We start from the raw sequence: 103699 nt of genomic DNA, 5'->3' as shown, positions 1-103699 counted from the left end.
TGACAGCAATCCAGCAAGCCATACTAGGCACAATAGGGGAGAAATCATTATATTCCATTCGCAACAGCATGGTCGACAAGTTTTTCCGGATGAGTTTGCTTGATAGGGAACAGAAACCTCCGGCCTGGTATTCGCAAAGAGTTTCCAATGATGCCGCTTTGATAAAGTCGGTTCCATCGCAATTCCTCTCACTGGTGCAAGGAATAATCCTGATTGTAGGTTCAGGGGTGTGCCTTGTGTGGCTTGACCCCATTTTCTTTGTGATAGTTCTCATTCCTGCAGGTTTTTCAATATCACTTATGCTTATTGCAACTAAGCCGGTAAAAAAACTGCAGAACAATCTGCAGAATGCAACAATGGACATGACCTCGACTGTGCAGGAAGCCGCCGCTTCCATGAGAACACTTGAAGCCTATACTCGCAAATTTGCACTTATAGTCTATTCCTTTGGCGCTTTACTGGCTACAGCATTAGCTGAACAATTTTCTGATCAAATAGAATCACTCTTTTTACTTGCACCGGAAACTGAGGCAGAAACAGCTGAACTAATCTTGCCTAAGAGAATCGTTTATCACATGTCCAATTTGGATCCGAAGATTGACCATAATGAACTCTTTGCATACAGAGCTACTGCAGTGTTGGAGAGTCAGGATATCTTCAATCTATTTAAAAAAGTACTTACTTCCTAGTTTGAGATCCAACAATGGTAACCAAGTAGTCCGATATCTGTTTGAGAATCCTAGATTCGCACAAAAGGCCTCCGGTTATTTAAAAACCTATAGGGTCCAGTAACAATCGCTGTAGGTCAAAACGACAATATAGTTTGGTTTCAAGACGATTTCTCCCATTACTGCACTCTGCAGGAAGTGAAGTTTGTGTTTATATCAAAAGCGTGACATACTCTCCATCTTGATAGGCAAGCAAGAATAAAGGAAATTTATACCGATCGGCTTCGTAATTTGAACGCTCGGGTTACACCTTGAAAGAAAAGATATTATGCATGCGAAAGATTGTCAGCCATTGGATCTGCTGTTGTCGAATATGACACGAAACATCTTAAAGCATTTATCACAACCTTCCGGAAGTCGTAAAAGCATATTCTTACGTAAGCGATTTAATTGGTAACCCATCAACTCTTTGTATAACGTCAAAAATCTCGTGCAAAAATAGCTTTAATTCAGAAACTATCAATCAGCCTGGCCAAGGGATGCCCGTATGAGCTAATTAGTTGTTTTTTTATAAAACAATCCCAGAATACACTGACGGGACCAGTATAGGAAAACTGAAGATTTAGCGTATTTTAGTTTTATAAGTTCGTACGATTTAATTCGACCCTGCTCACGAAATGCAATGAGCATTAACGGTAAATCATTGAAGCAAAATGAATACACGCATGCAGATACCCCGAAAGAAAAGGAAGCGCCGCAAGGGTTCTATAGAATGCAGCCAACAGTAACATTGACAAAGGTGATTCGTAGATTGAAGACTGCCACTATCTAGGTCATAGCATTTCGATCTCAGGCGAGATTACTCCGATAGATATGTGTACTCTGCCTGATATGGAAGCAATCGTGGATGGTTCTCCATATCTGTCTGTGTCTACAACAAGATTGAAAGATTGAAGGAACGAGAATACGCGCTTCGGCTTGTGGAAATAAGGACGTGATCCTATAAAAAAAAAAGCCGGTTCCACGGTCTAGGTGAGAGCGTTGAATCTGCCACGTCAGCGAATCCCCTATTACGGGGGAGAAAGAGACTGGATCACATCAACGTCCCGTGCTCGTGATGGTAGTGTGCAGACTGCACTTATTAGCCGTATCAACACCCTAAAATTTAAGCACATAAGTAGAGATACGGACCAACATTGTTGAAAAGAGGTAGCTATGAAAGTGGTTGCTATAATAATGAATGCCGTGAGCATATTAGGCTTAATTGTCACAGCTGCTGTACAAATTCGAGCTGGCTATTACAGTGACGAGCACCCTAGCCTTTTCACTCAATTCGATTCGACGCAATCAGATCTTGCATGGATTTGTGCCTTGTTATTTTTTATTCTTTTCGTATTATCACTTTCAATGGTGATTTACTTTGTCGAACATTCAAAACGAAAGTCGCGGAATCAATAAGCACATTTTTAACAAATTTTTCAACACCAAATGTACATTTAAAACACTGCATGCTAAACTACTATTGAAGGCAAAAACTATACACTTTCTATCAAAATCTCCGGCAATAACTCCAGGTATAGAACAACAGAACCTTTGTAAAAACTCGTCATCCAAAGATCTGAAAATTATATGTGACGCGAATTTGTATAACACTGTCCCTCACAGCTGGCGGACGACCTTACTTGTAATTCGGATGCTTCGCCTGACCGATAGGATCTGAACCCGCGACCCCTCGATGAGAAAGGTACTGTATATGTACATGCAAGCGGCCTTTAACTATTACTAGTATCTGCTGGAATTCAGCCAATGCTAGCAAGTTCCCACCACTAATCTACATGAGCTGAAACTGATAGGTTAGTGCACCACTGTGCCCTTCGAATTTCCAGTGTATTTGAATCATAAGAGGTAGGGATTCTTGCTGTTAACAAATCTTGGCGAAGATATACTCAACTCCCTAGCCTTGGAATAATATCGAGAAATGGAAAATTAGATCTCTGCAGCTAAAATTGTTTTTCGCCGCCTGTCGAGGATTACAAAAAAATATGTTCAATGAACATTTTTCACGTTACTTGCATAACCAGTCAGTCCTGCAGTTCAAGTAAGCAACTTCAGGCCATGGCAATCATTGAGATTCGTAACGAGTCGGTTACCCTAGCCCTGTTGAATTACACCAGCTCGACCATCCCGCTACAGCTCCGTTTTAGCGCTTACGACAAAAACCGCACGAAGAACCTAACTCGAAAATGACGCACCTTTTGAGACTCTAAAACTGGTGACATCTTGTATGAGAAGATCTGTGACTTTATTGTGAGATGGGTAGATTCTGCCAGTCGTTTGGGAAGCCCAGTGGTTTGAGTGCCAGGATAACGGTTCATCAGTTCTATAAAGTTCTCGCACCAATGAGTGACGCCCAGTTGCTTTAGCAGGAAGTCTTCCATGGACAGGAACCCGCAGGGCCTCTCGACTTGCGCCTGTGATGAGACAGTTGCCCAGACGGTCAGCGTAGGCCATCGGAATCGGTGAACTCTGTTTCAACCCGACCTTCCACAAGTGGCCGAAGTACGAGCTCCCCGGTTATCTTTGGCGACTGTCCCCAACGGGGGAGTACTTAGGCCAAAATTCCTGCCACTCGCATTCGCGTCATGCAGTGCAATAATGTCTGCATGATGCTAATGGGTCGCAGCTACAAGTTGACGGGCTGAGCAACCTACCGACCGGTCACAACCAACGATTCCCATGATGATGAATCAGACCGTATCGCCATCAGAGGGAAACCCATGCCGAACCCTAGTATCATCACCATTACCGACCTCGGCTTCGCCTATCCAAGCGGCTCATCCGCCATTTTCGAGCTTCTGTCAGCGACCCTTGACCGGGGCTGGACCGCCATACTCGGCGACAACAGTTGCGGCAAAACCACCCTAGCTCTGCTCTTGTGCCAATACCTATCGCCGACCCAGGGACGAATCAGTCCGAAACTCAGCATCTTGATCTGCGAATACTGTTCCCAGTCTATCGCCGAACAACCGCGCAACCTGGACAGTTTCGCCAACGATTGGTCACGGCGACCCGTTGCTATCAGACGGACCCTGGGCATAGCAGACGGTTGGACCTACCGGTATCCGACCCTCTCCGGCGGCGAAGGCGAAGCGTCTACAACTCGTCTGTTTCCTCAGCCGAGAACCTGACCCGCTGATTCTAGATGAACCGACCGATCATCTTGACCTACATTCCCAGTCAGCCCTGGCCGAGGTGCCGGCACCCTACCAGGAAGCCCTAGTGGGTCGTCTCCCACGATGAAGGCCTCCTGGACGCTGTAAGTTCGATTCGCTGGGAGGTCGAAAGATCACGGGACATCTGACAGCCCGATATTGGTGTGCGGGATATGATACACGAATTAATGAAATACCGATTGCCAGGTGTCTGTCATCTAAAAACGACGCTCCAATCTGCCACAGCGCAGTACGGCTAAACTAAAAGAGAGAAGAAATGGGAAGCACTAGGGGCATGTCAAATATGTGCACGATTCGGAGAATACAAGAATTGTAAGGCGCAGAACCTTGGAATCGTTACTATTCTGGTCGGAGCGGCAGGATTTGAACCCGCGATTCCTTGTAAAATAAGCTGCTGTTCTGGTGCATGCGAGCTGCATGTTAATACTGATAATAACCGAAGATTTAGTGCGAATCATAGCATGTTTCAGTTATTAACTGATACCAACTTATGAAGGTACTTATCATTAGCGATGTGCCCAATACGTGTCCGATTTTATTTCACTCCCTCATAAGGCAGTAAGTCAATTGGTCCTCAACAGTGTAACGACAGGTAGGCCTATGATTACGAACAGCAGTATAAGAAGATTTGAGAATAATAGTGAGCATAAAATACCGACTAAGCATCAAGTCTTCTCTGATTTCAAGACAGGAACCCTGTCGCCAGGTGATCAAAGGATGCAGAAAAACATCAAAATGTCGCAGATACTATGCTCCATGTGAGCCCAAGAGATGTCGCAACCTATTTCAGTAATCGTACTCAGTGCGTGGTCACTAAGATCTTCGGAAAAGCAGGGGAGTATTAAGTATATTTAACTGGATAAACAAGTAGGGGTTTATCCCTAAACAAATGATGTTTACGAATAAACCCTGCTTGTCAGTGGCTCTTCTCCTTTTTTACTTATTGCATCTTCCTGTTCAGCCAAGGTCCTATAAACACGATAAAGCAGTATGTCAAAGTTCCACAAACTAAGCCAATTATCGTATATGGGCTTGTCAAAACTACCTTCCATGGCCGCCCTACAACCTCTGCAGTCACCACTGTCAGCAATACGCAAATCACTATATAAAGCGGAACGGAAAGAATCTTTTTTAGCATATCAGGAGACGTCTCTCTTCTCAGCAGACATTGTGCCAAGGAATGTACTCAGCGGCAATTGATTGGCCAATTGTGCAAACGGCACCTGCAGCAACATTCGCAAGACCAAGTGGCATGCAAACACCGATGCCCCATCCTATGTTTGCTGCAATTGACCTTAATTTGCTCTTTGCGCATCGTGGCATCAGGCCCAGCTTGGGAACGATAACTAGTTGACGTGTATCAGCATTCCATTCAAGTGTTGCCTGACGCCCGCTCGGAAGCTTGGGAGAATCAATGTGGAAAATCAGATTACCCTGACTATCCTTCCATTCAAACACGTTCCCTTGCTGAGTGACAGCCATTACATCGCCAGAGGCAAAATCGATAGTGAATGTCGGATACATATTTTCATGTTCTGGCCGGATTTCACGGATAATATTATCTGTCCCTTTGACCTGGGTATCGGATCCTAGCACTGATTTTTATCGATAGCGGACTCTGAATCGGATACTTGTGTTTCCGCTGCATTCGCGGTAGAGGGTGTTAGAACTAGGATGCCAATAAATGTCATCAGTGATACTGATATAGCTGCTAGCTTTTTAGATAATCTTTGTACTTGCATTTTTAGTCATCTTCTTTGATTAATAAATATAGCAACACAACGATGTGTTGGAACCAATTCTATTGGGTGCTGGTTACTTTGTATTCTACAAAGAAAGGAAAAAATGTCAAATTCTTGAGTAATTAGTATTAGGTATATTTATTAGTTATTGTATCATTAATCAAGTATTAGTAAATAAAGTTGGAATTGGTTTCATATTGTTGTGAGACTTGTCGCTTTGCCATCTTCAAGTATTAATGTGAAGTAAAGCATGGTCAGCTTAACGCCCGACGAGTAATACATTAAAACCATTAACATCATCAAGCACTGCGACTTCGCCTACGAATAGGCGTAAAACGTCAGGGAAGCACGCATTATTGCATAGTCATTGCAAAAATCAGAGGTATCAACAAATTCACAGAAGACCGTCCTTCGGCTCACTTTTGAGAAGAAGTACCTTCTTGAGATTTTGAAGATACATGAGCCTGATTGCTTTCCAGTATGGTCGCAGCTATGAGCAAACTTCCATTGTCAAATTCTGATGTCCTGGCCGATAACTTCGGTCAAAGATCAGCGTAAGTGTCCAGAATCTCAGTGACAGAGGCGTGGTCCAGGACTGCCTGCAGGGTCTCTATGTCCGCACCGGCCCTGATCGCTGGAAGGCGGAGGTGTCGCGTAGAGAACGAATGACCAATTCTTAAATATCCTGCATGCCGGCTTCACGCAGGGCAGACGCCCATATACAGTTCCGCCAGTTGATGATGGTCTGCCTATCACCTCGCGGCCCAAACAACCGATAATTCTTAGTGTCCGGGCCCTCCAGCAAAGTCTTGACCATGGGCAACAGCTGGCTGGGTATGGGAATGAACCTGGTTCGGTTCCCTTTCGGAACGGTTTCGGCCAAGTGTAAGTTGGCATTGACCGACTGGGCACGAAGCACGTTGAGCTGATTTCGGCTCAGATCCACGTCTCCGCATCTTAAGACCAAGGCTTCGCCGATACGTGGCCCCATGTATTCAAGCAGGTAGACGACCGTGGCATTTGCCGAGTCCATCTGCAGGCAATGGACTTAAGCTTCTGTGGGGTCACATATATCCGCCATTGAAACGCCCTGCCGTGTGGCGCTTTGGCCTTCGCCACCGGATTTATTCAATCCAACGGTTCTCAACCGCTACATCCAGAAAATTCCCCAGAGCGATCTTACCCGCTGAGCGAATCGATGATGCAGACAGTGGGGAGACGGAATCTCGTTCACTTCCCAATAAGGCGCAGTCCCTTCGGCAATGCAGACGCACCAGTACTGGATCTGCACAGCGGTAATATCACTCAAGACCGCATTTCCCGATCGGGCAATGACCCAGACGCGTAGCTCGCGCATGTAGCGTCCCCCGGACGAACTCTTAATCGTAGAGAGATCCTGTCGCCATAAGTCCGCAGCCTGCCTCAAGGGTTGGCGTGAGTCCCTGGAATCGATCTACCGGTTTGACCGTATCCGGTCCTCAATCTCGGCCATGAAACCCTCAGCTTCGCCGTGGTGGCGGGACAGTATTCTTCGGGTGGTGCCAGCAGTCCTCCATCGCACCTCCCAACGAGACCCTTTTTGAAATCCTTGAATCTGTATTGCACAGGGACTTTGGCGTTCTGAGGGTCATCCGTGTATTTGGCAGGGAGTGCTATATATCGACGGCTCCTACTTGCAGACATGGCCTTGCCCAGTCGTAACCTGGGCGGCCTTCAATCACCTATCGTTTATCCGTGCTTTTGCCATGACAACCTCTATGCGTCAGATACCAGCTCATTCCCATCAGCGATAACCAGCATGAACCTGAGTCGCTCTTCGCTGACGAGTAAGAACAGATATGAGTCAAGCAATGAGCGAAAACCCGGCTCCGACTCCGATGAGACTGCTAACGCCTGCAGAGGCGGTAGAAATCCTGGGTGATGTAAGCATCCTCAACGCATGGGGAGCGTGGAAAATCGAACTCCTATACGTGCATATAAGACGAACGGTAAGATGCCGGCCTGAGGATGTGGCGGCCCAAATATTCCGTAACACCATGCTGCCGAATAAGCTGAAGATCTTCCGAATCGGAGGGTGACGTACCTGATATATGCCCGATTCGGAGCAAATGACAAAAATTCCAAGGCCTAAGACCTTGGAATTATTGCTATTTGGTCGGGCCGGCGGGATTTGAACCCGCGACCCCTTGACCCCCAGTCAAGTGCGCTACCAAACTGCGCTACGGCCCGACGGTGCATCAGCACCGAGTAGAAATAGTAGCACAGCGTCACCGGGCCGACAATGGTCCGGCGAGTCCTGGTTGAAGAGTCCCGACAAACAAGTCCAGACAGACCGAGCCCCATGATCGACTTGCTATCATTATTCTGAACGGTCGGCGCAACCCGCGTCGGCCGCAAGTCGTCCCAGCCCGGAAGGGGTTCCATGAGCACAGACGTTTTCGACCTTTCGGCCGCGAAGATGCGAGACAAGGGCATGAGCGAAGTCTCCATCAACCAGTTCAGGCATCTTTACGAAACCTGGGAACGGGGAGATGCCAAGGCCTGCGTGCGCGAGAAGGACGTCACCCCGCTCAAGGATGTGCCCCGCACCAAAGACATCCACGACACCATGGACATGGACATGGCCTTGGACGCGTTCTCCCGCACCGCCTTCATAAAGCTCAACGGTGGGCTGGGCACCTCCATGGGCCTGGAAAAGGCCAAGTCTCTGCTGCCCATACGTCGCCACAAGGCCCGTCGGATGCGCTTCCTGGACATCATCATGGGTCAGGTGCTGACTGCCCGCAAGCGCCTGGGAGTACCCCTGCCACTGATCTTCATGAATTCCTTCCGCACCTCACGAGACACCATGCGCGTGGTCAAGCAAGACCGCCGCTTCGTCCAGACCGACGTGCCCATGGAGATTATTCAGCACATCGAACCCAAGATCGATGCCGATACTGGCCGTCCTGTTGACTTCCCAGCCAAGCCTGATCTGGAATGGTGCCCTCCCGGCCACGGCGACATCTTCTCGACCATCTGGGAGACCGGCCTGCTGGACACACTCAAGAAGCAGGGAATCGACTACCTGTTCATCTCCAACTCCGACAACCTGGGCGCCAGACCTTCGAGGACCCTGGCCGGCTATTTCGCCCAATCCGGAGCACCCTTCATGATCGAGGTGGCCAAGCGGACCGAGGCTGACCGCAAGGGTGGCCACATCGTCATCGACAAGGCCAGCGGACGCCTCATTCTGCGGGAGATGTCCCAGGTGGACCCGCATGACCGCAGCTCGGCCATGTCCATCCGCAAGCATCCCTACTTCAACACCAACAGCATCTGGGTTAGGGTCGATGCTCTGCGCGACAAGCTGGCCGAATACGACGGGGTGCTGCCCCTTCCCATCATTGAGAACCGGAAGACCGTCGATCCCACCGACCCTTCCACCAGACCCGTTGTGCAGTTAGAGACAGCCATGGGTTCCGCCGCCACGCTCTTCGAGGGGGCCATCTGTGTACAGGTGGACCGTATGCGCTTCCTGCCGGTCAAGACCACCGATGACCTGTTCATCATGCGCTCCGACCGTTTCCATCTGACTGACTCCTATGAGATGGAGGACGGCAATTATGATTTCCCCAACGTCCAGCTGGATGAGCGCTACTACAAGTACATCGCCGATTTCGACGAGCGCTTCCCCTACGGGGTTCCCAGCCTGGCGGCTGCCAACTCGGTCACCATCGAGGGGGACTGGACTTTCGGCAGGGATGTGACCCTATACTCCGATGCCCATCTGAGCGACCAGGGGCGCTCTTCATACGTACCCAACGGTCAGTATGTGGGACCCCAAGGGATCGAACCGGACGAGTGGGTCTAGAGCCAGGCGCAACAAGGTTCAGCCTGTCAAGAAAAGGGACCATATTTGGGTGTTTGGCTCCCACGGTCCTGAAAATCAATCTATGATAGGTAGACGTGCGTTAGGCGCACTGATACACAAATTTTAACGATACGCGAGGACTGATGGCAGAAGGCACGAACGGAAGACGGCGTTTCTCGGATAAATGGGGCAAGCACGAACTTGATGTCCTAGCCGTCTTATCGTCCGCTTTCCCGCAATGGCTTACATCACGGCAAATAGCGCAACGGGTGAAGGCCTATGCCGACTCCTACGGCGAGCTGGCCGACCAGGCCGCCAAGGCTGCCTTCGCCAAGCAGTTCCAGCGTGACCGGGCCAAGCTGGCGGCCATGGGCATTGCCATCGAATCCCGTCAACCCGAGTATTCCTCCAAGTCCGAGGGGCAGGATTTCGCCTCCTACCGTCTGCAGCTGGGGGACGAGCCCCGCATCCGCATGCACTTCAATCAGGAGGACATGCCGGTACTGGCAGCGGCCAACTACCTTGCGCGATCCATTGCCATGTCCCAGGAGGCCTGCGAGGAGCCAACCCGACCGGTCTCGCGCACCACGTCCCGCGTGCCGCAGGTGCCCATCCCTGGCCTGGGTCTGGACTCCATAGCCCCTGGGCTGGGTACTCAGCGCATTCCCGACAACCTGGTCAAGGTCATCGATTCCCGCCGCTTCGCCGCCACGGTGGACGTGGACGGGGAGAACCTGAACGTGGCCTATGCCGACTCGGACGATCTGGCCATGTTCGTCCTGGAGCACCCCGATGCCTCCATCGTCAGCCCGCAGGAGGCTGCGGATGCTTTCCGGCGCCGTCTGGATGCAGCCACCCGCTTCAAGCTTGCTGACGAGTCGCAAAGCCCCGGCGCGGCAACGGTCATCTCCCCGGAGATTGCACGAACCAGCGTCGAGCATTTCGCCAGTGACCTGAGTGACGACGACACCGACCTACGGCACGCCCGCCGGGCCAGCGCATCCTCCTTCCAGACCGGGTCCGAGGTGGACCGCCGACTGCGGCTCATGCTCTTCCTGTCCGCACACCTAGGCGAGGAATTCTCCCTGGCCGAGCTGGCCGACCGCTTCATCGGCCACCCGAACAGCAAGGAAGAGCTACGCAAGTACGTCAATACCATCCACAAGGACATCAACACCCTGACCACGGTCTCGGACGACGGGGAGATGGCCGGTAGCCAGTTCTTCGACATCGACTGGTCCCTGTTAGACGACAGCGGCATCGTCTCGGCCACCAACTCACTGGGTTTGGAGCGGCTGGCTGGCATTTCACCCCAGTACCTGAGCATGCTGACCGCCTCGCTCAACTACCTGGCCCATTCGCCCCTGCTGCCCGAGGAATCCCGCAGCCAGGCCGAGTCGCTCTACCAGCGCCTGCGCACCCATGTCGGACCGGGCGAGACACCCTGGCTCTCCCTTACCGGGTACGAGACCGAACCCAAGAGTTTCTCGGTGGTGCGCCGGGCCATCAAGACCGAGTCCTTGCTGGATATGGAGTACACGGACGCCGCCGGCCGGACCCGCCGCAAGGTTGTGGCCCCCGCCAAGATCTTCGTGGATGAGGGCGTCTACTATGTCGCCGCCTGGACCGACATAGGTGACGCCGCAGAGGGCACCGAGGCTGCGGACGCTCCCTCGGATTCCAGCCGTCATCTCAAGCAGGGCACCGGGCGCAACCGGCAGTGGCAGGTTCTACGAATCGCCAGAATCGAGCATGCGACCATCGTCAAGCCCAGCCACAAGGTGGAGTTCCCCGACGTACCGGTCAGCGAACTGCGCAAGTGGTCCTTCGACAACGGCACGGCTGCGGTCTTCATCACTGACCGGCCGGACCTGCCCTACATCAAGTCCCTGCCGGGTGCCTCTGTGGAGCCTTGCGGTTCCGGGCAGAAGGTTCACCTGACCGTTTCCTCGGACTCCTGGTTCGTGGCCTTCTGTATCGCCCACGCCAAGCACATCACCGCAGTGGCGCCCAAGACCCTGCGCACCATGATCCTGGCCCGTGCCCAGCGCGAGATCACCATCAGCGACGCTCACGACAAGGAGCAGGACCGGCACTAGTTCCGGTCGGAGAGGAGTGCCATGCCTGGATGGATCTGGATCCTTCTTGTGATCTTCATGCTGGCCATGCTGATCGGCGGAGCAGTCTACGCCATCCGACACGCCATGGCAGCCAGCCGCTCGATCGGGCGGGTCTCGGACGATCTGAACCGTCACATGCCGCAACCCCCGGCAGCAGGGCAGTCCCAGGCAACGGATAGGACTAAAGGTCCGGCCTTCGCCCTGCCCCTGTCGCAGTCAACCGAGCGCTACAGCCAGGCCCATGCCCTGGTCCTGCAACGCAAGGAGCAGCGCAGGAGGAACCACGGCCGCATCTGGCGGCGGTGGAAGCAGTTCAATAGGTAGTTCTTGGAGGAACATGTCAGGTCATCGTCACCACGGACAGGATTCATCGACATCCGAACCGGGGCCGGCGGAACGTTACGCCCGTTTCAGCCGTCACCGCAAACGCATGACCGGTGCGTCCGCACGCTTTCAGTCCAAGCTTCCCTTCCCCCTGGATGACTTCCAGCTGGAGGCCATCACCGCCCTGGAGGATGGCGACAACGTCCTGGTGGCCGCTCCGACCGGCGCCGGCAAGACCATCGTGGCCGACTTCGCCGTATTTCTGGCCCAGGAACAGAACGTCAAGACCTTCTACACCACCCCCATCAAAGCGCTGAGCAACCAGAAATACCATGACCTGGTCGACCGCTACGGCGAGGACCGGGTGGGGCTGCTGACCGGCGATACCTCCATCAACTCCGAGGCGGACATCGTGGTCATGACCACCGAGGTCCTGCGCAACATGCTCTATGAGCAGTCCTCCACCCTGACGGCACTGAAGTACGTGATCCTGGACGAGGTCCACTATCTGGCCGACCGCTTCCGGGGGCCGGTATGGGAGGAGGTCATCATCCATCTTCCGGCCTCCACCCGCATTGTTGGACTGTCGGCCACCGTGTCCAACGTGGAGGAATTCTCCGACTGGATATCATCGGTGCGTGGACGCACCCATCTGGTGGTCTCTGAGCGCAGGCCGGTGCCGCTGGAGCAGCATGTCCTGGTCCAGGCCGACAGACACACCGAGCCCGAGATCCTGGACCTGTACCGGCACGATGGCTCTGGAAAGCAGACCCCAAAAATCAACCCGCGTCTGGTCTCCCGGCTGGCCCAGCTGGACAAGGCCGGACAGGAGCGCGCCCAGGCCCGCGACCAGGGACACCACCACCGTCATGGCCGAGGCGGCAGGCCGGAGCGAAGGATGGGGGAGCGGTACCGTCCAAGCCGGGCCGACGTGGTCGACGAGCTGGACTTCATGGATATGCTGCCCGGCATCTACTTCATCTTCTCCCGCACCGGCTGCGACCAGGCCGTCCAGCAATGCATCCGGGCGGGGCTGCAGCTGACCACCGACGAGGAGGCCCGCCGCATACGGCACATCGTTGACTCCATGGCCGCCGGCCAGCTCAGCAAGGAGGATCTCAAGGCGCTGGGGTTCTCCCAGTTCCGCTTCGCTCTGGAGCAGGGCTTCGCCGCCCATCACGCCGGCGTGGTCACCCTCTTCCGGCAGATAGTCGAACATCTGTTCGAACTGGGACTGCTTAAGGTGGTCTTCGCTACCGAAACCCTGGCCCTGGGCATCAACATGCCCGCCCGCTGCGTCGTGGTGGAGAAGCTGGAGAAGTTCGACGGCACCGGGCATGTGGCCCTGACACCCGGTGAGTTCACCCAGCTGACCGGTCGGGCCGGCCGACGCGGCATCGACGACATCGGCCATGTGGTGGTGGTCGATCATCGGGACTTCAGCCCCAAGACCATGGCAGCCCTATCCAGCAGGAGGGTCTACCCGCTGCACTCCAGCTTCCGGCCTACCTTCAACATGGCCGTCAACCTGCTCAATTCCTCCAGCTACACGCGTGCCCGGGACACCCTGGACCACTCCTTTGCCCAGTGGGAGGCCAATCGATCAGCCTCGGAGCTGGAGGAACGCATCGAAACTTTGACCAGCGGCCTGGAGGACTACCGGAAGGCCGCCCAGTGCAGCCGTGGCGATCTGATCGAGTTCATGCGCATCCGTTCAGCCCTCTCCTCGGCCCAGAAGAATGATCGCCGCCGCCTGAAGCGGCAACGATTCACCAGCGAGAAGGCCCGCGACCGGGCATTCCGTGACCTTGACCGGCACATCGACCAGCTGCGCGAGCAGGAGCGCAACCATCCCTGCCGCCAGTGCCCGGATCTGCCCAAGCACCTGCGCTGGGGGAACCGGTGGATTCGCATGGACAAGGAACTGCAGCGCACCCGTGAACAGTACGAGTCCAAAACCGGGTCAGTCTCACGCCAGTTCGACAGGATCTGCCAGATTCTGGCCGACCTGCGCTACACCCGCCCCGTGGATCCTGACGACTGCCGACTGACCAGGAAAGGCCAGCTACTCCGGCGCATCTACAGCGAGCAGGATCTGAGCCTTGCCGAGATTCTGGATCGGGGCATCCTCGACAATCTGGAGCCGGCAGAACTGGCAGCCGCAGTCTCCGGGCTGGTCTACGAATCACGCCGTGGGGTAGGGGAGCAGCCGGGGGAGAGGGCCGGATACCGGGCTCCCGGGCTGGTTGAGGCCATGGAGGATATGAAGCGTCAGTGGTCCCAGGTGCAGGAACGCTGTGATCAGGCCGGATTGGAACTGCCCCCGGAAATCGACTTTGGCTTGGGGCCGACCATTTACGACTGGGCCTGCGGCGACTCGCTGACCACCATTCTGCATGACAGCGATCTGACGGCGGGGGACTTCGTGCGCAACGCCAAACGCCTGTCCGATGTGCTCACCCAAATCGTCCAGGTGGAACCCTACCTGGGCAGGGGAGGGCATCACCTGGCCAGGACTGCCAGCATCGCCGCAGACCAGGTCAATCGCGGCATTGTGGCTTACACGGGCGTGGAGTGAACACAGGCCCAATCAGGGAATAAGTTTCAGGTCAACACTGTTCTGTAGCTTGGAGGCAGTGACGGACACGAGTATGGAGGAATCATGGCAGAGCGCAGTCTTCGCGGCATGAGTATTGGGGCGAAGTCCCTGGAATCCGATCAGAATGTGGACTTCGCGGCACGCAGCGAGGTCGCCTACATCTGCCCCAAGGGCCATAGGACCATTCTGCCGCTGGCTGAGGGCGCTGAGGTGCCGCAGGAGTGGGAATGCCGCTGCGGGCAGATCGCTCACCTTGAAGGACATGACGAGCAAGATTCCGGCAAAACCGGCAAGCCGACCAGGACCCACTGGGACATGCTGCTGGAGCGTCGGTCTGAGGATGAACTCAAGGCCGTGCTGGACAAGCGCCTGAAAATGCATCGCGAAGGATGGTTCCCCGACTATGAGTAAATCACCGCGCCGCCTGGTCCTTCTGGACCTCGACGGCACCCTGACTGCCTCACACCCAGGCATTATCGCTTCCGTGGTGCAAACTTTTAAGGATCTTGGTTATCCCGTGCCCGATGAAAGCGAGCTTCGCAGATTCATCGGGCCGGCCGTGAAAGTATCGTTGCGTCGCAACGGCGTCAGGGAGGAAGACCTCGACAGGGGCGTACAGATATACCGGCGCTATTACAGCGAGATAGCAACATTCGAGGATCCGGAACATCCAGGACAACACATTCCTGGACGCTTGCTCGCCACCGTCTTCGACGGCATCCCCGAACAGCTGAATCGTATGCGCGAGCATGGTCTGACTTTGGCTGTGGCCACCTGCAAGCCTGAGTATCAGGCCCTACCGGTCTGTGACCACTTCGGGCTGACTCCACTGGTAGGCGGCGTCTATGGCGCCAGCAAGGACTCCACAAGGATTACCAAGGACCAGGTCATCACCTACGCGCTGGAGCAGCTTAGCTTTGACGCCAAACACGGCGAACGGGCCCTTATGGTCGGCGATCGCTGGACTGATGCTGATGGTGCGCAGGAAACCGGTCTGGACTGCCTGGGATGCGGCTGGGGCTATGCCGAGCCCGGAGAACTTGAGTCCCACGGTTGCTACCGAGTCATCAATCAAGTCGACCAATTGTCCCAGGCCGCCGAGGATTACTTCGATAACGATCAAACTCAGCACTGAGTCGACCAGAACTGTATCCTGCCTTTTAGGACCACCTAGGGCCACCCAAGATTACCTGGGTGGCCCTTTGCAATCTTTGAGTGAAGCTGGTGAAGCGTCACCAAGTTTGACCACAATGGATCGACCGTGAATCGCTGGAAAATGGCAAAATCGTAATCATGACCCAATAAGCCGATAATGTACGTTATGTCAAATTACTTATCGTTTTTCTCCCCTGTTTTGGCCGCTTCATGCCGTTCACACAATATTGTCCACTCAATCATGCAGCCCGCCGGCGCTGCTCGTGTTGGTGCTCCAGACGCTGGCGTAGGCGCATGGCCGTCAGCTCGTCAATGGGCCGCTCAGGCAGTCCTGGGGTCAGCTGTCCGGTAGTCAAATCCACATGGTCACAGGTTTGCAATTCCAGATCCATACGATGCCAGATTGCGCCCACAGAGATAGCAAAAACGGCGCGCCCGGACTGCATCAAGGCAAAGACCTGATCGGGGCCTGAGCATTCGGTTACCCGATCACCGTCGCAGACCACGGTCACATGCTCAAGCTGACCGACGGTCCGACGCTCAAGGTAAGCCACGGTGCTTGTAGCGTTGACCAGATTGACACCGGCATCCAGAAGCCGCTTAAGGACAGCCAGAATGACCACGTCTTTGAAGGAATAAAGCCTGCGGGAGCCTGACCCGTGCGAAGCCTTGATCGAGGGCTCTACGATTCGTTTGCGTGCCCAATAATCAAGCTGCCGATAGGTGATGCCGGCCACCTTGGCCGCGACCGTGCCCCGATAGCCACGGGTCGTGCCCTCGGCCTGCTCAGGCGAAAAGAGTTCCCCCTGCACCAACATCGGCGCCTCTTCGGCCATGTCAAGCCCCCCGTCAGTTCTTGGCGATGACTGCCCGATTATCGAAGTAGACCAACCGGAACTTGCCGATCATAATCTCGTCGCCGTTGTGCAAATCAGCCTGGTCCACGCGTTCACGGTTGACGTAGGTGCCGTTGAGGCTGCCTGTGTCTTCGACACGGAAGCCGTGATCAGTCCTTACGAATATGGCGTGCGCCCGGGAGACCGTCGAGTCATCCAACAGAATGTCGGCCTTCGGATCGCGGCCCACGCTGACCTGGTCCTCGTCCAACAGATAGCGCGATCCCGACACCGCTCCCCTGGTAGAGATCAGCAGGGCTGTACCCTCGGGCAATCGGGCCATGGTCTCCAGATCGTCCTTGGTCAGTGGACGGTCACCGTTGGAGGTGACTGGAATGTTCAGGGCCGGCATGCCGATGATGGTCGTCTCGCCCGCAGTGGGAATAGGTTCTGTCATAACTGCCTATTCTACAGGCTTTGCATACTGGTAGTCCTGCACGCGTCGAACCTGGTCGATTTTGACACTATCGGACTGGTCCACGGACACGGATGCATGGAATTGCACCTTGATCCGCGAGCCCACTCCCCCGGCGATCTGAATGGCGTTCTGCAGACTGTCCGGATCCCCGATGGCCTTGACGACGTAGGGGCTGTGCAGCTTGGCATGATCGCACTGCAGGCCGGTGCGGGTATCCAGCAGATAGGTGCTGGTGACCACCCGGACATCATTGAAGGATATGACCTCGGCCCCGGCGTTGCGCAGCTCCTCAATCAGGTTGAACATGGTCGAGGCATCCACGCGGTCGCTGTCCTCAGTGACCGTTACGACCACTCCCCTGCCCTGGGCCGGCAGCCGTCCGGACAGGATGCCGCTGCTCTGCTCGTTCTGCTGTGCGATGCGGGCTGCCTCCTTCTGCTTGTCGGCGGCGGACTTGATGGAGGTCAGCTGCTGGTTGAGCTGGCTCTTGCGCTCCTCCAGCTTATCGACCTGGTTGCTGGTCTCGTCCAGCACCCGCACCAGCTCTTCCTCAGACAGACTCTGGTAAGAGGACTGGTTATTGCGCACCTGGACAGCGTACCCGAAGCCCAGCAGGGCGCACATAAGGGCCACCAGGACGCTGGTGACCAGCCTGACCCTGGTGGCGTTGGAGTTGAGTGTGCGCAGAGGCCTCCGGCGAACCACAGGGAAAGCGCCGGTCTGTGTATCGTCGGATGGGGCCCTGACCCGCCCGGGCCGCCTGGGTGGAATGCTCTTGGGCATCTGTTCATCGCGTTTCTTCCTGAGGGTGTGTCTCATATGATCACCCCTTGAAAATGAACCGCCGAATAGCGGATACGTTGGAGAAGATGCGGATGCCCAGAACCACGATCACGGCCGTGGACAGCTGGGATCCCACGCCCAGCTGGTTGCCCAGGAAGACCAGCAGAGTGGCGGTGATCACGTTGGAGATGAAGGAGACCACGAAGACACGGTCGGAGAAGCTACGTTCGAAGTAGGAACGGACCGCCCCCATGAGCGCATCCAGGGCGGCCACCACCATAATGGGCAGGTAGGGCTGCAGGACGATGGGAATGTCGGGCTTGAGAAAGATGCCCGCCACCACGCCTAGGATCAGGCCGAGAATTGCCGACATGTCAATGACTCCTTCCGGCATAGGACAGATTGGGCAGACCGACGGCATCCAGGTTCAGGCGCCGCTGCTTGTTCACATTGACGGTGATATTCGCATTCTTCAGGTCACGCAAGCGACTTTGCAAATCGCTGCGAGACATCAGATCAGACAGGGCACCCTGGTCTCCTATGGCTTCGATCTTGTAGGGGGCCTCGATGGAGGCGGTACCCACCAGGATGGTCTGACCGGCCGTGCGCACTGATGTCTGTGTTCCTATTCTATTGCCGTTGATGGCGATGGCCTCTGCTCCTGCAGACCAGAGTTTGGTCAGAAACCACTGCAGGTCCTGGTCGGTGACCAGTTTGATCTGATCGGCATTGTCCCGGGAATCCTTTGAGGCTATAGGGTTGGCCAGGGTAATGACGATGCCCTGGCCCTGCACCTTGCTGGTGCCGTTGGTCAGATCGTCGGCTGTCTGCGTGCCGTCCTGGCCTTGGCCGCCCACTTGACCCGAAAGCGTGTCGATATTGCCGTTGAGGTCCGAAATCTGCCCGTTGAGGTCGTTGGCACGCTTGCTGACCGCCTCCACTTGGGTAATCAGCTTTTCGCGCACCTTCTGACGCGGATCCCTGTGGAGCACTTGCACTATGCCCGTGCCGGCCAAGCCGACCAACACGCAGATGATGAAGACCAGAATCCTGTTCACCCACACGCTCACCGGTGATCTACGCTCAGCGGGCAACAGGCGGGCATCCTCGAACATGGGATCCATGGGGCGGTTGGTCAGGTCATCGATCAGCCTCAGGGACTCATCGGCCATGCGCCGACGAATGGACTCCTGGGAGGGCTCGGAGCTCTCCTCATCCACATAGTGGCGCTCCAGACCGGCAGTGGAATGTGAAAAAGCCGCCCGGCGGTGAATCAGGGCACGGTCGGGCGGCACGGGGAAGGATTCAGGCGTCATCTGTGGCTCAGTCATGATGGCTGTCCTGATGGTCCTGATGGTCCTGACGAAGCAGTCCAATGCCTTGACGTGCATAGATCAGCCCCGCCAGCCAGTAGAGCGCCACACCCCAGATGACGGCGGCAAGAGCCACCAGATGGAAGAAGCGGAAGAAGGCGGAAGTGCCCACATCCGCAAAGATCAGGGCAGGTATGGCCAGCATGAGCACGGCCGTTCCGGTCTTTCCAGCGAAGTGCACCGGCAGAGGGCCATAGTCGTGTTGGGCCAGAGCCAGAACCAGCAGGCCCATGAGCACGTCCCTTGCACCGACCAGGGCCAGAAGCCACCAGGGCAGTATGGAGGCGATGCTCAGGGCAAGGACGGAGCAGAGAATGAGCAGACGATCGGCCACCGGGTCCAGAATCTGACCCAGCTTGCTGACCTGGTTGAACCTGCGGGCAATGATCCCGTCCACACCATCCGACAGGGCCGAAATCAGCATGACCACCAGGGAAATGATCAGATGCCGGTTGGCTACCAGATAGGCAATAAGGGGTATGGATAGGATGCGAAGCAGGCTGATGACATTCGGTACGGTGAGAATTACCGACCGCGGCTCAGGGCTGTACCTGCTGCGTGAAATTCGATCGATCAGTGCCATCCGACTACATTCTAGAAGCTTGAAGGGCTGTTACAAGGATGGCGCGCGCACCAATCTCATAAAGCCGGTCCATGAGGTTGTTCACCTGGTCCCTGGGTACCATGGCCCTGACAGCCGCCCACTGCTTGTCGTGCAGGGAGGAGACTGTCGGAGACTCATACCCGGGCGTGATGCCTACAGCCATGGCTACACGCTCAACCGGGATGTCGTAATCCATCAGTACATAGCGGCGGGCTGTCAGCACACCCTCCAGCCTTCGGGACATGACCGCCAACCGGTCATCATCCGGATCCAGGCGGGGCGACCTGATGAGAATCCCCTCCGACTTCAGAATGGGATCGCCGAAGACCCGAAGCCCGGCGTTGCGCAGGGTGGTGCCGGTGGAGACCACATCAGCGATCAGATCGGCCACACCAAGCTGGACGGAGGACTCCACCGCCCCATCCAGGTGGATCAGTTCTGCCTTGAGTCCCTTGCCGACAAGGTAATCGCCAAGAAGCCGGTCGAAGGTAGTGGCGATCCGCTTGCCGTCCACATCCTGCAGACTCCTGATAGCGCTGGCCTCGGGAGCGGCGAACCTGAAGGTTGAAGCGCCGAATCCCAGCTGGGTGACCTCTACAGCCTCGGTACCCGAGTTCAGCAGAAGATCACGCCCGGTGATGCCCAAATCAATGGTTCCCAGGCCAACATAGACCGCTATGTCGTTGGGCCTTAAGTAAAAGAGCTGGATGTCGTTGTCGACGTCATCGACCACCAGCTGCCTGTCGTTGGAACGAAGACGATAGCCGGACTCAGACAGCAGCCTCCATGCGGGCTGGGACAACATGCCTTTATTGGGCACCGCGACCTTCAACACGGCAACCTCCTAATTGCGGAAGCGAATCTACAGTGGGATGGGATCGGGAGTCACAGATACCTGTAGACATCCTCCAGGGTAATGCCTCGATCGATCATCATTACCTGGATGTGGTACAGCAGCTGGCTCATCTCCTCGGCCGTCCGCTCCTTGCCCTCATACTCAGCGGCAATCCAGGTCTCTCCGGCCTCTTCATTGATTTTCTTGCCGATGAAATGCGTGCCCTTGTCCAGCTCGTCCACGGTCAAGGATCCTTCCGGGCGCTCCTTGGCCTTGGTCGTGAGCTCCTCGAACAACCCATCGAAGGTCTTCATCTGGCTATCTCCGTTCTTCCTGCAAAACCTGTCAGTCCTTGTAGCTTACCTGCGCGGCCTGCCTGATCTGGTCAATGGCCTTGGCCGGGTCGTCGGCACCGTAGACCGCAGAGCCTGCCACCAGGACATCGGCTCCGGCCTCTGCCACGATGGGAGCCGTGGTGGGGCTTACCCCGCCATCCACCTGGATGTGGGTCTTAAGGCCCCGGGCAGTGATCTGGTCACGTAGACGACGGGTCTTGGGCATCTGATTGTCCAGGAACTTCTGGCCGCCGAAGCCTGGCTCCACGGTCATGACCAGAATCATGTCAAACTCATCGAGAATATCGAAGATCGGCTCCACAGGCTCGGCAGGGCGCACGGCCAGGCAGGCCTTGACCCCCATGTCGTGAAGCTGGCGGGCCAGACGGACCGGGGCATGGACGGCTCCGGTATGGAAGGTAACGGAGGCGACACCCAGCTTGGCGAATTCAGGGGCCCAGCGGTCGGGGTCCTCGATCATCAGATGCACGTCCACCGGCAGGTCGGTCACCTGGCAGATGCGCTCCACCACAGGCTCACCAAGCGTGAGGTTGGGAACGAAATGGTGGTCCATCACGTCCACATGGACCATATCGGCATTGGCAATAGCCTTGAGATCCCGCTCCAAGTTGGCGAAATCGGCGGAAAGAATGCTGGGTGCTATCTGAATGCTCATGGAGATTATTCTATGTTGTGCGGAAGACTGGCGGCACCGGTTTGTGGCTCAATTGCACAGGTCCCGGCCCTTGGGTGGCCGACCCCTGCCCTACTTGCTCTGGGCCTCGGATTCCTGACGGACCTCGAGCTCGGTGATGGTCCTCAGTTTTTCGGACAAGAGGGAGGTTGGCTTGCCCTTGCGCGCTATGAGGACGAAGGCTGCGGCCGCCAGGAAGAAGACCGTCATGGACACCCAGACATTGATCCTGACTCCCAGGAATTCGTGGGCGAAGTCGATGCGAAGGGCCTCGATCCAGGTGCGTCCCAGGGTGTACCACATGACATAGAGGGCGAAAAGGGATCCGGCCTTGAGGACGTTCACCGCCTTGTGGCCGATCCAGACCAGGAGGGCTGCGCCGATCAGGTTCCAGATCATCTCATACAGGAATGTGGGCTGGAAGAGGGTGCCGGTCGGGCAGGTGGCCCCGTCATAACACTGTTCGCTGCTGCCGATGGCGGAACCTGCCGCGTCGATCTTCAATCCCCAGGGCAGCGTGGTGGGAGCCCCGTAGAGCTCCTGATTGAACCAGTTACCCAGCCTCCCGATGGCCTGGGCCACCAGAAGGGCAGGAGCCACGCTGTCTGCCAGCAGGGCGGTCGGGTAATTCTTGTGACGGCACCAGGCCCAGGCTGCCAGGGCTCCCAGGAGGACCGCACCCCAGATGCCCAACCCGCCACGCCAAATGCGCAGGATGTCTGCAGGGTTGCCGTTGGCTCCGAAGTAGCGTTCGGGGGTGGTGATGACGTGATAGAGCCTTGCGCCGACGATGCCGGCCGGTACCGCGCAGATGGCGATGTCCAGAATCTGGTCGGTCCTGCCACCCTCCTTCTTCCAGCGCCTGGCCGTGATCCAGGCAGCCACGATGATGGCCAGGAGCATGGTCAGGGCATAGAACCTGATGGTGACCGGCCCCAGTTGGAAGCTGGATATTCCCGGCGATGGAATGTAGGCAAGCGTCATAAAGCCCCAATCTAGCCCCTGGACCTTACAGCCCCGCTCACTTCCTGGACTGGGAGATGCCCCAGCGTAGATCTGAGCAAATCTCAGCCAGTGATTCCAGTGCCTTTCTGCGGTCCTTCCGCGGCCTGCCCTCGTCATCCAGAAGGCAGTGGACCAGAGCCGAGCCGACGATGACCCCGTCCGCGTAGGCGCCGACCTGGGAGGCCTGCTGTGCGGTCGAAACCCCGATGCCCACGCAGACATAAGGAGCGCCCGCATGCCTGACTCTCGCCACCAAATTCTGGGCTGAATTGGACATGCTGGTTCGTTCGCCGGTCACGCCCATCCGGGAAGTCGCGTAGACGAAGCCCCTGGCAGCACGGGAGGTGATCTGCAGACGAGCATCGGTGGAGTCGGGCGAGACCAGATAGACCCGATCGAGGCCGTAGCGGTCAGACTGCTCTATCCATTCCCCGGATTCGTCTACGATCAGATCGGGGGTGACCAGCCCGGCCCCACCGGCCTCGGCCATGCGCTGTGCAAAATCCGCCACCCCGTGATGCAGGATCAGATTCCAATAGCTCATGACCAGAGCCCTGGCACCGTCCGCCTGGACCTGACGCACCGCGTCGAAAACACCCTCGACCTTGACGCCATTGTCGATGGCGCACTTGCTGGCCGCCTGAATGACTGGACCGTCCATGACCGGGTCACTGTAGGGCAGTCCGATCTCGACGATGTCGACCCCGCTTCTCACCATGACCCTCATGGCCTCCAGGGATGTGGGCACATCGGGGAATCCATAGGGGAAGTAACCGATAAAGGCCGGCCTGCCCTGCTGGCGGAGGGCCTGCAGTGTGGACGCCACCGGGCTGGTCGCGCGGCTGAACCCCTTGGGTTGGACAGGTTGGACGGGCTGGACAGGTTGGACGGGGGCTTTCTGCCATTGCCATTGCTGGTTGACCATCAACGGGCCTCCTCTTCTGCTTCATTGCTCTTGGCCTGCCCGGCCTGGGCTTCCAGAGCGCTGGCCTCCTGCTCGGAAAGGTAGCCGAACCATCTGCCCGCCGTGGCCACATCCTTGTCGCCCCGGCCCGAGATGTTGATCAGAATGACAGGATTCCTGATTCCCTTGCGCAGAAGGTCCGTTGCCGCCTTGCTGGCTCCGGCCAAGGCATGCGAGGACTCCAGGGCGGGGATGATGCCCTCGGTCCGGCAGAGATCGCTGAAAGCCTGCATGGCCTCCTTGTCGGTCGCATAGTCATACTTGACCCGGCCCATGTCGTGTAGCCAAGCATGCTCAGGCCCCACCGAAGCGTAATCCAGGCCGGCGGAGATGGAGTAGGTATCCATGGTCTGGCCCTGGTCGTCCTCCAACAGATAGGATTTGGTCCCCTGGAAAACGCCGACCTGACCGGTGCCGGGCGACAGGCGGATGGCATGTTTGCCCGAACTGGGACCGTCTCCACCGGCCTCGTAAGCATAGAGGGAGACCCGGGGATCGTCCAGGAAGGTGTTCATGATGCCGATGGCGTTGGAACCTCCGCCGACGCAGGCCACAACTCCGTCAGGATGGTCGATGCCGTATGCGGAAAGCTGGGCAGAGGCCTCTTCGCCGATGATCTTCTGAAAGTCCCTGACGATGGTCGGGAAGGGGTGTGGGCCGGCCACCGTGCCCAGCAGGTAGTGAGTGGACTCCACGTTGGTCACCCAGTCGCGCAGGGCCTCATTGATGGCGTCCTTGAGAATCCTGGTACCGGTGGTCACCTCGACGACTTCGGCTCCCAGCATTCGCATCCTGGCCACGTTCAAGGCCTGTCTGCGGGCGTCGATCTGCCCCATGTAGATTCGGCACTTGAAGCCAAGGAGGGCGCAGACCGTAGCCGTGGCCACGCCGTGTTGCCCAGCGCCGGTCTCCGCGATGACCCGGGTCTTGCCCATGCGCTTGACCAGGAGCCCTTGGCCCAGGGCGTTGTTGATCTTGTGGGCGCCCGTGTGGTTCAGATCCTCCCGCTTCAGGAAGACCCTGACCTGGCCGCCGACACGATCGCTGATCAGCTTGGCGAACCTGGGAGCCGGCGTCAGGGCCGAGGGACGCCCCACATAGACCCGGTTGAGCCTGTTCAGCTCCTCCCGGAAGGCCGGATCGGCCTTGGCCTCCTTATAGACCCGCTCCAGCTCGTCAAGGGCGCCAACCAGTGCCTCAGGAACGAAACGTCCGCCATAGGGGCCGAAATAGGGACCGTCATGGGTCGACAGGGGCCTGGCCTCGGCGGCCTTGAAGCGGTGACCAGCCTGAACCAGCAGGCGGACCGTCCCCTCCTGGTCCTGGGAGGTGACCAGCCCCTCTCCTATCAGGACCGCATCGGCCCCTGCCCGGGCGTACTGCTCCAACTCGACCGTCCCGAACACTCCGGACTCGGCCACCTTGACCACATCCTTGGGCAGGTTGGAGGCCAGTCGGGCATACTGGTCGACATCAACGCTCAGGTCCTTCAGGTTGCGGGCGTTGATGCCGATCACCCTGGCGCCGGCCGCAATGGCCCGCTCGATCTCCTGACGATCATGGGTCTCCACCAGGGCGGTCATGCCCAGGCTCCCGGCCAGATCGAGCAGATGCTTGAGGCGGGTGTCATCCAAGGCCGCCACAATCAGCAGAATCATATCGGCTCCGTTGGCCCTGGACTCCCAGACCTGGTAGTCGGAGACGATGAAGTTCTTGTTGAGCACGGGAATGCCCACGGCCTGCCTGACCTGCCGCAGATCCTCCAAGGACCCCAGGAAGCGCCTGCCCTCGGTCAGGACCGATATGGCCGAGGCGCCCCCATTGGCATACTGCCGGGCCAGGGCAGCAGGATTCTTGATGTCGGCAAGATACCCCTTGGAGGGCGAGGCGCGCTTGATTTCCGCGATGATCGGAATACCAACGCTCTCCCGGAGCAGTCGGCCGGCGTCCAGAGGTTTGCGCTTCATGCTCCTGACCTGTTGCTTGAGGCTTTCCAAAGGAATCTTCTGTACCCGGCTCCTTGCATCCTCCACGGCGCCGGCCACCAGTTCATCCAAGACGGTCATAGAGCCCTTCCCTCCAGTTTCCTGTATGTTCCCTGCCACAACCTTAGCGTCTTTCTGCACCGGATTACCCTTCCTCGCTCTGCATTTGTGCCTGTGTACGGTTGCCTTGCACCGCGGGCAAGGGTCCTCCGGCTTCAAAACACGACCTGTGTCCGGTGTGGCAGGCCGCCCCCACTTGGTCTACTTCGACAAGCAGCGCATCCCCGTCGCAGTCAATGCTGACTCCCTTGACGTATTGGACATGCCCGGAGGTGTCTCCCTTACGCCAGTATTCCTGTCTGGAGCGTGACCAGAAGGTGACCCTACCCGTGGTCAGCGTTCGTCTTAAGGCCTCCTCATCCATGTACCCGACCATGAGGACCTGACGGCTGTCATACTGCTGGACCACAGCTGCCACAAGTCCCTTGGCATCCTTCTTGAGCCTGGCCGCTATGCTCGGATCCAAACGTGCTTCCTCGTTCTTCGAAAACTGTGACATTGATCCTCATTCTCCCGATTTGTCCGACTTAACTTTGCCGCTTGATTGTTTAAGGTACGGATAGGGTTTCCCGATGGCTGCCAACCGGGCCTGCAAAAGCCATGCACCTTGTGGTGCCGAAATTATCTGCGTGGACTGGTTCAGGCCTGCCATCGAACCGGATAACCGGCTGCATGGAGCGCCTGCTTGACGTCCTTGATGGACACCTGGCCAAAATGGAAGACGGAAGCCGCCAGGACCGCGTCGGCCCCGGCCTTGACAGCAGGAGGAAAATCGGCGGCCTTGCCGGCCCCTCCACTTGCTATGAGCGGCAGTGATACAGCCTTGCGCACATCGGCGATCATCTCCAGATCGAAGCCCTGACGGGTGCCGTCCGCATCCATGGAATTGAGGAGAATCTCGCCGGCCCCGAGCACCTGGGCCTGTTTGACCCAGTCGATGGCATCGATGCCGGTGGACTGGTGACCGCCCATAGTGGTCACCTCATATCCCGAGGTAATGCCCTGTGCATCAGATCGGCGGGCATCGACCGAGAGCACCAGGACCTGGCGACCGAACCGCTGGGCGATGTCGTCGATGACCTGCGGATTGGCGATGGCTGCCGTGTTGATCCCGACCTTGTCTGCCCCGGATCTCAGGAGAGTGTCGACATCCTGAGGGCTGCGCACACCTCCGCCGACGGTCAGCGGAATGAAGATCTGGTCGGCAGTGCTTTTGACCAGGTCCACCATGGTGGCTCGCCCACTGCCCGAAGCGGTCACATCCAGAAAGGTGAGTTCGTCGGCTCCCTGTTGGTAATAGGCGGAAGCCAGTTCGACAGGGTCACCCGCATCGCGCAGGTTCTTGAAGTGGACGCCTTTGACCACACGGCCCTGGTCGACATCAAGACAGGGAATGACACGAACCGCTACCGTCATGCGACCTGCCTTCCTGCCTGAACCGAATTGTTTGAGTCACGACATTAGCTTCTGCGGTGTCTGAAGACTACCGCATGTCCACACTATGGCATGACCACTTTGCAAACGCTGAATCAGGCCTGGAGCTTGACGGCCTTGGCTGCCAGCTGTCCGCAGGCGCCGTCGATGTCCGATCCGCGGGTGTCCCTCATGGTTGCAGTAATGCCGGCCTTGTGAAGGATGTCCAGGAAGCGCTGCTCATCCTCGGGCTTGGAGGCTGTCCAGCGGGATCCCTCAATCGGATTCAAAGGTATGGGATTGACGTGCGCCCAGTCGTCCCCGTAGTGGTTGAGGCGCTTGGCCAGAAGGCGGGCATGCTCGGCCTGATCGTTGATGCCGCGCATCAGGGCATACTCGATGCTGACCCGTCTGCCGCCGGCCAGGTAGTAGTCGTGGGCTGCATCCAGGACCTGCGTGGTGTTGAAGCGGCGGTTCATGGGAACCAGCTCGTCGCGCAGCTTGTCGCTGGGAGCATGGAGGGAGACGGCCAGGCGAACCGGGATTCCCTCTTTGGTCAGTTTGCGGATACCGGGGACCACGCCGACCGTGGAGACGGTGATGTTCCTGGCCGAGATGCCGAATCCCTTGGGCGGCAGGGCGCTGATCTGCCTGACTGCGGAAAGCACGGCCCGGTAGTTGCCCATGGGTTCGCCCATCCCCATGAAGACGATATTGCTCAGACGACCTGGACCTCCGGCAACCTGTCCGGACTTCATCATCCGGGAGGCGGCCCGGACCTGCTCCAGAATCTCACCGGTTGACATGTTCCGGGTCAGGCCCAGCTGACCTGTGGCGCAGAAGGGGCAGCCCATACCGCAACCGACCTGGCTGGAGATGCAGAGGGTGGCCCTGGAGGGGTAGCGCATGAGCACGGATTCGATCCTGGATCCGTCGAAGAGCTCCCAGAGGGTCTTGATGGTGGTCCCCTGATCCGCCTTCTGAACGGTGACCGGGGTGATCAGTTCAGGGAAGAAGCGGTGTGCGGCCTCCTGGCGGCTGGCCGCGGGAAAGTCCGTGAAGTCGTCCGGGTCGATGGACAGATGATTGAAGTAATGGTTGGCCAGTTGCGAGACCCGGAATTTTGGCAGGCCCAGTTGAGCGCAGACCTCCTGACGCTCCTTCTGGTCCATGTCCGTAAAGTGGCGCGGCGGCTTGCCTCGCCGGGCGTGGTCGGCCGCCAGAACGTCCCTGAAGGCCCCATCCTTGCCTCCGGGTGTGATGCCGGTCTCAGGCTCGTCACCAGTCATGTCGACATCCGTCATACCTCAACCTCATCCTGTATCAATCTTCCGACCATCAATTCCGGTCACAGGCCGGTAATCAAAAGAACCAGTGTGATGAACGGTGCGGACATGAGGATGGAATCCACCCTGTCAAGCACCCCGCCGTGGCCCTTGAGCAGGTGGCCCATGTCCTTGATCCCCAGGTCGCGTTTGATCAAGGAGGCACTCAGGTCCCCGAGGGTGCCTGTAGCTCCGACCATGATGCCCATGAGCAGGGCGACCCACCAGATTCGTCCCCAATCCGCCATGGGGTAGGTGGCCGCAAAGATGACCAGGGCGCCGACCAGGCAGCAGAGCATGGAGCCTGCCAGACCCTCCAAGGACTTGCCGGGCGAGATGCGGGGCGAGATCTTGTGCTTGCCGAAGAGCGAGCCGAAGAGAAGACCGCCGATGTCGCTCAAGGCAGGCAGGAAAATCACCATGAAAGCATGTGCGGCGGGATGCCCGCCGAAGGTGGTGGGCAGGGTTATCAGACAGGCCAGGAGGGTGATGTAGACAACGGTCAGGAGGGTGACTCCCACATTGGCCAGGCTGCTTGACCGGCTCTCACCCTCTGCGGTGCCGTAGGAGGCATCGGCCATGGTCTGAGCATCCTTGCCCGACAGCTTGGCGTTCACCGCCTTGAGCAGACGGCCGCCCAGACGATGGCTGCGGGTGGCCGCAAGGGCACCGACCAGGGCAGTGATCAGAACACCTGCGGTCATGACCGCCACATGGTCCGGCGCGTAGAACGAGGCCAGCATGGTGGCCGCCGAGCATACCCACAGCTCGACCACCGGTATGTGCAGGCCCGCCGTGGCAAAGTCCACCCTGAGCTCCCAGAGCCCCAGGGTCATGAAGATCACGATCAGATAGATGAATGCGTCGATGCGCACCAGGATGCAGGCCAGGATGATGACCACCAGAAGCGCACCGGTAGCCACCGCCTGCGGCATGTTGCGCCCGGTCCGTTTGTTCAGGGTTGCGACTGCATCCTGACCTGCCTTCTCGGCTAAGCTTTCCTTGGTACTCATGAAGTGTGGACCCTCCCCAGGCGGATCAGACCTCGAGGATCTCCTTCTCCTTGGCATCCAGGAGCTGGTCGATCGTGTCGTTCTTCTGCTTGGTGACGGTCTCCAGCTCCTTCTGCAGCCGGTTGCCCTCGTCCTCGCCCAGGTCGCCGTCCTTGACCTTGGCCTCCAGCTCTTCCTTGACCTTGCGCCGGATGTTGCGGACGGCCACCTTGCCCTCCTCGGCCTTGTTCTTGGCCAGCTTGACGTAGTCCCGGCGGCGCTCCTCGGTCAGCTCGGGCATCGTGACCCTGATGACGTTGCCGTCACGGCTGGGGTTGACGCCCAGGTCGGAGTCGCGGATGGCCTTCTCGACCGCACCCGCCTGGGAGGGGTCGAGGGGGGTGACGGCCAGGGTACGAGGCTCCGGGACGCCGATGGATGCCAGTGACTTGATGGGCGTGGGAGTGCCGTAGTACTCCACCATGATGTCGTTGAGGAAGGAGGGGTTGGCGCGCCCGGTCCTGATCCCCGAGAAGTTCTCCTTGGTCGCCTCGATGCTCTTGTCCATCTGCCTGCCGGCCTGGTCCACCACTGTGGTCATGATCTGCTCCTTGCTGTATGGACCATCCGCCTGTGCGCGCGAGGTCCTTCATTCTTATACTCTACGGCCATAGGGCCACGGGGGCCAAGCGGCGTGGGGTCTGCACGCGACCGGTCACAGGGTGCGATCAGGGCCGCCGTGGACCAGGGTGCCCAGACGCTGGCCCTCGAGCGCGCCGGTCACGTTGCCTTCACCCTCCAGTCCGAAGACTCGGATGGGCATGTCGTTGTCCCGGGCCATGGACAGCGCTGCCGCATCCATGACGGCCAGATTGTCCACCAGGGCCCTCTGGTAGCTCAGATTGGTGAACATGCGCGCAGAAGCCTGCTTGTGCGGATCAGCCGTGTAGACGCCGTCCACACCGTTCTTGCCCATCAGGACCTCGACACAATGGATCTCCAAGGCCCGCTGGATGGAGACCGTGTCAGTAGAGAAGTAAGGCATGCCTGATCCTGCGCCGAAGATGACCACGCGCCCCTTCTCCAAGTGACGGATGGCCTTGAGCGGAATGTAGGGCTCGGCCACCTGGCCCATGGTGATGGCTGTCTGCACCCTGGTGGCCTGACCATCCTGCTCCAGGAAGTCCTGCAGGGCCAGGCAGTTCATGACCGTGCCCAGCATGCCCATGTAGTCGCCGCGCGAGCGTTCGATTCCGGCCTGGCTGAGCTCGGCTCCGCGGAAGAAGTTGCCGCCGCCCACCACGATGGCCACCTGCACGCCGCCCTGCACCGCCTGGACGATCTCCTTGGCCACCCGCTTGACCACCTGCACGTCGATGCCGACCTCGCCTCCCCCGAAGGCCTCTCCGGAGAGCTTGAGCAGCACACGACGAGGCGTTGCTGGGTTTTGCGCTGAATCGGATCCGGTCATAAAAGCCCTTTCTCCAGACATGATGACGGGCGGAATACGCCGCTAATAGGGTATCGGGGCTGGGCGACAACCCCTACCTGAGCAGGCCCTGGGAATTGACCAGGACAAACGAAGGGGAGCGACCACGAAGGCCACTCCCCTGCCATCAGTGCCGGCCGTCTGCCCATCCCTCAGACAGGCTCGGGCGAGACGACCCACGACATTGCCGGACTACCGACTACTCCTCGTCGCCCTTGCCGACCTCGAGACGGGCGAAGGCCAGAGCCTTGCCGCCAGCCTGCTTGAAGAGGTCGCCAATGGTCTTGGAGGTGTCCTTGACATACTGCTGCTCCAGCAGGACGGTCTCCTTGAAGAAGGCGTTCAGACGCCCCTCGACGATCTTGGGAATGATCTTCTCGGGCTTGCCTTCGGCCTGGGACTTCTCGGTGGCCACACGACGCTCGGACTCCACCACGTCGGCGGGCACATCCTCACGGCTGAGCCACTTGGGGCTCATGGCGGAGATCTGCAAGGCCACCTCATGGGCCACCTGGGCGCCGGCCTCATCAGTGGCGATCATGGCCACGATGGAGGGGGGCATCTCCACGGACTTGCGGTGGGCGTAGATCTCCACACGGGGACCTTCGACCCGGGCCACCTGGCCGACCTTGACGTGCTCATGGAAGAGCGCGCCGGCCTCCTCCACAGTCTCCTTGACGGTGCCCGACTTGGACGGAGCGGCATCGACCTGCTCGGCGTTGGAGGCATCAGCCTTGGCCACGTCGTCGATGACCTCCTGGCCGAACTCGACGAACTGAGGGGTCTTGGCCACGAAGTCGGTCTCGGAGTTGAGCTCGACGGCATAGCCGATCTGGCCCTGTCCACCCTCGACGACGGTGGAGGCGATCAGGCCCTCCTGAGCCTTGCGGCCCTCACGGGCACCTGCGGCCTGGATGCCGGTGGCGCGGATGATCTCCTTGGCGCGGGCCATGTCGCCCTCGGCCTCGGTCAGGGCCTTCTTGACGTCCATCATGCCGGCGCCGGTCTGATCACGCAGCTCCTTGATCAGTGCAGCGGTGATTTTTGCCATGAAACTCTCCTATCTAGACGCCAGATTTCAGGCGGCCTGATTGGCAGCGGGGGTCTCCTGCTGCGGTTGCTCAGGCTGCTCGGCTTGGGGAGCCTGAGCGGTCTCCTGGGCCTGCTCCTGTGGCTGTCCGTCCTTGTTCTCCAGCAGGTTCTTCTCCCACTCGGCCATGGGCTGGTCGGAGGCCTCCTCGGTCTTGGCGGCCTTGCCGGAGCGCTCCAGCAGACCGTCGGCCACGGCATCGGCCATGAGCCGGGTCAGCAGCTCAACGCCGCGAATGGCATCGTCGTTGGCGGGAATGGGGTAGGTGACGAGCTCGGGATCCGTGTTGGTGTCCACCAGGGCCACGACCGGGATGCCCAGCTTGTTGGCCTCGGAGACCGCCAGGGCCTCCTTGTTGATATCGACCACGAACAGGGCCGAAGGGGTGCGGCTCATGTTGCGGATGCCGCCCAGCTGGCGCTCCAGCTTGTCCTTCTCGCGCCGCAGTAGCAGGAGCTCCTTCTTGGTCAGCCCCGAGCCGTGCACATCGTCAAAGTCCATCTCCTCCAGCTCCTTCAAGCGGCCGACCCGCTTGGTCACGGTCTGGAAGTTGGTCAGCATGCCGCCCAGCCAGCGCTCGGAGACGTAGGGCATGTTCACCCGGGTGGCCTGGGCCTTGATGGCCTCCTGGGCCTGCTTCTTGGTCCCCACGAAGAGCACGGTGCCGTTGTGGGCCACGGTCTGCTTGATGAAGTCATAGGCCTGGTCGATCAGACCGAGCGACTTGAAGAGGTTGATGATGTGGATGCCGTTGCGCTCCATCAGGATGTACTGCTTCATCTTGGGGTTCCAACGACGGGTCTGGTGTCCGAAGTGGACGCCGGCCTTCAGCATTTCGCTCATGGTGATCTGTGCCATGTCCGTACCTTTCATTGTCGGTTATTGCCTGGCCATGTGCACCTGCGTGCAACTCCGGGGAGCCGACCGACACAGGACGTCGCGGACATGGCGCGAATTCGCGGCGTGTGTTCGGGAATACTCTTGGTGCGCCTGCCCACCCGTGACAGCGGACCTGCGCAATGACACGCCGAAGTACAATAATACCCGAGGCCAATGACCTCGGGTATTGTGTTCGCCCTCTGCCTACCTGGCTGATCTCAACTGCTGCATGGCCTTGCGGCGGACGTCGCTCTCCAGCCGATCCACGTAGACATGGCCGTCCAGATGATCGCACTCGTGCTGGATCATCCGCCCCATGATGCCATGGCCTTCGAGGGTCACCGTCTTGCCGTCCAGATCGATGCCGTGGGCTCGGGCGTAGTCGGCCCGCCTGGTCGGATACCAGAGGTTGGGCAGGGACAGGCATCCCTCTTCGCCATACTGCTCGCCGGAGGTCTTGTCGATGACCGGATTGATGATGTAGCCCACCTTGCCGCCGATGTTATACGAGAAGACGCGCAGGCCCACACCGATCTGGTTGGCCGACAGGCCTGCCCTGCCCGGATCGTCGACAGTGTCCACCAGGTCACGCACCAGACTGCGCACAGCCGGGGTGATGCTGGTCACAGGATCGCAAGGTGTGCGCAAAACCGGATCGGGAACCACTCTGATTGTACGAATCGCCACTGCCTACTCCTTGTCGTCCCGGCCGTCGCGGCCGTCCTTCTCGTCCTCTGGGGCTGCTTCCTCCTCTTGGCGGTCATCACGCTTGCGTCCGGTCATGCTGGCCAGGGAATCGCTCATGGTGGTCCGTGCCCTGCTGACGATGTCGTTCTCCTTGGCGGCGGGCTTGGCCGGCGTCCTGGGCGCGTAGAGGACCTTGTCCACAAGTTCGGCGTACTGGCGGAGCACCTCGGGGCGCACCACCTTCAGGCTGGGGGTCAGGGTACCGTCCTCCTGGCTGAAGTCCTTGTCCAGCACCAGGAACTTGCGCACCGACTCGGCCCGCGAGACGTTGCAGTTGGCCTTGTCCACATACTGCTGGATGAAGGCATGGATGGCATCGTTGTGGCTGGCCTGCTCCAGGCTCATGTCAGCGTCCAGACCCTGGGAGGTCAGCCAGGACTTGAGCATACCGGCATCCAGGGTGACCAGGGCGCCTACGAAGGGCCTACCGTCGCCTACGACCACGGCCTGGGAGACTATCGGGCAGGTGCTGATGACATCCTCCAAGGGAGCCGGGCTGACGTTCTTACCGCCGGCGGTGATGATGACGTCCTTCTTGCGGCCCGTGATGAAGACGAAGCCCTGGTCGTCTATCTGGGCCAGATCGCCGGTGTGCAGCCAGCCGTCCTTGTCGAGCACAGTGGAATCCAGCTCGGGCTGGTGGTAGTAGCCCATGAAGACGCTGGGGCCCTTGACCAGAAGCTCGTCGTCGTCGCTCAGCCTGACCGTGATGCCCGAGCCGGGGCGGCCGACCGACCCCACCTCGTTGGCATCCTCGAAGTTGACGATACAGGGGGCAGCCGTCTCGGTCATCCCGTAACCCTGGATGAAGGTGATCCCATCGATTCCGTTGAAGAAATGGGCCAGGTCGGCGTTCATAGGCGCGCCGCCGCAGGCCAGGTAGCTCAGGTTGGAACCCAGGGCGGACTCGATCGTGTTGCCGACGGTCTTGGTATAGAAGGCGTGGGCCAGGCGGGTCAGCGGCGAGTGGCCGCGCCCCTCCTGCTCATCCTTGGACCACTTGATAAAGTGCTTGGTGGCCTTGGCAAAGACCTTGCCGGCCAGACCTGTGCCGGCCTTCTGCGAGGCGGCGTTGTAGACCTTCTCGAAGACACGGGGCACGCCCAACAGATAGGTGGGACGGAAGGTGCGCAGGTCGGTCAGCAGGTGCTTGGCATTGGAGACGTATCCGACCACGCCCTGGGCGCCGATGGCCACGTACTGGATGTAGCGGGCGAAGCAGTGTGCCAGGGGCAGGAAAAGCATCAGACGGGAGGGGGCTGCCAGCATGTGGTAGAGCACGTCCCAGCCCACGAAGACGATGTGGACGAAGTTCCGGTTGGAGAGCATGGCGCCCTTGGGCTCACCGGTTGAGCCCGAGGTGTAGACGATGGTGGCCAGATCGTCGGCCTTTACCTGGGCGATGGCCTGGTCCAGACGCTCGTCGTCGATCCCCTGGCCGAATTCGCTGACCGCGTTCAGACCCCCGGCTTCGAAGTTGAAGACGTACTTGAGTTTGGGCGAGGATCCCCGGACCTGCTCCAGAATCTGCGCATGCTCCGAGTCGCCGGCGAAGGCCAGTACACAGTCCACGTCCTGAACGATCTTCTGGGCCTGGCTGGGCGAGTCGGTCTCATAGATGGGCACCGAGACCGCACCTATGGCGGCGCAGGCGAAATCCGTAACCCCCCAGTCATAGCTGGTGGAGGCGTAGATGACCACGGTACTGCCCTTTTCCACGCCCAGAGCCATCATGCCCTTGGCCACGGCGCGAACCCGTGCGGACATCTGCCCGGCTTTGACATCGTGCCAGTTTCTGGTCATGGGATCCTGCCACTGGGCAACCAGCTCCTCAGGGTCGCGGGCGGTGCGTTTTGCCAGGAGTGAATAGATGGTGTCCTTGTCCGTCGTCGGGTGTTGAAGCTCGACCGTATATTCACGCAACATACCCACCATCATATGGGTCAACCCGCCAAAGCCGCCGCCTAGCCCATGTCGAAGCGCACACATAGCCAGCGCGAGCCGCTTCTTGCAACGATCAGGTTAGTCAGCACCGTGCGCTCGCCGACCAGGAATCCGATGGTGGTTTCGTACCGGTCGCGGTCAACGCGGTAGAGCTCGACCAGTTTAGGAATGAGTGGCAGGTAGGCCAGGCCGACATGATCCGACGTGGGGACCATGCCCAGATGCCGATCACGCATCAGCTGGGCCAGCATAGCCAACCGTTCCATGCAGACGCGGTTGAGCACACGGTCCAGGCTCTTCATCGGCAGACGGCCCCGCAGCACATCGAAGACCTTGGATGCCAGCGCACACAGGTTGACGAGAATGCGCTTCAGATCCGCCGTAAGACCCTCATGCCCGGCAGCATCTGTCGGCCGGACGAAGTTGACGGTTCGCACTGTCAGATTGATGTCACCAAGTCCCAGCGGCACCTGAGCACAGGTAGACGGCCACCAGCCGCCAAACTCCTGTCCCAGCGAATCCTCAATTGCCTGATCCCCATCCCAGGTCGGCGCCAGATCCATATACTCCGTCATACTTCTCTCCTCGCACTTCTATGTGCTTGTTCCCCCTCTCATGCCGGCGAGGTGCACTGGGCGACCGACGCAACGACAGCGATTACGTCCAGAGTATGAATGCGCTCAGGCATTGTAAAGGCCGGTTCAGGAATGTGGTCAACCTGAACCGGCCTTGATACGGATTGTGGATAAATAGGCTTTGAATGCCCTGTCCTGCTTAGCAGCGGGAAGCCGGAGTCACTGCTACGCGGCACTTCTGGAAGTTCTTGACATCCACGTAACCGGTGGAGGCCATGGCCCGGCGCAGTGCTCCGATCAGGTTCAGGCTGCCATCGGTGCGATCGCTGGGTCCGAAGAGTATGCGCTCCAGGCTCCCCACCTGGCCGACCTGGACCCTGCGACCCCTAGGCAGCTCAGGATGATGGGCCTCGGCCCCCCAGTGCATGCCCTGGCCGGGAGCCTCCGTGGCCTTGGCCAGGGGCGTGCCCAGCATGACCGCGTCGGCCCCCATGGCCAAGGCCTTGACGAAGGACCCAGAGGTGCCGGTCTCCCCGTCGGCTATGACCTGAACATAGCGGCCACCGGACTCGTCCAGGTAGTCGCGACGCGCTTCGGCCACATCCGAGATGGCCGTGGCCATAGGTGCCTGAATTCCGATGGTGGCAGAGTCAGTTGAGGATGCTCCCCCGCCGAACCCGACCAGCACCCCGGCGGCACCCGTGCGCATCAGATGCAGGGCGGCCTGGTAGGTGGCGGCCCCGCCGACGATGACCGGAACATCCAAGTCGTAGATGAACTTCTTCAAATCCAAGGGCTCATGGCTGGTGGAGACATGCTCGGCCGAGACCGCCGTGCCGCGGATCACGAAGAGATCCACGCCTGCGTCGACCACTGTGGTGTAGAACTCCTGGGTACGCTGGGGCGACAAGGCACCGGCCACCGTGACCCCGGCCTTGCGAATCTCCTGCAGACGGCGGGTGATCAGCTCCGCCTTGACCGGCTCCCGGTAGGCTTCCTGAATGACCCCGGTCGCCTGCTCCGGAGAGGCGTGGGCTATACGGTCCAGCTGCGGACGCGGATCCTCATAACGGGTCCACAGTCCCTCCAGGTCCAGCACACCCAGTCCGCCCATCCGTCCCAGGGCTATGGCCGTCTCCGGGCTGGTGACCGAATCCATGGGCGCTGCCAGCAGGGGTAGGTCGAACTCGTAGGCATCCACCTGCCAGGCCGTGGAGACATCCTGGGGATCCCTTGTCCTTCGTGATGGGAGTATGGAGACATCATCGAGCGTGTAGGCCATCGTGGCCTTCTTGCCGAGACCGATTTCGATTTCCTGTGTCATGTCTGCCAGCCTAGCGCCTCATGATGACGCTCCAGCGTGCTACGAACGGGTTACGAGCAGGGGAACAGAGAGTAACAAACTTGGGATAGAACTGTTCGCGAGCGCAACTGCGGCACCGGGAGCAGGATACGGCCCCCGACCCGCCCACTGTTAGGAGGCCGCCATGGAGAAGATCGCCGTGAAGGGACGCATCGTCGAGCTCGACGGTGACGAGATGACCCGGATCATCTGGAAAATGATCAAGGAGCGGCTGATTCTGCCCTATCTGGATGTGGACCTGGACTATTACGACCTGGGCATCCGCAACAGGGACGCCACCGACGACAAGGTCACCGTGCAGGCGGCCCAGGCCATCCAGCGCGAGCATGTGGGCGTCAAGTGCGCCACCATTACACCTGACGAGGCCCGGGTGAAGGAATTCGGACTCAAGCGTATGTGGAAGTCGCCCAACGGCACCATCCGCAATATTCTTGGCGGAACCATCTTCCGCGAGCCCATCGTCATCGACAACATCCCCAGGCTGGTCCCCGGATGGTCCAAGCCCATAGTGGTGGCCCGCCATGCCTTTGGCGACCAATACCAGGCCACTGATTTCACCGTGCCTGGGCCAGGGAAGCTGAGCGTCACTTTCACACCCGAGGACGGGAGCGACCCGGTGACCCGGGAAGTGACCGTCTACCCGGGTCCGGGCGTGGCCCAGGTGCAGTTCAACCTTGACGACTCCATCCGCGACTTCGCGCGCTCCTGCTTCAACTATGCCCTGCAGAGGCACTATCCGGTCTACCTGAGTACCAAGAACACCATCCTCAAGGCCTACGACGGCCGTTTCAAGGACATTTTCGCCCAGGTCTACGAGCAGGAGTACCGGAATCGGTTCGAACAAGAGGGACTGACCTACCAGCATCGGCTGATCGACGACATGGTGGCCTCCTCGCTCAAATGGCAGGGCGGCTATGTCTGGGCCTGCAAGAACTATGACGGCGATGTCCAGTCCGATGCAATAGCCCAAGGGTTCGGGTCCCTTGGCCTCATGACCTCCATGCTGATGACGGCCGACGGGCAGACCGTAGAGGCCGAAGCCGCCCATGGGACCGTGACCAGGCATTACCGGCGCTGGCTCAAGGGTGAGACTACTTCCACCAACCCGATAGCCTCCATTTTCGCCTGGACGGGCGGACTCAAGCAGCGAGCACGGCTGGATGACACACCCAGGGTAGCCCAGTTCGCACAAACCCTGGAGTCCGTAGTCATCGAGACCGTCCGCTCCGGCCGCATGACCAAGGATCTGGCCAACCTGGTCGGTCCTGATCAGCCATGGCTGGACACCGAGGGGTTCATGGATGCCCTGGACCAGGCCCTTGCCGAGCGTATGGCTTCAACTGCGACAGAGGCCACAGAACACAGGGCGGACTGACAGATCAGACAGAGCATCATCTCCCAGCCATTACATGCGGTTGAAACAGGCGGAAATCTGCTGAGTCCAGCCTTGACCGTCTGCTCCCTGGCGAGAAGCTTGTGCGCAAAAGCAAGGAGACCCCATACGCTCCTGCCCGAGAACCCATAGAATGGTTGCTCGGGACCCGGCCAGAGCCGGGCTCTGTCGGAACGAAGGAGCGAATGTGAAGAAGACCGGCTTTGCACGGCATTTGTCCGGCTTGCTGGCCCTGCTGGCATGCCTGGTCATGGTGGCATCGACTGGTGCTTGCGGTCCGGCAATGGGCGGAGGGAAACAATCACCGAGCGCCCCGCAGAGCCCGGCGACCTCAACGGCAGCTGCCGAAGCACCGGGTCGGGTGGCCATTTTCACTCCCTCCGACGGCATCACCCTCTCCCAGCACACGCCCATCAACAAGTGGGCCGCCCTGGTTCCAGAGCTCAAGACGGCACTGACCAAGGAAAATCTTTCCGACAAGCGCATCGATACCTATACCAGCGGGAATCTGGAGGACCAAAGCAAGGAACTGCAGGATTACGTGGTCAGCCGTCTTTCGGAGCGCAAGGCCGGAAAGGCCTCAGAGCCGACCACACTAGTGGTGGCACCCATGACCTCGCCAGACTCCATTACCCGCCAGTACGGCGACTACATCAGCAAGTCACTGGTTGCCGATGCCAAGGACAAGTCGCGCGCACGTCTGGTCTCATCTCTGCGTCTGGCCGCGGGCGCGGGTATGCATGTGGTGGTGCTGGCCAATCAGGTTCCGGGCATTGAGCCGGATTTGTTCGTACAGCTGTCCGATGCTCGGGCCATCGGTCAGATGCAGGCGGACAAGCTGGCCAGCAAGCTGGAACTGGACAAGGTCAGCAGGAACAACCCCTGCCGCATCGAGATTCTGCTGCCGAACCGCACAGCCGAGACATCCTCCTCTGATGCAACCTCTGCGGACAAGGATGCTGAATCCGGCCAGGCTGAGCAGGACCAGCAAGAGGAGCAGGATGAGCAGAGTTCTTTCCCCGCCCAGGCCTTCGCTGGAATCTGGCAGGTGCTGGGTCCTTATTTCAAGGACGGGCGGGTTGTCAGTCCATCGGGACGTTTGAATGCAGATAGCACCGAAAAGGACTGGCAGGCGGTCGCCTTCGATCCAGGCAAGGATGCTTCGGCTACAGGCAAAGAGCTGGCGACCCGCCTGGCCATGAACACCGGCGCCAAGACCCACACCGAAGTGGATGGCATTCTGGCCATGAACGACTTCATCGTTTCCGGAGTGGTTTCTGAGCTCGGGGATCTGGGATACCGGGGTTCGTCAGCGGACGTCAACCCGGAGATCTCCATATCAGGTATCGTGGGATCCATGGCCGGCCGCCAGGATCTGCACCGACAGCGCGTGCCCAAACCCGCCCAAAGCCCTACACCCCAGAATTCGACGGGGTCGCAAGCGGATTCTTCGCAGACTACGGGTAAAACCCAGGAATCAATGCCCTCGGACGACCACACTGCCTGGCCCATCATCAGCGGATACGGCGCCTACGTCGACAACATTCCTCAAATCGTGGACGGACAGCAGTGGATGACCGGACTTGAGGACAGGCAGGGGCTTGCGGCTGATATTGCCAAGGTCTGCGTCGGCCTCAACAGCCAGGGCAAGGTGCCAGCAATGGAGACGATCCAGACCGTCAACCAGGACGGCAAACAGGTGCGTCGCCTGTCAAGACCCCTGGTCGCGGTTTCGGCCTCCAACCTCAAGGCGGCGCTGATCGATACAGGCTACATCAAGCCAGCCGACGCAGGTCTTTGAGCATAAATCTCCTGCTCAATCCTGTCCTCATACCGCTTGAGAACCTCCTGACGGCGGGGCTTGTATGATGCGGTCAGCAATCCGTTTTCACGAGTAAAGTCCTGGTCCAGAATCAGATAGCGGCGGATACCCTCGGCCCGGGATACCTGAGCGTTGGCCGCGTCCACGGCACGATCGACCTCGGTGCGGATGATGGGGTTCTCCCCGGCCGCAGCGGCATCTTTCAAGGGCTCAGCGCCCTGGTCCCGCAGCCAGCGGGCAACCTCATCGGGATTGAGTGTTATCAGGGCCGAGATGAATGGTCTGCGGTCCCCGATGACCATGCAGTGGCTGATGATGGGCGAGCGTTCAACAGCCGTCTCCAACAGCGCCGGCGAAATGTTCTTGCCTCCTGCAGTGATGATGATCTCCTTGCGCCGGCCAGTCAGCCGAACGAACCCGTCATCGTCCAGACTGCCCAGATCGCCGGTCAGCAGCCAGCCGTCGCGAATCTGCCTGGTGGTGATTTCGGGATGGTTGTGGTAGCCCATGCAGACATCCGGGCCCTTGACACAGAGCTGGCCCTCCTGGTCGATGCCCACAGTGATGCCGGGCATGGGCAGACCGATGGTGCCCAGCCGATAGCCTTCGGTTGGGTTGACTGTCACAGGACCCATGGTCTCAGTCATACCGTAGCCCTCCAGCAGGGGCAGGCCTATGCCATTGAAGAAGTCCGCAATGTCCCTGTCCAGGGGGGCGCCGCCCGAAATGGCATACTTGACCCGGCCGCCCAGGGCCTCCAGGATGGGATCGTAGACGGTTCCCGTGTACATGAGGTGCTTGGTCTTCAGCGACATGGGGACGCGGGTGCCGTTCTGTTGATGGCGGGACCACTGCCTGGCCACTCCTGCGGCATCAAGGAAAATTCTGCCCCGGGTGCCTGTGCCTGCTCGCTGGGAGGCGGCGTTGTAGATCTTCTCGAAGATTCGGGGCACAGCCAGGATGAAAGTGGGTTTGAAGGTCTGCATGTCCTGCAGCAGATTGCGGATGGATCCGGTAAGCCCCAAGGTTAGGTCAGTAGCGATGGCGAAGAACTGCAGGCAGCGGGCGAAGGCGTGGGCCAGGGGCAGGCAGAGCAGAAGCCGTCTGCCGTCACCCAGGCATATGTCAGGGACTGCCTGAGCTCCCGATCGCACGGTGAAGACGATGTTGCTGTGGCTGAGTTCAATGCCCTTGGGCTTGCCCGTGGAACCTGAAGTGTAGACGATAGTGGCCAGGTCGGAGCCTTGCACCGAGTCGGCCCGGGCTTGGAAGTCCGCCTGGTCCACCGCCCGTCCGTAGGCGGTCATGGTGGTCAGCGCACCCCTGGTGATCACATACAGGTCGTTCAGATAGGCGCACTGGGAACGAACCGCGTCCACCCGGGCCCTCATGTCGTCATCCTCCAAAAAGGCCATGCCCACATGGGAGTCGTTGAAGATGCGCCGGATCTGATCGGGCGAGTCCGTCTCGTAGACCGGAACCGTCACCGCTCCAATGGATAGGATGGCCATGTCCAGGGCAGTCCACTCCCATCGGGTGTGCGACACGATGGCTACCGAGTCCCCCCGGCCTATACCCCGGGCCATAAGCCCCTTGGCCAGCGCGACAACGCGATCCCGGAACTCACGGGCCGTGATGGTGTTCCACTCACGTCCGCTCCGGTATTCGATCAAGGGATCGTCGCCCAGGCGCTCCACCCTGTCTTCAAGCAGGGAGAAGACGCTGGCATCAGCATCTATCGGCTTCTCAAGCGGACGCGTGAATTCTTGCTGCATGTTCTGCATGACCACTCCCTGCTGAAACGGCGTTATGCATAACGATTCTAACCGTTCTGCCGGGCTGGCGATATACCCGGTCTGCAAACGCGCGAGTCCTGCAAGCAAACCTCACATTCCTACAGTGGCTTGAGACGAATACGATGCCATCCGACCCTGACGCCAGGATCCAGATAATTGCCTTGATCGTCTTTCAGGCCCCAGTGAAGGCACTCCTGGGCGCAGTGGTCGGAGGCTCCCTGCAACCTTCCCCAGACTGCACCGGCCTGCAGTCGGGTTCCTGTCGGCAAGGAGCTCTGTGCAGGCTCATAGGTGGAGACCAGGTTGCCGTGACGTATGGAGACCACGTCCTTGCCCGCTACGGAACCTGCAAAGGCGATGACACCGTCTGCAGGGGCACGGATATTGCTGCCTGGCTCCGCCGCCAAATCCATCCCGCGATGACCGCTCAGCCATGGACGATCCGGGGGATCAAAGGGACGCGTAACCTGCGGGGCGGCCTTATCGCCAGTCAGGGGTTCAAGGGGCCACAGCCAGCCCCGGCGACAGGCTCTGGTCGATGAGGCAACTCGACCCTTCTGCGCCGGAGCCGTGACCGAAGGCAGGATCGGCGCAGGCTGAGCCGTGACGGTTGCCGTAGGCCCCGCAGCCGACAGGACCAGTGCCAGCGTCAACACCAGCAGGGTCCGGGGAAACCATGGGGGCCGACAGCCGGAAGGCATGATGGGCATCCGGCCGGTAACCCGCCTGATGCCCTTGTTCTTATGGTCACGCGCACAGGCCATAGTCGCACCTTCAATCCGTCATCGTGGATGCCCGATTGGGCGCCCACCATCATGATGGATTGGATGCCACAGCCGTGTGAACCGGAAGGAGGGATGTGGTCGAATATGTAATCGTCCACATCAACACAGACCTTAAAGGCACCGTAATCGAGGATCCTCGGAAGGTTCCCGGCCTGGACGCCTTTAGCGGCCTGTTCAAGCCAGATGGATGACCGTCCAAGAGATGGGAGGCAGTTGAAGAGTCAAGGCGTCCCCATCCATCCTGAAATCTCTCCGGTCATGCATGACGACCCGCTCCTGGTCTTCAAGCGTGTTGCGCGCCGAGGGGTCGTCCTCGTGCAGGGTGCTGACCGTGGCCTGCCGATCTCGATCCTGTTCGGGCAGGGCGATACTGAAATCAACAGAACGGTCAAGGCTGCGGTTGACTACAAAAACGCTGAGGGAGCCATCGGCACCTCTGACGGCCACTGAATCTGTCATGGGCACCTGGCCATAGCGGGATGTCTCATAGGTGTGGCCGCTCTGCAGGCTCTTGAGCACGCTGGCGCCCCGCGCATAACGGGCGGTCAGGGCGAATGGGTAGAAAATGGTCTGCCTCCAGGCCGGGCCGCCGGGCTTGGTCATGATGGGGGCAATGACGTTGACCAGCTGGGCCAGGCTGGCCGCATGAACGACGTCGGCATGCCTGAGCAGGGTGATCAGCAGGTCGCCCACCACCACGGCATCCGCCGCCGAATAGACATCCTCCAGGAGCGGCGCGCCTACGGGCCAATTGCCGATGCCTTCGGGCGATCTGCTGGCCTCAGCATCCTGGTACCAGACATTCCACTCGTCGAAGGAGATGAAAACCTGATGATCACTGCCCAGCCGGGCACGCGAGGCGGCGATGATGGCCTTTACGTCGGTGATGAAACTGTCCATGTCCACGCCGGAAGCCAAAAAGCTGGCCATGTCTCCATCCTTGGGCGCGTAATAGGCATGGCATGAGAGGAAGTTCACATTTTCGAAGCAGCGTTCCAGGACCGTGCGCTCCCAGAGGCCGAAAGTGGGCATGGTGTGCGAGGAGGATCCGCAGACAACCAGGTCCAAGTCCGGGTCGATCATCCGCATGGCCACAGCTGTCCGGTTAGCCAGATCGGCGTATTCCTCTGCACTCTTGTGGCCGATCTGCCAGTCGCCGTCCATCTCGTTGCCCAGGCACCACATCCTGATGTTGAAGGGGCGATCATGGCCGTTGGCGCGACGCCGTTCCGACAGCTCGGTGCCCGATGGCACATTGCAGTATTCGAGCAGATCCAGGGCCTCCTGCATGCCCCTGGTGCCCAGGTTGACGGCCTCCATGAGCTCGTTGCCGCCCAGCTTGTCCAGCCAGTCGCGCATCTCGTGCAGGCCGAACTCGTTGCTTTCGCCGGAGTGCCAGGCCAGGTCGAGACGACGGGGACGGCTTTCGCGCGGTCCCACGCCATCCTCCCAACGATAACCCGAGACGAAGTTGCCGCCCGGATATCGGATGGTGGTCACGCCCAGTTCCTTGACCAGATCCATGACGTCCCGGCGAAAGCCCTGTTCGTCTGCTGTCGGATGACCCGGCTCATAGATGCCCGAGTAGATTCCCCTGCCCAGGTGCTCCACGAAGGATCCGAAGAGGCGATCGTCAATGGGCGTGGACTCCTGCTCCTTATCTACCCTGAACTGTGCCCTGCCCCTGTGATTCTGCTGCCCTTGCGTCACTGTCCGACTCCTTCGTTCTGACTGTATCGTCCATGATTCTCGTCCATGTTGAAACTATGGAACATCTGAATAGTACAACGTTGTGAATTCGGCGAGCCACCCGTCTGTCGCCCCGTGCAGTCACAAAAACGCCTGTCCTAGTGCCGAACGACAGGCTGCATTATCATTTCGTCTCCCCAGAAAGGTGAGAGTATTTAAAATAGGCCGACAGCATCAGTCCTTGGGTCAGAAAGCTTCTCATCAATTCAATCGGTTGAGCATCCCGATACTCATATTTTCAACAACCAGGAGTATTCGAGACCGGGACAAGGGACATTTACTTGACAGATTGCACAATATAAAGACATCTGACGGATAAGAAAAACCGCCGGAGGACCGGCGGTTGAGAGCTCCCGCAGCTGGGCTTGAACCAGCGACATTTCGATTAACAGTCGAACGCTCTGCCAACTGAGCTATGCGGGAATGTCCCGTTCAACTCTCGCTGAACACAATTACCATACTATAGTCTGAACCTTCGTATCGGACAACTTGGCGTGTCGATTACATGAGGATCCTGTCCATGGGCATGGCCGAATCGATGGAAAAGTCAGGAGCAGAGGGTGCCAGACCGGCCTGGACCAGATTGACGCCCAGCATGGCCACCATGGCGCCGTTGTCCGTGCACAGGTTGATCTTCGGAATGCGGACCTTGATGCCCTCCTGGTCACCGAATTCCTGAAGCTTGCCGCGCAGCTGTGAGTTGGCTGAAAACCCACCGCCGACAATCAGGGTATCCGTGTCGAACATGTGGCAGGCAGCCATGGCCTTGCGGGATAGGACGGTGGCCACGGAATCCGCCAGGGAGGCGCAGACATCATCCACGGGAATGTCGAGCCCGGCCTGCTGTCTGCGTTCGACCCACCGAGCCACTGCGGTCTTGACCCCGGAGAAGCTGAAGTCATAGGGATGCTCGGCTCCGGCCCGACCCTTGGTCAGCCCCTGAGGCACAGCGATGGCATGAGGGTCGCCCAGACGGGCGTGGCGATCGATGTGGGGGCCGCCGGGATAGGGGAAACCGAGCAGACGTGCTATCTTGTCGAAGCACTCCCCCGCCGCGTCGTCCAGGGTGGTGCCCACAACCTGGACCGATCGAGCCAGGTCATCCACATGCAGCAGCGAGGTGTGGCCGCCGGAGACGATCAGGGCCAGGGCATTCTGAGGGAAGGGACCGAATTGGAGCTGGGTGACCGCTATGTGGCCGATGACATGGTTGATGCCATACAGAGGCTTTTTCGCCGCCCAGGCCAGCGCCTTGGCACCGGAAACACCTACGGCCAGGCATCCGGCCAGTCCTGGTCCGGCCGAGACCGCTATGGCATCCACTTGGGACAGGTCCATGTCCGCATCCTTCAAGGCCTTGGAGACGACCGGCACAAAGGACTCAGCGTGTGCCCGCGAGGCGATCTCAGGGATGACGCCCCCATAACGGGCGTGCTCGTTCATGGAAGATGCCACCACGTTGGACAGCAGCCGGTTACCCTGAACCAGGGCGGCTGCAGTCTCGTCGCAGGTGGATTCGATGCCAAGCACCAGAGGCTCACTCATGGTCGATGATCCTTTCCTGTCCTTCCGAAAGCCTGCTGCTGACAGATCCCACCGGACCCGGCCCGACCGAGCTTAAAGGTCTGGTCATAGCCCAGGCATCCATGCCTTCAGGCTGATAGTAGCCCTTAGATAGACCCGTCTTTGAGAAGCCAAAGTCCTTGTAGAGATTGATGGCCACGGGGTTGTCTGCGCGCACCTTCAGATTCATTCGCTGCAACCCCATACGATCGGCCGAAGCAATCAGCTTGGCCAACAGAGACCCTGCAATACCGCGATGCCGTGCTTCCGGTAGCACCCCAATGGTCATCAGCTCGGCCTCCCTTTCGCCCGACCAATAACCTCCGTAACCCAGGATGGCACCCTGGTCCTCCCATACCAGGTAGGTGCGCGAGGGCGCAGACAACTCAAACCGCATCTCCTGCCTGTTCCAGGCCTGGTCGCCGAAGACGCACTTCTCCAGATTGACAAGCTGGTCCAGGTCCCCCAAGGCCGCCCTGCGAATCATGACTGGACAGCCACGTGTTTGAGCGGGTTGGGCACCGAGACGTCCGGCCGACGAAGGTAAAGCGGCTCCACCGGGTCGATCAGCCCCTGCTGGGCACGTCTGCATGCACAAGCCGCCATCAGAGCTGTCCCCTGGGTCCGATCCTCCAGGAAGGATCCTTCGTCCAGTATCACCCGTATATCCGGATGCTTATCCAGACGCTCCCACTGGTCAGCGTAGCGACCGGCTCCGTGGCCACTAATGACCAGAGTGACAGGGCTCTGATCCACAGACCCACTCTCCTTTGCAACGGCCGTGATTCTCTCACAGATAGCAGCTGGATAGTCGATGCCCATTTCGGTCAGCGGCCGGGCCGGGGCTTCCACGTCTCCAAAGTCATCAAAGAGACGGTAATAGAGCTGTCGACGTCGAGCATCATTGACAGCCAGAACCAGCAACCGGGTATGGTCTTGTTCCTGCTGACTGAACCGGCTGTAGGCATAGCGGGCCTGTGGTTCCAGGATGTCCTGCCCCAGCAGACGGGCACCGGTGGCAAAGGCCAGGGCTTTGGCGGTTACGATGCCTGCCCGCAGACCGGTGAAGGGTGCAGGACCCAGTCCCACCACGATGGTCCTCAGATCGTCTGCAGACAGCCCAGACTGGTCCATGACCTTGGCGATATTGACCTGGAGGCGTTCCACATGCGAGCGCGAGTCGGTCTCGATGCAAGGCTCCCGCCCGGGCAGCCCCACAGTCGAGCCATATGAGGTATCGATCACCAAAAGGGGCGTATCGCTCCCGCTCATGCCGTCATCGCCTTTCTCAGCTGCTCCAGTCTGGTGGCCCATGAAGGACCCACTCCACGCAGACGTACCATACGCTGACCCTGGGAGCTGGGTGGCGCGTCAGGATCTACCCTAGGATCCACGGGTCGGGCAATGCTCACTTCCAGTCGTTGATCGGCCAGCGCCGAAGCCATCTGCTCCCCCCATTCCATCAGGATGATGGTGCTTTGGCCCGGATCTTCCAACTCCTCGTCCAGACCAAGGGACTCCAGCTCGTCCAGGAGCCGATCCACTGCATCCTCGCCAGGCAGATAGTCCTGTCCGCCCAACCGATAGGCATCCACGTGGGTCAGGGTGACCGGCGAGCCGTCGGACAGATGGCCATGCAGCTCTCTTGCGATGGTGAACGTGGGCGAGACCACAGGACCGTCCACTCCAAGTCCGCTGCCCAGCCCCTGGGCCAGTGTGGTTTTGCCCGCCCCCAGAGGTCCGGACAGGAGGATCACATCCCCGCCTTGCAAACATGAAGCCAGGTTTCTGCCCAGACGCTGCATGTCCTCGCCCGTTGGCACGGCCAGTTCGAATCCATCCTGTTGCCCGGCACTGTACTGCAGACTCATGCCAATGTCCTTCCCTTGGCGGCGATCAGCTCCACTGCCCGTTCCAGAGCATAGCGGGCATCGCCGCTGCTGGTCTTGCTGACCTCATCAGCCTGGGCCAAGGCCTCGATGCAGGCCGCCAGGCCGGAGGATGTCCATCCATGCAGCTGTCGCTTCGCCTCCCGCAACTGCCAGTAGGCGGCCTTGGCCTCGGCTGTCGTGATGGATCCAGATTCGATGGCCGCCTCCTTGCCCAGCGTTCGCAGCTTCAGGGCCAGTACTCCGATAAGGGATACCGGTTCGTTGCCCTGTTCCAGAGCTGAACGTAGGGCGACGACGGCTTGGGCCGGTTTGCCAGCAAGGGCTTTGTCCGCCACGGCGAATCCCGATACAGCCGGGTTATCGGTCAGATAGCGGTTGACGATATCCAAGGTCATGGGGTCCTGGTCAAAATCGAAACAGAGCTGAGAGCACATGGCAGCCAATTCCGGAGTGCGTTCGCCCAGGACATCCACCAGACGCTGGGCCGCCCGCGGCTGGATGCGACGCTGATGGGCCTTGAATTGCCCATAAACGAAATCAACCTTGTCATCGAACTTCTTCAGATCCGGCATACGCTCTATGACTGCTCCGGCCCGTTCCATCTGATCCAGAAGCCTGCGGCCCCGGTTGCCCCCGTCATGACGTGCGATGACAATGCTGGATTCGGAACCTGCCGGCTCGCGGCAGAATTCCACCAAGGCCTGGGTCAAGGCCTCATCGGCCGCCTGAAGATCATCCAGAAGAACCACAGCCGTCTGACTGAGCAGGGAGGGTCCTACCGCCTCCTGAAAGGCGTAAGCGTCGCAGTCTGCCGCGTTCATTTCCATGTATTCGCTGTCCGGATGAGCGGCACATGCCTGAGCGCACAGCTCCTTGACGCGCTGCCCGTTGAGGAAGGGATCACCGCCGACCACCAGATGGACGGAAGGGTTCTTCTGCTGAGCTTTGGTCATGACTCAAATCTCCCTTCATCGCTGGACATTAACTTAGGTTGCTTTTTGAAGACCAACTGTGCCAGAAGGCCATAGGTCTGCCGTAGCCAGACCTTGATTGACCCCCAAGCCGATGGCCGAAAGGGAACCCCTGAATCCTCGTCTGCCACGGCTGACCATGAACGGTCCCACCTCCGGGTACGGATGAGTCGAACCAGCCGATGATCGATCACGACCATGAGACCCAGACCAAGCAGACAGGCGCTGCCGACTGGCCCCGAGGGCCAGGCCGCCGGAGCAGCCGCCTCGCCCAGCCATGTGGCGGCAAAAGCCATGACCCCGGTACCCAGGGAGGTCAAGCGGGCCAGCAAGAGCCCCAATGGGGGCCAGAGCCAGGAGGTGAGCAATGCAAGCAGGCCGGTCACGGTGGCAGCGTCGACCACAGGAGTGACCAGCAGGTTGGCCAGCGGGGCCAGCAGAGGCAGTCCGGGACTCATCAGCACCTGCACGGGCAGAGTCCCGGCCTGTGCGCACAGGGTCGTGGCCAATGGACGTGCCAGTAATGCCGGCAGATGGTCTTCAAGGAGGGCCGTCAAACGCCGGTTGCCCAGACCTATGCCAAGCACGGCACCACAGGAGAGTGCGAAGCCGAAGCTTGAAGCCATGGAAGGCCGCAGGATCAGGACCAGCAGCACGCACCAGGATAAGGTATTCAAGGACTGCGCAGGACGGCAGACAGCGAGGGCCAGCGCCGAAAGAAGCCCCATGGCCTGAGCTCGCAAGACTGAATCCCCTGGGACCATTAGCATGCCCAAGCCCAGATAGGCGGCAGACAAAACCAGGGCCATCAGCAGGGGCGGCGAGCGCAGGGACCGCATGATCGAAACCAACAGTGAGGCCAGGATCATGAAGTGCCCGCCGGAGACCGCCATCAGATGAAGGATGCCTGACGCCCGGAAATCCTGGGTCAGGCGGGCGGCATAGGCGGGTTCCACTGCCGGTCTGCTTAGGGACCCACCCGACCCGGGCAGGGCCTGGTTGCCTAGGATGCCCATGGTCAACCCCGGCACCAGGATCCGCCCCTGATCATCCAGCCTGCTGGCCTGTTCGAGAAAGGCATTTTGCATACGAGCGATTAATCGTCTACCAGGCCCTGGCGGTCTGACCTCTTTCAGGCCGCCTTCCACGGCCAGCCAAGGCATAGGGCGTCCGTAAGCGGAGGGTTCCAGGAGGCCTCGCGCGCGATACTGTCCACCCTGCTGCAACAGGCATGACCGGCTGCGGGCGAAGAGCACAATCCGTTCATCGGAAGGCATGCGCACCCCGGCCACAGTCACCCATTGCAGCCTTAATTCCACCTGACAGTCCCAGCCTCTTCGAGAGGATGCGCTCATAGGTCCCACAGCTTTGCCACGAACCTCAGCCATCGCCTTCCCCTGACGGATCTGACGGGACGCCGGCCCGCTGCGCACCGACTCATGACCGACCGCGGCAGCCAATGCTGCAGCCAAAGCCACGGTAGCCAGTACGGCCAGCGTCGGCAGCTTTTGAGGACCAAACCAAGTGGACACCAAGCTGTCCCTGATATTCGCTGCGCTCCCACAAGTTGTATTCAGACTGCGTAAGCGATGAGGCCGACGAAATACCTGACTCCTACAATCGGGGTTCTCTGTTACGACCAAGCAGACGAATTTGATGGCAAGCAGGAGCGTTGCAAGGATTAATGGAAGCGCCAGGACAAGCGGCGTCATCCAGACCGCCATGCCCATGCCTCCACCGGCTGTACTCCCACCGGCCATGTCGCCTTTGGATTCCCCCATCGACTTGGTCCAGTCACCGCCCTTGGCTGATCCTGCCGCTGATCCGCCCATGCTCCGATCCAAAAACCATGGGACCAGCAAGGCAACCGCCCAAGCCAGACAAGCGGCGGGGAGCATACGAAGGTTGCGGCTGCCGTTCTCCCGATCAGTTGCATCGTGAACCCCATCGTGAACCGCTGCATGACCGACCATCATTGCGCCGCCAAATATGGGCGTAAGCGGGCCAGGGTCTTGGCACCGATGCCGGGGACATCCAGGAGCTGGTCTACCGAGGTGTAACGGCCGCCGATGGCGCGCCGATGTTCCAATATTTTTGCAGCCTTGACCGGACCGATTCCTTTGACATTCTCCAGATCCTGCTGGCTGGCGCTGTTGATATTCACCCGTCCCGCCTGATCGTCCTTCGCTGAGGAGACACTGGAGGCCGGAGCAGCAGGGACATTACCAGTCTCTTCGGCAGGTTGGGGTGAGCCTGAAACCGGAAGTTTGGCCTGTTCACTGCCCGCTTGACCCTGAGTATCACGGCTGGGATCGTTTCCTGAGGCTTGCTTGCCTCGGTTGGCAGCCCTGTTTACATCGTTTTTCGCAGCAGCCGACGACCTGGCCCCGGATCCGTCAACGGTTACTCCTGTCGCCAGGGCCCGTCCCTGCTGGGCCAGCAGCGTCAGACTTAAGGCAAGGGCCGCCACCAGAATGAGGATGGCTGTCAAGGCCTGAAGCGGCGTAAACGACCAAACGGGCCTATCCCGTCGAAACTGGGAGTCGGCCTTGCCTTCAGCTGACGGCTCCGACCGAATCGATTGATTCAGGGCCAGAGCCTGGAGCGGCGGCGCCGGCGGCTGGGTGATATTGATGCTCATAGGCCCAGCCTGACATGGAAAAGCCCCCCGATATGAGGTCGGGGGACTATGTGGTCGAAGGTCGTCGTCTGTCCACAGCCTGGCTGCGGGCAGTTCAGGGTCAGGCTGGCACGACCGAGACGATCTTAGGCGCCTTGACGATGACCTTCCGCGGTTCCTTGCCACCCAGCCGCTCCTGGACGGCAGGCAGTGCCAGGGCCATGGCCTCTAGCTGGTCGGGCGCGATGTCGGGGCTGACCTGCAGCTTGCCGCGGACCTTGCCCTTGATCTGGACGACGGCGGTGACCGTGTCCTCGCCAAGATAGCGATCATCCCAGGTCGGCCACTGGGCATGCGCCAGGGACTCCTTGTGACCCAGACGGCTCCAGAGCTCCTCACAGATGTGGGGGGCGATGGGCGAGAGCATGAGCACCAGGGGCTCGATAGCCGCCCTGGGCGTCGGATTCAGCCCGGTCAGATGGTTGTTGAGCACGATCATCCTGGCGATGGCCGTGTTGGGCCTCATGGCCTCCATCTCCACGGTCACATCGTGGATGGTGGTGTTGAGCAGCTTCAGGGTCTTCTGGTCGGGTTCGCCCTCGTCCAGGACCACCTCGCCGGTCTGCTCGTCCACCACATTGCGCCAGAGCCGCTGCAGGAAGCGCATGCCGCCCACCACGTTGCGCGTGTTCCAGGGTCTGGACTCGTCCAGGGGGCCCATGCTCATCTCGTAGAGTCGGAAGGTGTCGGCCCCATAGGTGCGGTACATGTCGTCCGGAGTGATGATGTTCTTAAGGCTCTTGCCCATCTTGCCGAACTCTCGGTTGACCGGCTGCCCCTGCCAGGTGTAGCTGACCTTGCCGCCCTCCTCGTGCTCCTCCACCTCGGCGGCGGGCACGTACTGGCCGCGCTGGTCGGTGTAGGCATAAGCCTGGATCATCCCCTGGTTGAAGAGCTTGTGGAAGGGCTCCTTGGACGAGACGTATCCCAGATCGTAGAGGACCTTGTGCCAGAAGCGGGCATAGAGCAGGTGCAGCACCGCGTGCTCCACGCCGCCCACGTAGAGGTCGACACCGCCCGACTCCCCAGCCGTGGCATTGTGCTTCGGTCCAAGCCAGTAGTCGTATTCCTCCGGATCAACCATGTGCCGGTCATCCTTGGGGTCGATGTAGCGCATGTAGTACCAGCAGGAGCCGGCCCAGTTGGGCATGGTGTTGGTGTCCCTGTGGTAGACCTTGGGCCCGTCGCCCAGGTCCAGGGTCACGTTCACCCAGTCCTGGTTGCGGCTCAGCGGCGCCTCGGGGCTGGACTGGGCATCCTCGGGGTCGAAGGTCTTGGGCGAGTAGTCGGGCACGTCCGGCAGGGCCACCGGCAGCTGGTCGTCGGGCAGCAGGTGGGGCAGGCCCTGGTCGTCATAGACCACCGGGAAAGGCTCGCCCCAGTAACGCTGACGGGAGAAGAGCCAGTCGCGCAGCCGGTAGGAGACCGTCCCATGGCCCACCCCGGCCGATTCCAGCCAGGCAGTGACCTTCTCGATGGCCTGGTCAACCCGCAGGCCGTCCAGGCTGAGCTGGTCGCCAGCGGCATGGGTGGCCTGGACCGAAGAGTTGACCACAATGCCGTCGTGGGAGACGAAAGGCGCCTTGCCCCGGTAGTCGTCCAGTGTCTGCCCGGAATCAGCCAGTGGGCTGACCGTGTAGACGACGGGCAGGCCGTACTTGACGGCGAAGTCGTAATCGCGCTGATCGCCACCGGGCACAGCCATGATGGCTCCGGTGCCGTAGTCCATCAGCACGTAGTCGGCAGTGAAGATGGGCAGCTTGGCCCCGGTGATGGGGTTGACCGCATACAGCCCGGTAAACAGGCCGGTCTTGGCTCCGCCCTCGTCCACGCGATCCTTGGCGGTCTTGGCCTCGGCGGCCCTGCGATAGGCCTGTACACCCTCCGTGGGATTGGCATAGCCGCCCTTCCACTGCTCGGGCACGTCCTCGGGCCACTCTTTTGGCAGGTGCTGGAGCAGGTCGTGCTCGGGCGAAACCACGGCGAAGGTGGCGCCGAAAAGCGTGTCGGGACGGGTGGTGTAGACCTCCATGGTCTGATTGCCGTCAGGGCTGGGCACGGTGAAGTCCACCGAAGCCCCGTGCGACTCCCCGATCCAGTTGCGCTGCATGAGCTTGACCTTTTCGGGCCAGTCCAGAATGTCCAGATCCTCCAGAAGCCGGTGGCCGTAGGCGGTGATGCGCATGGACCACTGCTTGAGCTCACGCTGGTAGACCGGGTAGTTGCCCCGCTCGGAGCGTCCTTCGGCGGTCACCTCCTCGTTGGCCAGGACCGTGCCCAGCCCGGGGCACCAGTTGACCGGCGAGCGCGAGATGTAGGCCAGGCGGAAGTCGTTGAGCACCCCGGAGCGCTCAGCCTCGTCCAGCTCCTCCCAAGAAGCGCCGGGATGGCCTGGAATGGGCCTGCTTCCGGACTTGAAGGCCTCGACCAGTTCGCCGATGGGCCTGGCCGAGCCCGTCCCCCCGTCGGAACGGCGGTAGTCGGGGTCGTACCAGGACTCGTAGATGCGCGAGAAGATCCACTGGGTCCAGCGCACGTAGTCGGTATCGATGGTGGCGAAGGAGCGACGGTCGTCGAAGCTGAGTCCCAGCCGGTGCAACTGCCAGCGCATGTTGGCGATGTTCTGCTCGGTGGTGACCCGGGGGTGCTGGCCGGTCTGGACGGCGTACTGCTCGGCAGGCAGACCGAAGGCATCGTAGCCCATGGCGTGCAGGACGTTCTCCCCCTTCATCCGATGGTAGCGGCTGACCACGTCGGTGGCGATGTAGCCCAGGGGGTGACCCACATGCAGACCCTTGCCCGAAGGATAGGGGAACATGTCGATGACGAAGTAGGGGCTGCGACCCCCAGCGTGATCTCCATGGGCATCCGTCAAGTCACCCTTGGTGTTGGCGGCCCAGAAGGTGCCCTCCTTGTCCCAACGCTGCTGCCAGCGCTCCTCGATGGTCTGAGCCATGGCGGCATCGTAGCGGAATTGAGGCTGATCGGATTCCTGGGTCTGCTGATGATCCCTGTCTTCATTCGCGTTCATATGGTGAATTATCGCCATTCACATGGACACGGCCGGGCCGATGTCCAGCATCCGTCGTCCTTACGGGAGCCGTGCTCAGTGGTCGCCGGGGTGCAGGGTGCGGGCGGCGGCATCGATGGAGAAGCCGATTGAGCGGGAAGCCCGGCCCAGGGCGGCCTTGAAGGATCCGTCCCGCATCATCCTCTTCAGGGCCTGGTCGATGACGCCCACCAGCTCCGGATCCCCGCGGGGCACGCCTATGCCATACCGCTCATGGGAGAAGGGGTTGCCGACCAGGCGCAACTGGCCACCGCCGCGAACATGAGCCAGTCCAGCCAGGGCGAAGTCATCGCCGCTGGCGGCATCCGTATCCCCGCTGAGCAGGGCCGTGATGCACTCGGGAAACTCGTCCCGCTCCTGGACCTGAGCCTGTGGGGCTAGCGAGCGCACCAGTGCTCCGGAGGTGGATCCCGCTGCCACGCAGACCCGTTTTTGGGCCAGATCCTTCACTCCGGCGATGTCGTTCTGGGTGCGGCGAACCAGCAAATCCTGTCCGGTAGCCAGATAGGGCCCGGCGAAATCCACCAGCTTCTGCCGCTCCTGGGTGATGGAGTAGCCGGCCACAACCATGTCCACCTGGCCCTGTTCGAGCATGCGCTCGCGGTTCGCAGGCTTCACCTGGCGGAAAACGATCTGCGACTCGGCGTATCCAAGCTCGTGGACCACATACTGGGCCACGTCCACATCCAGTCCCCGGTACTGACCGGACTGGGCGAATCCAAGCCCGGGCTGGTCGAAAGAGATGCCCACGCTGATCTTGGGCCCGATGGAACCCGCACGGTAGGAATCCTCCTGAGATCCGCACCCGCTCAGGGGCACCGCCAGAACCAGTGCCATCAGAGCCGCCGCAATCCTGCGTGCAAACATGATCGATCCCTACTTGAACATTTTCGAACGTGTCAGGAACCAGGTTACCAAGGCGGTCACCAGGCCCGAAAGAATCACCACGACCGCAAAACCCCAGGGCTTGTCGGTAAAGGGCATACCGAACATACCCTGGTTGAAGTTCATGCCATACATGGAGAAGATCAGCGTAGGCACCGACAGGCTGATGGAGATGATGGTGAAGATTCTCATGACGTTGTTGACGTTGTTGGAGACGATGGATGCGAAGGCGTCGGTCATGTTCGAAAGCACGCTTGAGTAGATGTTGGCCATCTCGATGGCCTGCTTGTTCTCCGTGATCACATCGCCCAGAAGGTCCTCATCGTCCGGGTAGCGCTTGATCCGCTCCAGGCCGGTCAGCTTCTCGAGGACGATCTCGTTGGACTTGAGGCTGGTGGCGAAATAGACCAAGGTCTTGTTGAGCTCCAGCAGCATGAGGATCTCTCGGTTCTGCATGGAGTGGCGCAGCTTGAGCTCCAGCCGGTCCGACTCGCGGTCGATGATGCGCAGGTATCGCAGGTAGAGGGTGGCGTTGCGGTAGAGGATCTGCAGGATGAAGCGGGACTTCATGAAGGTGTTGAAACCCCGGATGGTGCCCTCCATGAAGGGGTGGAGCAGGACGGTGTCCTGCATGCAGACGGTGACGATCAGATCCTCGGTGACGATGATGGACAGGGGGATGGTCTCGTAGTAGTCCCGGCCGTCGCGCTCCTCGGCCCGGGGAATGTCGACGATGACCATGGTGTACTCGTCCTCCACGTCCACACGCGAGCGCTCCTCATCGTCCAGGGGGGCACGCAGGTCAGCCAGGTCTATGCCCGTGGTCTGCGAAACGTTGGCCAGCTCGACATCGGTGGGCGCCGATAAGCATATCCATGAGCCCTTGGAAGCCTTGCCGATCTGCTCGATCTGCCCGTTCATGGTGCTGAATACTCTCATCATCGCCATCACCGCCTCTCGTGCTCAAACCTGGCCGACGTTTCTGGCCGAACCGATAGTAGCAGATAACCAGTTGTCGCCGTGTTCAATTCCGCAGGGTAGTCCCCGGTCATCCCCGCCATGGCCGCAGGACGGCGGGTTGGATTTTGGAAGCGTCGAAGCGAAAATGACCGGTGATGGGACGGTGGCCCGACGAGCCCAGGTAGTCGTTCTCCCTGTCGCGCTGGCCCATGTTGTGCAGAAGCAGGGGAATGCCCCGGCTGTCCCTTCTATCGGAGGCCATGCCGATGTGCCAGGAGGTGTCGAAGATGACGATGTCGCCCTGCTGCCACTGGTCGGTGGCCGCAGTGTCGTTGGTCAGACGCTGGGCATGCCGGGACAGGAATACACCGAGGACGTTGGTCCGCCTGAAGTCGATGTTCGGATCCGGGCTGTTGATCACTCCGGCGTAGGCCCCAGGAGACGAGGCGATGTCGGCGTCGACCATGGCTTTCAAGTCGTAGCCGGCCTGCCGGAAGGCCCTCCAGATCTCGTCGGTGCAGGCGCCGCGATCATCGGGAGGATAGCCGCCCTGGTAGTAGCCACTGTCATAATGAGGATGGCGGCGGGCCTCCTGATGGGCTCCACGTACCATGGCCGTGTAGTCATCCACGCCGTCATGGTTGTAGTCCACAGGCGAGGTCAGAGGCGAATGGGCCGCGGTCTGCTCTGGAGAATACCCGGGCGGGCCGTGAGAAGCGGTCCTGGGGCCGTTTGCGGAGGAGTTTTGATTGTCTGAATGGCGAGCAGGCCCGATGCCCACCAGCCTGCCAGCCAGGGCCAAGGAGCCCGCCACAATCAATGCGAGCGCCAGCAGGACAGCCGCCCACCGCAGAACCATTGTCCGCCGATGACGGCGGCCGCTGCGGTTTCGCTCTGTAGGCACAGTGGTCACCTCATCCGGTTGCGCAGGGGCCTGCCATCCATGAATCGATGAAGGTTATCCAGGCAGATTTCCCGAACCTTGTCCATGTTGGAGGGCAGGTAGGCTCCCCCGGCTACATGCGGGGTGAGCAGGCAGCGTGGTTGCCTCCAGAGTGGGTGGTTTTCAGGCAGAGGTTCCGGTTCGGTCACATCCAGCCCTGCACCGAAAATGCCATCCTTATCCAGGGCTTGGGCCAGAGCCATGCAGTCCACCGCATCTCCCCTGCCCGCGTTGATCAGCACGGCGGTGGACTTCATCAATGCAAGACGATGGCCGTCGATGATATGTCTGGTCTGCGGCGTTGAAGGCAGGGCCAGAGCCACTACATCCATCTCAGGCAGCAGGGCATCCAGATCGTCAAAACCAGCCAGACGGTCGAACCCCTCCACCGGCTGGTCGGGATGCCGCCTGATACCGATGGTCCGAGCGCCTACAGCCTTGGCCAGACGGGCGAAGGAGGCTCCGATATCCCCCGTGCCCAAGACCAGGATCTGGCAACCGCGCGGTGAAAGGACAGCCCCGCGAGGTTCCCAACGGCCCATGCGTTGATTGTCCCGGTAACCAGGAAGGTCCTTCATCAGGGCCCACATCATGGCAAACATGTGCTCGGAGACCGACTGCCCGTAGGCGCCGGAGGCGCTGGTCAGCATGGCATCCTTGGGCAGAACCCCCGGTTTCAGGTAGGCATCCACACCCGCGCTGCTGGTCTGCAGCCAGACCAGGTTACGGCAGGCAACCACCTGCTCGGCCGGCGGATTACCCAAAATGATCGTGGCCTCCGATCGGAGGGATTGAGGGACATCGATGAGCCAATGCATGCTCTGCCGCATGTCCGTGTCGACAATGAACTCCTGATGAACGCCTGGAGCCGCCTGGAGGAATTCCTGTCGTTCGCTCTGGTCCAAGGGCAGGCAGTTGATGATGAGCTGGTCCCCAGGATGGTTCCCGTTCCGCTTTTCAGCCCGTACTTCGACATCGCTTTTGCCGGTCATGGTCCGCCGCCTTTCCGTTGCTGCCGACCCCCTTGGTCGCCCCTTGTTCATCATGCTAGCGCACTTGCAAGCTCGGGAATGACTCAAGACCATTCGAGGATAAAATCCATCAATTAGCTCACAATCCCTGCAATTCCGGGGCAACACACTGAGTTGCTCCATTCGCCAATCTCGGTGTACTATAAGCAAGGCTTCACCAAGCAAGGCAAGCACGGGGCTATGGCGCAGCTGGTAGCGCGTCTCCATGGCATGGAGAAGGTCGGGGGTTCGAATCCCCCTAGCTCCACAGATGGAATCCCGAGGTCACCTCGGGATTCTTTTTCATATCCGGATGCTGACCCATGCCGAAGCCCAGAGTAGGACACCCTGACAAACTCCGTTACGGCATCAAGGGATAATCTTCGCCAATCACTGTCGGCAATCTATAGAACCCACACCTCGATCAAAACTTTAACCTCGACTAACCAGCATTGTTTTTATCTCCCACCTAACAGGGTAGAGCTCGCTCAGACTCCCATTCTTCATTGTGAATCATGCCTGCCACAACCTTTGTGCCGACAAACCTCCAAGGGCCTTACAATTATTCTGATTAAAAATGTCGCAGTCTATCTGCAAACAGATCATGGGCTCATCGCAACGACTCCGGAGGCCTACACAACAATGACCAGAACTGAAAAGGGCGCACTTGGCGCGCTTACCGGGCTGTCCTTGGGGGACGCGCTGGGCATGCCCACGCAGAGCATGAGTCCAGCAGCCATCCATGAGGCCTACGGCAGAGTCGACACCCTTCGTGATGCCATTGCGGATCAGCCGATAGCTCCCGGTATGCCTGCGGGGGCTGTGACCGATGACACCGAGCAGGCGCTGATCGTGGCGGAACTAATCATCGATGGCAAGGGACACATCGATCCAAAGGAATTCGCCAAGCGCCTTCTGGCCTGGGAGGACGATATGAAGTCGCGCGGATCGCTGGACTTGCTCGGGCCCTCCACCAAGCTGGCCCTGGAACAGGTTCGCCAGGGCGCAGACATCATGACCACGGGAAGGACCGGCACCACCAACGGGGCCGCCATGCGAGTCACCCCGGTAGGGATAGCCAACAGGCCCAAGGACACCAGGAGGCTCGCCAATCGCATCTACGAGTCCTGCCAGGTCACCCACGACACGGTCGCAGGCTTTCAAAGTGCCGCGCTGATCGCTACGACAGTCAGTCTGGGAGTTGAGGGAATGACCGTTCGCCAGGCACTGAATGAATCCCTACGCCTGGTGCCAGCCATAGAGACCCCCGGGGCCTGGACTCCCAAGGCGTCGGTCCCCGCACGTGCCCGCCAGGCAATACGACTGTCTGAGGAATTCAGCGATGAGGACGATTTCGAACGCCACCTCATTGAAGACTGCGGAACCTCGGTCGAGTCCAATGAGTCCGTGGCAGCCGCCTTCGCCCTGACCTGGAGGTTTGCCGACGATCCCCAATCGGCTCTGTTCACTGCGGTCAACCTTGGTGGTGATACGGACACCATCGCCGCAATGACCGGAGCAATGACCGGCGCGTGCACCGGCCCCGAGGTCTTCGACTCTGCACTCTGCTCCCAGGTGGCTTCGGTATCCCACCTCGACCTGCAGCAGACAGCCCGAGGCCTGATTGCCCTAAGGCAGTAAAGCGTAAAACTGATAAGACTGAATCAGCCGGGAATACGAAAATATAGAGTCCAGGCAATCCTCGCTACATCCAGTACATCGTGAGTCAAAGGAGACAATCCATGTCAACTGCACCAAAAGAGGGCACCATCCTCTCCAGGGTTGAGCAAAGGGGCATCGAGCCTGTGCCCGAGGACCAGAGGAACGGGTCGCCCGGTCAGCTCTTCTGGGTCTGGTTCGCCGCCAACATCTCGATCCTGGGAATCCCTCTGGGAGCTACACTGATCGCCCAGGGCCTCAACCTCTGGCAGGCCGTGCTCGCCACGACCATCGGGGCCTTCGGATCCTTCGCCCTGGTCGGCATCATCTCCATAGCCGGCAGAAGAGGCGGTGCCCCCACGCTGACCCTGTCCAGGGCCATTTTCGGCGTCAGAGGCAATGCAGGCCCCACCCTGGTTGCCCTTCTGTCCAGACTGGGCTGGGAGACGGTGAACACGATGACCGGCGCTTTTGCACTGCTATCCCTGGTCGCCATCATCTTCGGTACTTCAGCCGATGCCAAGCGCTCTCCCTTCCTGACCTTCGTCTGCATTGCCCTCTTTGTGGCCCTGACCGTGGTGGTCTCGGCCGCTGGTCACGCCTTCATTCTGACCGTGCAGAAGTGGGCCACTTGGATATTCGGCGCCCTCACCCTCCTGGTGGCCATCTATCTGGCGACGACCGTCGACTGGTCCTCCTTCATTGGCAATGCTCCCGGCTCAGCCAGCGCCTTTCTGATCGGCGTGGGCACCATAGCCGCAGGAACTGGCATTGGCTGGGTCAACTCCGGTGCAGACATGGCCCGCTACCAGAAGACCTCGGTGAAATCCGGCTCTCTGATCCTGACCGCAGCGGCAGGCGCCGGCATCCCCTTAGTTGTGGTCATCGGCCTGGGATCGGTCCTGACAGCAGGCAACTCCACCATTGCCTCCGCCGCTGATCCGGTCGCCGCGGTTCGAAGCGCCCTACCTGCATGGGTCTCGATCCCCTATCTAATTGCCGCATTCGCCGGACTGCTCATGTCGAACAACCTTTCCGTATATTCGGCCGGCCTGACCACCATCACCCTGGGCATCAGAATCCCCCGCGTCTATGCGGTCGTCGTCGATGTGGTGGTGACCACCTGCGGAGCCCTCTACTTCACGCTGGGTTCCGACGGGTTCTACGGCCCCTTCGTCACCTTCATCTCCCTCTTGGCAGTGCCGCTGAGCACCTGGGCAGGCATTTTCCTGTCAGATATGATCTTCCGCAAGCGTTATGATTCGGACGGCCTTCTGAACCTTCAAGCCGATTCCCCCTACTGGTACTGGCACGGAGTCAACCTCCCGGCCATGATCAGCTGGCTGGTGGGGATAGTCGTCGGCTTCCTGTTCGTGACGGCCCAGGTCTCCAAGAACGAGGTCTGGTTCTCAGGACCGCTGGCCGGCAGCTTCCTGGGAAGGAACGGCCTGGCGTGGCTGGTATCCCTTCTCCTGGGAGGAATCCTCTACGCCATTTTGCACCTCCTCTCCAGGGATTCCGTGGCGGTGAGGGGCAGCGGCAATGACTGAGCCAAGGATCCTCCATCTGGGTCAGGTGGTGATTGACCTGAGCATGGACATCGACCACCTTCCGGAACGTGGCGGGGACATATTCGCCAGACGGAGCGCCATAAAGGTCGGCGGCGGATACAACGTGATCCACGCAGCCAGGCAGATGGGGGCACCGATAGCCTATATGGGGGCGATTGGCACAGGTCCGATGGCGGATATGGCCCGTGGAGCCCTTGCCGCCCTTCAGGTTCCCGCCCAAGGGCCTGTGCTGGACGACTGTGATACCGGCTATTCAGTGGCCATGATCGAGCCCTCGGGGGAACGCACCTTCGTATCGACAAGGGGCGCAGAGACCCGCGTGCCGGAGGGAACCTACGAAAGCATGGACTTGGTTGCCGGCGATATGATCTACCTGAGCGGGTATTCCTTCTGCCACAAGGACAACACCCGAAGCCTGGTCGGGTTCGCACACTTACACCAAGGCGAAGGATTCCCTGTGCTCTTCGACCTGGGACCCATGGTGGCCGATATTGCACTGGATGTGCTTGATACGGTCAACGGATTGCATCCGATCTGGTCTCTGAATGAACGCGAGGGACCAATCCTAGCGCAACGTCTGGGGTGCCAACCCGAAGCCGGCGACACAACCGAGCTGGAATCCCTCTGCCGCTCGCTTTCGCTGAGATTGGACAGTCCGGTGGTTCTCAGGACCGGCGCCCGTGGTGCCTGGTACTGCCAGCCCAAGGATGCGAGGCAAATCAAGTACATTCCCACCCCACAGGTCCAGGCCATAGACACCAACGGTGCCGGCGATGCACACTCGGGCGTCCTCTGTGCGGGCATATTCCAAGGCCTGCCCATCGAAGAGGCACTGACACTGGCCAACTGCGCAGGGGCCCTTTCCACTACACAGCCAGGTCCAGCCACATGCCCTGAAGAGGAAGCCATACGAAAGGCTGCCGCCTCCCTGCAAAGGTGACCAGCGCAAAACCAGTCAAAATACAGGCGGCCGCCGACGTCATACCGGCGGCCGCCTGGCCTTTACAAAGGAATCAGAGCAAGAGAACTCAGAGCTGCTTGCCGAGCTGATCGGCAGCACGCAGAGCGTGAGCCACGTCGGTGGGGGTCACCTCGAAGGGCATGTTACCCATGGTTTCGTCAGGACCGCAGGCGTGCTCGCCGACCTTGAGCAAGTCCTCATCGCTGGCCTGACCGATGCCGATCTGCTCCAGAGAGGTGGGCAGACCCACGCTGCGGAAGAAGTCGTAGACCCTACGGGTCTCCTCCAAAGGCCGATCCTCAAGAACCAGCTGGGCCAGGGTGCCGAAGGCCACCTTCTCGCCGTGCAGCATGGAATGGGTACCCTCCAGGGCGGTCATTCCGTCATGAATGGCATGGGCTGCAGCCAGGCCGGAGCTCTCGAAGCCCAGACCACTCAGCAGGGTGTTGGCCTCGATGATCTTCTCCAGAGCGGCTGTGCGCACACCGGCCTTGACGGAGGCCACGGCCTTGACGCCATCCTCCAGCAGGGTGTCGCGGCAGAGACGGGCCAGGGCGAAGGCGGCCATGGTGGCGTGTCCCCCGGTCATGGTCACCGCGTTCGACTGCACGCAGGCCGCCGCCTCATAATAGGTGGCGAAAGCATCGCCCAGGCCGGCCACCAGTGACCGAAGCGGAGCCTTGGCAATCACGTCGGTATCCATCAGGACCACATTCGGGTTGGCAGGCAGGGGCAGGTAACGATCGAAGACACCCTCAGGCGTGTAGAGTACGGACAGCCTTGAGCAGGGCGCGTCCGAGGAGGCTGCCGTGGGCACGATCATGACCGGCAGGTGGGCGAAATGGGCCACGGCCTTGGCTGTATCCAAGGTCTTGCCACCGCCGATACCGACCACCACATCGCTGTCACCCAGATGGGCACGATGACGGTCAATCTCCTCCATGGAGCACTCGCCGCCGAATTTCATCAGTTCGTAGGGGATCCCATCGTGCTCAAAGGAGGCGACGATGTCGTCGTGGTAGAGCCCGTCGATGACCGGATCGACGATCAGATGGGCGCCCTTGGTACCCAGAGCCGCGTATTCTCCAGCCAGCTTTCCCATGGCGCCCTCCTGCTGGACATAGGAGCCTGGAGAGCACAGAACCTTGCGCATATACACACCTTTCTCATTGCTGATCCCGCCTTCGGGACCAAATCCTTAGGAACGGGCCTCTTGGACCGCCCGAAAGTGACCCTAGTCACATTACATGGTGGGATGGGTGTGCCGCGCCGGACGGCAGGTCAGTTATGGGGAGATGGGCTGGTTGTGCTCGTCGGGGACGATTGTGGCGTAGGAGTCGTGCTGGAGGGACTGGGCGTGGAGCCTGTCGCGTCGGCAGACGGTGAAGGCGAGCTCGAGGGGTTCCCTCCCTGCTGCTGACCCTGCCCGGATCCGGATCCCTGTTCGCTGCCTTGGTTCTGATTCGACCCGGAGGGCTGGTTCTGAGGGGCACCGGGAGTCGCCTGATATTCAGGCTCCTCGGTGCGCCGCGCGGGCTTGGAGGGGGTCTCCTCCTCCTGGCTGGGGGTTACCACCTGGCTGGTCGGTGGGCTGACCACGTTACGAACCACCTTGTCGGTGCCTTCGCCCTTGGTCAGGGCATTGATGGCCAGGGCGGACAGCAGTACGGCCACCAGGGCGCTGACCACGGAGACGATGATGACGTTGCGGCGGCGCTGATCCAGCTTCTTCTTGCTGATTGCCGCGATGGAGGCCGCATGGGTCCGTGGACCATTGCTGGACGAAACGGTCCTGCCGGTCTTGGATGCCGACTTTTCGTCACCGACGGGAGGCATGACCTGCGTGGAACCATCCACCGGGACCATGACCTGGGTGGACCCGTCGGCGGGCTCGCTGGAATCGTCAGAACGAACCTTGCCCTGAACCGGCAAGGTCGTGGTCTGTCCATCGGCGTCCGAATCAGTTTTGGAGTCGTCATCGTCATGGTCGGCAGTGCCGACCACGGACTCCTGCAGCTTCTGGCCAGAGGCTTCCAGAACATTCTTGTAAATCTGCGAGGCCACGGCAGAGACAATGGAACCGATGGCAACGCCGATGATGGATCCAGCCACGCCGATCTTGGCGGCCAGCCAGAAGGAGGTCATGGCTGCAAGAGCGCCGGCGATGATCTGCGCCCAGGAAATGTCATGAAAGAACTGCTTCACTCCGACCCCTTTTGATCCTATGGCTGGTGGCTGCGCTCTTATGGTAGCTGGTCGTCATGGCGATACTGTGATGGCATGCCGACCGCCCATGAGCCTCAGTCGGTCTGGACCAGCCCCCGGGGATTGTCCCAGTCCCCCCGCATGGCGATGGCCGGACCGCGATTGTAGTCGATCATGGACCAGCGTAGACCGCCATCCGGCAGGTCTCTTGGCATCAATCGGGCCCAGTGGGCGTTGCGCATGGTGACCAGGCCCAGGTATTCGGGATATGCGTCGGCCATGCCCAGTAGAGCCTGAAGGGCCTCAGCGATAAAGGAACCATGGGAGAAGACCATGAGATCCGTGTCCGGACCAGCCCGATGGATCCACCGGTTCAGGGTTTCCAGGCCTCGTTTGCCCACCTGAGGCTTGGTCTCAGCACCGTGGCGCAACTCTCCCCCGGCGCCCCTGGACCAGGATTCGTAATCCTCGGGCCAGCGTTGACGAACCTCCTCGGCGCTGGCTCCCTCCCACTCGCCGAAGCCACGTTCACGCAGCCCGGGATCAAGATGGACCGTCTGACCCAAGGGGTCGGCGAAGGCGTGGGCGGTGGCGGCAGCCCGACCCAGGTCAGAGGAGACCACCAGCAGATGACGGTCTTGAGGGGCGCCATCCACATACTCAGCCCGAAGTTCCTCGGCGGTCCTCTCCACCTGCCAGCGGCCTACGCTGTTGAGGGGAATGTCGACCTGGCCCTGCATCCTGTGCCCGGCATTGTATGAGGTCTGCCCATGACGGACCACGGTCAAGGAGCGCACATGCCGTCCATCCCCGGCGGCGGTATCCGAATCAGTCATGGCTTTCCTGAGGGTCAGCGAAACGGCTGCGCAGATCATCCCCATTCAGGTCATCCGCCTTGGAAGGCACCCGGCCATCCGGGTCATCATCGGCAAGGGTAAAGGGGTGCTCCAGCTGCAGGTCCACCTGCGGACAGTCCTTCCAAAGCCGTTCCAGGTCGTAGTAGGCACGGGCCTGCTTGTGCATGATATGAACGACGAAATCACCGTAGTCAAGCAGAACCCACTGGGCCTCCTGGACGCCCTCCCGCGAGCGCGGATCCAGATTCTTCTGCAGGTGGAGCTGCTTCTCCACCTCCTCGGCGATGGCCAGGACTTGACGTTCATTGCTGCCGGTGGCCACCATGAAGATGTCGGTGATGGCGATGGGCTGTGAGACGTCGAAAGCCACGATGTCCATGGCCTTGACATCATTGGCGGCCCGAGCGGCCACCCGGACCGCGTCGATGGATTCCTGCAATGCTGGCACTTGTCACGCCTTTCCTTGTTGTCAAGCAGATGCTGTCAGGTTACCGCTCCCAGGCGGGTTTCCAATCCGGAACCTGGTGCTGGTCGTTGGTGGAATAGACCATGGCCCCATCCTCGACCGGATGGCGGATGACCGATCCGGCCCCGGTTGTAACTCCGTCGCCCACCTGGACGGGAGCTACGAAGAGGTTCCCTGCGCCCACGTGCACTTCCGATCCGATCTCGGTGCGATTCTTGTGCACGCCGTCATAGTTGGCCGTGATGGACCCGCCTCCCACGTTGCTGTCGTGGCCTATGTGGGCATCCCCAACATAGGAAAGATGAGGCACCTTGGTCCCGTGGTCGATGGTGGCCTTCTTCATCTCCACGAAGGCCCCGGCCTTGGTGTCCTCGGCAAGGACGTTGCCGGCCCTCAGATAGGTCCATGGGCCGATGTTGGCCCTGGCTCCGATCCGGGTCTCCTGCACGCGGGAACGCTCCACCTTGGCCTGCGGCTCGACGATGGCATCAATCAAGGTGGTATAGGGGCCGATGACCGCATCCGAGGCGATCTCGGTATGACCCTGCAGGAAGCATCCGGGCAGAATGACGGCATCCTGCTGGATGACCACATCGTCCTCGATCCAGGTGGTGGACGGGTCCAGGATGGTCACCCCCTGGCGCATGAACTCCCGGCAGACCCGCAGATTATGGGCCTTGGCCAGATCGGCCAGCTGGATCCTATCGTTGACGCCTTCGACCTTGAGTGGATCAGGGGCAGCGAAGGCCCCGACCCTGCCCAGGCGGCGGGCTGTCTCCAGGGCATCGGTCAGATAGAACTCGCCCTGGGCGTTGCTGTCATCCAGACCGCGGACCGCCTGTCGGAGCAGGTCTGCCTCGAAGACGTAAACGGAGGTGTTGACCTCCTTGACGGCCAGCTCGGTGCCGGTGGCGTCCCGCTGTTCGACGATGCGCAGGACCCGTCCATCCTGGTCACGGATGATGCGGCCGTATCCGGTGGGGTCGTCCAGATTGACGGTCAACACCGTGGCTCCGTCGCCGGAGCTGACATGGTAGTCGAGCAGGCTACGCAGCGTGTCCGCGCCCAGCAGGGGCATGTCCGAGGCGACGATCAGCACCTGGCCGTCGTGCCGAAGCTCCCCATCCAGCTGGTCCACGGCGCACTGGACCGCACGCCCCGTTCCCGGTCGGCTGTCCTGACGCACGATGCGCACCTGGGAATCATAGGAGCGTGCAGCCTGCGCCACCAGGTCGGCCTGATGATGAACCACCACAGCCGTGAGCTCGGGATTGAGCGCAGTCACCGAAGTCATGACCCTCTGCAGGAAGGTCTTGCCGGCCAGGGTGTGCAGAACCTTGGGATGAGCAGAGCGCATGCGAGTGCCCTCGCCTGCGGCCAGAATGATGCCAGCGGTCAGCGTCTGTCCGCCGCTCAAAACTCCACCACCCCGCTCTCGGCGATGTCGATCAGATCCTGAATGGAGTCCACCACCTGGTCAGGGCGGTAGGGGAAGGTTTCCACCTCGGATCGTGTGGTGATACCGGTCAGCACCAGGAAGGTGTTCAGGCCGGCCTCGACACCGGCCACCACATCGGTATCCATCCGGTCGCCGATCATGGCCGTGGTCTCGGAGTGGCCGCCCACCCTGTTCAGGGCTGTGCGGAACATGATGGGGTTAGGCTTGCCTACAAAGTAGGGCTCTCGGTTGGTGGCCTTGGTCACCAGGGCCGCCACCGCGCCGGCTGCCGGCAGGACGCCGTTCTCGCTGGGGCCGGTGGCGTCCGGGTTGGTGCAGATGAAGCGGGCGCCGCCCAGAATCAAGCGGATGGCTGTCGTGATTGACTCAAAGGAGTAGGTTCGGGTCTCGCCCAGGATCACATAGTCCGGGTTGATGTCGGAAAGGATGAATCCGGCCTCATGCAGGGCCGTGGTCAGCCCGGCCTCACCGATCACGTAGGCCGACCCCCGCGGCATGGTCCGGGACACGAAGTCGGCAGTGGCCAGGGCCGAGGTCCAAATCCGATCCTCAGGCACGTCGATGCCCGAACGACCAAGGCGGGCCGAAAGATCACGAGGGGTGTAGATGGGATTGTTGGTCAGCACCAGATATTGGCGGTTGTTGCGCTTGAGGGTGTCGATGAATTCGGCAGCGCCGGGCAGGGCCGTGTTCTCGTGCACCAGCACGCCGTCCATGTCGGTGAGCCAGGTTTCGATCTTCTTGACTGCCAAGACAGTTCCTTTCGGTTGGTCACCGACCCCAAGGAGGCCGTCTCCGACCGGAATCGGCGAGCGTAAGCTCCCCCACCTGGATTCGAACCAAGACTAAGGGTTCCAAAGACCCGTGTGCTGCCTTTACACCATGGGGGAAAGGCGGAACCATGGGGCCCCGCCAGGTTCATTATGCCACAGCCGGACGATTACGCCACGCCATGCCGGGCAGGCAAGGCTTTAAGCGAAGAGGAAGCCCTGGCCATGATGGGCAGGATAGGTGTCGAAGAGCCGGGCCACCGAGCCGTCCTCGAAGACCGCCTTGATGGCCGAGGCCAGCAGGGGGGCGATGGACAGGACGGTCAGCCCGTCCCAACGCTTCTCCTGGGGAATGGGGACCGTGTCGGTCAGAATGACCTCCTTGGCCTTGCAGGACTTGAGCCGCTCCACGGCGGGTCCGGACATGACACCGTGGGTGGCCACGATGGTGATGGAGTTGGCACCAGCCTCATCCAGCACATTGCAGGCCTCGGCAATGGTGCCGCCGGTGTCGATCAGGTCGTCCACCAGCACGCAGTCCAGGCCGCGCACGTCGCCCACCACCCGATGGGCCACAGCCTTGTTGGGCTGGGTGATGTCGCGGGTCTTGTGGATGAAGGCCAGGGGCACGCCTCCCAGGCGCTGGGCCCACTGCTCGGCCACCCGGATGCGGCCCGCGTCGGGAGAGACCACGGCCACCTTGGACAGATCCATCCGGTCACGCACATAGTCCACCAGCACAGGCATGGCGATCAGGTGGTCCACAGGCCCGTCGAAGAAGCCCTGGGACTGGGCAGCGTGCAGGTCGACCGACATGATTCGGTCCGCGCCGGCCGCCTTGAGCAGGTCGAACATGAGCCGACAGGAGATGGGCTCGCGGCCCAGATGCTTCTTGTCCTGGCGGGAGTAGCCCAGGAGCGGGCAGACTGCGGTGATGGACCGTGCCGAGGCCCTCTTGAGGGCGTCGATCATGATCAGCTGTTCCATGATGGACTTGTTGACCGGGTCGGAGTGGGTCTGCAGGACGAAGACATCGGCTCCACGCACCGACTCCGTATAACGCACATACATCTCGCCGTTGGCAAAGTCGTAGGCTGTCGTCTCGAGGACGTCAATGCCGAGTTGATCGGCCACGTCCGCCGCGAGTCTGGGATGGGCCCGGCCTGTGACAAGTATGAGATTTTTTCCTGGTCTGCCTTTGAGTATCGCGCTCACCATATCTCCAAACGTTGTTTTCGCTGAAGCGGACAGACCCCATAATAATGGCGCGCGCTGACACAGCCGTACAGTCCGTGTTGGCGAGTCCGACGGTATGCGAAGCTCAGGAAGCCGAGCGATAGAGCCCGTGCTTGTTGATGTACTGCACCACCCCGTCCGGGACCAGGTACCAGACCGGCATGCCCCGGGCCGAACGACGCCGCACGTCCGTGGACGAGATGGACAGGGCCGGAATCTCCAAGGTATCAACGCAGTGGGCAGGCACCTGAAGGTTGTCAAGACTGGAGGAGTAACCGGGCCGGGAGACGGCCACGAACTTGGCCAGATCCCACATCCTGTTGGCATCCTTCCAGCGCATGATCTCGGCCACGGCGTCCGCCCCGGTGATGAAGAAGAGGTCGCTGTCAGGGCGCATCCGCTTGATGTCGCGCAGGGTGTCCACCGTGTAGGTGATGCCAGGACGCTCAATGTCCACCCGGGAGACCGTAAACTTGGGGTTGGAAGCCGTGGCGATCACGGTCATCAGATAGCGGTCCTCGGCATTGGTCACCGTCTTATCGAGTTTGAAGGCCGGGCGACCGGTGGGCACAAAGATGACCTCATCCAGGTCGTAGACCCAGGCCACCTCTGAGGCAGCCACCAAGTGGCCATTATGGATGGGATCGAAGGTGCCGCCCATGATTCCAACCCGGGGCCGACGGTTAGGGTGGGCCGGTCCACAGGCCCCGTCAATATCTGATGGCTCCTGCCCCGATTCTCCCTCCTTGGACAGTTCAGACATCATCCGGTTCACGCCTGCTCGCCCTCCCGTCTGGCTTCCGAGGCGTTCTCCTCGTTCTCAGACTCGGCCTCCTGACGCATCTGCTCGGCGCTGGGGTTGACCCGGTCAGGATCGATTCGCTCCATGTCGGCATTCCACTCCTCCTGGACCACACGGCGGATCTCGGAATAGGTGGGCAGAGGGAAGCCCGGCTGGTAGGCCCGACGGACCTGGGCCACGCATCCGGTGATGGCTACCAATGAGTCGGACAGGTCGGCGATGCGCCCCTCCTGCTCCTGCTTACGGAAGACCGGCACCCGCTCCTCCATGACGGTGATGTCGTGCCTGACCTGGTTGAGTTGGTCCTGATCCAAGTCACGCACATCATCGGCATGTTCGTCGGGCCAGCCAATCAGGACTGCATCGGCGTACTCCAGGCAGGAGCGCTGGTCTGCATCCGGGATGCCGTCCTCGATTTGGACCAGAAAGACGTACCGCAACAGGCTCAGCCGCTCTGAAGCCACCCTCAGCCAGATGCGTGGATTGTCGTGTTCGCGTTGGAAGAGCTCTTCGATCTTCTCGTTCACGGCCGCACCTGCCCCCTGCCGTAGCCGATCCATTTGGTGGTGGTCAGCTCCTGCAGACCCATGGGCCCTCGGGCATGCAGCTTCTGGGTGGAGATGCCCAGCTCGGCACCCATGCCGAACATACCGCCATCGGTGAATCGTGTCGAGGCATTGACCATGATCACAGCTGAATCCACCCGGCGGGAGAACTCCTCCACAGCCTCGTAGTCCCGGGCCAGGATGGCCTCTGTATGACCAGTGGAGTGACGGTTGATGTGCTCAATGGCCTGATCCAGGGAGTCCACCACGCGGACCCCCATCTTCAAATCCAGATATTCGCGATCCCAGTCAGCCTCTTCTGCACGGACCAGCAGGTCTTCAGGCAGACCATGTCCGGCAAGGATGTCCATGGAGACCGTATCCAGGTGCAGCTCGACCTGGGCCCTTGTCAGCGCTTGGGCCACACGGGGCAGGAATTCAGCGGCCACATCCCGGTGGATGATCAACTTTTCGGCGGCGTTGCAGACGCCTACCCGCTGGGTCTTGGCGTTGACGATGATGGGGATGGCCTGATCCATGTCCACCGAGCGGTCCACGTATATATGGACATTGCCGGCACCGGTCTCGATGGTGGGCACAGTGGCCTGCTCAATTACGCTGCGAATCAACCCGCGGCCACCCCTGGGCACCAGCAGATCGATATGACCGCGCGCCTTCATCAGAGCCTGGGCCCCTTCGCGACCGTATCGGTCCACGGAAGCCACCAGAGCGGGATCGAGCCCCTGCTCACGAAGGACCCCACCTATCAGTTCCACCAGGGCCCGATTGGTGCGATCGGCCGCGTGGCCTCCTCGCAGGAGGGCCGCATTGCCGGACTTGAGGCAGAGGGCCACCACATCGATGGTGACATTGGGGCGGGCCTCGTAAATCATAGCCACCACACCCAGAGGGACCCGCACCTGATTGAGCCGCATGCCGTTGGGCATGTCATGGCCGCGAACCACCTCGCCCAGGGGATCGGTCAGCCCAGCCACCATGCGCACGGCCCGGGCGGCATCCGCGATACGAACCTTGTCCAAGCGCAGACGGTCGATCAGCCCGGCGCTCATTCCTTCTTCAAAGGCCTGTGTGCAGTCCTGCTCATTGACCGCGGCAATCTGATCGGCCTGGTCGACCAGTGCATCGGCCAGTGCCAGCAAGAGGGCGTTCCTGGCCTGACCGGTCATGCCCGCCAGACCTGCCTGTGCAGCGGCCGCCGCATCGGCCATGGTACAGACCCGATCGAACACATCCTGGCGACCGGAGTTACCGCTTTCACTCATGTTCGTCAGATCCTTTCGCCCTCACGGGTCCGCCAGACCCATTTCTGTACCGATTGTAACCCTCAGCAGGGGCAATGACGACAGGAGGAGGGAGGGCATTGCCGCTCCCCCCTCCTCCAAGGACCAATCAGTGGGTCTGATCCAGCTCAGGATAGAGCGGGAAGGCCTCGACCAGCCGGTCCACCCGGGCCTTGAGGGCATCCAGATCCGCCTGGGGGCCCTGGGCCAACGCGGTTCCGATCACGTCGGCCACCTCCTCGTACTGGGCCGGGCCGAATCCGCGAGTAGCCAGGGCGGAGGTCCCGATGCGCAGACCGGAGGCCACAGAAGCCGGGCGCGGGTCGAAGGGCACCGTATTGCGGTTGACGGTGATGCCGATCCTGGCCAGCAGGTCCTCCCCCTGGCGACCGTCCATCTCGCTGTTGCGCAAATCCACCATGACCAGGTGGACGTCCGTCCCTCCAGTGAGCACGGTGATGCCGTTGTCGGCCACATCCTTGGCCATCAGACGCTCGGCCAGAATCTTTGCACCCTCCAAGGTGCGCTCCATGCGTTCCTTGAATTCAGGCGTGCCGGCCAACTTGAAGGCCACGGCCTTGGCGGCGATCACATGCATGAGCGGCCCGCCCTGGTTGCCGGGGAAGACCGAGGAGTTGAGCTTCTTGGCATACTCCTGACGAGCCAGGATGAACCCGGAGCGGGGTCCGCCCAGGGTCTTGTGGGCCGTGGAGGAGACCACATCGGCATAGGGCACCGGGCTGGGGTGCAGGCCAGCTGCCACCATACCCGCGAAGTGGGCCATATCCACCCAGAACTTGGCCCCCACCTCGTCGGCGATCTCCTTCATGGCTGCAAAGTCCTCAATGCGCGGATAGGCGCTCCATCCGCCGATGATCAGGGCGGGATGGGTCTCCAGGGCCCGCTGACGGATGATCTCGGGCTCGATGCGGAAGGTGTCCGGATCGACCCCGTAGGATTCGGCATGATAAAAGCGCCCGGAGAAGTTGATCTTCATGCCGTGGGTCAGGTGGCCGCCATGGTCCAGGGCCAGGCCCAGCACGGTGTCCCCGGGCTTGATCAGGGCCTGATAGACGGCGGCGTTGGCCTGGGCGCCCGAATGGGGCTGGACGTTGGCGTACTCGGCGCCGAAGAGGGCCTTGGCGCGGTCCCGGGCCAGGTTCTCGACCTGGTCCACCCACTCGCATCCGCCGTAGTAGCGTCTGCCAGGATAGCCCTCGGCATACTTGTTGGTCAGCACGGATCCCTGGGCCTGCAGGACGGCCTTGGGCACGAAGTTCTCAGAGGCGATCATCTCCAGACCGCCGCGCTGACGCTCCAGCTCTCCATCCAGCAGTGCAGCGATCTGCGGATCCACCTGCGAGATCGAAGAGTTCAGGACATCGTAGGATTGCTGTACCGGGTTCTCTTCGACCATGGGTCGCTCCTTTGTCTTTATAACGTACAGCCTCGGATACAGGGGCTGGTGGGCAATACTGTACGCCATGCCGACCCCTGGCAGGCCCTGGCGTCCACAGACAGTTTCCTCCGCGAGCCGAGCAGTGCAATGGTTCGGACCCCTGCACGGGGTAGAATGCCCTGGTAATGATCAGTTCGGCGACATGGCGGAGGGGCAGGCAACCATGAGCACATACCACAGCACCCGAGGCGGCGTGGAGCAGCTGCAGTCCAAGCAGGCCATCAGACGAGGCCTGGCCCCTGACGGCGGACTCTACGTCAGCGATGAGCTGGATGCTCTAGCCATTGACCCCGCCTCGGTCGCCGGTCTGGACTACAGGGGCACAGCCAAGCTGGTTCTTTCGGGACTGCTGAGTGATTACTCCTCCGCTCAACTGGACTCCTGCCTGGATGCAGCATACGGAGAACAGTGGTCCGATCCGGCAATCACCCCTCTGGTGGACCTGGGCGGCAACGACTTCGTACTGGAGCTCTTCCGCGGGCCCACCTCGGCCTTCAAGGATGTGGCCTTGCAGCTTCTGCCGAGACTGATGGCCCTGGCCGGGGACGATGGCGAACGGATCATGGTGCTTACGGCCACCTCCGGAGACACGGGCAAGGCGGCGCTGGCCGGTTTCGCAGACGCGCCCGGCACGGGCATCACCGTCTTCTACCCTCAGGGCAAGGTGAGCCAGATCCAGCGCCTGCAGATGGTCACCCAGGAGGGCGGCAACCTGCAGGTCTGCGCGGTTCGGGGCAATTTCGACGATGCCCAGTCCGCAGTCAAGTCCATCTTCGCCGACGCCGACCTGGCTCATGAACTGAGCGAAAAGGCCTCGACCGTGCTCTCATCGGCCAACTCCATCAACGTCGGCCGCCTGGCCCCGCAGGTCGTCTACTACTTCCGAGCCTATGGGTCCCTGATGGAACGGGGAGTGATCAGACCTGGGGATCCGGTCGAGTTCTGCGTGCCCACCGGCAACTTCGGCGATGTACTGGCCGGATACTACGCCAAGATGATGGGGCTTCCAGTGGCCCGCCTGACCGTGGCCTCGGACCGTAACCGGGTCCTCAACGACTTCCTGACCACAGGCATCTATGACCGCAATCGTCCCTTCTACACCACCACTTCCCCCAGCATGGACATCCTGATCTCCTCCAACCTGGAGCGGATGCTCTACTACATGGCCGACGGCGACACCAAACTGATTGCCTCGCTTATGAGCGATTTGGAGTCCACGGGACGCTACCAGGTGCCCGAAGCCGTTATGACCAGAATCCGCGGACTCTTCTCCTGCGGCTGGGCCGACGAGGACCAGGTGGCCTCAGCCATCAGCGACTGCTGGGAGGACCGGGGATACCTGATCGATCCGCACACGGCCTGCGGCTACCAGGTCATGACCGAGCAGACCGACAGGGATCCTGCCGTACCCCGGGTGCTGCTGTCCACGGCCAGCCCCTACAAGTTCCCCCGGGTGGTCTGCCAATCCCTGGGCCTGGAGACCCAGGACAGCGACTTCGACTGCATGGACATCCTGGCCGAGGCCACCAACACCAGGCCTCCCAAGGCTCTGCGCGCCCTGGAAAGCGCACCTGTGCGCTTTAAGGACTGCATCGATCCCAGGGAGATGTCCGACTACGTCCGCCACGCGGTCATGCAGTCCTGAAACCTGGACAAATTGGCTCAGATCTCCTTCCTGGCATAGACCTTGCGAGATATGACTATCGAAACCATATCAACCGCCAGAATCAAGGCCAGCCCGAGGACCATCGGCCGCCACAGGTCGGAAGTCAAAGATCGCATGATTGAATTCCAGAAGGTCCCCCAGTCCAAGGGCAGCAAACTGCCGATAAGGGCCATGATTGGCACCAAACCAAGAAGCGCCAGGAAGACTATCATTGCCTTAACTGGCTCCAGCCAATAAAACAAGGGTGTAGCTACCGCAAAGAGCAAAGACTCCAACAGGAACAACCCCGAAGCAAACAAGACAGTGTCGCGCCAATGGTCCTGACCATGCAAAAATGAATCAGTAGCGTAGAAGAAGAATATTGCATAGCCGCAAGACTGAACTAGGACCAGCAGAATTACAGCAGCATAGCGTCCGAATACCTGGTGATCACGTGTTATGGGCAGCAGACCGTTCAAGCGAATTGCCGTATTGCTGAAATCGACGAACATACCGAATACCAGGCCTACAAGCAGTCCGATTCCCATGCTGGTTACTGCTCCCGTCAACGCAGTCCGTGCATCTTCCCCGTCATTGCCTGTCAGGGCCATGACTAGGTTCAGCAGGATTCCTATGAGAGGAACGGACATGAAAATCAGCACACCGACCCAGGTTCTCCCTGCTCCTGAGAAACGTTGCATGTCCAACCTGATCTGCTTGGCTATCGCCTTCATGACTCCACCTCCTTATTCCTGTCGGTCGCGGCAGGTGAGCCCGCGGTCAGTCTGATGATGTTGTCAAAGTCGGCCCGCTCCACCAGGTAGCGGTCCTCTGAAGGCTCCACGGCGGCAGGGGAAGCCGATGCCAGAAAATCCTTCAAGTGTTCGGCAGGCACCAGAGCCTCGAAACCTGTGGCGGAACGCTGCAAACCCATCAGATAGGGTATCTGCGCTCCAGCCAGATCGTCCGGCCCCCCTCTTACGACCTGGAAAGCCTCCATCAACTCGTCCTTGGGGCCGGTGTAGAAGACAGACCCCCGATTGATATAGGTGACGAAGTCAGCCACCCGTTCAAGATCCGTGGTGATGTGGGTGGAGAAAAGCACCGAGTGACGGCCGTCGCCGATGTAGTCCAGCAGAATATCCATGAGCTCGTCCCTGGCCAGGACATCCAGACCACTGGTGGGCTCATCCAGAATCAAGAGCCTTGCATCGTGGCTGAGGGCGACGGCCAGCATCAGCTTCATCTGCATGCCACGGGAAAGCTTGCCGATTTTACGGTTTTCCTGCAGACCGAACCGACGCAGATAGTCGTGGTAGCGATCACTGTCCCAAGAGGGATACATGGGTGCCATCACTGGCTCGACGGCCTTGACCTTCCATGCCTCCGGGAAATAAATGGAATCGAAGACCACGCCCAGGTCTGCTTTGACATCTTCCTCCTGGTTCAAGGGATCACGGCCCAAAATGCTGATTTCTCCGCTGTCTCGGCGGGTCATATTGAGCAAGAGCCGAATCAGGGTGGATTTGCCTGCACCGTTAGGGCCTATCAATCCCATGATGTAGCCCATGGGCAGGTCCATGGTGACCTGGTGCAGACGGAAACCCGTACCGTCAGCCTTGACGTAGCTTTTCCCAAGGTCACTGACGCGCAGGGCATAGTCGATCCCCTCAACAGAAGTCATCATCGGCGGTGATGCACACATACTGCTATTCCTTTCCTTCTTCGGACGCTGGCGCAGAACCCTTGCCGCCCAGCAGGATGTCGAGCAGGCCGCGAATCCGGTCCGGGTCCATCCCGGCCCGACGAGCCGTATCGACCGCCTCCCCCAGCAGGGACTGCACGCGGTCCTCCAGATGCTGCCGCATGACCTGGTCGCCACTGTCGGCCACGAAGGTCCCCTTGCCTTGGATGTTCTCCACCAAGCCCTCTTGGGCGAGTTCGGTATAGGCGCGGGTCACGGTCAACACGGACACTCTGAGCTCCTGTGAGAGATGTCGCAGGGAAGGCAGCCCCTCCCCCGCTTTCAGGTCTCCAGTCAGGATGGCCGAACGTATCTGGTCCTCGATCTGCCGATAAATTGGCTGTCCGGACAGGGATGAGATGATCAGCTTCATCCAAGCCCCTTTCATTGATTGTCGGTACAACCCTGGCTGAGCTGTGCCGGTGTTCATGTATACACTATAACAGTTCGGTTATGAAGACAAACCAGCCGCTGATTTTCCAAGGATCTACGAACATGGTTCGAGAATTGATAGATCCTGCCCTATAGTGTTGAAATTCCGGCCGACGACAATTTCGGACAAAATCCATTTGGAGGAGGTCATCGCCGCATCGTTCAGGTAAAAGGCGGATACAGTGCCATCAACGAAAATCCGGCACGGTCGTTGCCGTACGGCCATCTACACCGATTGCCTGCTGTTGAATCGTAAAAATGAAGAGCAACAGAAGCACGGATGTCGAGCATGCATCAGCACGACCACAAAAGGCAGCAAAGTCGCCAAAACTTGCCAAAGTCGTTGAATCGACGGACTTCGACACCACGAAGTTCAGAGGACAACCAGACCTATCGGGTCTGGAGTCTGCTGGAGGACAGAAGCTCTCGGGCGTGCTTTAGAGAGGTTGCCGACTCGCTGCCGGCCAGCATCCGGGCAATCTCCCGCTCTCTGTCTTTGCCTTCCACCTGGTGGACCAGGGTTTCTACGGCATCGCCGCCCTCCCGGCCCTTGGCCACGACGAATTGTCGATCGGCCCAGGAAGCCACCTGTGGCAGATGGGTGACCACAATCACCTGGGCGGTGACAGCCAGCCGGGCCAGACGGCGACCAAGCTCTACAGCAGCCCGTCCGCCTACACCAGCATCCACCTCGTCGAAGATGAAGGTCATGGTCGGACCGCCAACCTGGGAATCTAGGCCAGTATGCCCATGGCCAGTCCCGTCAGGTCCTGATGAGGTCCGGCCTTCGGCGGCCACCAGCTCCAGAGCCAGCATGAGACGGCTGAGTTCGCCGCCCGAGGCGCTCTTGCCCATGGGCAGCAGGTCCGAACCTGGATATGGCCTGAAGAGAAAGTCGATCTGGTCCAGACCATGTCCGTCCATCTCCTGGTCCTGACGCGGCCTGACGCGAATCTCAAGCCCAGCGCCCGCCATGGCCAGGGAGCGCAATTCGCCATCGACAAGATCGCTCAGTCGTCTTGCAGCTTTGGTCCGTGACGCAGACAAATTCCGTGCCGCCTTCAGGGCGCTTCCGCGAAGCTGCTCAACCTGACCTTGAAGCTCCTCCAGCTTCTCGGGCGAGGCATCCATGTCCTCAAGTTCAAATGCAGCCTTCTTGCGCCAAGCCAGAACATCGTCGATGCCCGGTCCCCAGCGTCGGGTCAGCTCATCGAGATCGTGAATGCGAGCATTGATCTTGTCCAGATCGCCCTCCTGGCCTTCGTCGTCCAGCTGGCTGCTCAGGGTGAAGACCAGGTCAGACAGGTCGGCATTCAGCGCGCGCAGCCGCTGGGCCGACTCCTGAAAGACCCCCTCTACACCGATGCCCTCCAGGGCGGCAATAGCTCGTTCCACCAGGGCCGTAGCCGAAGGTGCATCGGCATCGGGGTCGATCTGACCTGAGTCCAGGGCGGACAGTGCGGACATGACCCCCTGACTGATCTGGGCAGCGTGCTCGATCCTGTCCCGCTGTGCCTTGAGTTCACGATCCTCGCCGGAATGGGGGTCGACCCGGTCGATCCGGGCGATGGATTCTCTAAGATAATCAGCTTGGGCCATAGCGCCGGACTGTTGGTTACGCAGCTCCTCCAGATGGTCCTGGGCCTGCCGGTACTGCCTGAAGGCCTTGGAAAAAGCCTCCAGCTGCGGACCGTCACCGGCATAGGCATCCAGAAATTCGCGCTGCCGGGCCGGACTGGCCATACGCATCTGATCCGCCTGCCCATGGACGGTGACCAGCATCCCAGCCACCTCCTCCAGCAGACCACGAGGTGCCGTCCTGCCGTTCAGAGCGGCACGGGAACGCCCCTTGACCGGCATGGTTCGGGCCAGGAAGATCTGCCCCTCATCCTCCAAGGGCAGGCCAGCCTCGGTTATGGCAGCGGTCACTGGATTCTCGACTCCTGCTGCTCCTGCATCGAAAATCCCCTGCACCCAGGACTCACGGGCTCCAGGCGACACCAGTTGGGGGCGGGCAGCGGACCCAGAAATCAGCCTGATGGCGTTGAGCAGCATGGACTTGCCGGCCCCGGTCTCTCCGGTGATGGCCGTCATGCCAGCAGCAGGCCGTAACAGGGCATGATGGATGGGACCCAGGTCTCGTACTTCAAGCTCTTCCAACATCAGTGCTCCTTGTTCGACTCCGGTGGCTCCCCCCGGTCCTGCCCGTTCGCAGCCGCCGAGGGGCGATGCTGCTCCCTCCAGCCGACCACCGGCAGATCAAACTTGGAGACCAGCCGTCTGGTGAAGGGCACCCCGGACAGCCTGGCCAGCCTCAGGATGTCGTGGGACTGCCGCACCACGATGCGGGAGCGCTTGGGCACAGGTCGTTGGCGGCGCCCGTCATTACAGATCCAGCCGGCCGATTGGGAATCACCCAGGATATCCAGGGTGAACTGCGACTTTGGGCCGATGATCAAGGATCGGGCGAAGAGGGCGTGTGCAGCTATGGGCACCATCTGTAGCGACTGCGCATCCGGCCAGACGATGGGCCCGCCCACCGAAAAGGCATAGGCTGTCGATCCGGTCGGGGTAGCCACAATCATGCCGTCGCAGCCGAAGGAGCTCATCTCCACATCGTCCACTCTGACCGATACCTCGATCATCTTGCCCCGATCATACCGTTCCAGGGTCATGTCATTAAGGGCCCAGTCGCTCAGTGGTCGATCGGCTCCGGGTATCCACAGGTCCACATGGGCCACCATGCGCTCGTCGATGGAGTAGTCATGATCGGCCACCCGGCGAATGGCCTCCCCTATCTGGAAGCTTTCGAACTCCGCCAGGAATCCCACATGACCCAGGTTGACCCCCAGGATGGGCACCTGGGTGCCCTTGACCAGCTCTGCAGCCCGCAGAATGGTCCCGTCGCCGCCCAGGACGATGACGATCTCGGTGTCGTCGGCCACCTTCTGGCTGGGACTGCCGAATTCCGGGGCGGCGATGTTGTCGACAATCGAGACGCGAAATCCGTCCCGGCGCAGCTGCTCCTCGACCTCGTCAACCAGGTGGCCGCTTACCCGGACCCGGCTGTGCGTGACCACGACAGCGCTACGAGCACCCATAGGGCCTCCCTTCCGGCAACAATGATCATCCTATCGGGCCCGGCCAACAGCTGCGCTCATCGCGCCGGGGTCAGGCCAAACGACGATCAGCGGCTGCGGCCATGCCTCGCCCGGTCTCATACCGGGGTGATCCGGTCCCTTCCACGGCATCGGCATCCACCACGACACGGGAGACATCAGTCCTGTCAGGCAGCTCGAACATGGTCGCTTCAAGGGTGTGCTCAATGATACCCCGCAACCCTCGGGCGCCCACCTTGCGCTCCAGGGCGATGGCGGCAACCCGATCCAAGGCGGCATCAGTGAAGACCAGATCGGCCCCGTCATCCAGGAACATGCGCCGGTACTGGTCGACCAGGGCATTGTCCGGTTCGGTCAGCACCCGCCGAAGCTCATCGGCGCCCAGTGGTTCAAGTGTGGAGATTACCGGCAACCGCCCCACAAACTCGGGAAGCAAGCCAAACTGTTCCAGGTCCTCGGCCCTGACCTGACTCATGATCCGGTCGTCGGGCACCCTGTCAGTCCCCTGAGTAGCCGAGAATCCGCTCTCTCGCAGACCCAGCCGTCGGCGGACGATCTCCTCAAGGCCGACGAAGGCGCCGCCGCAGATGAAGAGGATGTTGGCCGTGTCCATGACGACCGTGCGGACATCCCCATGCCGCCGCGAACCCTGTACCGGCACGCGGGCCTGGGTGCCCTCGATGATCTTGAGCAGGGCCTGCTGGACCCCCTCGCCGGACACGTCCCGGGTAATGGATGTGTTCTCGCCAGACTTCCTGGCGATCTTGTCGATCTCGTCGATGTAGATAATCCCCCGCTGGGCCAGGTCCATGTTGCCGCCTGCAGCCTGAAGCAGTCCCTGCAGGACGGATTCCACGTCCTCGCCCACATACCCAGCCTCGGTCAGACTGGTGGCATCCACTATGACGAAGGGGACGTTCATAATGGTGGCCAGGGTTCGCGCCAGGTAGGTCTTGCCCACGCCGGTGGGGCCCATGAGCAGGATGTTGGACTTGTCCACCTGGACGCGTGGTGCCGCGCCCTTTCGATCAAACGCGGCGTCAGCAACACGGCCACGGTCGCCCAGGTCCATATTGACGCGCTTGTAGTGGTTGTAGACAGCAACGGACAGGGTGCGCTTGGCGGCCTCCTGGCCTATGACATACCGGTTCAGATAGGCGAATATCTTTGAAGGCGCAGGCAGGGTCACCCGCTGGTCGGCGGCATCCTTGGCCATGTCCTCCTGGATGATCTGGGCGCATAGACGTATGCATTCGTCGCAGATGGCGCAGGAAGGCCCCTTGACCAGGCGGCGCACCTGATGCTCATCCTTGCCGCAGAACTCGCAGCGATTCAGTCCGTCATTGTAGCTGACCACACGGCCCATGGCTCTCCCTTCCCGGAGAATCCCCGAGGATCGCCGAAATCAAACTTTTAATTGGCATCGTCCATGATGCCAAAAACGTCCGGAGGCCGTAGGTCCCAGGGGCCCGCCGCCATCCGGACGATCAATCATGCACTCAGTCACCGGAGCTAATTACGGTGCTCCAGGACCTCGTCCACCATCCCGTAATCCTTGGCCTGTTGGGCGGTCAGAATGGTGTCCACCTCGATGTCCTTGCGGATCTTCTCCACATCCTGACCGGTGTGCTTGGCAAGGGTCTCCTCCAGCCAGGTGCGCATGCGCAGCATTTCCTTGGCCTGGATCTCGATCTCAGTGGCCTTGCCGAAGTCCTGCTCCATGGCCGGCTGGTGGATGAGCACACGGGCGTTGGGCAGGATCAGGCGCTTGCCCTTGGTGCCGGCCGCTAGAAGAACGGCAGCAGCCGAAGCGGCCTGGCCCAGGCAGACGGTCTGCACATCGGGCTTGATGTACTGCATGGTGTCATAGATGGCGGTCATGGCCGTCATGGATCCCCCCGGCGAGTTGATGTAGATGATCACGTCGCGGTTGGGATCCTGGCTCTCCAGAACCAGGAGCTGGGCCATGATGTCGTCCGAGGAGGTGTCATCAACCTGGACGCCCATGAAGATGATTCTGTCGTCAAAGAGCCTGGTGTAGGGGTCCTGGCGCTTGTAGCCGTAGGGGGTCCGCTCCTCGAACTGCGGCAGCACATAGCGGTCGGCGGGCATGGAGGCCAGGCCGCGAGGGCCGGCCAGTCGACGGGCCCGTGCTACGAATTGCGCTTCTTCAGATGCCATGTGGAGTGCTCACTTCCCTTGATCCGCGGTCATAGTGCCGTGTGTGGTCACGATCCGGTCGACAAAGCCGTACTCCAGGGCCTGCTGGGCCGTGAACCAGTGATCGTATTCGTTGTCCCGGTAGATCTCCTCCAGGGTGTGGCCGGTCTGTTCGGCCGTCAGCTGGGAGAGCGTGCGCTTCATGTCCATGATCAGCTCGGCGTTGATCCTGACATCAGTGGCTGTGCCACCGACGCCGCCCGAGGGCTGATGCATAAGCACCCTTGCATGGGAGGTGACAAAGCGCTTGCCCTTGGCCCCGCTGGAAAGCAGGAACTGGCCCATGGATGCCGCCATGCCGACCGCGACCGTGGCCACGTCCGGCTCGATCAACTGCATGGTGTCGTAGATGGCCATGCCGGCCGTAATGGAGCCGCCAGGCGAATTGATGTAGAGCCAGATATCCTTCTTGGGATCCTCGGCTGCCAGCATCAGCATCTGTGCGCAGATGACGTTGGCGTTGGCGTCCTTGACCTCGTCCCCCAGCCAGATGATCCTGTCCTTGAGCAGTCGGTTGAAGATGGGATCGGTCGGCGTAGGGGCCTCCCCCTCCTCCATCACGGGACTGGTTGCCAATGAGTTGTTCACCCTGTCTCCTTCGATAAACGTATCTGTATTGAGAGTAGCCCCCGCAATCGACGCAGCCACGGTCTTTCTGCTCTTTGCGCAACCGCTACGACAGGGCCGCACCCAGGCTGTTTCGCCACTGGATGCGGCCCTGTTCGCTGCTTTGAAAGCTACTCCTGATCCTGGGAGAGCTGGTCTGCAACTTCAGCCGCGGCGGAGGCAGCCTGAACACTCTCGTCCTGCTCCTCCTGGGCCTCAGGCTCACCCTCGCCCAGGAAGCGGCTCAGGTCCACCTCCTGGCCATCGGGATCCTTGAAGGTGACGGCCCGCATGCCGGCCAGCATGCCCTTGGAGCGGCCGACCTCCTGCACAGCCGAACCCAGCTGGCCGTTGCGGACGATGCCGTTGATGAAGGCACTGGGATCCATGCCGTACTGCTGGGCGATGGAGGCCAGGAAGTTGGTCACGTCGGCCTGGCTGACCGTGATGCCCAGCTTCTCGGCCAGGGCATCCAGGGTCATCTGGTCGCGCAGTTCCTTCTCCACGGTCTGCTCGGCCTCAGCCTTCTCATCCTTGCTGGCCTTGTCCGGGTCCTTGCCGGTGTTCTTGAGCTGATCGGTCACCATGGACTGCTTGATGCCCTTGGGCACCGGGATGTCCAGGCCGTCCTGGAGCTTGGCGATGAAGGCGTCGCGGGCGTCAGTGGCCTGCCGACCCTCGGCATCCACCTGGCACTGCTTGCGCACGTCCTCGCGCAGCTCCTTCAGGGTCTCGAACTCCGAGGCCTCCTTGGCGAATTCATCGTCCAGGTCTGGCAGCTCCTCGGCCTTGACCGAGTTGACCTTGACCTTGATCTGGGCCTTCTCGCCCTGGTGCTCGCCGGCCTCCAGGGTGCCCTCGAAGGTGGTCTCTTCCCCGGCGGACAGCCCGTCCAGGGCCTCATCCAGGCCGTCCAGCATGGTGTTGGAGCCCAGCTCGTAGCTGACCCCCTGCTGGGAATCCACAGACTTTCCGTCGATGACGGCATCCAGGTCGATGTTGGCGTAGTCACCCTTGGTGGCGGGACGATCCACGCTGACCAGGGTGCCGAAGCGCTGACGCAGGTTGTCCAGACGCTTGTCCACGTCCTCGTCGGTGACGGCTGGCTTGGGGACCTCAATCTCCATGCCCTCGATGTCGGGCAGCTCGAACTTGGGACGAATCTCCACCTCGGCGGTGAACTTGAGCTTGGTGTCGTCCTTGGCCGAGGAAGGGATGTCCTTGACGTCGATCTGCGGCTGGGCCATGGCGTGCAGCTGCTTCTCCTCCAGGGCCTTGGAGTAGAGCTCGGGCACGCCGGCGTTGACGGCCTCGCCCGCCACGCTGGCAAAGCCCACGCGCTGATCGATGATGGGTCCGGGCACATGGCCCTTGCGGAAGCCGGGGATGGTCACCTGCTTGCCGATCTCCTTACGGGCCTGATCCAGGTAGGGGTTCAGCTCATCGGGATCGACGGTGATGGTGAGCCTGACCTTGGTGGGCTCGAGGTTTCTGACGCTGATTTTCACGCTGCGCTCCAATTCATCCAAACCGTTTGATCTGCCAGTAAGGCAACCGTTACATAATAGCGCGAGTCAGGGACTCTGACAGGAGCGAAACCTGCCAGGGACGGGCGCCCTCCTGACGCAGGAAGTCGGCCACATCCCGTTTCTCTGGTTCGTCTGTCCAGCAGAGGTTGCGCAAGTAGCGGGGCTTAATCAGAATCTCGTCGGGGGTGTTGGACCGGTGTCCCACTTCAGTCACTGCCTTGCGCGCTGCCTCCAGCCTGGCGAACCGGTCCGGATGGCGGCGTCTCCAGACCTGCATCGACTTGGGGGCGTTGGTCTCCTCACACCGTGGCTTGGGAGGCACCGGCAGCTCTCCGGTAGGAAGACTCAGTGCTTCCAGAATGGCCTGTTTCCAGACCGAAGGCCTGACCCGGCGCTGGATGGGCGCATAGCGCTCGAACATGCGGTCCTGCTCGCCGCCAGTGTGGATCCTGACCCGCTCGTTCAAGGATCTGATGGCCCGGAATTGGGCGTTGTTGTGCGGCTTGAGCCTGCCGGCCTCAATGATGGCCTTGTCTGGCAGAAGGAGGGTCGGAGCTATATCGTAGCGGCGGGCCAGCTGGTCTCGGGTGGTCCACAGGGAACGAGCCACAGCCAGGCCTCGACGATCATTGTGCAGGGCGTTGATATGCGAGATATGCCGCCAGGGCTGCTCAGGCTCCAGCTTGGGGATTTTGCACTGCTCCAGCAGCCAGGCGAATTCCTGCCTGGCCCATTCATCCTTGCCGTGACGGCGCAGATCCTCCAGCTCGCGCGACCGCACCTGATCCAGCAGCTCCACGTCCAAGGCGGCGTAATTGCGCCAATCACGCGGCAGCGGTCGGTAGGACCAGTCCGCTGCAGAGTGCTCCTTTGCCAGCGTCAGACCCAGATAGTGCGCAGTCACTGCAGACAGACCGTAATGCCCCAGGTTGAGCATCCTGGCCGCCAGCTCGGTGTCGAAGAGCGATGAGGGCCTCATACCCAATGCATAGAAGCCAGGCAGATCCTGAGGGGAGTCATGAATGATCCATTGGGACCCATCGACAGCCTTATTGAATTCCGACCAGTCACAGCCCGCCTGCATCAGAGCCGGTGGGTCCAGAAGGAATATCCCCGCCCCCTGGCGCTTGAACTGGACCAGATAGTCGTCGTGGCCATAGCGGAAGCCCGAGGCCCGTTCAGCATCCGCGGCCAGCGCACCGCTGCCCTGGGACAGCATTCGACAGGCCCGGCGGTATCCGGCCATATCGTCGATGACCGACGGCACACCCTGGGCGGGCTCTGAAAGCAGCTGCGTCTTAGGCTCCGTGGTCACCTGCGCTCAACCTCTTTTGTAGTTTGTCTTCCATCACGACACCGGGCCGACCGGCCCGGAAAACACACGCCTGAAAGCATAGTCCATGCCCTCAACCCACCGGAAAACCTTTGCAAAGCATGCCTTGTCGGCAATTTATCGATGTACAGTATCGGTCATTCATAAAGCCGGTCATTCAACGTTCCAGTCATTTAATGATTCCGCCATTCAGCGAGTCCGCCATTCGCTGATTGGCTGGCTGGCCTTCACACAAGCAGACAAAACTCCCCACGGTGTTAGCCGTGGGGAGTCATAAGACAATTATTCTGATTGTTCCTGGGCCACCCGGGAACCAAACTAGTTCTGCGCCTCAGTAGACCACGAAGCCATGGGCCTCCAGCTGCTTCTTGACCCGATCCTTCAGGGCCGCGGAAGGACCTTTGGCATCCTCCAGCGGGTAGGGAATGCGCAGCTCATGCCACTTGGGCCGTCCAAGCTGATGGAAGGGGAGCACATCAATGTGCTCAATGGCATCCTTGAACTGTTCGCACACCCGAGCCACATTCTCGACGTTCTCCTCGGAGTCGGTCAGCCCCGGCACCAGCACGAAGCGAACCCAGATCTTGCTGCCGCGGGCAGCCAGACGCTTGCCGAATTCGATTGTAGGGGCCAGCGTACCACCGGTCACCTTCTTGTAGGTGGCCTCGTCGCCGGATTTGACATCCAGCAGGCACAGGTCGATATCGTCAATCATGGCATCGGTGTAGTTGCGATTGAGGAAACCTGATGTGTCCAAGCATGTGTGGACGCCCATCTCCTTGGCAGCGCGAAAGACGCGTGAGACAAAGGCTGCCTGCATCATGGACTCACCGCCGCTGAAGGTGATTCCTCCGCCCGTGCTCTTGAAGAGGTCCTGGTAGCGGGCCACCTTGTCGATCATGGCCTGCAGGTAGACGGGCTGGCCGTCGCGCATCTTCCAGGTGTCAGGATTCTGGCAGTACTGGCAGCGCAGGGGGCATCCGCTCATGAAGACGGTCATCCTTGTGCCCGGCCCGTCCACTGAGGTGTTGATGTCCCAGGAGTGAACAAATCCGATGTCGCCCGTGCGCAGGGCATTCATGCGGTCGTGCCGGTCCAGTCCAATAGGCGATTCGAACCCCGAAAGGCCGCCCATCAGGGTCTGGCTCTGGTAGACCTTGGATTCCTTGAGCATGTGCGGCTGTGTGGTATGGAAGGTGGTGGTCTCCGTCATCGGATCCTCCTGAAAAAGACGAAAAGGGGGCGGGGCCTTGGTGCGCCCCGCCCCATGATTCACCGTCTCATCGACGGTTGACTATCGCCACAAGGGCGATCAGTCGGTCACCGCGCCCTGGTGGAAGGTGCGGGAGATCACGTCGAGCTGCTGCTCGCGCGTCAGCTTGACGAAGTTGACAGCGTAGCCCGAGACGCGCACGGTCAGGTGCGGGTACTTCTCGGGGTGCTCGACAGCATCCTCCAACTGCTCCTTGCGCAGGACGTTGATGTTGGCGTGGTAGAGCCCGTGGCCGTTGCCGGCATCCAGGATGCCCACCAGGTTGTTGATGCGCTCATCCTCGTCGCGGCCCAGGCCGTCGGGGGTGATCGTGTTGGTCAGCGAGATGCCGTCCAGGGCGTCGTTGTAGTCGATCTTGCCCACGGAGAACATGGAGGGCAGCATGCCGTGCGAATCCATGCCGTTCTCGGGGTTGGCACCGGGAGCGTACGGGGTGCCCTTCTTGTGGCCGGAGGGGAAGGACCCGGTGTTCTTGCCATACTCCACGTTGGAGGTAATGGTCAGGATGGACTGGGTCGGCACAGCGCCACGGTAGACAGGCAGGCGCTTGATCTGGCCCATGACGGTGGACACGGTCCACTTGGCCAGGTCGTCGGCGCGATCGTCGTCGTTGCCGTAGATCGGGAACTCGCCAACGGTCTTGTAGTTGACGATCAGATCGTCGTCAGCGCCCTCGACATACTCAGGAGTGCCCTTGGCATCCTTGTTGTAGATCGGGTAGACCTTGGCGTACTTGATAGCCGACAGGGAGTCAGCGGCGATGGACAGGCCGGACATGCCGCAACCCAGGGTGCGGTAGACCTCCTTGTCGTGCAGGGCCATCTCAATGGACTCGTAGTCGTACTTATCGTGCATGTAGTGGATGATGTTCAGAGCTTCGACATAGGTCTCGCTCAGCCACTCCAGGGCCTTCTCGTAGTTGTCCTTGACCTCCTGGAAGTCCAGAGAACCGTCTTCCTTGGGGGTGACAGGCTTGATCACGTCCTTGTCGATGACCTGCATGCCGGTCATCTCGTCACGGCCGCCGTTCATGGCGTAGAGCAGGGCCTTGGCGGAGTTGACACGCGCGCCGAAGAACTGCATCTGCTTGCCGACCCTCATGGGGGACACGCAGCAGGCGATGGCAGCGTCATCGCCCCAGTGGGCGCGAATGTCCTTGTCGGACTCGTACTGGATGGCGGAGGTGTCGATGGAGATACGGGCGCAGAAGCGCTTGTAACCCTCAGGCAGCTTCGGATCCCAGAAGATGGTGATGTTGGGCTCGGGGCCGGGTCCAAGGTGCTCCAGGGTCAGGGTTGCCAGCAGACGGAAGGAGGTCTTGGTGACCATGGGCCTGCCGTCGTCGCCGAAGCCAGCGTCGGACCAGGTGGCCCAGTAGGGGTCGCCCGAGAAGATGTTGTCGTAGTCCTTGGTCCGCAGGAAGCGCACGATGCGCAGCTTCATCACGATGTTGTCGATGATCTCCTGGGCATCGGTCTCGTCAATCAGGCCAGCGGCCAGATCACGCTCGAAGTAGACGTCGAAGAAGGCGGACAGACGACCGATGGACATGGCGGCGCCGTCCTGGCTCTTGACCGAGGCCAGGTAGGCCATGTAGGTCCACTGGACGGCTTCCTTGGCGTTCATGGCAGGACGGCTCAGATCCAGGCCGTACTCCTTGCCCAGGTTCAGCAGCTGCTTCAGAGCCTTGATCTGCTCGGCGTGCTCCTCGCGGAAGCGAATCCAGTGCTCGATCTCTTCCTCGGTGAAGTCGTTGCGGTAAGGAATCGAATCCTTGTCGGCCTTCTTGCGGGCGATCAGCTCATCGATGCCGTAGAGGGCCACACGACGGTAATCGCCGATGATGCGGCCACGGCCGTAAGCATCGGGCAGACCGGTCAGAATCTTGTTGTGGCGGGCCAGCTTGATCCTCTTGGTGTAAACGTCGAAGACGCCATCGTTGTGGGTCTTGCGATACCGGGTGAAGATCTTCTTGACCTCGGGATCGGGCTCCTTGCCGGCCTCCTTGAGGGCCTGCTCAACCATGCGCCAGCCGCCGTAGGGCATCATCGCACGCTTGCAGGGAACGTCGGTCTGCATGCCGACAATCACGTCGTCTTGGGTCTCGCCGGCAGGCTTGCCGTCGATATATCCGGCTGGGAAGGCGTCAATGCCCGCCGGAGTGTGGGTGTCCACGTCGTAGACGCGCTGCTTGCGCTCTACGGCAAGGAAATTGTCATCCAGGTAGTTCCACAGGAACTTGGTCTTCTTCGTAGCCGGCGCCAGGAAGGATTCATCACCGGTGTACGGAGTGTAGTTCTTTTGAATGAAGTCGCGAACGTCGATGTCTTTCTTCCAGTCCTCGCCCTTGAAGCCCTTCCAAGCCTTGGCTTGCAGCTCTGCGGGAGAGACGGTATTGGTCTCAACTGCTGTCATAGTCAACTCCTTGTTGATATGGTCAATGGCGCTTCCTCACACCACTGTCACTTTCAAGTATAGGGGGCGCACTACCACGGGAAACCGAATCGCGACGTGAGCTATATCACACTGCGAGCAGACTCGCAATGGGCGCCACGCCCATATCTTGCGAGGTCGCCCGGCACACCGCCTGAGTCCCGAACCGCCCTGACCGTACGACCAACAGGTCGCCAAAGATAGAAGGCGATCCAGCAAGAGCTTCATCTGTCAGCTGACGACTGTCCCTGCCCGGGGTCTCCCTCCCAGGCCTGCCGCCAACGGCGGTCTTCTTCATCCCATTCCTTGTTCCGGCGCTTGGCGATCTTCCAGGCATCGAGGGCCTCCTGCCTGCTGTGGTAGGGGCCCATCCGCCTGTCCTGTGGTGACAGCTTGCCCTGCTCGGGTCTGCCGGTGACGGTGTTGAAGTACCAGGCCGTCCGCTCCTGTTCGGAACCCATAGCGATCACTCCCTGAAGGCGTTGGTGACTGGCAGCCGGCGATCCCGGCCGAAGGCCAGGGAGGTGACCTTGGGCCCCAACGGATACTGGCGCCGCTTCCACTCGGCCCTATCCACCAGTCGCATGACCGTGTCTACCGTGTCGGGATCGAAACCGTCGTCCAGGAGGTCGGCCCGACCGTGGGCATGCTCGATGTACGCCTCAAGGACCTTGTCGAGCAGGCTGTAGTCTGGCAGGGAATCGGAGTCCTTCTGCCCTTCACGGAGCTCGGCCGAGGGTGGCTTGACTATGGAATTGACCGGGATGGGCTCACGTTCACCCCGTGCCTGGGCCTGGGCATTGCGCCAGCGGGCCAGTTGCCAGACCCGGGTCTTAAGCAGATCCTTGATGGGCGCATAGCCGCCAACCGCATCGCCATAGATAGTTGAATAACCACAGGCCAGCTCGGACTTGTTGCCTGTGGCCAGGGCCAGAAGCCCCTCGGCATTGGCGTAGGCCATAACGATGACGCCGCGGATTCGGGCCTGCAGATTCTCTTCAGCCACCCCTTCGAGATGCAACTGCCCTTGGAAGGCGTCGAATTCGGGGCCTATGGCTTGCACCACGTAACGCACGCCCAGACGCTGGGCCAGATCGGCGGCATCGTCCCGGGAGCCCCCCGAGGAGTAGCGACTGGGCATGGAGATGCCGCGCACATGCTCCCCTCCGCAGGCATCGGCGGCCATGGTCGCCACCAGGGCCGAGTCGATCCCGCCTGAGAGCCCCAGGCAGACGCCGGTGAAATGATTCTTGGCCATATAGTCCTTTAAACCCAGCACGCAGGCCCGATAGACCTCCTCATCCCCAGGCATCTCTTCGGCCATGCAGGATTCACTGGGCAGAGGCCGCTTCCCTGGTGCAGGCAGGGCCCAAGTGGACAGATCCTGGACGAACCTTGGCGAGCGCTCCAGTAGAGTGCCATCCTGGTCCACCACAAAACTGCCTCCGTCAAAGACCAGATCGTCTTGACCGCCCACCTGGTTCAGATAGAGCAGAGGCGCGCCGACCTGCTTGGCCCGACGAGTCGCCAGCTCGTAACGGACGTGCCCCTTGCCCTCCTCGAATGGGGAACCGTTGATGGTCACCAGGAGGTCGATGTCCCGGCCAGCCAGGTCGCTGATGGGATCGCCATCCTGCCAGATATCCTCGCAGATGGCCAGCCCTATCCGGTGCCCCTGCACCTCCAGGACCACAGTCCTATCTCCCGGGGTAAAGATCCTGTACTCGTCAAAGACACCGTAGTTGGGCAGGAAGTGCTTGTCGTAGCCAGCCTCGACCCGACCCTGATGCAGGACCACCAGCCGGTTGCGGGGCCTGTCCTGATCCGTGTCGGTGCCGACGGTTCCCACGATCACATAGAGCTGGCCCAGACCCTGCTCCTCCAGCTGTCTGGCCAGACGGTCGGCCCGAGACCAGGCGGCTCGACGGAAGCTGGCCCGGAATGCCAGGTCCTCGATTGGGTAACCTGTCAGGCTCATCTCGGGAAAGACCACCAGGGTCGCCCCCTGCTCAACCGCCTTTCGGGAGTAGTCCACAATAATATCGGCGTTGCCGTCAAGATCGCCCACACAGGTGTCGATCTGAGCCAGAGCCACCAGCAGATTGCCATCCCGCCGCGGCTGTTCCTCTTGTATGCCCATACCCATGATTCTAAACCGTGTCAGGGCCGGCCCACAGGCAGACAGTCCCGAATAGGGAGCGATACGGAGAAGACGTGATTGCGGACGCCTCAGACCTTATCGGCACCAGCCTTACGGGCGGCCCGACGCACCAGTACCGAGGCAACCAATCCCAGGAAAAGCAACAGGACTGCAAAGCCCATGGCCCACTGGGCGCCTTGGGTAAACCCCTCGGTCAAGGCGTTGGTCACCTGAGGTCCTAGGACTCCCAGCCGGCCCCGGGTGCCCTGGGCCCGCATGCCGACAATGGCGTTTCCGGCTGAAGACTGGACAGATCTGACAAGGCCATCGGCCATCTGCGCCGAAATCCCCTTGAGTGCTGTCAGATGCCTTGGCAGCACCAGGCTCAGAGCCAGGGAGAGGGCAGAACCTGAGACTGCGGCGCCCAGGGCGGTCCCCCACTGGCGGATGGTGGACTGGGTGGCCGAAGCCTGGCCGGACTGGGCCACCGGAACGCCGGAGAGCACCAGGCTGGTCAGCTGTGCCGAGGCAAAGCCCAGACCGGCACCGTAAATGATCAGAGTCAGGGTCATGGGCCAGACCGGTACCGACCCACGCATGAGCAGAATGGACAGGGCCACGCCGACAATCTCCATCAGCAGGCCCGTCTGCACCGTGCCGCCGGCTCCCAGACGGGCTGAGACCACCCGGGCCAGACCACCCGAAACAACTGACCCCAGGGCCATGACACCCAGGATGGATCCGGCCCCCAGGGGGCTCAGCCCCCTGGCGTTGATCAGGTAGAGAGGCAGGACGAACATGACCGCGAACTGACCGGCGTTGACAATGGCGGCCGTGAGATTGCCCCAGCCGAAGGTGCCAATGGCGAACATGGACACGTCAAGGATGACCATCTTGCCCCTGCGCGCCCTGGCCAGCTCGATCAGCGCGAAGGCGGCCAGCAGGGCCAATCCAAGGATCAGACTGACCGGAACCGGCGACAGGGGTGCCGATGCAGACCAGTGCAGGGGGCCCAGTTCAAGTGCAGCACGGGGGCGCCACCAGCCGTAGGTCTGCCCCTCGATCAGCGCAAAGACCACCAGGGCCGATCCCAGGGCCGAAAGAAGTATGCCCTTCCAATCGGCAAGCATCCCCCAGCGGTTGCCAGTCTGCCCGGGCGCTGACTTGGTCTCGGGCACAAAAACTGCACTGGCCACAAGAACAATCAGCCCCAAGGGCAGATTGACCAGGAAGATCCACCGCCATCCGATGGTACTGGTGAAGACCCCGCCCAGGAAGGGGCCGACCGCCGCAGCGGAGGACATGACGGCCCCCCAGATGCCGAATGCAGTAGCCCGGTGACGACCCCGGAAGGTTGCGGACACGGTGGAGAGGGTGGATGGCATGACCAGGGCGCCGCCGATTCCCTGAACAAGTCGCGCCAGAAGCAGCAATGTACCGGAGGATGCCGATGCGGCGAAGACGGATCCCAGCACAAAGATGACCGTGCCCACCTGCAGAATCCGCTTGCGTCCGATCATGTCCCCCAACCGACCGGAAGGCAGGAGTAGGGCCGCCAGGACGATGCTGTAGAGAGCTGTCACCCACTGGGCTTGAGCCAGGTTGATGTGGATGGCGGCGATGATGGAAGGAATAGAGACGTTGACGATGGACGAATCCAGCACAATCATGGCCAGACCCAGGGCCAGCACCCAGAGTGCACGCCAGGGCGGTGCCGCCTCCTGAGACTCCTGGCTGCCTTTCTGACGGCCCTTCTTCACGTCTACGCTTGCCGATCCGGTCATCAGATCTCCCCTCACCATGGTCTGCGATTTTTTGCGACTATACGTCGCGAAAATCTGTCTGGCAAGTTCACTCAGCGCGGACAAGCCGCACGCTAAAGAGGTCCTTTCAGCTTGGCTCTGCTGCAAATAGGCCATATCATATGCCCCAAGACCGGCCGAACCCGATTCACAATCGCAGCACCCGGCTGGCCAGACCAAGGAGGACCATGCCCAGGATTCGCGAATCCACGCTCCAGGAGCACCGAGCCAAAACCCTGGACCGGATCATCGCCGCCGCCGAGGCCATCCTGCGCACCGGCGGACGCGGCCGGCTGACCATGGCCGAGGTGGCCCGACGCACCAATCTGGCCCGGAACTCCCTCTACCGCTACGCCCGGGATGCCGACCAGCTCTGCGACATGGTCATGGAACGGCATCTGCCCGACTGGGGTCTGGCCCTGGATCAGGCCCTGGGCAGGACGGACGACCCGGGCCGGACGATCGAGGTCTGGACCCGCACCAATCTGGAGCAGGCCGGACTGCATGGACACGGTTGGCTGATGAACCTTTACGCCGAGCAGCACGACGAGCAGTTACGCCAGGCCCTGATCTACGGCAGTCCCTCGAATCCCCATGAGCCCGGCCTAAGGAGCGATCGGTCCACAGACCGGCAAATCCAAGCCCTGCTGGACTTCCACCGGCAGGTCAACCAGCCGCTGATCCAGGCTTGGGCAGCCCTGCGACCAGCAGATCCGGCCATGGGTGTGGAGGTGACGCGAGGCATAGTCCAATCCGGCATGCGCCTGATTGATGCCATGGACCAGGAGCTTGAGCCTGAGCAACGGCAGAAACGACTGACCATCATCATCGAGAAGGTGACCGCCTGCGCCAAGGCCGTCACCGCCACCCTGACGGAAGGACCTACATGCGCCTGATCGGCAACATCTGCTGGCTGCTGCTGGGAGGACTGGCCATCGCACTGGCCTGGACCCTGGTGGGCATCGTGCTCTGCCTGACCGTGGTAGGCATCCCCCTGGGCGTCCAGGCCTTCAAAATGGCCAGACTGACCCTGACCCCCTTCGGCAGGCAGGTCATCTATGGAGGCGGGTTGGGATCCTGGCTGGCCAATCTGCTCTGGATCATCCTGGGCGGTTGGTGGCTGGCTCTGGCCTATCTGGCGGCCGGGCTGGTCACCATGCTGACCGTGGTGGGCATACCCTTCGGCCTGCAGGCCTTCAAGATGGCCCGCCTGGCCCTGATGCCCTTCGGATCCTCGGTGCGCGTCGCCATCTTATGAAAGGATTGGGATATGAGCACAGTCATCATGCATACCTCAGAAGGCGACATTCGCCTGGACCTCTTTGACGACAAGGCCCCTGAAACCGTAGCCAACTTCCTGGATCTGGCCGCCGGCCGCAAGGAATGGACCGATCCCGAGACGGGCCGGAAGCGTCAGGATCCCTTCTATGACGGGCTGACCTTCCACCGGATCATCAAGGACTTCATGATCCAGGGCGGCTGCCCGCTGGGCACCGGCACAGGCGGCCCCGGCTACGAGTTCGACGATGAGATCGACCCCTCCCTGACCTTTGAGGAACCCTACAAGCTGGCCATGGCCAATGCAGGGCTGCGCCGGGACCCCGCCACCGGAAAGACCCACGGCACCAACGGATCGCAGTTCTTCATCACCACCGTGCCCACCCCCTGGCTGAATGGGCATCACACCATCTTCGGCCAGGTCGCCGACGAGGATTCACGGAATGTGGTCGACAAGCTGGATGCCGTGGCCACCGACCCGGGCGACCGTCCCCTCGAGCCGGTCTTCATCAACAGCGTCGAAGTCCTCTGAGCCGTGCCGGGGATGGTTTCGAAAAAGACACCCAGCAGATTCCAGCCCGGCACACGCAGCTACACCATGTCCCGGATCAGGGGCACGGAAACATCAATAGAACGCCAGGTCCGGTCCTACCTCTTTTCGCGAGGTCTGCGTTTTCGCAAAAATGACAAGAGGTATCCGGGCCATCCTGATGTGGTTCTGCCCAAGTGGCGGGCCATGGTATTCGTCAATGGCTGTTTCTGGCACATGCATCAGGGCTGTGCCAAATTCTCCCTTCCCAAATCCAATGTGGAGTTTTGGACAACAAAGCTGACAAGGAACCGTCTGCGGGATCAGGAGCAGGGGGAAAAGCTGAAAGCCATGGGCTGGCGGGTTTTCACAGTCTGGGAGTGCCAGCTGGACGCCCGCCATGCCCAGGAAACCTTGCAGAAATTGTATGAGGCCATCACAGCAGATGGCGATTCGAACGAAGGAGTCAAGAATGAGCAGATTGAACGGCAAACGGCAAGAAGCTGAGCAGAAGGACATGCGGGTCAACTTCGCCATTCTCGGAGCCGGACGGATAGCCAACGCCCTGGCCAAGACGGTGGTCATGATGGCACAAGACCCGCAGTACAGCCACCTGGTGGCCCCCTACGCCGTGGCAGCCAGGGACGGGAATCGCGCAGCCGCCTTCGCCGAAAAATATGGATTCCAGCATTCCTATGGCTCCTACCAGGAACTCCTGGATGATCCCCAAGTGGATCTGGTCTACATCGCCACGCCTCACAGCCTCCACGCCGAGCAGGCCATCGCCTGCATGAAGGCCGGAAAGAACGTGCTGGTCGAGAAGTCCTTCACAGCCAACGCCGATCAGGCCAGGCAGGTCATTGAGACGTCCGAAAGCACCGGCCTGCTCTGCACCGAGGCCATCTGGACCAGGTACATGCCCTCGCGCTCCATCATCGACGACATCATCTCCTCAGGGGAAATCGGCACTGTCAAGACCGTCACCGCCAATCTGGGTTACGTGACCGTGGGCAAGGCCAGAATGACCGATCCGGCCCTGGCCGGCGGCGCCCTGCTCGACGTGGGCGTCTACCCCCTCAACTTCATCGACATGGTCATGGGACCCAAGCCCATTGAACGTGTCTGCACGGATTGGGTACGCAGCCCGGAGGGCGTGGACAGCCAGAACTCCACGACCATTCTCTACCAGGATGGATCCATGGGCGCAGCGACCAGCTCCATGGTCTCAGACAGCGACCGGACCGGTAGCATCTGGGGAGACCGGGGTTACCTGCAGTGCGCCAACATCAACAACGTGGAGTCCATCGACCTGTACGACGGGGACCACAAATTGAGGAAGAGCTACCCCATCCCCAATCAGCTGACCGGTTATGAGTACGAGGTGGCCAGCGCCGCACAGGCCATCCTGGACGGCAAGACCGAGTGCGCCCAGATGCCCCACAAGGACACCATGCGCATCATGGAGCTCATGGACTCCCTGCGCCGCCAGTGGGGGTTGGTCTTTCCCTTCGAATCGAGAACCAGCAGATAAAGCTGTAGATAAAAGCCATGGTGACCAGCCTGCCTATTTGATGCGGCGGACCTTGCCATGCTCGACCAGGTAGGCCCGCCGGGCAAGATCGATCATGGGCAGATCGAAGGCCGAATCGGTGTAGAAGGCGTCGATGGCCGTCTCCTGACCCAGGATCCGCTGAAAGTGCAGGGGCTTGTCGGGTCCAAAGTTGAGGTAGCCCACGGTCAGTGACTCCAAATCCAGGGTGGAGCCGATGCAGCGGGTGATACCCAGGCGCCGGCAGGCCTCCCCCGCCACCAAATCGAAGGAGGCGGTCACCACCACGTCGTCGGCCTGGGGGGTGTACCAATCCATGATCTTGTGCATGTGGGCATCCCAGAACTGGCTGACCAGCCGGTCCATGTCAAATCCGGGGCGCGAGGTCAGCCGACGCAGGTAGCGCGAGCCCACCCGACGCATGGCCGAGTCCAGTTGCTCCAGGGTGACCCGGCCCAGGCGGTAGCGGACTGCATAGAAAAGGGCAATCGGCAGATAGTGCAGCACCCGCGGATCCTTGCGGGCAGTGAACAGGTAGAAGTCAAGCAGGCTTTCGCCATCGTAGATGGTGCCGTCGAAGTCCAGTACCCGCATGCCAATCCTTTCCAGATCCAGTCGCAAAAAGGGAACATCTTAGCATACCGTGGAGCAATGACGGTGATAATCCCCGACCTCGACCGACCCTGACCCGCCACAGGCTGACCTGTTTGGCCGCGCAAATGGGCGATTCCTTTCAGCCCACGAGACTGATGTAGACAAAATTCCTGGATTATCGACTGAAATAGCTATCGAGCAGGAGCGGAGCCTGAGGAATCTTAATGAGCCTGGCCAATGCCCGAATCGTGGACCATCCCCATGGTGTCGCCGGTATTGATATGATGAAAAATGCGTCGTCCGTGCTGGGCCGAGGCTAGGGAGTTGCCGGAAATGGGCCTGGAAGGGGAACGGCGCCGAAGGGATCCATGCGGTCAATTATGCCCGCCGAACTCTTTGAACATCCTTACCAGCTAGGGGGCAGCAACGATGTTGAAGAAGAGCCACTACCACAACCTGAGCAGCTGTATAGCCGGAATCTACCGGCATGCACGAAACGATGCCAGCCGGTACACAGGCGACTTCACCTTACGAGGTACCCAGGGTGATCTGATTGTATACCTCTATGACCACCCGGGTCTCAGCCAGCGACAGATAGCCAGGGACCTGTGTGTGGACCCCAGTCTGCTGGCCCGGGATCTCAAGGCTTTGAAGGCCCAGGGTCTGGTCAGCCGTGAACAGAACCCCGCCGATCACCGGGTCAACATCATCGCCCTGACCAGGTCGGGCGCGGACATAGCCCGCAGGAGAATCAGGTCGGTCAACAACTGGTGGATCGATCTGTTCAAGCAGAATCCCGATATCGACCCCGAGACCTTCCAGAGCGAATTGCGCTGCGTCTACAACCGGCTGCTGGCCAACCAGCTCTGATCCCTCTTTGCTGACAAAGAATCTTTACTAAGAAAAGGACCTGGCCGAACCATTCGCCGTCTCCCGACGGCTCCAGGCTCATGCCAGGCTCCTTGTTTTTCAGACTCCTTACGCTCTTGTGGCGGCTTGTATCAGCCCACCGAGCGGCCGGAGGTCTCCCAGCCCATCAGGCCCACAACCAGCATGGAGGCCAGGGCCACCAGACTGATGGTGACGAAGATTGAGGTGCTCCCCCACTGGCTCAGCATGGCCCCGATCAGCACAGGCATGAGCACATTACAGAGCTTGGCAACGGCATTGGCAATGCCCACGCAGCGGAAGCGGACCGTGGTCGGGAAGAGCTCAGGCGCATAGACGGCCACCACCGAAGACATGAGGACATAGAGGCTGGCCATAAGCAGGATGCCCACCAGAATGGCCGTGACTTGGCTGGTCTGCGCAGCGTAGAGCAGACCGAAGACCGCCGTCAGCAGGAAGGCCGTGACGATGATCCGCTTGCGGCCGATCCGGTCCAGAAGCAGGGATCCGATCAGGCAGCCCAGGGGGGCGCCCAGCATCATCAGCGTGCTGATCCACAGGGATCCGCTCAGATTAATGCCCCGCTTGAGCAGGATTGTGGGCACCCAGGAGGTGAAGGCGTAGGAGCAGACGTTGGTGGCCGAGACCGCCACAGTGGCCACAATCAGGCCGCGAACCACGCTACCCGATGCCTTGGCAGGTGCCTCAACGCCCTCATCCTCGCCAGCAAGTGCGGAACCGCTGACGGAATCGGAGCTTGACCCTCCTCGGCCATTGTCGGCCTCCAGAAGCTCGACCACCTGGACGGCCTCGTCCATCCGCCCGTGCAGGGCCAGCCAGCGAGGGGACTCGGGGATGTCACGCCGCAGGTACCAGATCAGCGCCGCCGCCAGACCGATACCCACGAAGAGCGGCCGCCAGGACCAGCGTGGGATGATCCAGGCGCACAGGAGCATGGCCAGGGGCACTCCGGTGTTGGCTACCAGCGAGACGATGGCGCTCCAACGGCCCCGGTGCTTGATGGGAGCGAATTCGTTGACCATGGAAAAACCAGTGACAATCTCGGCGCCCAGCCCCAGACCGGCCCCCAGACGGCAGACCGAGAGAATGGCCATGTTCGGCGCCAAGGCGCCCAGCAGGGTAAAGCCGCCGAAGAGCAGCAGATTGATCTGATAGGCGGTCTTGCGCCCCCGCAGGTCCCCGACGAACCCGGCCAGCAGCGAGCCGACCAGAAGCCCCAGAAAACCCGCCGACAGGAAGAGGGAATTCTGGGCGACCGTGGACCACCCGGTGCTCAGCGCCGAACTGGCTACTGCGCTGCCCACATAGACATCGATGCTGTCCATGAGCATTCCCGCGGCCACCAGGGCCACGATCTTGTAAAAAGTAGCCGATTCACGAGCATTGTCTACTCGCCGGGTAATCTCCCGGACCGCCAGGCCGTCCCCGGCAAGGCCGGGATTCTTGGATTGCTCGGATATGTCTGCATTGTCAATGACCGCTGTCGACATCGTCACCCTCGCGCCCGTGCATGAGGCAGGCATGCCCCATGTGTCCATGCCAGACCCGCCGACGGCGACACGCTCCTTGTGGGAGCTTGGCGACCGTCAATATGGAAGGCCTGGACCCTGCGGCGTTTCGGTCATTGTGTGGCTACTCAACGTCTATTGGGTGCCAAGTATAGGAGTCCGGACGGTCATTGCCCAGACCCGGCGTTTCCCTCCGGCCCGGCGGCCCTGTCCAGGATGGCCCTGATGGCTTCCAGACGGGGGCCCAGCTGACGCTCATAGCCCCGATCATTGGGGTGGTAGTAGCGTCGTCCGACCAGTTCGTCAGGCATGTACTGCTGAGGCGCCACCGCGTCCGGCGCATCGTGGGCATACTGATAGCCCTCGTGGTTGCCCCAGGCCTTCATCAGCTTGGTGGGAGCGTTGCGCAGATGAAGGGGAACCTGGCCGATATGCCCGGCGTCCACGTCCTCCAGGGCCTGGTTGATGGCCAGGTAAGACGCGTTGGACTTGGGTGCGGTGGCCACGGCAATGACTGCTTCGGCCAGAATCAGCCGGGCCTCCGGCATGCCCACCATGGCCACGGCCTGGGCAGCCGCGACCGTGATCTCCAGCACCTCCGGAGAGGCCATACCCACCTCCTCGGCGGAGGCGATCATGATCCGTCGGGCGATGAAGCGCGGGTCCTCGCCGGCCCGGATCATCCGGGCCAGGTAGTGCAGGGCCGCATCCACGTCGGATCCCCGCATGGACTTGATGAAGGCCGAGGCCACGTCATAGTGATCGTCACCCTTCTTGTCATAACGGACGGCGGCCACATCCATGACCGAGGAGACCACCTTGGCACTGACCAGGGGTCGACGCGCACCCTTGGCACGAGGCCCGTCCTCGGTGACCGCCCCGGCCGCAGCCTCCAGAATGGTCAGGGCCCGGCGGGCGTCACCCCCGGCAAAACGCACGATTTGGTCCAAAGCCGCCGAATCCAGCCGCACCTGGTCCTTGAGCCCACGCTGGTCCTTGACAGCCCTGCGGACCAGCTTGGCCAGGTCCTGGTCGTCCAGGGCCTCCAGCTTGACCACCACCGAGCGCGAGAGCAGGGGCGCAATGACAGAAAAGCTGGGATTTTCGGTGGTGGCTGCGATGAAAGTCACATCCCGGTTCTCCACGCTTGGCAGCAGGGCATCCTGCTGGGACTTGGAAAAGCGGTGGACCTCATCGATAAAGAGGACCGTCTCCTGCCCTTGGCTGACCAGCCGCTCCCGGGCCTGGGCGAGGACCTGCCGCACCTCCTTGACCCCCGAGGTGACGGCCGAAAGCTCCTCGAAATGCCGCCCGGACTGTCGGGCCACGATGTAGGCCAAGGTGGTCTTGCCCACCCCGGGAGGGCCGAAAAGAATGACCGAGCTGGGAGCCGTCAGACGGTTGTTCGGGTCCGAACGGGCCAGTCGCTCCAAGGGGGTTCCCGGAGCCGTGACCTTGTCCTGGCCGACCACCTCGTCCAGGCTTCTGGGCCGCATCCTGACCGCCAAAGGCAGGGTGTGCTCCTCTGGGGGATCCGCCGCCTGGAAGAGATCATCAACCATCTGCAATACCTCATTCCTAGGGGCCCCTATGGCTCCCTGCCCTCACCAGCATAGGCCTGTGCCTGCCACAAACAGGAAGGCGAACGCGCTAGACTGGAAACCCATATGGCCGTATCGCCCAGCGCGTAGTTGGGTCCCGGAAACACGGTTTGTGTACAGTTTACTGGTCATCCGCCTGAATATCTTCAGGTAGGCCCATGGAAAACTAGGACCGGCACAGTCGGAACAATAAGGAGAATCGCCAGTGATCGCCAAGCATGTTCGCCAGGGATGGACATCGGGTCCAGGCAGGTGGGCCATCGGCCTGCTCGCCCTGGTCCTGGGGCTCTCAGCCCTGATCGTCGCCCCCCTGGCCACGCCGGCGCAGGCGGCCGAGGACTCCCCCGCCGCTCAAGCGGTCCATGGACGCACCTTCCGTGTCGCTACCGACACCACCTTTGCACCCTTCGAATTCAGGGACTCCTCCGGCAAGCTGGTCGGCATCGATATGGATCTGATCCGCAAGATCGCCGACATCGAGGGGTTCTCGGTGCAAATCCAGTCCTTGGGCTTCAACGCCGCCCTGCAGGCCTTGAACTCCCAGCAGGCCGATGTGGTCATAGCCGGCATGACCATCACCGACCAGCGCAAGCAGGTCTACGACTTCACCGACCCCTATTTCGACTCCGGCGTGCAGATGGCCATCGCCAAGGACAACGACCAGATCCACAGCTACAAGGATTTGCAAGGCACGGTGGTGGCCGTCAAGACGGGCAGCGAGGGCGAGGCTTTCGCCAAGCAGCGTGCGGCCCAATACGGCTTTACGGTCAAGGCGGTGGACCAGTCCTCCACCATGTATGAGATGGTCAAGTCCGGCAATGCCCAGGCGGTCATCGACGACTACCCGGTCCTGGCTTACGGCATCGCCCAGGGCAACGGACTGAAGACCGTGACCAAGAAGGAGCCTGGCGCCTCCTACGGGGCGGCCGTCCGCAAGGGCGAGAACAAGGAGTTCGTGGCCGCCTTCAACGAGGGCCTGGCCAAGATGAAGGCCGATGGCAGCTATAAGAAGCTGGTCGATTCCTATGTAGGCAGCGGCCACTCCAGCAAGAGTGCCCCCGCCTCCCGGCCAGGATTCTTCGAACTGGTCCGCCAGGCCTTCCCCTCCCTGATGCTGGGCCTGCGCAACACCCTGGCCATCACAGCCATATCGTTCGTCATCGCCCTGGCCATCGGCATCAT

At 60.6% G+C, this 103699-nt stretch carries 89 protein-coding genes, 4 tRNA genes and 2 pseudogenes (1 of these 95 running past the window's edge); 23 read left to right on the top strand and 72 right to left on the bottom strand.

Features of this window, described 5'->3' with window-relative positions:
- Positions 1–689: ABC transporter transmembrane domain-containing protein (locus GKC41_RS07760; RefSeq protein ID WP_154313674.1), on the top strand; the 689-nt coding region annotated here is incomplete at its 5' end.
- Between the two features lie 2756 nt (positions 690–3445).
- The gene (locus tag GKC41_RS09125) at positions 3446–3856 is read left to right on the top strand and encodes an ATP-binding cassette domain-containing protein (RefSeq protein ID WP_154313673.1); all 411 of its coding nucleotides are present in this window, start codon (positions 3446–3448) and stop codon (positions 3854–3856) included.
- A gap of 1203 nt (positions 3857–5059) precedes the next feature.
- Here the strand turns inward: GKC41_RS09125 and GKC41_RS07750 are convergent.
- Together GKC41_RS07750 and GKC41_RS07740 are read right to left on the bottom strand one after the other, a co-directional pair.
- A complete protein-coding gene (locus GKC41_RS07750) occupies positions 5060–5425 on the bottom strand; it encodes a hypothetical protein (RefSeq protein WP_229281717.1) in 366 nt (121 codons plus the stop codon).
- A gap of 2370 nt (positions 5426–7795) precedes the next feature.
- Positions 7796–7872, bottom strand: a tRNA-Pro gene (locus GKC41_RS07740).
- A gap of 193 nt (positions 7873–8065) precedes the next feature.
- Here GKC41_RS07740 and GKC41_RS07735 point away from each other — a divergent pair.
- The 7 genes and pseudogenes from GKC41_RS07735 to GKC41_RS07710 all read left to right on the top strand — a co-directional run bounded on the left by GKC41_RS07735 (position 8066) and on the right by GKC41_RS07710 (position 15674).
- Entirely contained in the window at positions 8066–9496 is a 1431-nt protein-coding gene (locus GKC41_RS07735; RefSeq protein WP_154313670.1) for a UTP--glucose-1-phosphate uridylyltransferase, read from the top strand.
- Between the two features lie 143 nt (positions 9497–9639).
- Positions 9640–10422: pseudogene (locus tag GKC41_RS09120) on the top strand (WYL domain-containing protein); the annotation flags it as partial.
- Between the two features lie 75 nt (positions 10423–10497).
- Positions 10498–11595: pseudogene (locus GKC41_RS09115) on the top strand (helix-turn-helix transcriptional regulator); the annotation flags it as partial.
- Positions 11596–11616: 21 nt separating this feature from the next.
- The gene (locus GKC41_RS07725; protein ID WP_154313668.1) at positions 11617–11940 is read left to right on the top strand and encodes a hypothetical protein; all 324 of its coding nucleotides are present in this window, start codon (positions 11617–11619) and stop codon (positions 11938–11940) included.
- A gap of 13 nt (positions 11941–11953) precedes the next feature.
- Positions 11954–14518, top strand: coding sequence for a DEAD/DEAH box helicase (locus tag GKC41_RS07720; RefSeq protein ID WP_154313667.1), 2565 nt, complete (start codon positions 11954–11956; stop codon positions 14516–14518).
- A gap of 84 nt (positions 14519–14602) precedes the next feature.
- Positions 14603–14950, top strand: a complete 348-nt coding sequence (locus tag GKC41_RS07715) for an RNA polymerase-binding protein RbpA (protein WP_029678882.1) — start codon at positions 14603–14605, stop codon at positions 14948–14950.
- Entirely contained in the window at positions 14943–15674 is a 732-nt protein-coding gene (locus GKC41_RS07710; RefSeq protein WP_154313666.1) for an HAD hydrolase-like protein, read from the top strand. Before GKC41_RS07715 ends, GKC41_RS07710 begins: the two co-directional genes overlap by 8 nt.
- 259 nt (positions 15675–15933) lie before the next feature.
- Here the strand turns inward: GKC41_RS07710 and GKC41_RS07705 are convergent, their stop codons facing one another.
- The 24 genes from GKC41_RS07705 to GKC41_RS07590 all read right to left on the bottom strand — a co-directional run bounded on the left by GKC41_RS07705 (position 15934) and on the right by GKC41_RS07590 (position 37424).
- Entirely contained in the window at positions 15934–16530 is a 597-nt protein-coding gene (locus GKC41_RS07705) for a MerR family transcriptional regulator (RefSeq protein WP_154313665.1), read from the bottom strand.
- A 13-nt stretch (positions 16531–16543) separates the two neighbouring features.
- The gene (locus tag GKC41_RS07700) at positions 16544–16987 is read right to left on the bottom strand and encodes an FHA domain-containing protein (RefSeq protein ID WP_110417160.1); all 444 of its coding nucleotides are present in this window, start codon (positions 16985–16987) and stop codon (positions 16544–16546) included.
- Between the two features lie 6 nt (positions 16988–16993).
- A complete protein-coding gene (locus GKC41_RS07695) occupies positions 16994–17827 on the bottom strand; it encodes a DUF881 domain-containing protein (protein WP_154313664.1) in 834 nt (277 codons plus the stop codon).
- A 4-nt stretch (positions 17828–17831) separates the two neighbouring features.
- A complete protein-coding gene (locus GKC41_RS07690; RefSeq protein ID WP_015021764.1) occupies positions 17832–18164 on the bottom strand; it encodes a small basic family protein in 333 nt (110 codons plus the stop codon).
- Between the two features lies 1 nt (position 18165).
- Positions 18166–19122, bottom strand: coding sequence for a DUF881 domain-containing protein (locus tag GKC41_RS07685; RefSeq protein ID WP_195760203.1), 957 nt, complete (start codon positions 19120–19122; stop codon positions 18166–18168).
- The gene (locus GKC41_RS07680; protein WP_195760202.1) at positions 19115–19747 is read right to left on the bottom strand and encodes a CDP-alcohol phosphatidyltransferase family protein; all 633 of its coding nucleotides are present in this window, start codon (positions 19745–19747) and stop codon (positions 19115–19117) included. Before GKC41_RS07680 ends, GKC41_RS07685 begins: the two co-directional genes overlap by 8 nt.
- A 4-nt stretch (positions 19748–19751) precedes the next feature.
- The gene (gene hisG / locus GKC41_RS07675) at positions 19752–20603 is read right to left on the bottom strand and encodes an ATP phosphoribosyltransferase (protein WP_324612104.1); all 852 of its coding nucleotides are present in this window, start codon (positions 20601–20603) and stop codon (positions 19752–19754) included.
- Between the two features lie 50 nt (positions 20604–20653).
- Positions 20654–20917 (bottom strand): phosphoribosyl-ATP diphosphatase, encoded by a 264-nt coding sequence (locus GKC41_RS07670; protein WP_046322855.1) that lies wholly within the window; start codon positions 20915–20917, stop codon positions 20654–20656.
- A gap of 31 nt (positions 20918–20948) precedes the next feature.
- Positions 20949–21614 (bottom strand): ribulose-phosphate 3-epimerase, encoded by a 666-nt coding sequence (gene rpe / locus GKC41_RS07665; protein WP_029678892.1) that lies wholly within the window; start codon positions 21612–21614, stop codon positions 20949–20951.
- Between the two features lie 90 nt (positions 21615–21704).
- Complete coding sequence (gene lgt, locus GKC41_RS07660; RefSeq protein WP_154313662.1) at positions 21705–22616, bottom strand: prolipoprotein diacylglyceryl transferase; 912 nt, start codon at positions 22614–22616, stop codon at positions 21705–21707.
- A gap of 37 nt (positions 22617–22653) precedes the next feature.
- Complete coding sequence (gene trpA / locus GKC41_RS07655; RefSeq protein WP_154313661.1) at positions 22654–23562, bottom strand: tryptophan synthase subunit alpha; 909 nt, start codon at positions 23560–23562, stop codon at positions 22654–22656.
- Positions 23562–25667, bottom strand: coding sequence for a tryptophan synthase subunit beta (gene trpB, locus GKC41_RS07650; RefSeq protein ID WP_154313660.1), 2106 nt, complete (start codon positions 25665–25667; stop codon positions 23562–23564). The genes trpA and trpB overlap by 1 nt, the downstream gene beginning before the upstream one ends.
- 64 nt (positions 25668–25731) lie before the next feature.
- Positions 25732–26145, bottom strand: a complete 414-nt coding sequence (gene hisI / locus GKC41_RS07645) for a phosphoribosyl-AMP cyclohydrolase (protein WP_154313659.1) — start codon at positions 26143–26145, stop codon at positions 25732–25734.
- 140 nt (positions 26146–26285) lie between these two features.
- Positions 26286–27062, bottom strand: coding sequence for an imidazole glycerol phosphate synthase subunit HisF (hisF, locus tag GKC41_RS07640; protein WP_154313658.1), 777 nt, complete (start codon positions 27060–27062; stop codon positions 26286–26288).
- 113 nt (positions 27063–27175) lie between these two features.
- Positions 27176–28363: a 23S rRNA (adenine(2503)-C(2))-methyltransferase RlmN gene (gene rlmN, locus GKC41_RS07635; protein ID WP_418904397.1), complete on the bottom strand. Its 1188-nt coding sequence runs from the start codon at positions 28361–28363 to the stop codon at positions 27176–27178.
- Between the two features lie 44 nt (positions 28364–28407).
- Positions 28408–29397 (bottom strand): phosphatidate cytidylyltransferase, encoded by a 990-nt coding sequence (locus tag GKC41_RS07630; protein ID WP_154313657.1) that lies wholly within the window; start codon positions 29395–29397, stop codon positions 28408–28410.
- Positions 29398–29422: 25 nt separating this feature from the next.
- The gene (gene frr, locus GKC41_RS07625; protein WP_154313656.1) at positions 29423–29977 is read right to left on the bottom strand and encodes a ribosome recycling factor; all 555 of its coding nucleotides are present in this window, start codon (positions 29975–29977) and stop codon (positions 29423–29425) included.
- A gap of 114 nt (positions 29978–30091) precedes the next feature.
- Complete coding sequence (gene pyrH / locus GKC41_RS07620; protein WP_154313655.1) at positions 30092–30847, bottom strand: UMP kinase; 756 nt, start codon at positions 30845–30847, stop codon at positions 30092–30094.
- Positions 30848–31064: 217 nt separating this feature from the next.
- Positions 31065–31916, bottom strand: coding sequence for a translation elongation factor Ts (tsf, locus tag GKC41_RS07615; RefSeq protein WP_015021749.1), 852 nt, complete (start codon positions 31914–31916; stop codon positions 31065–31067).
- 27 nt (positions 31917–31943) lie between these two features.
- Positions 31944–32813: a 30S ribosomal protein S2 gene (gene rpsB, locus GKC41_RS07610; protein WP_154313654.1), complete on the bottom strand. Its 870-nt coding sequence runs from the start codon at positions 32811–32813 to the stop codon at positions 31944–31946.
- Positions 32814–33038: 225 nt separating this feature from the next.
- Positions 33039–33521: a peptide deformylase gene (locus GKC41_RS07605; protein WP_015021747.1), complete on the bottom strand. Its 483-nt coding sequence runs from the start codon at positions 33519–33521 to the stop codon at positions 33039–33041.
- 3 nt (positions 33522–33524) lie between these two features.
- Positions 33525–35507 carry an AMP-dependent synthetase/ligase gene (locus GKC41_RS07600; RefSeq protein ID WP_154313653.1) on the bottom strand — a complete coding sequence of 661 codons (1983 nt, stop codon included), beginning with the start codon at positions 35505–35507 and terminating at the stop codon, positions 33525–33527.
- A 38-nt stretch (positions 35508–35545) separates the two neighbouring features.
- Positions 35546–36100: a hypothetical protein gene (locus GKC41_RS07595; protein ID WP_154313652.1), complete on the bottom strand. Its 555-nt coding sequence runs from the start codon at positions 36098–36100 to the stop codon at positions 35546–35548.
- Positions 36101–36299: 199 nt separating this feature from the next.
- A complete protein-coding gene (locus tag GKC41_RS07590) occupies positions 36300–37424 on the bottom strand; it encodes a GuaB3 family IMP dehydrogenase-related protein (RefSeq protein WP_154313651.1) in 1125 nt (374 codons plus the stop codon).
- A 163-nt stretch (positions 37425–37587) separates the two neighbouring features.
- Here GKC41_RS07590 and GKC41_RS07585 point away from each other — a divergent pair, with 163 nt between their 5' ends.
- Both GKC41_RS07585 and GKC41_RS07580 read left to right on the top strand, forming a co-directional pair.
- Positions 37588–38838, top strand: coding sequence for an NADP-dependent isocitrate dehydrogenase (locus GKC41_RS07585; protein WP_154313650.1), 1251 nt, complete (start codon positions 37588–37590; stop codon positions 38836–38838).
- A 205-nt stretch (positions 38839–39043) separates the two neighbouring features.
- Positions 39044–40657 carry a hypothetical protein gene (locus tag GKC41_RS07580; RefSeq protein WP_324612103.1) on the top strand — a complete coding sequence of 538 codons (1614 nt, stop codon included), beginning with the start codon at positions 39044–39046 and terminating at the stop codon, positions 40655–40657.
- Here GKC41_RS07580 and GKC41_RS07575 read toward each other — a convergent pair.
- From GKC41_RS07575 to GKC41_RS07500, 16 genes are all read right to left on the bottom strand, one after another.
- Positions 40627–42453: an AMP-dependent synthetase/ligase gene (locus GKC41_RS07575; protein ID WP_195760209.1), complete on the bottom strand. Its 1827-nt coding sequence runs from the start codon at positions 42451–42453 to the stop codon at positions 40627–40629. The genes GKC41_RS07580 and GKC41_RS07575 overlap by 31 nt on opposite strands.
- Before the next feature lie 119 nt (positions 42454–42572).
- Positions 42573–43238: a M23 family metallopeptidase gene (locus GKC41_RS07570; RefSeq protein WP_154313648.1), complete on the bottom strand. Its 666-nt coding sequence runs from the start codon at positions 43236–43238 to the stop codon at positions 42573–42575.
- A 195-nt stretch (positions 43239–43433) separates the two neighbouring features.
- The gene (locus GKC41_RS07565) at positions 43434–44969 is read right to left on the bottom strand and encodes an alpha-N-arabinofuranosidase (RefSeq protein ID WP_324612101.1); all 1536 of its coding nucleotides are present in this window, start codon (positions 44967–44969) and stop codon (positions 43434–43436) included.
- Positions 44970–45358: 389 nt separating this feature from the next.
- Positions 45359–45431 (bottom strand) — tRNA-Asn (locus tag GKC41_RS07560).
- A 78-nt stretch (positions 45432–45509) separates the two neighbouring features.
- Positions 45510–46553, bottom strand: a complete 1044-nt coding sequence (gene tsaD / locus GKC41_RS07555; protein ID WP_154313647.1) for a tRNA (adenosine(37)-N6)-threonylcarbamoyltransferase complex transferase subunit TsaD — start codon at positions 46551–46553, stop codon at positions 45510–45512.
- The gene (gene rimI / locus GKC41_RS07550) at positions 46546–47058 is read right to left on the bottom strand and encodes a ribosomal protein S18-alanine N-acetyltransferase (protein WP_154313646.1); all 513 of its coding nucleotides are present in this window, start codon (positions 47056–47058) and stop codon (positions 46546–46548) included. The genes tsaD and rimI overlap by 8 nt, the downstream gene beginning before the upstream one ends.
- Positions 47055–47843 carry a tRNA (adenosine(37)-N6)-threonylcarbamoyltransferase complex dimerization subunit type 1 TsaB gene (gene tsaB, locus GKC41_RS07545; protein WP_154313645.1) on the bottom strand — a complete coding sequence of 263 codons (789 nt, stop codon included), beginning with the start codon at positions 47841–47843 and terminating at the stop codon, positions 47055–47057. Before tsaB ends, rimI begins: the two co-directional genes overlap by 4 nt.
- Positions 47840–48442: a tRNA (adenosine(37)-N6)-threonylcarbamoyltransferase complex ATPase subunit type 1 TsaE gene (gene tsaE / locus GKC41_RS07540; RefSeq protein ID WP_154313644.1), complete on the bottom strand. Its 603-nt coding sequence runs from the start codon at positions 48440–48442 to the stop codon at positions 47840–47842. The genes tsaB and tsaE overlap by 4 nt, the downstream gene beginning before the upstream one ends.
- Complete coding sequence (gene holA, locus GKC41_RS07535) at positions 48439–49416, bottom strand: DNA polymerase III subunit delta (protein ID WP_154313643.1); 978 nt, start codon at positions 49414–49416, stop codon at positions 48439–48441. The genes tsaE and holA overlap by 4 nt, the downstream gene beginning before the upstream one ends.
- Positions 49413–50966 carry a ComEC/Rec2 family competence protein gene (locus tag GKC41_RS08875; RefSeq protein ID WP_195760201.1) on the bottom strand — a complete coding sequence of 518 codons (1554 nt, stop codon included), beginning with the start codon at positions 50964–50966 and terminating at the stop codon, positions 49413–49415. Before GKC41_RS08875 ends, holA begins: the two co-directional genes overlap by 4 nt.
- Before the next feature lie 440 nt (positions 50967–51406).
- Complete coding sequence (locus tag GKC41_RS07525) at positions 51407–52075, bottom strand: ComEA family DNA-binding protein (RefSeq protein WP_154313641.1); 669 nt, start codon at positions 52073–52075, stop codon at positions 51407–51409.
- Between the two features lie 100 nt (positions 52076–52175).
- A complete protein-coding gene (gene leuS, locus GKC41_RS07520; RefSeq protein ID WP_154313640.1) occupies positions 52176–55145 on the bottom strand; it encodes a leucine--tRNA ligase in 2970 nt (989 codons plus the stop codon).
- 75 nt (positions 55146–55220) lie between these two features.
- Positions 55221–56051 (bottom strand): glutamate ABC transporter substrate-binding protein, encoded by an 831-nt coding sequence (locus GKC41_RS07515; protein WP_154313639.1) that lies wholly within the window; start codon positions 56049–56051, stop codon positions 55221–55223.
- A gap of 9 nt (positions 56052–56060) precedes the next feature.
- Positions 56061–57011, bottom strand: coding sequence for a magnesium transporter CorA family protein (locus GKC41_RS07510; protein WP_029678922.1), 951 nt, complete (start codon positions 57009–57011; stop codon positions 56061–56063).
- A gap of 106 nt (positions 57012–57117) precedes the next feature.
- On the bottom strand, positions 57118–57933 hold the full coding sequence (locus GKC41_RS07505) for a DUF1287 domain-containing protein (protein ID WP_324612100.1): 816 nt from the start codon (positions 57931–57933) through the stop codon (positions 57118–57120).
- A gap of 5 nt (positions 57934–57938) precedes the next feature.
- Positions 57939–58964 (bottom strand): D-2-hydroxyacid dehydrogenase, encoded by a 1026-nt coding sequence (locus GKC41_RS07500; RefSeq protein ID WP_154313638.1) that lies wholly within the window; start codon positions 58962–58964, stop codon positions 57939–57941.
- A 213-nt stretch (positions 58965–59177) separates the two neighbouring features.
- Here GKC41_RS07500 and GKC41_RS07495 point away from each other — a divergent pair.
- The 4 genes from GKC41_RS07495 to GKC41_RS07480 all read left to right on the top strand — a co-directional run bounded on the left by GKC41_RS07495 (position 59178) and on the right by GKC41_RS07480 (position 63152).
- A tRNA-Ala gene (locus tag GKC41_RS07495) sits at positions 59178–59250 on the top strand.
- A 374-nt stretch (positions 59251–59624) separates the two neighbouring features.
- Entirely contained in the window at positions 59625–60623 is a 999-nt protein-coding gene (locus GKC41_RS07490) for an ADP-ribosylglycohydrolase family protein (RefSeq protein ID WP_154313637.1), read from the top strand.
- Between the two features lie 101 nt (positions 60624–60724).
- Positions 60725–62191, top strand: coding sequence for a purine-cytosine permease family protein (locus GKC41_RS07485; RefSeq protein ID WP_154313636.1), 1467 nt, complete (start codon positions 60725–60727; stop codon positions 62189–62191).
- Positions 62184–63152, top strand: a complete 969-nt coding sequence (locus GKC41_RS07480) for a PfkB family carbohydrate kinase (RefSeq protein ID WP_154313635.1) — start codon at positions 62184–62186, stop codon at positions 63150–63152. Before GKC41_RS07485 ends, GKC41_RS07480 begins: the two co-directional genes overlap by 8 nt.
- Positions 63153–63240: 88 nt before the next feature.
- Here GKC41_RS07480 and GKC41_RS07475 read toward each other — a convergent pair whose 3' ends face one another.
- The 12 genes from GKC41_RS07475 to glyA all read right to left on the bottom strand — a co-directional run bounded on the left by GKC41_RS07475 (position 63241) and on the right by glyA (position 74231).
- Complete coding sequence (locus GKC41_RS07475) at positions 63241–64326, bottom strand: glycerol dehydrogenase (protein ID WP_154313634.1); 1086 nt, start codon at positions 64324–64326, stop codon at positions 63241–63243.
- 128 nt (positions 64327–64454) lie between these two features.
- The gene (locus GKC41_RS07470; protein ID WP_154313633.1) at positions 64455–65378 is read right to left on the bottom strand and encodes a hypothetical protein; all 924 of its coding nucleotides are present in this window, start codon (positions 65376–65378) and stop codon (positions 64455–64457) included.
- A 95-nt stretch (positions 65379–65473) separates the two neighbouring features.
- Positions 65474–66214 (bottom strand): histidine phosphatase family protein, encoded by a 741-nt coding sequence (locus tag GKC41_RS07465; RefSeq protein WP_154313632.1) that lies wholly within the window; start codon positions 66212–66214, stop codon positions 65474–65476.
- Entirely contained in the window at positions 66207–66683 is a 477-nt protein-coding gene (rsfS, locus tag GKC41_RS07460) for a ribosome silencing factor (RefSeq protein ID WP_324612098.1), read from the bottom strand. Before rsfS ends, GKC41_RS07465 begins: the two co-directional genes overlap by 8 nt.
- A gap of 40 nt (positions 66684–66723) precedes the next feature.
- Positions 66724–68100, bottom strand: a complete 1377-nt coding sequence (gene glmU / locus GKC41_RS07455; RefSeq protein WP_267872861.1) for a bifunctional UDP-N-acetylglucosamine diphosphorylase/glucosamine-1-phosphate N-acetyltransferase GlmU — start codon at positions 68098–68100, stop codon at positions 66724–66726.
- Between the two features lie 14 nt (positions 68101–68114).
- Positions 68115–68912: an HAD-IIA family hydrolase gene (locus tag GKC41_RS07450; RefSeq protein WP_015021717.1), complete on the bottom strand. Its 798-nt coding sequence runs from the start codon at positions 68910–68912 to the stop codon at positions 68115–68117.
- A 67-nt stretch (positions 68913–68979) separates the two neighbouring features.
- Positions 68980–69050: transfer RNA gene (locus GKC41_RS07445), tRNA-Gln, on the bottom strand.
- A gap of 81 nt (positions 69051–69131) precedes the next feature.
- The gene (locus GKC41_RS07440) at positions 69132–70148 is read right to left on the bottom strand and encodes a ribose-phosphate diphosphokinase (RefSeq protein ID WP_154313630.1); all 1017 of its coding nucleotides are present in this window, start codon (positions 70146–70148) and stop codon (positions 69132–69134) included.
- A 103-nt stretch (positions 70149–70251) separates the two neighbouring features.
- Positions 70252–70932: a nicotinate-nucleotide adenylyltransferase gene (gene nadD / locus GKC41_RS07435; RefSeq protein ID WP_154313629.1), complete on the bottom strand. Its 681-nt coding sequence runs from the start codon at positions 70930–70932 to the stop codon at positions 70252–70254.
- A gap of 5 nt (positions 70933–70937) precedes the next feature.
- Positions 70938–71495: a phosphoribosylglycinamide synthetase gene (locus tag GKC41_RS07430; RefSeq protein WP_324612097.1), complete on the bottom strand. Its 558-nt coding sequence runs from the start codon at positions 71493–71495 to the stop codon at positions 70938–70940.
- Positions 71492–72805: a glutamate-5-semialdehyde dehydrogenase gene (locus tag GKC41_RS07425; RefSeq protein WP_418904398.1), complete on the bottom strand. Its 1314-nt coding sequence runs from the start codon at positions 72803–72805 to the stop codon at positions 71492–71494. The genes GKC41_RS07430 and GKC41_RS07425 overlap by 4 nt, the downstream gene beginning before the upstream one ends.
- Before the next feature lie 118 nt (positions 72806–72923).
- Positions 72924–74231 (bottom strand): serine hydroxymethyltransferase, encoded by a 1308-nt coding sequence (gene glyA / locus GKC41_RS07420; protein WP_154313626.1) that lies wholly within the window; start codon positions 74229–74231, stop codon positions 72924–72926.
- A 205-nt stretch (positions 74232–74436) separates the two neighbouring features.
- Between glyA and thrC the strand changes: the two genes are divergently transcribed.
- Entirely contained in the window at positions 74437–75918 is a 1482-nt protein-coding gene (thrC, locus tag GKC41_RS07415; protein ID WP_154313687.1) for a threonine synthase, read from the top strand.
- A 17-nt stretch (positions 75919–75935) separates the two neighbouring features.
- On the opposite strand, the gene GKC41_RS07410 is transcribed toward thrC, so the two are convergent.
- From GKC41_RS07410 to GKC41_RS07340, 15 genes are all read right to left on the bottom strand, one after another.
- A complete protein-coding gene (locus GKC41_RS07410; RefSeq protein ID WP_154313625.1) occupies positions 75936–76652 on the bottom strand; it encodes an ABC-2 transporter permease in 717 nt (238 codons plus the stop codon).
- Positions 76649–77602 (bottom strand): ABC transporter ATP-binding protein, encoded by a 954-nt coding sequence (locus GKC41_RS07405; protein ID WP_229281720.1) that lies wholly within the window; start codon positions 77600–77602, stop codon positions 76649–76651. The genes GKC41_RS07410 and GKC41_RS07405 overlap by 4 nt, the downstream gene beginning before the upstream one ends.
- Positions 77603–77627: 25 nt before the next feature.
- Complete coding sequence (locus GKC41_RS07400; RefSeq protein ID WP_154313623.1) at positions 77628–78035, bottom strand: GntR family transcriptional regulator; 408 nt, start codon at positions 78033–78035, stop codon at positions 77628–77630.
- Between the two features lie 449 nt (positions 78036–78484).
- Entirely contained in the window at positions 78485–80257 is a 1773-nt protein-coding gene (locus GKC41_RS07395; RefSeq protein ID WP_154313622.1) for a DNA repair protein RecN, read from the bottom strand.
- A complete protein-coding gene (locus GKC41_RS07390) occupies positions 80257–81195 on the bottom strand; it encodes an NAD kinase (protein ID WP_154313621.1) in 939 nt (312 codons plus the stop codon). Before GKC41_RS07390 ends, GKC41_RS07395 begins: the two co-directional genes overlap by 1 nt.
- Positions 81196–81265: 70 nt before the next feature.
- Entirely contained in the window at positions 81266–82579 is a 1314-nt protein-coding gene (gene clpX / locus GKC41_RS07385; RefSeq protein WP_154313620.1) for an ATP-dependent Clp protease ATP-binding subunit ClpX, read from the bottom strand.
- A 146-nt stretch (positions 82580–82725) separates the two neighbouring features.
- Positions 82726–83394, bottom strand: a complete 669-nt coding sequence (locus GKC41_RS07380) for an ATP-dependent Clp protease proteolytic subunit (protein ID WP_154313619.1) — start codon at positions 83392–83394, stop codon at positions 82726–82728.
- A 9-nt stretch (positions 83395–83403) separates the two neighbouring features.
- Positions 83404–83991 (bottom strand): ATP-dependent Clp protease proteolytic subunit, encoded by a 588-nt coding sequence (locus GKC41_RS07375; protein ID WP_029678947.1) that lies wholly within the window; start codon positions 83989–83991, stop codon positions 83404–83406.
- Between the two features lie 179 nt (positions 83992–84170).
- Positions 84171–85547, bottom strand: a complete 1377-nt coding sequence (gene tig / locus GKC41_RS07370) for a trigger factor (protein WP_324612096.1) — start codon at positions 85545–85547, stop codon at positions 84171–84173.
- 49 nt (positions 85548–85596) lie between these two features.
- A complete protein-coding gene (locus tag GKC41_RS07365; RefSeq protein ID WP_324612095.1) occupies positions 85597–86883 on the bottom strand; it encodes an HRDC domain-containing protein in 1287 nt (428 codons plus the stop codon).
- A gap of 349 nt (positions 86884–87232) precedes the next feature.
- The gene (gene pflA, locus GKC41_RS07360) at positions 87233–88114 is read right to left on the bottom strand and encodes a pyruvate formate-lyase-activating protein (protein WP_015021700.1); all 882 of its coding nucleotides are present in this window, start codon (positions 88112–88114) and stop codon (positions 87233–87235) included.
- A gap of 99 nt (positions 88115–88213) precedes the next feature.
- Complete coding sequence (gene pflB / locus GKC41_RS07355) at positions 88214–90589, bottom strand: formate C-acetyltransferase (RefSeq protein ID WP_154313617.1); 2376 nt, start codon at positions 90587–90589, stop codon at positions 88214–88216.
- 242 nt (positions 90590–90831) lie between these two features.
- Positions 90832–91068 (bottom strand): hypothetical protein, encoded by a 237-nt coding sequence (locus GKC41_RS07350; protein ID WP_154313616.1) that lies wholly within the window; start codon positions 91066–91068, stop codon positions 90832–90834.
- Positions 91069–91073: 5 nt separating this feature from the next.
- Positions 91074–92753 (bottom strand): NAD+ synthase, encoded by a 1680-nt coding sequence (locus GKC41_RS07345; RefSeq protein WP_418904396.1) that lies wholly within the window; start codon positions 92751–92753, stop codon positions 91074–91076.
- A gap of 83 nt (positions 92754–92836) precedes the next feature.
- The gene (locus GKC41_RS07340) at positions 92837–94531 is read right to left on the bottom strand and encodes an MFS transporter (RefSeq protein ID WP_154313615.1); all 1695 of its coding nucleotides are present in this window, start codon (positions 94529–94531) and stop codon (positions 92837–92839) included.
- 206 nt (positions 94532–94737) lie between these two features.
- Here GKC41_RS07340 and GKC41_RS07335 point away from each other — a divergent pair, with 206 nt between their 5' ends.
- The 5 genes from GKC41_RS07335 to GKC41_RS07315 are packed head-to-tail and all read left to right on the top strand — an operon-like array spanning position 94738 to position 97887.
- Entirely contained in the window at positions 94738–95445 is a 708-nt protein-coding gene (locus tag GKC41_RS07335) for a TetR/AcrR family transcriptional regulator (protein ID WP_195760200.1), read from the top strand.
- Positions 95436–95807, top strand: a complete 372-nt coding sequence (locus tag GKC41_RS07330; RefSeq protein WP_154313613.1) for a YccF domain-containing protein — start codon at positions 95436–95438, stop codon at positions 95805–95807. The genes GKC41_RS07335 and GKC41_RS07330 overlap by 10 nt, the downstream gene beginning before the upstream one ends.
- 12 nt (positions 95808–95819) lie before the next feature.
- Entirely contained in the window at positions 95820–96359 is a 540-nt protein-coding gene (locus GKC41_RS07325) for a peptidylprolyl isomerase (RefSeq protein WP_015021693.1), read from the top strand.
- A gap of 12 nt (positions 96360–96371) precedes the next feature.
- The gene (locus GKC41_RS07320; RefSeq protein WP_154313612.1) at positions 96372–96863 is read left to right on the top strand and encodes a very short patch repair endonuclease; all 492 of its coding nucleotides are present in this window, start codon (positions 96372–96374) and stop codon (positions 96861–96863) included.
- Complete coding sequence (locus GKC41_RS07315) at positions 96829–97887, top strand: Gfo/Idh/MocA family protein (RefSeq protein WP_154313611.1); 1059 nt, start codon at positions 96829–96831, stop codon at positions 97885–97887. The genes GKC41_RS07320 and GKC41_RS07315 overlap by 35 nt, the downstream gene beginning before the upstream one ends.
- 33 nt (positions 97888–97920) lie before the next feature.
- On the opposite strand, the gene GKC41_RS07310 is transcribed toward GKC41_RS07315, so the two are convergent.
- Complete coding sequence (locus GKC41_RS07310) at positions 97921–98499, bottom strand: haloacid dehalogenase-like hydrolase (protein ID WP_154313610.1); 579 nt, start codon at positions 98497–98499, stop codon at positions 97921–97923.
- A gap of 429 nt (positions 98500–98928) precedes the next feature.
- Here GKC41_RS07310 and GKC41_RS07305 point away from each other — a divergent pair, with 429 nt between their 5' ends.
- The gene (locus GKC41_RS07305) at positions 98929–99369 is read left to right on the top strand and encodes a MarR family winged helix-turn-helix transcriptional regulator (protein ID WP_154313609.1); all 441 of its coding nucleotides are present in this window, start codon (positions 98929–98931) and stop codon (positions 99367–99369) included.
- A gap of 131 nt (positions 99370–99500) precedes the next feature.
- Here GKC41_RS07305 and GKC41_RS07300 read toward each other — a convergent pair whose 3' ends face one another.
- Together GKC41_RS07300 and GKC41_RS07295 are read right to left on the bottom strand one after the other, a co-directional pair.
- Positions 99501–100898: an MFS transporter gene (locus GKC41_RS07300; protein ID WP_154313608.1), complete on the bottom strand. Its 1398-nt coding sequence runs from the start codon at positions 100896–100898 to the stop codon at positions 99501–99503.
- 185 nt (positions 100899–101083) lie between these two features.
- Positions 101084–102478, bottom strand: coding sequence for a replication-associated recombination protein A (locus tag GKC41_RS07295; RefSeq protein ID WP_154313607.1), 1395 nt, complete (start codon positions 102476–102478; stop codon positions 101084–101086).
- 244 nt (positions 102479–102722) lie between these two features.
- On the opposite strand from GKC41_RS07295, the gene GKC41_RS07290 reads away from it, so the two are divergent.
- On the top strand, positions 102723–103699 hold the 5' portion of the coding sequence (locus GKC41_RS07290; protein WP_324612093.1) for an amino acid ABC transporter substrate-binding protein/permease. The gene runs 538 nt beyond the window's last position; the window shows 977 of its 1515 coding nt (coding positions 1–977); its start codon is at positions 102723–102725; its stop codon lies off the right edge, out of view.

Source organism: Bifidobacterium asteroides (genome assembly GCF_009683175.1).
Taxonomy (GTDB): Bacteria; Actinomycetota; Actinomycetes; order Actinomycetales; family Bifidobacteriaceae; genus Bombiscardovia; species Bombiscardovia asteroides_H.
Note: the sequence above shows the minus strand (reverse complement) of the source record. Positions and strands in the feature narration are given on the sequence as shown.

What these genes read in the sequence shown, in the direction of transcription:
- GKC41_RS09125 (WP_154313673.1), top strand. Translation starts at nt 3,446, where the DNA reads ATGCCGAACCCTAGTATCATCACCATTACCGACCTCGGCTTCGCCTAT.
- GKC41_RS07750 (WP_229281717.1), bottom strand. Translation starts at nt 5,425, where the DNA reads ATGTATCCGACATTCACTATCGATTTTGCCTCTGGCGATGTAATGGCT.
- GKC41_RS07735 (WP_154313670.1), top strand. Translation starts at nt 8,066, where the DNA reads ATGAGCACAGACGTTTTCGACCTTTCGGCCGCGAAGATGCGAGACAAG.
- GKC41_RS07725 (WP_154313668.1), top strand. Translation starts at nt 11,617, where the DNA reads ATGCCTGGATGGATCTGGATCCTTCTTGTGATCTTCATGCTGGCCATG.
- GKC41_RS07720 (WP_154313667.1), top strand. Translation starts at nt 11,954, where the DNA reads ATGTCAGGTCATCGTCACCACGGACAGGATTCATCGACATCCGAACCG.
- GKC41_RS07715 (WP_029678882.1), top strand. Translation starts at nt 14,603, where the DNA reads ATGGCAGAGCGCAGTCTTCGCGGCATGAGTATTGGGGCGAAGTCCCTG.
- GKC41_RS07710 (WP_154313666.1), top strand. Translation starts at nt 14,943, where the DNA reads ATGAGTAAATCACCGCGCCGCCTGGTCCTTCTGGACCTCGACGGCACC.
- GKC41_RS07705 (WP_154313665.1), bottom strand. Translation starts at nt 16,530, where the DNA reads ATGGCCGAAGAGGCGCCGATGTTGGTGCAGGGGGAACTCTTTTCGCCT.
- GKC41_RS07700 (WP_110417160.1), bottom strand. Translation starts at nt 16,987, where the DNA reads ATGACAGAACCTATTCCCACTGCGGGCGAGACGACCATCATCGGCATG.
- GKC41_RS07695 (WP_154313664.1), bottom strand. Translation starts at nt 17,827, where the DNA reads ATGAGACACACCCTCAGGAAGAAACGCGATGAACAGATGCCCAAGAGC.
- GKC41_RS07690 (WP_015021764.1), bottom strand. Translation starts at nt 18,164, where the DNA reads ATGTCGGCAATTCTCGGCCTGATCCTAGGCGTGGTGGCGGGCATCTTT.
- GKC41_RS07685 (WP_195760203.1), bottom strand. Translation starts at nt 19,122, where the DNA reads ATGACTGAGCCACAGATGACGCCTGAATCCTTCCCCGTGCCGCCCGAC.
- GKC41_RS07680 (WP_195760202.1), bottom strand. Translation starts at nt 19,747, where the DNA reads ATGGCACTGATCGATCGAATTTCACGCAGCAGGTACAGCCCTGAGCCG.
- GKC41_RS07670 (WP_046322855.1), bottom strand. Translation starts at nt 20,917, where the DNA reads ATGAAGACCTTCGATGGGTTGTTCGAGGAGCTCACGACCAAGGCCAAG.
- rpe (WP_029678892.1), bottom strand. Translation starts at nt 21,614, where the DNA reads ATGAGCATTCAGATAGCACCCAGCATTCTTTCCGCCGATTTCGCCAAC.
- lgt (WP_154313662.1), bottom strand. Translation starts at nt 22,616, where the DNA reads ATGACGCTTGCCTACATTCCATCGCCGGGAATATCCAGCTTCCAACTG.
- trpA (WP_154313661.1), bottom strand. Translation starts at nt 23,562, where the DNA reads ATGGTCAACCAGCAATGGCAATGGCAGAAAGCCCCCGTCCAACCTGTC.
- trpB (WP_154313660.1), bottom strand. Translation starts at nt 25,667, where the DNA reads ATGACCGTCTTGGATGAACTGGTGGCCGGCGCCGTGGAGGATGCAAGG.
- hisI (WP_154313659.1), bottom strand. Translation starts at nt 26,145, where the DNA reads ATGTCACAGTTTTCGAAGAACGAGGAAGCACGTTTGGATCCGAGCATA.
- hisF (WP_154313658.1), bottom strand. Translation starts at nt 27,062, where the DNA reads ATGACGGTAGCGGTTCGTGTCATTCCCTGTCTTGATGTCGACCAGGGC.
- rlmN (WP_418904397.1), bottom strand. Translation starts at nt 28,363, where the DNA reads ATGACGGATGTCGACATGACTGGTGACGAGCCTGAGACCGGCATCACA.
- GKC41_RS07630 (WP_154313657.1), bottom strand. Translation starts at nt 29,397, where the DNA reads ATGAGTACCAAGGAAAGCTTAGCCGAGAAGGCAGGTCAGGATGCAGTC.
- frr (WP_154313656.1), bottom strand. Translation starts at nt 29,977, where the DNA reads ATGACCACAGTGGTGGACCAGGCCGGCAGGCAGATGGACAAGAGCATC.
- pyrH (WP_154313655.1), bottom strand. Translation starts at nt 30,847, where the DNA reads ATGACCGGATCCGATTCAGCGCAAAACCCAGCAACGCCTCGTCGTGTG.
- tsf (WP_015021749.1), bottom strand. Translation starts at nt 31,916, where the DNA reads ATGGCAAAAATCACCGCTGCACTGATCAAGGAGCTGCGTGATCAGACC.
- rpsB (WP_154313654.1), bottom strand. Translation starts at nt 32,813, where the DNA reads ATGGCACAGATCACCATGAGCGAAATGCTGAAGGCCGGCGTCCACTTC.
- GKC41_RS07600 (WP_154313653.1), bottom strand. Translation starts at nt 35,507, where the DNA reads ATGTTGCGTGAATATACGGTCGAGCTTCAACACCCGACGACGGACAAG.
- GKC41_RS07595 (WP_154313652.1), bottom strand. Translation starts at nt 36,100, where the DNA reads ATGACGGAGTATATGGATCTGGCGCCGACCTGGGATGGGGATCAGGCA.
- GKC41_RS07590 (WP_154313651.1), bottom strand. Translation starts at nt 37,424, where the DNA reads ATGACACAGGAAATCGAAATCGGTCTCGGCAAGAAGGCCACGATGGCC.
- GKC41_RS07585 (WP_154313650.1), top strand. Translation starts at nt 37,588, where the DNA reads ATGGAGAAGATCGCCGTGAAGGGACGCATCGTCGAGCTCGACGGTGAC.
- GKC41_RS07575 (WP_195760209.1), bottom strand. Translation starts at nt 42,453, where the DNA reads ATGCAGCAAGAATTCACGCGTCCGCTTGAGAAGCCGATAGATGCTGAT.
- GKC41_RS07570 (WP_154313648.1), bottom strand. Translation starts at nt 43,238, where the DNA reads ATGGCCTGTGCGCGTGACCATAAGAACAAGGGCATCAGGCGGGTTACC.
- tsaD (WP_154313647.1), bottom strand. Translation starts at nt 46,553, where the DNA reads ATGAGTGAGCCTCTGGTGCTTGGCATCGAATCCACCTGCGACGAGACT.
- rimI (WP_154313646.1), bottom strand. Translation starts at nt 47,058, where the DNA reads ATGATTCGCAGGGCGGCCTTGGGGGACCTGGACCAGCTTGTCAATCTG.
- tsaB (WP_154313645.1), bottom strand. Translation starts at nt 47,843, where the DNA reads ATGAGCGGGAGCGATACGCCCCTTTTGGTGATCGATACCTCATATGGC.
- tsaE (WP_154313644.1), bottom strand. Translation starts at nt 48,442, where the DNA reads ATGAGTCTGCAGTACAGTGCCGGGCAACAGGATGGATTCGAACTGGCC.
- holA (WP_154313643.1), bottom strand. Translation starts at nt 49,416, where the DNA reads ATGACCAAAGCTCAGCAGAAGAACCCTTCCGTCCATCTGGTGGTCGGC.
- GKC41_RS07525 (WP_154313641.1), bottom strand. Translation starts at nt 52,075, where the DNA reads ATGAGCATCAATATCACCCAGCCGCCGGCGCCGCCGCTCCAGGCTCTG.
- leuS (WP_154313640.1), bottom strand. Translation starts at nt 55,145, where the DNA reads ATGAACGCGAATGAAGACAGGGATCATCAGCAGACCCAGGAATCCGAT.
- GKC41_RS07515 (WP_154313639.1), bottom strand. Translation starts at nt 56,051, where the DNA reads ATGTTTGCACGCAGGATTGCGGCGGCTCTGATGGCACTGGTTCTGGCG.
- GKC41_RS07510 (WP_029678922.1), bottom strand. Translation starts at nt 57,011, where the DNA reads ATGATGAGAGTATTCAGCACCATGAACGGGCAGATCGAGCAGATCGGC.
- GKC41_RS07500 (WP_154313638.1), bottom strand. Translation starts at nt 58,964, where the DNA reads ATGACCGGCAAAAGCGATGTCGAAGTACGGGCTGAAAAGCGGAACGGG.
- GKC41_RS07490 (WP_154313637.1), top strand. Translation starts at nt 59,625, where the DNA reads ATGACCAGAACTGAAAAGGGCGCACTTGGCGCGCTTACCGGGCTGTCC.
- GKC41_RS07485 (WP_154313636.1), top strand. Translation starts at nt 60,725, where the DNA reads ATGTCAACTGCACCAAAAGAGGGCACCATCCTCTCCAGGGTTGAGCAA.
- GKC41_RS07480 (WP_154313635.1), top strand. Translation starts at nt 62,184, where the DNA reads ATGACTGAGCCAAGGATCCTCCATCTGGGTCAGGTGGTGATTGACCTG.
- GKC41_RS07475 (WP_154313634.1), bottom strand. Translation starts at nt 64,326, where the DNA reads ATGCGCAAGGTTCTGTGCTCTCCAGGCTCCTATGTCCAGCAGGAGGGC.
- GKC41_RS07465 (WP_154313632.1), bottom strand. Translation starts at nt 66,214, where the DNA reads ATGACTGATTCGGATACCGCCGCCGGGGATGGACGGCATGTGCGCTCC.
- GKC41_RS07440 (WP_154313630.1), bottom strand. Translation starts at nt 70,148, where the DNA reads ATGGTGAGCGCGATACTCAAAGGCAGACCAGGAAAAAATCTCATACTT.
- nadD (WP_154313629.1), bottom strand. Translation starts at nt 70,932, where the DNA reads ATGATGTCTGAACTGTCCAAGGAGGGAGAATCGGGGCAGGAGCCATCA.
- glyA (WP_154313626.1), bottom strand. Translation starts at nt 74,231, where the DNA reads ATGGTCGAAGAGAACCCGGTACAGCAATCCTACGATGTCCTGAACTCT.
- thrC (WP_154313687.1), top strand. Translation starts at nt 74,437, where the DNA reads ATGAGCACATACCACAGCACCCGAGGCGGCGTGGAGCAGCTGCAGTCC.
- GKC41_RS07410 (WP_154313625.1), bottom strand. Translation starts at nt 76,652, where the DNA reads ATGAAGGCGATAGCCAAGCAGATCAGGTTGGACATGCAACGTTTCTCA.
- GKC41_RS07405 (WP_229281720.1), bottom strand. Translation starts at nt 77,602, where the DNA reads ATGACTTCTGTTGAGGGGATCGACTATGCCCTGCGCGTCAGTGACCTT.
- GKC41_RS07400 (WP_154313623.1), bottom strand. Translation starts at nt 78,035, where the DNA reads ATGAAGCTGATCATCTCATCCCTGTCCGGACAGCCAATTTATCGGCAG.
- GKC41_RS07395 (WP_154313622.1), bottom strand. Translation starts at nt 80,257, where the DNA reads ATGTTGGAAGAGCTTGAAGTACGAGACCTGGGTCCCATCCATCATGCC.
- GKC41_RS07390 (WP_154313621.1), bottom strand. Translation starts at nt 81,195, where the DNA reads ATGGGTGCTCGTAGCGCTGTCGTGGTCACGCACAGCCGGGTCCGGGTA.
- clpX (WP_154313620.1), bottom strand. Translation starts at nt 82,579, where the DNA reads ATGGGCCGTGTGGTCAGCTACAATGACGGACTGAATCGCTGCGAGTTC.
- GKC41_RS07380 (WP_154313619.1), bottom strand. Translation starts at nt 83,394, where the DNA reads ATGGCATCTGAAGAAGCGCAATTCGTAGCACGGGCCCGTCGACTGGCC.
- GKC41_RS07375 (WP_029678947.1), bottom strand. Translation starts at nt 83,991, where the DNA reads ATGGAGGAGGGGGAGGCCCCTACGCCGACCGATCCCATCTTCAACCGA.
- pflA (WP_015021700.1), bottom strand. Translation starts at nt 88,114, where the DNA reads ATGACGGAGACCACCACCTTCCATACCACACAGCCGCACATGCTCAAG.
- pflB (WP_154313617.1), bottom strand. Translation starts at nt 90,589, where the DNA reads ATGACAGCAGTTGAGACCAATACCGTCTCTCCCGCAGAGCTGCAAGCC.
- GKC41_RS07350 (WP_154313616.1), bottom strand. Translation starts at nt 91,068, where the DNA reads ATGGGTTCCGAACAGGAGCGGACGGCCTGGTACTTCAACACCGTCACC.
- GKC41_RS07345 (WP_418904396.1), bottom strand. Translation starts at nt 92,753, where the DNA reads ATGGGTATGGGCATACAAGAGGAACAGCCGCGGCGGGATGGCAATCTG.
- GKC41_RS07340 (WP_154313615.1), bottom strand. Translation starts at nt 94,531, where the DNA reads ATGACCGGATCGGCAAGCGTAGACGTGAAGAAGGGCCGTCAGAAAGGC.
- GKC41_RS07335 (WP_195760200.1), top strand. Translation starts at nt 94,738, where the DNA reads ATGCCCAGGATTCGCGAATCCACGCTCCAGGAGCACCGAGCCAAAACC.
- GKC41_RS07330 (WP_154313613.1), top strand. Translation starts at nt 95,436, where the DNA reads ATGCGCCTGATCGGCAACATCTGCTGGCTGCTGCTGGGAGGACTGGCC.
- GKC41_RS07325 (WP_015021693.1), top strand. Translation starts at nt 95,820, where the DNA reads ATGAGCACAGTCATCATGCATACCTCAGAAGGCGACATTCGCCTGGAC.
- GKC41_RS07320 (WP_154313612.1), top strand. Translation starts at nt 96,372, where the DNA reads ATGGTTTCGAAAAAGACACCCAGCAGATTCCAGCCCGGCACACGCAGC.
- GKC41_RS07315 (WP_154313611.1), top strand. Translation starts at nt 96,829, where the DNA reads ATGAGCAGATTGAACGGCAAACGGCAAGAAGCTGAGCAGAAGGACATG.
- GKC41_RS07310 (WP_154313610.1), bottom strand. Translation starts at nt 98,499, where the DNA reads ATGCGGGTACTGGACTTCGACGGCACCATCTACGATGGCGAAAGCCTG.
- GKC41_RS07305 (WP_154313609.1), top strand. Translation starts at nt 98,929, where the DNA reads ATGTTGAAGAAGAGCCACTACCACAACCTGAGCAGCTGTATAGCCGGA.
- GKC41_RS07300 (WP_154313608.1), bottom strand. Translation starts at nt 100,898, where the DNA reads ATGTCGACAGCGGTCATTGACAATGCAGACATATCCGAGCAATCCAAG.
- GKC41_RS07295 (WP_154313607.1), bottom strand. Translation starts at nt 102,478, where the DNA reads ATGGTTGATGATCTCTTCCAGGCGGCGGATCCCCCAGAGGAGCACACC.